This window comes from Streptomyces sp. B5E4, assembly GCF_039871555.1.
Classification (GTDB): domain Bacteria; phylum Actinomycetota; class Actinomycetes; order Streptomycetales; family Streptomycetaceae; genus Streptomyces.
The window spans coordinates 173,014-288,356 of the sequence record NZ_JBDPMI010000004.1; the positions used below are offsets into that span (position 1 = coordinate 173,014).

Consider the following 115,343-nt stretch of genomic DNA (forward strand, 5'->3'; position numbering starts at 1 on the left):
GGCGCGCACGGCCGTTACGAGCCCCGGCTGCTCACCCCCGAGGTCATCGCCCGGCTGCGCGAGCGCGGCGCCGCGGGCCGGCGCGTGTACTTCGCCGTCGACCTGTGGCCGCTGATCGCCAAGGAGGTCGCGAGCGTCTACTACGGCGCCCTCCTCGCGGCACAGGGCCGGGGCGCGGAGCGGGAGGCGTTCGTCGCGCGGTATCTCGCCGCGCCCACCGCCGAGGTGGAGGCCGCGCTGCTCGACGAGCACGGGATCCCCGCCGCGGACCGCTGGGACTGGGAGCGGATCGACCGCCCGTACGCGACACGCGAGTTCGCCAGCCGGGCCGACTTCCGCGACTGGCTGCTCGGGCACCTCGCCGACGACGTCCGCGAAGCCCGCGAGGGCAACGTCAGCGGGCCGCTCAAGGCGGCGCTCGACGTGCTGCGCGACTTGCGCAACGAGATCCGCCTCGTGGTCGACCACGGCGGCCTGGAGGGCATCTCGTACCGCGACGACCTGCAGAACTGGTACACGCCGCTGAACGCCTACCTGTCCATCGGCCCGCCCGCCTCCCGGATCGAGGAGACCATCGCGCTGGCCAACGCGGGCATCCTGGAGTTCATGGGCCCGGAGCTGCGCGTACGCATCGACCGTACGGGCGGGGAACCGGCGTTCGTCGCCGAGTCGAGCCGGGTCCAGGGCCCGCCGGTGCGGGCCGCGGCGCTGATCGAGGCCCGGCTGCCGGAGCCCGACATCCGTCGCACCGCCGACCCGCTGCTCACCCACCTCCTCGCCACCGGCCAGTGCCGCCCGTACCGCATCTCCAGCGACTCCGGCGCCGACGTGGTGACCGGCGGACTGGCCGTCGGCGAGCGCCCGTACCGCCTGCTCGACGCCGCCGGCCTGCTCCACCCCCGCCGCTTCGCCTACGGCGTACCGACCGAGGCCGTGCACTGGGTGACCGCCGCGGGCATACGACCCGGGGTGAACTCCGTGACACTCGGCGACTCCGACGCCATCGCCCGCGCCGTCCTCGCCCTCACCCCCGCGGACGGCCCGCGCCCGCACGCCACCGAGGAGCCTTCGTGACCACCGACCTCGACGCCGGCCTCCTGTCCCCCGTACGGGCCGGCACCCCCGTCGAAGCCGCCGTGTCGGACCGCGCGTGGCTGCAGGCGATGCTGGACGCCGAAGCGGCGCTGGCCCGCGCCCAGGCCCGTACGGGCACCATGCCCGCGCCCGCCGCCGCCGCGATCACCGCCGCGGCCCGCGCCGACCTGCTCGACCTGCGCGCGCTCGCCTGCGCGGCGCGCGAGACGGCCAACCCGGTCGTCGGGCTGGTCAAGGCGCTCAGCGGGGTCGTGGCCGAACGCGATCCCGCGGCCGCCGAGTACGTGCACCGGGGCTCGACCAGCCAGGACGTCTTCGACACCGGCGCGATGCTGGTGTGCGACCGGGCGCTGCGCCTCGTCCACGCCGACCTGCTGCGCACCGCGCGCGCCCTGGAAGGGCTGGCGGCGGAGCACCGCGACACGCTGATGGCCGGGCGGACCCTGACGCTGCACGCGGTGCCGACGACGTTCGGGCTGAAGGCCGCCGGCTGGCGGGCGCTGGTGCTGGACGCGGCCGCGCGGGTGGAGCGGGTACGGGACGGCGGGCTGCCCGTGGCGCTCGGCGGGGCGGCCGGAACGCTGGCCGGATACCTGGAGTACGCGGCGCTCGACGGCGCCGGCACGGAGGACTCCGGCGCGTACGTGGAGCGGCTGACCGCCGCGTTCGCCGACGAGACCGGGCTCGCGCCCGCCACCCTGCCCTGGCACGTGCTGCGTACCCCGATCGCCGACGTCGCCGCCGTCACCGCGGTCGTCGCCGGGGCGCTCGGCAAGATCGCCGTCGACGTGCAGTCCCTCGGCAGGACCGAGGTCGCCGAGGTGGCCGAGCCCGCGGTGGCCGGCCGCGGCGGCTCCTCCGCGATGCCGCACAAGCGGAACCCGGTCCTCGCCACCCTGATCCGCAGCGCCTCCCTCCAGGTGCCGGCGCTGGCCGCCGCGGTGACCCAGTGCATGGTCACCGAGGACGAGCGCTCCGCAGGCGCCTGGCACGCCGAGTGGCATCTGCTGCGCGAGTGCCTGCGGCTGGCGGGCGGCGCGGCGCACACCGCCGTCGAACTGGCCGAGGGCCTTCAGGTCAGGCCCGAGCGCATGCGGGCCAACATGCGGCTGACGGAGAACCTGGTCACCTCCGAGCGCGTCGCGGCGGTGCTCGCCCCGCTGCTCGGCAAGGCGCGGGCGAAGCAGTTGCTCACCGACGCCGCGGCCGAGTCGGAGCGTACGGGACGGGCCCTGCCGGGGATCCTCGCGGCAGTGCCCGCGATCGCCGAACACTTCGACGAACCGGCCCTGGCGGCGCTCCTGGATCCCGCTTCGTACACCGGCGCGGCCGGCGCGCTGGTGGACCGGGCACTCGCGGACTCATAACTCCCTTGTGCAACAAGGGGGTTGGCGCTGCGTACGCATGCGCATGCAGGTGCGCCCCGGGCCGCTGGCACCGCCATCACCCGTGCGTACGCGGCGAGTTCGACGCCCTTCGTCATCGCCACTCCCGCCCCCCTTACCCCCTGCGGGCGACAACACTCCAGTCCGGGGCGGCTCGTGACGATACGAAGAGGGTGACCGTCATGGATGAGTGCCTCCAGTTCGTCTGTCCGCCGTGGTGCAACATGGCCGGCTCGCCGGAAGACCATTTCGGGGCTCTCGGTGACGACCTGACCCGGGTGCTGCACCTGGGCTGGAATGCCGGGGCGATGATCCAGGGGCGGGGTGACCCGCGCCAGACAGTGGGGTTCGACGTGGACCTGTGCGCGTACTCGTTGACCGACGGCCGCCCCGGGCGGCCGTTCCTGCGGGTGTCGGACGAGGCCGGCAGCTCCAACAACTTCGAGGTGCACGACGTGGCCGCCGCCGCGTTCATGCTCCAGCAGATGGCCGGCGCGGTGCGGAACCTGGCCGGCTTCCTGGAGATGCTCAGCGCGCGCCAGGAGGCCGAGGAGGCGCAGTGGCAGGCCGTCCGGCTCGACGGCGAGCTGCGGCAGGCCGAGCAGCAGAAGGCCAGGGCCGAGGCCGGGCTGCGCCAGGCGCAGGAGTACATCGCCGTCCTGGAGCGGGAGATGGAGGCGGCGAGCGCGGCGCGGGACGCGGCGCACTGGCAGGTGGAGAAGGCCCGCGAGCGGGTGGCGGACGCCGAGCGCACCGCGCGGGAGAGCCGCCGGGTCGCGGAGGCCGCCACGGCCCGCTCGGCCCGGCTGGAGGGCGCGCGCTAGCGGGGCACCGTCAGGAGCGGAGCGGCTGGCTGAACCGCAGCAGGTTGCCCGCCGGGTCGCGGAACGCGCAGTCCCGTACCCCGTAGGGCTGGTCGACCGGCTCCTGAAGCACCTCCGCGCCGGAGGCGGCGATGCGCTCGAACGTCGCGTCGCAGTCGTCGGTGGCGAAGATGACGCCGTACAGCAGGCCCTTGGCCAGCAACTGCGCCATGGCCTCGCGGTCCGCGGGCGAGGCGTGCGGGCCGGCCGCGGGCGGTTCGAGGACGATGTTCACGTCGGGCTGGTCCGGCGACCCCACGGTCACCCAGCGCGCGCCCTCGAACTCGACGTCGTTGCGGACTTCCAGACCGAGGACGTCGCGGTAGAACGCCAGGGCTTCGTCATGGTCATCGACGGCGATGAAGCATTGCGAGAGCGCGATTCCCATGCTGCTCACGCTACCCGAGGAGGGGGTTCTCCGCGCTTCGCCTCCGCACCGGCCGGGTGCGGATCTTGGCGAGGCACGGCGGGATGGCGGCGCCGTCGTCGTGGGTCCGGGCCCGGTAGGCGCTCGGGCTCTCGCCGACCAGCTCGGTAAACCGCGAGCTGAACGACCCCAGCGAGGAGCAGCCGACCGCGAAGCACACCTCGGTCACCGTGAGGTCGCCGCGCCGCAGCAGCGCCTTGGCGCGCTCGATCCGGCGCGTCATCAGGTAGCTGTACGGCGTCTCTCCGTAGGCGGCGCGGAAGCTGCGGGAGAAGTGACCCGGCGACATGAGCGCGACCCGCGCCAGCTCCGCCACGTCCAGCGGGCGCGCGTAGTCGCGGTCCATCGTGTCCCGGGCCCGGCGCAGCCGGACGAGGTCATCCAGCCTCACTCCCTCACCATGCCACAGCACCCCGGGACGGCGGCTTCGCGCACCCGCGGCGCTACGCCCCGACGTACTCCGCGAGGTGTTCGCCGGTGAGCGTCGACCGGTCGGCGACCAGGTCGGCGGGCGTGCCCTCGAAGACGACCCGGCCGCCGTCGTGGCCCGCGCCGGGGCCGAGGTCGACGATCCAGTCGGCGTGCGCCATGACGGCTTGGTGGTGCTCGATGACGATGACCGATTTGCCGGCGTCGACCAGCCGGTCGAGCAGCCCGAGCAACTGCTCCACGTCCGCCAGGTGCAGGCCGGTCGTCGGCTCGTCCAGGACGTAGATCCCGCCCTTGTCGCCCATGTGCGTGGCCAGCTTGAGCCGCTGCCGCTCGCCGCCGGACAAGGTGGTCAGCGGCTGACCGATGCTGACGTAGCCGAGGCCGACGTCGGTCAGCCGCCGCAGTATCCTGTGCGCCGCGGGCGTCCGGGCCCCGCCCCCGGCGAAGAACTCCTCGGCCTCCGCGACGGGCATGGCCAGCACCTCGCTGATGTCGCGCCCGCCGAAGCGGTAGTCGAGGACGGACGCCTGGAACCTCTTGCCGTCGCACTCCTCGCAGGTGGTGGAGACGCCGGCCATGATGCCGAGGTCGGTGTAGATGACGCCGGCGCCCTTGCAGGCGGGGCAGGCGCCCTCGGAATTGGCGCTGAAGAGCGCCGGCTTCACGCCGTTGGCGGTCGCGAACGCCTTGCGGATGGGGTCGAGCAGCCCGGTGTACGTCGCCGGGTTGCTGCGCCGGGAGCCGCGGATGGCGCCCTGGTCGACGGAGACCACACCCGCGCCGGCGGGGAGCGAGGAGTGCACCAGCGAGCTCTTGCCGGAGCCGGCGACGCCGGTGACCACGCAGAGGACGCCGAGGGGGATGTCGACGTCGACATCCTGGAGGTTGTGCGTGCGGGCGCCGCGGATCTCCAGCGCGCCGGTGGCCTTGCGCACGGTGTCCTTGAGCCCGGCGCGGTCGTCGAGGTGGCGGCCGGTGACCGTGCCGGCGGCGCGCAGCCCGTCCACCGTGCCCTCGAAGCAGACCGTGCCGCCGGCGGTGCCGGCGCCGGGGCCGAGGTCCACGATGTGGTCGGCGATCGAGATGACCTCCGACTTGTGCTCGACGACCATCACCGTGTTGCCCTTGTCGCGCAGCCGCAGCAGCAGGTCGTTCATCCGCCGGATGTCGTGCGGGTGCAGGCCGGTGGTGGGCTCGTCGAAGACGTAGGTGGTGTCGGTGAGCGAGGAGCCGAGGTGGCGGATCATCTTGGTGCGCTGCGCCTCGCCGCCGGACAGGGTCCCCGAGGGGCGGTCGAGCGACAGGTAGCCGAGGCCGATCTCCACGAACGAGTCGAGGGCTTCCCGCAGCGTCTTCAGCAGCGGCGCCACGGAGGGCTCGTCCAGGGCGCGCGCCCACTCGGCCAGGTCGTTGATCTGCATGGCGCAGGCGTCGGCGATGCTGATGCCGGCGACCTTGGAGGAGCGGGCGGCCTGGCTGAGCCGGGTGCCGCCGCACTCGGGGCAGGCGGCGAAGGTGGCGATCCGGTCCACGAAGGCCCGGATGTGCGGCTGCATCGACTCGCGGTCCTTGGACAGGAAGGACTTCTGCACCCGGGGAACCAGACCCTCGTAGGTCACGTTCATGCCGCTGATCTTGAGCTTGGTCTGCTCGTGGTGCAGGAAGTCGTGCAGCTCCTCGTCGGTGTACTTGCCGATCGGCTTGTCCGGGTCGAGGAAGCCGGAGTCCGCGTAGAGGCGCACCATCCAGCCGCCGGCCTTGTAGCCGGGGATGGTGATCGCGCCCTCGGCGAGCGACTTCGTCTCGTCGTAGAGCTCGCCCAGGTCGATGTCGGAGATGCTGCCCATGCCCTCGCAGCGCGGGCACATCCCTCCGGTGCTGGTGAAGGCCACCTTGACCGTCTCGCCGGCGCCGCGGTCGACGGTGACGGCGCCGGTGCCCTGGGCGGAGGCGACGTTGAAGGAGAAGGCGTTGGGCGGGCCGACGTGCGGCTCGCCGAGGCGGCTGAAGAGGATGCGCAGCAGCGCGTTGGCATCGGTGGCGGTGCCGACGGTGGAGCGGGCGTTGGCGCCCATGCGCTCCTGGTCGACGATGATCGCGGTGGTCAGCCCTTCGAGGACGTCCACGTCCGGCCGGGCGAGGGTGGGCATGAAGCCCTGCACGAAGGTGCTGTACGTCTCGTTGATCATCCGTTGCGACTCGGCGGCGATCGTGTCGAAGACCAGGGAGCTCTTGCCCGAGCCGGAGACGCCGGTGAAGACCGTCAGCCGCCGCTTGGGGATCTCGACGTCGACGTTCCGCAGATTGTTCTCGCGCGCTCCGTGCACACGGATCAGGTCGTGGCTGTCGGCGGCGTGCTGCGCGGGCGCCGGCGTGTCCTTCCTGGTGGCCATGCGTGTCTCCGTGCGTCGGGCGGTCGCGCGGCCCCGTCGGCCGGCGGTCTCCGCCACCCTAGAACCTGCCTCTGACAAAGGGGCCGGAGCGGTCGGGGCCGGCCCGGGAACCCGGGTGACAGCCGGCGCGCCCGGTGACAGGCTCCGCGGGGTGACGATCACCGAAGTGCTGCTCATCGGCGGCCGGTCCGGGGTGGGGAAGTCCTCCGTCGGCTACGAGGTCTCGGCCCTCCTGCGCGCCGCGGACGTCGGGCACGCGCTGATCGAGGGCGACGCCCTCGACCACCTCCATCCCGCGCCGCCCGGCGATCCGGACCGCGCGCTGCTCACCGAGCGCAACCTCGCGGCGGTCTGGGGCACCTACGCCGCGCTCGGCTGCCGGCGGCTGATCTACACCAACACCGCGTGCGTCCTGGCGGGCGAGAGCGGCCTGTACGCCCGTGCCCTGGGCGAGGACACGCGCTTCGTACGCGTCCTGCTCACCGCCTCCGAGGCCACCGCCCGCGCCCGGCTGTCCGGCCGCGAGCGGGGCTCGGAGCTGGCGCACCAGGTGCGGCGCAGCGCGTTCACGGCCCGGCTGCTGGCGGCGCAGGCGGCGGCGGACACCGTGCGGGTGGGGACGGACGGGCGGGAGGTGGCGGAGATCGCCGGGGAGGTCGTGGACGCCGCGGGGTGGGCCGACGCGCGGTGAGCCCGGCGCCGTAGCGCGGTCACGGCGGGGGCGGGGCGGGAGGCGCGTACCGGCGTCGACTTCTGGACGGACACATTCCGACCTCTTGACGCGAGCATGGCATAACAGTTTAATCACGCCGTGAAATAAGCCTGTCGAGCCGCAAACCCCTTCAGTTTCCGAAGGCACGGGCACTCCTCCACGAGAGGGCACACCATGATCCCGTCACCCAGGCTCCACCCGCGCGCACCCCACTCCCCCGGCCACCGCCTGCCGGCCCTGCTCGCCGCCGTCCTGCTGCTGGCCACCGCCCTCGTCGCCGCCCCCGGGCTGACGCCCCGGGCCGCCGCGGCGGGCGAGCGCGTCGACGTGTGGCTCACCACCACCTCCGACGCCGGCGGGCGCAACGTCACCCGTGGCCTGCAGCAGCAGTCCCCGCTCGCCTTCGGCCCGGCCGGCGGCGGCGCCGACCAGACGGTCCGGGTCGACGAGGGCACGACGTACCAGCAGTTCGAGGGCGGCGGCGCGTCGATCACCGACACCACCGCGTACCTGCTGCGCGGCGGCCCGGTCAGCGCCGCGACCCGCGACGCCGTCATGCGCCGGCTGTTCTCGCCGACCGACGGCATCGGGCTGTCCTTCGTCCGCAACCCGATCGGCGCCTCCGACCTGTCCCGGCCCGGACACGTCTCGCTCGACGACACCTGCTGCACCCTGGACGACTTCGGCGCCAACGGCTACGACACGAACGTCCGGCTGCTCACCGCCCAGGCCAAGCAGCTCAACCCCGCGCTGCGCGTCAAGGGCGTGCCGTGGAGCGCGCCGGGGTGGATGAAGGACAACGGGCGGATGGACCAGATGGGCTGGCTGAAGTGGGAGTACTACCCCATGTACGCCCAGTACCTGGTCAAGTACGTCCAGAGCTACCAGGCCGCGGGCGTCAAGGTCGACTACGTCTCCGTACAGAACGAGCCCAACTGCTGCCAGGCCGGCAACCCCACGGCCATGGACTACCCCGGCATGAACTGGAACTCCTCCGGCCTGATCGAGTTCACCAAGAACCACGTCTACCCGGCGTTCCGCGCGGCCGGCATCACCACCAAGGTCCTCGTGCACGACTGGAACTACGGCGACTACGGCCAGATCGGGCAGGCCATCCTCGCCGACGCCGGGGTACGCAACGACCCGCTCTTCGGCGGCATCGCCTGGCACGGCTACGCCGGCGACCCGGCGGTCGGCAGCCAGGTGCACCAGCAGTACCCGAACGTCCCGCAGTTCAGCACCGAGCACTCCGGCGGCACCTGGATCGGCAACCAGCACAACGAGGACATGGCCGACATCGTCAACTACACCCGCAACTGGAGCGGCAGCGTGGTCAAGTGGAGCCTCGCGCTCAACCAGAACATGGGCCCGCACAACGGCGGCTGCGGCACCTGTACGGGCCTGGTCACGGTGCAGGAGGGCGGCCCGCGTGCGGGTCAGGTCGACAACACCGTCGAGTACTACACCACCGGCCACCTCACCAAGTTCGTCAAGCCCGGCGCCCGGCGCATCTCCTCGACGGCGAGCAGCACGGTGCCGAACGTCGCGTGGCGCAACCCCGACGGCTCCAAGGCCCTGATCGCCCACAACGGCGGCACGTCCGCGCGCTCCGTGCGCGTCGACTGGGGCGGCCAGTCCTTCGTCTACTCCCTGCCCGCCCGCACCACCGCCACCTTCACCTGGTCCGGCACCCCCTCCGGCTCGGTGCCCGGCACGGGTACGGGCACGCTGACCGGCATCGGGGGCAAGTGCCTGGACGTCGCCGGGGGCGCCACCGCGGACGGCACCCCCGTACAGATCTACGGCTGCAACGGCAGTACCGCACAGCGCTGGACCGTGGGCGCGGACGGCACCGTACGTGCGCTCGGCAAGTGCCTGGACGCCGCCGGGGCGGGCACGGCGAACGGCACCGTCGTGCAGCTCTACGGCTGCAACGGCACCGCGGCGCAGCAGTGGACGTACGATCCCGTGACCCACGACGTCGTCGGCGCGGGCTCCGGCAAGTGCCTCGACGTCACGGGCAACACCTCCGCGGACGGCACCAAGACGCAGATCTGGTCGTGTACGGGCGGCGCGAACCAGAAGTGGACGCTCAACACGGCGTGAGCCCGCCCGCGCGCAGCGCGCGTACTGCACCATGGATCACCGGGGGCGGCGCCCCCGGTGATCCGGTGACGGGCAGGAGGAACGGGTGGGCGGGTCCGACGAACCAACGGCGGCGACCGGCACGGCGGCGACCGCGGCGCGGATGCGGGAGGCCGTGCGGGCGCTGCTGTCGGTGCTGGAACCGGAGCAGGTACGGGAGCTGCGCGCCGGGCCCGCCCGGCTGGACGCGCCCGAGCTGCGCGAGTGGAAGTACGTGCCCGGACCGCGGCCGGGCCTGTCGACCGAGGAACTGGACGGCGACCAGCGCGCGGCCGTCGACGCGCTGCTCGCCGCGGCGCACAGCGCGCACGGCGGACGGCTGGCTGCCGGGGCGATCGAGGTGGAGCGCCACCGCCGCGAACTGGCCGGCCGCCCGGGGCCCGACCGCTACTGGCTGCGGCTGCTCGGCGACCCGGACGGCGACGGCGCATGGGGCTGGCGGATGAACGGCCACCACCTGGCGGTACACGTGCTGATCACACCCGCCGGGCTGCGGGTCACCCCGCACTTCGTCGGCTCGGAGCCCGCGCTCGTCGCCTCGGGACCGCGGGCCGGGCGGCTGCTGGGCCCCGAGGAGGACCTGGCCCGCGAACTGGTCACGGACCTGGACGCCGCCGCCCGCACCACGGCGGTCTACGCCGCCGAGCCCCCGGACGACATCCTCACCCGCGCCGACCCCTTCGCCGACCCGGACCTGCTGCCGGCGGGCCTGCCGTACGAGGCCATGACCCCGGCCCAGCGCGCGCTGCTGGAGCGCCTGGTCCGCCGCTACCTGGCCCGGGCACCGGAGGCGTACGCGCGCGAATGCTGGTCGGACACGGTGGCCGGGGGCCTGGATCGGCTCTCCTTCGCCTGGGCCGGCGGCCTCGCCCCGGGCGACCGGCACTACTACTGCGTCCGCGCCCCGGACTTCCTCATCGAGTACGACAACACCCAGGACGACGGCAACCACGCCCACTCCGTATGGCGCCACACCCGCCACGACTGGGGCCTGGACCTCCTCCGCGCCCATTACGAGAACGGCCACCCGTGACCCGGCCCCTCCCCTGGCCCCCGGCCCCGATCACGACGGAGCGGCTCGTGCTGCGCCCGTCCGAGGCGCGGGACCGGGCGGCGTTCGTGGAGCTGTTCGCCTCGCCGGAGGTCGGCGCGTACGTCGGCGGCCCGCGCCCGCGCGCCGAACTGGAGCGCGAGATGCCCGCGGTGCCCGGGCGGCGACCCGGGCTCTTCGTGGCCGACCTCGACGGCGCGATGACCGGCATGGTCACGCTCGACCGGCACGACGCGGACGGCCCGGGGCCCGCCGCCCCGCATGCCGGGAGGGTCCGTCTCGGCTTTCTGTTCCTGCCGAAGGCGTGGGGGAACGGCTACGCCGCGGAGGCGTGCGCGACGGCGCTCGACTGGTTCGCCGGCGCCGCCCCCGGCAAGCAGGTGGTGCTCTGCACCCAGACCGCCAACACCCGCGCGCTGCGGCTGGCCGGGCGGCTGGGGTTCGACGAGGCAGCGCGGTTCGAGGAGTTCGGGGCCGCGCAGTGGCTCGGGGTGTGGGACCCCGGTCGGTGAGCCGTCAGGCGCCGGGCGTCGCCGCGCCAAGTGGGCGGCAAGTCGGGGGTTAGTCTCGGCCAACCTCCCGAGCCGATCCTGTCTCCTTAAAGCGTCGGCCAAGGAACGGTAACGGGGGACTCATCGATGGACACGTCACCCAGCATTGCGATCGCCTACCACTCGCGGCGCGGCCACACCCACGTGCTGGCGCAGGCCGTCAAGGCCGGCGCCGAGGCGGCGGGCGGTGTGGTGACCATGGTGCTCGTCGAGGAGATGCAGGACGGCGACTGGGAGACGCTGGACGCCGCGGACGCCATCGTGTTCGGGGCGCCGACGCTCATGGGCTCGGCCTCCGGCGCGTTCCACGTGTTCGCCGAGGCGACCAGCACGCGCTGGTCGACGCAGTCCTGGAAGGACAAGATCGGCGCGGGCTTCACGCACTCGTCGTGCAAGGCCGGCGACAAGCACATCACCCTCGGGTACTTCGCGACCCTCGCCGCCCAGCACCAGATGCACTGGGTCAACCTCGGCCTCGCCCCCGGCTGGCACCTCAGCCACGAGAGCGAGAACGACCTCAACCGCCTCGGCTACTTCAACGGCGCCGCCGCGACCACCATGGGCGACCTCGGCACCGACGCCGTGCACAAGGCCGACATCGCCACCGCCGAGCACCTCGGCGGGCGGGTCGCGCGGCACACCGCCGTGGTCCTCGCGGGGCGGGCGGCGCTGGGCGTCGAGTGAAGGGCCGGCCCCGCCGCCATTGGTATCTTTGCCTTGACTCATGGGTACGAGCGGAAGTCACCATGGCCGTAAGTGATTACACGGGGCAGGCCGCGCTCACGGCCGTCGACCTGGTCAACAGCCTGGACGTCATCACCGGCAGGGACCGGCTGCGCGACAGCGAGGACGCGGCCGCGCTCCTCGCCCGGCACCACTGGGACGTCGGCCGCACCGTGTCCGCCGCCGACCTGGAGCGGCTGCGGCAGCTGCGCCCGCGGCTGCGGTTCGTCTTCGGGGGCACGCCCGTGCAGAAGTCCGTCGCCGACCTCAACGCGCTCCTGCGCGACCTGCGCGCGCAGCCCCACCTCACCGACCACGACGGCGCCTGGCACTGGCACTACGCCCGCCCCCGCGCCCCGCTGGGCGAGCGGGTCGCGACCTCGTGCGTCGTCGCGCTGCTGACCGCCATCGCCGACGGCGGCGCGGGGCGGCTGCGGATCTGCGAGGGGGCCGACTGCGCCAACGTCTTCGTCGACGCCTCCCGCCCGGGGCTGCGCCGCTACTGCGACACGAAAAGCTGCGGCAACCGCGCGCACGTCACCGCCTACAGGGAGCGCAAGCGCACGCGGAGCGCCGGCTGACCGCCCTCCATCCGTACATGAGTTATTAGCTCTTGACCAATGTCAAGCAGCCGTCCTACGGTCGAGCCATGCCCACTCCCCTGCCGGCCCGCCCCCGGCTCATCACCTTCGACACCTACGGCACCCTCATCGACTGGGACGGCGCCCTCCGCGCCCACCTGCGCGCGCTGTTCGCCGACCGGGCGCGGGACGTGGACGTCGCCGCCTTCTACCGCCGCTGGTACTACGGCTACGCCCTGCCCGCCGTCCACGGCCGCTTCCTGCCCTACCGCGAGCTGCTCGCGACCACCATGGCCGAGGCCCTGGACGCGGAGGCCCGGATCACCGCCGACCCCGCGGAACTGGCCGCCCTCGGCGACGTGATGGCCGAAGCCGACCCCTTCGCCGACAGCGCCGAGATCCTGCGACTGCTGGGCACGCACGCACCGCTGGCCACGATCTCCAACAGCCAGCGCGACATCATCGACGTCAGCGTGCGCAAGCTGGGCGACCCGTTCACGTACGTCTTCACCGGCGAGGCGGTCGGCGCGTACAAGCCGCACCGGGCGCTCTTCGAACTGGTCCTCGGCCGGGCGGGCGTGGAGCCGCACGAGGCCGTGCACGTGGCGCAGTCGCAGTACGTCGACCTGCCGCGCTCCGTGCCCATGGGCATCCCGACCGTGTGGATCAACCGCCAGGGCCAGGAGCTGCGCCCCACCACCCCCGCGCCCACGGCCCAACTGCCCGACCTGCGCGGGCTGCCGCAACTGCTCGGCCTGGCGGAGGCGGCGCGGTGAGCGGGGAGCCCGAAGCCCCGCGGAGGAACCGGAAGCCCGCCTACGGCCGCGCCGCCGCCGTCCGCCGCCTCCACCTGCCCGAGCGCGCCGAGCGCCTGGGCCTGTCCGTCCGCGAGGCCGACCGCTTCGTCGCCGCCGGGGTGACCGACGACGTGCTGGACACCACGCACTTCGACACCGTCCGCTTCCCGCCGCCGCCCTGGGCCGCCGGGACCTTCGCGGCCGCCGCGGCCGACGGCGCCCACGCCTACACCCCGTACCGCGGCGCCGCGGCCGTCCGGCGGCCGGTGGCACAGGAGCTGGGCCGCCGGCTGGGCACCCCCGTCGACCCGGACCGCGAACTCCTCCTCACCCCCGGCTCGCAGGCCGGGCTCTTCGCCACCCTCGCCGCGCTCGTCTCCCCCGGCGACACGGTGGCCCTCGTCGACCCCGACTACCTGTTCGGCGAGCGCATCCTGCGCCTCCTCGGCGCGCACGTCCACCACGTCCCGCTGATCGGGCGGCAGGCCGCCGGCGGCCCCGACGACGGCCCGCACGACGGCCTCGTACCCGACCTGGACGAGCTGGCCACGGCGCTGCGCGGCGGCGCCTCCGTCGTGCTGTTCTCGCACCCCAACAACCCGACCGGCGCCGTCTGTCCGCCCGGCGTCCTCGCCGGGATCGCCGCGCTCGTCCGCGAGCACGACGCCTTCGCCGTCGTCGACGAGCTGTACGCCCGGCTCGTCTACGACGCCCCGCTCCCCCGCCTCGTCGCCGAGCCCGGCATGCGCGGGCGCTGCGCCACGGTCACGGGACCGTCCAAGACCGAGTCCCTGTCGGGCTACCGCGTCGGCGTCGTCGTCGCGCCGGGCGACGTGGTGGACGGCGCGGAGGACGTCATCGCCGCGATGTCCCTGCGGGCGCCCGCGTACGCGCAGCACCTGCTGACGCGGTGGCTGCGCGACGACGAGGACTTCGTCCGGGACCGGCTGGCCGACCTGCGCGCCCTGCGCGAGCAGACGGCGGCGTGGCTGGCGGACGTCGCGGACCTCGGGCTACGGGCCCGCGGCGGCCCCCGGCCGCCGGGAACCGCGTACCTCTTCGTCGACGCCTCCGCGCTCGGCGTGCCGGACCACGTCCTCGCCGACCGGCTCGTGCGCGAGGCGGGCGTCCTGGTCAGCCCCGGCTACCAGTTCGGGCCGCGCGGCATCGGCTCCTTCCGCGTCTGCTACGCCCGCGACGAGGCGGTGTGGACCGCGGCCCTCGGCCGGATGACCACGGCGCTGCGCGCGCTCGCGCGCTGACCGCGCCGTTTCGTTACCGCCCACCGCACTCCGGAGGTCCCGCCATGTCTTCCCGCACCCGCACCCGGCAACTCATCGACCACCTCGACGTCTTCGCCTACGACCGCCTCCCCGCCCCCGTCGTCCGCCAGGCGAAGAACGCGCTCTACGACTGCCTCGGCGCCCTCATGGCCGCCACCTCCCGCCGCTACCCGGTGATGGGGCTGCTGGAGAAGACCGCCGCCGAGGCCGGCCCCGGCACCTCCCGCCTCTTCGGCTCCGCGCTGCGCACCGACGCCGCCACCGCCGCCCTCGCCAACGGCACCCTCGCCTACTACTGCGACATCGAGAGCCACCACCCCTCCGCCAACGTCCACGCCATCGCCGTCGTCGCCCCCGCCGCCCTCGCCGTGGCGGAGCGACAGCGCGCCTCCGGGCCCGACGTGCTGGCCGCCACGGTCGCCGGCATCGACGTCGCCGCCCGTGTCAGCTACGCCCTCGGCCCCGCCGTCCAGTACGCGCGGGGCTTCCACCCGACGACGGTCGCGGGCACGTTCGGCAGCGCGGTCGCCGCGGGGCTGCTGCTGGGCCTGGACGAGGAGCGGTTCGCTGCCGCGCTGGGGCTGGCGGGCACGAGCGCGTCCGGGCTGCTGTCGTGGGTGGACGACCCCACGGAGCAGTCCCGCCCCCTCAACATCGGCCTCGCCGCCCAGGCCGGGGTGCAGGCCGCCACGCTCACGGCGATCGGGCTGCGCGGTCCCGCGGACGTCTTCGGCGGCAAGTACCCCTTCGGGCAGGCGTTCACGGGCCAGTGGGACCAGGAGGCGCTGCTCGCCGGGATCGGCGAGCGGTTCGCGGTCGGCGAGCTGTTCTTCAAGCGCAACTCCTGCTGCGTGTTCATCCCGGCCGCCCTCGACGGGCTGCTCGACATCATGCGCACCCACGACCTGCGCCCGGACGACATCGACCGCATCGCCGTCCGCGCCCCCCGCTCGTCGTACCACGTGGTGGACGCCAACCCGCTGCGCTCCCACTGCATGCAGTACGTTCTGGCGGTCGCCGCCCACCGCGGTCACGTCGGCTTCGCCGACATCATGACCGACCTCCGGACGACCGACCCCGCCGTCGCCGCGCTCAGCGCGCGTATCACGGTCACGGGGGACGCGGGCCTGGACGAACACGCGGGCGCGCTGCGGCAGTCGGTGGCGTCGGTCACCGAGGTGACCGCGCGCTCGGGCCGGACGTACGTACGCGACGTCGAACACCCGCTGGGCGCGGCCGAGAACCCGCTGTCCGAGGCGGACCTGGAGCGCAAGTTCACGGCGCTGACGGCGGACGTGCTGGGTGAGGAGCGGGCACGGGAGATCAAGGCGGCGGTGGACGGGCTGGACGGGGCCGCGGACGTCACCGCGCTGACGTCGCTGCTGGAGCCGGACCCGGTGGGGGCGCGGGGCTGAGCGGGGGACGGGCGCAGGAGCGGGGTGCAGGCGGGCCCGGCGGCGGTTGTCAGTCGCGTCCGATACCGTCGCCGGACGGCCGAGGGCGGCCGCGTACGTGAAGGGGGAAAGCCGTGACACTTCCCGACGACCTGGCCGGGATGGCGCGCAGCGTGCTCGACGCGAACCGCTACCTCACCCTGGGCACCGCCGGGCCCGACGGACGGCCGCGGGTCTCGCCGGTGTTCTTCACGCACGCCGGCTACCGCACCTTCTACTGGGTCTCCTCACCCCACGCGCGGCACTCCGCCAACATCGCCGCGCGGCCCGGCGTCGAGTTCGTCGTCTACGACTCCACCGCGGCGATCGGCGCGGGGCGCGCGGTCTACGTCGGCGCGACGGCGCAGGAGGTGCCTGCGGCGCAGCTCGCGGCGGCGTGCGAGGAGGCGTTCGCGGGCCCCGTCGCCGCCGGGGCGACGCGGTTCCGCCCGGCGGACGTCAGCGGCGACGCCGGACTGCGGCTGTACCGGGCCCGGGCGACGAGCTTCGAGGTCCACGTCCCGGGCCGCGACCCCGTCCACGGCACGGGCATCGACACCCGCCGCGAGATACGGATCTGAGGCCGGCCGGGGCGCTTCTTCCGGATCTTGGTCCGGGCGGACTTCGCACCCGGCTGCCCGCTATATGTCGGCGAGAGGGATGCCCGTCCGCCTTCGACCGCGAGGCATGCACGGGGCGCAATACTGTCGAGCGGTGCATCAACGTGCCATTCGCCAGCCTCCGTCCTCCACTTTCCAGCCGGTGGCTTCGGGCCTGACCGGAGGGAGCGCCCGGGGATCCAGGGTTCCGTCGCAAAGCTCTGCCGGGAACTGGACCATTCCGCCCTCGTAGTGCCACCAGGGGCTGTTGCGGGAGCAGATGGTGACCGGCCACGGCTCGGGATCGTCCCCGAGCACGCTCCAGAAGAAGCAGTCGCCCTCCTTCGACTCTTCCCCAGGACATCAGGTGCGTCGAGGCACTCTCGACGACGTCATCCGCGACGGCGCCACCGTGCTGCTGCGGCCACCGACTCGACGTCCCGCCACGCTCTTCCCCGCCGCAGAACAGGCCGGCCCGCCCACCCCGATCACCTGTCCGCGCTGCTGAACGAGATCGGAGTCCCGGCCACCTTCCCGTGTTTTGCCGCCGTCAAGGGACTAGACCACGTCGACCCCTCTCGCTAGGGTGCTCGAAAATGCAAGAAACAAGACTTCTACAAGCATGATCGCGCACCCGCCTGTCAATCAATTGGGGAGATCCCATGCAGTTGCGGAAGCCGAAGAGACGTTCGTTGTTGTCCCCGCGCGCTAAGCCCTGTCTGCTGGTCGCGGCGGTTCTGACAGCCCTGGTCGGGCTGGCGGGCGCGCCGTCGGCCGGTGCCGAGCAGGACTCGTCCACCCAGCTTGGCGGCAGTGCGCTGATCCCTCGCCCTGCGGTCGTTCAACAGGATGCCGGTGAAGAGCCGTTCGTTCTTCGTTCCTCCCTCCAGATCGTCGCCCGCGGCAAGGCCGCCGGCGTCGGGGAGCAGCTCGCGGAGCAGTTGCGCCGCGCGACCGGGTTCCGGGTGCCGGTGCGCGACCAGGGCGCCGGCATCCGTATCACGGTGAACCCAGCGGCCGAGTACACCGTCAAGGGCGCCGCCCCCACCCCCGAGTCTTACGTCCTGGACGTGGACAGCAAAGGCGTCACCGTCACCGCCCGCACCGCGCACGGCGCGTTCAACGGCGTGCAGAGTCTGCGTCAGCTCCTGCCGGCGTGGGCCGGTTCGCCGCGGCCGGTCGTCACCGACTGGCGCGTGCCCGCCACGCATATCGAGGACGCACCGCGCTTCTCCTACCGCGGTGTCATGCTCGACGTGGCCCGGTCGTTCCAGGAGGTCGAGGAGGTCAAGGACTACATCGACACCCTGTCCCGGCTGAAGATGAACGTGCTGCACCTGCACCTCGCCGACGACCAGGGCTGGCGGATCGAGATCACCAACGAGGGCAGGGCACCGGGTGATCCGATCGACTACCGCGATCTGCACCGGGAGTCGGGCAAGACCGCGATGAACCGTGAGGGCTACCGCAAGGAGCTCGGCCGTAGCGGCTACTACACGCAGGAGCAGTACCGTGACATCGTCGCCTACGCCGAGGAGCGGTTCGTCACCGTCGTCCCCGAGGTGGACGTCCCCGGTCACACCAATGCCGCCCTGCACGCGATCCCGCAGTTGAACACGGACCGTTCGCTCCCGGCGCGCGACCCCGACACCGGGGTGGTGGACTGGAACGGGACCGGCAGCGTGGGGTACTCCGCGCTGGACGAGCAGCACGATCTCTCGTACACCTTCGTCAAGCATGTCTTCCGGCAGCTCGCCGAGATGACCGGGGGCCCGTACGTGCACCTCGGCGGCGACGAGTCCCATGCCATGGGGCACGAGCGCTACGTCGACTTCATCTCCCGCGCCGTCCCCGACATCAAGGAAGCGACCGGCGCCGAGACGGTGGGCTGGTCGGAGTACGCCGAGGCCGGGCTGTCCCAGGGGGAGGGGTTCTGGGACGGATCGGTCGTGCAGTACTGGGTCGGCAGCGGCGACTGGGTGCGCGACTTCATCTCCAAGGGCGGCAAGGCCGTGGTCTCCGCCGCGGGCGGTGCGTACCTGGACCAGAAGTACACCGCCGAAACCCCGATCGGCCTGTCGTGGGCCTGCAGCGGCACCTGTGACTTCCAGCGCTACTACGACTGGGACCCGACGACGACGGTCAGTGGCGGTATCCCCGAGTCGGGTGTGCTGGGAGTCGAGGGCGCGCTGTGGTCGGAGACGGTGCGCGGCAGCGACCAGGCGGCCTTCCTCACCCTGCCGCGAGCGGCCGCGATCCTGGAGACCGGGTGGACCCCCGCGGACCAGAAGGACATCGCCGACTTCGGTGAACGTCTCGCCCGGCTCGGCCCGCACCTCACCGTGGCCGGCGCCGATTTCTACGAGAGCCCCGGTGCCCGGTGGGCCGCCACCGTCGCCGGTACGGACGCGACCGCGCCGCAGGGCGTCACGACCCGCGTCGAGCTGGGTCAGGTCGCCGCGCCCGGGACCAAGGTCTCCGAGGACGGCACGAAGATCGTTCCGGACACCGTGTCGAGCGACGGTGACCCCGCTTCCGCCAGCGCCCTGACGGAGCCTTTGACCGCTACGGCGATCTGCGGAAACCGGGTGCTGCCGGTGACGTTCAGCCAGAGCCGGCCACGCGATTCCCTGCACGCCGCCGGCGTCTACACCGCGGGTGTGCGGGCGGCCTTCGACGGGGACACAACGTGCACGCTGAAGACATCGGCGGGCGACGAGGTGTTCGTCCGGGTCAGGCAGGCCGACGCCCCGGACGACGAGGAGCGCACCGCCTCCGCTCCTGCGATCTCGGTCCCGTCCGAGGTGAAGGCCGGTACCTGGGTCCCGCTGAAGCTGACCGGCTTCGCGCCCGGCTACGTCGACATCCGCATCGACGGCACGACGCTCTACACCGTGCGCGCCGACACGGCCGGTCGGTTCGACCGTCATGGCGTCATACCGGCTGCGACCGTCCACGGTGAGCAGACGATCAGCGCCGTCCAGGGCGAACGGTCGGCGCACGAAACCGTCTCGGTGTCCTCCTCGGTGCGACCGCTGCCGGATCTCATCGACCAGTCCACGCTGGGCGTGCATGACGTCGACAGCGAGGAGACCATCGGCGAGAACGGCGCCGCGGTCAACGCGATCGACGGAAACCTCGACACCATCTGGCACACCGAGTGGTACAACACGACCTCGGCCTTCCCTCACCACATCACTGTGGACCTGGGCAAGCAGTACGACGTCACCGGCCTGCAGTACACGCAGCGGCAGAACGGCTTCAACGGCCGGATCAAGGACTACCGGATCGAGGTGAGCGCCGACGGCACCACCTGGTCACAGGTGGCGACCGGCTCCTTCACCACTGCACTCACGCCGCAGAACGTGGAGTTCAGCGGCACGGGCGGCCGGTACGTACGCCTGACGGGCACCGACTCCCAGGCGGGAAACGCCTTCGCCGGCGCAGCGGAAATCAACATCGGAGGCCGCCCCGTGTGATTCCGGCCCTCCGGAGGTGACACGTGCTCCGATGCCAGGCGCTTCGAGCCCTGGCATCGGAGCACGACAAAGCCGGACGCCGCCCAGTCGACGTGCCGGGACCGTGCTCAGGCCAGGGCGACATAGCAGTACGCGAACGCGCCGCCGAGTGGACCGCCCGGATCAGAGCCGCATTCGCCCGGAGTGCCCCTCGATACCGGCGGGCCCCACGCCAGTCGGCAACGCTCGTGATCAATACACCCAGGTGGCCCGCGGGGCGCCGCCCAGGGCGGCGGTGAGCGCGGCGAGGTGCCCGTCGACGGGCCCCAGGGTCAGCAGCCCGGTCCCGGCACCGGCGATCTCGCCCGCCGCGGGGGCGAGCCGGTCGCGGGCGCGCGCCATCGTCTCGCGGTCGCCGAGTTCGACGGCGGCCCGCGCGACGAGGCACCAGGCGGCCTCCTGCATCAGGTCCCGCGGCGGCTCACCCGCGGCCCGCAGCGCCGTCGCCGCCTCGGCCCGCCGCCCCTCGCCCAGCAGGAGGAGGGGCCGTACCCACGGCTCGTACGGCCCCCAGTCGGCGTCGCCGCCGGCGGACGGGGCGAGCCCGCACCGTAGCCGCAGACAGAGCAGCGCCAACGGCAGCAGCCCTCGCTCCAGGCCGGGCATCCCGGCCCCGTCGAGGAGCACGGCGGCAGCCCGGTAGGCGGCCCCGGCCTCGGCGGGCGCATGCGCGTACCGGGGCGGGGTGCCGGTCTCGGCCAGGCGGAGGGCCGCGTACCAGTGGGTGAACACCGCGACCAGCGGCAGTTCGTGGCGTTCGGCGAGCCGGTCCGCCGCGGCGGCGTGCGCGTCGGCGCCGGGGAAGTCCGCCAGCGCGGCGCGGGCCTGGAGCCGGATGAGGTGGCCCAGCACCTCGTACGTCACGAGGCCGTGCCGGGCCGCGAGTTCGACCAGCTCGGCGCCGGTCCCGTCCCGTACCGCGGCCAGACCGGTGCGCTCGAAGGTCTGCATGAACACGCCGTTGAGCGCGAAGGCCAGCAGCGCCGGATCGTCCAGGCCGCGGGCCAGCCGCTCCGCCTCCCGGGCGGCCTGCGGCCCGCGCGCGGAGCGGGTGCCGCGGGACTCGACGGCGACGGTGGCCAGCAGCCGGGCCCGTACCGCGGCGTGCTCGGCGGGCGGCAGCGCGGCGAGGGCGCGTTCGGCCGCGGCCACGACACGCGCCGCCTGCTCCGGGTCGTCGACGCGGGTCCAGACGGCGGGCACGTCGTACGCGCCGATGACCCGGGCGGTCAGCTCCGGGTCGCCCGACTCCTCGGCCGCCTCGACGGCCGCCACCCGGTGCCGCCGGGCGGCCTGCAGCCCGCCGCCCCCGGTGACGGCGAGGCTGCGCAGCAGCCCCACGGTCGACTCCAGCCGCGCCCGCGCCCCGCCGCCGACAGCCCGGTCGTACGCGGCCGCCGCCTCGGTCCACACCCGCCGTGCCTCCTCGCCCTCACCGCCGCCGGCCGCCGCGCCGTCCGGCCCGGCACCGGTCCGCTCGCCGAGCACGCTCCCGCCACGACCGGAACCGCCGCCCTCGTCCGACTCACCACCACCGCCACCGCGGCCGGCACCGGGCGCCGCCGCATCCGCCGTTCCGGCCGGACCACCGCCGTCCCCGCCCGCGGCCCGCCCTTCCAGGTGGTCCGCCTGCGCCAGGATGTCCGCCTCCAGCCGCCGCAGTGCCGGGCCCGGGTCCACGCCCAACTGCTCGCCCAGCATCGTGCGCGCCCGGCGCAGCACGGCGAGCGCGTCGGCCTGGCGGCCCGCGCGGTACAGGGCCCGGGCCAGCAGGCGCCAGGCGTCCTCGCGCCAGGGGTGCTCGGCCACGTGGGCGTCCAGGTCCGCCGCGGTCTCGGCGGCGAGGCCCAGGGACAACCGGGCCTCCGCGTGCAACTCGACCGCGTGCAGCCGCAGTTCCGCGAGACGGGAGCGCTCGGTGCGGGCCCACGGCAGGTTGGCGAACTCCGCGTATGCGGGGCCGCGCCACCAGCCCAGCGCCTGGTCAAGCCGCGCCGCCGCGGCCCCCGGCGGCAGGTCCCTCGCCCCGGCCACCGCGCTCTCGAAGCGCCAGGCGTCGACGGCGTCCGGTTCGGCGCGCAGCGCGTACCCCGGGCCCTGTGTGATCAGCAGCCGCGCGGGCGCACGCGGCGGGCGGTCGGGTTCGAGGGCGCGGCGCAGTGCGGCGACGAAGGTGCGTACCGCGCCCACGGCGTCCGCGGGCGGGTCGGTCCACAGGTCCTCGACCAGCAGGCCGACCGGGACGACGCGGCGCCGGGCGACGATCAGGCGGGCGAGGACGGCCCGGTGCCGCGGCCCCTTCAGCGCGATCGCGCCGCCCTCCGGGCCTCCGGCTCCCTCCCCGTCGCCGTCCCAGGCCGTGACCGGCCCCAGTACGCCGAAAAGGACCCGCACCGCCGACCACCTCTCCCGACGCCGGCCCCGCCCGGGGCCCGCCGGGCGCCACCGTACAGCGCGCTCATCCGCTGCTCATCCGCGCCGCGCACGCTGGGGACAACGATCGGCTACGAAGGGAATCCCCCGATGTCACCCCGCATCCCCGGCTTCGACTACCGGCGTGTCCCCGTCGCCGACGGCGTCGCCCTCAGCGCCGCCGTCGGCGGCAACCCCGACGGCAGCCCCGTCGTGCTGCTGCACGGCTTCCCGCAGACCCACCTCATGTGGCGGCACGTCGCCGCCCGGCTCGCCGCCGACCACACCGTGATCTGCCCCGACCTGCGCGGCTACGGCGCCAGCGACAAGCCGGCGGAGGCGGCCGGCGGGCCCGGCGGCGGCGCGTACGCGAAGCGCACGATGGCCGACGACATCATCGCGCTCGCCCGCGCGCTGGGGTACGAGCGCTTCGCGCTCGCGGGGCACGACCGCGGCGCGCTGGTGGCGTTCCGCGCGGGGCTCGACCACCCCGGCGCGGTCACCCACCTGGCGTGCCTGGACGTACTGCCGACGCTCGACATGTGGGACGTGATGCACGGGGTGTCGGCGGCGGTCGGCTTCCACCTGTACCTCATGGCGCAACCGCCCGGCCTGCCCGAGGAGATGATCGCCGCCGCCCCGGACGCGTTCTTCGGTCACTTCCTCGACATCTGGTCCGGCGGCGCGGACGCGATACCCGACGACGTACGCGCCGCGTACCTGGCGGCGTCCCGCACCGCGGTGCCGTCGATCGTGGCGGACTACCGCGCCTCCGCGGGCATCGACGTCGCGCACGACACCGCCGACCGCGACGCGGGCAACCGGCTGCGCATGCCCGTCGCCGTCCTGCAGCAGGACTGGGGTGCCGCGCTCGGCTTCGACGCCGCCGCGCGGTGGCGCGCCTGGGCCCCCGACCTGCGGCACGCCACCGTGACCTGCGGGCACTTCATGGCCGAGGAGGCGCCGGACGAGGTCGCCGCGGCGCTGCGCGACCTCCTCGCCCGTACGCCCGCGGCTACGACAGCGTGAGCCCGTAGGCCGCCAGGATCTCCTTGACCGGCTGGTAGTACGTCACGCCGCCGCTGGTGCAGTTGCCGCTGCTGCCGACGATGATGCCGACCGCCCGGCCGCCGGAGAACGCCGGTCCGCCGGTGTCGCCGGGCTCCGAGCAGATGGTGGAGCGGAACAGGCCGGAGACGACCCCGCCGGGGAAGTTCACGGTGAGGTTGACCGCCTGCACCGTGCCGCAGCGGTAGCCGCCGACCCGGCCGTAGTGGCACAGCGACATCCCCGGCGACGGGTCGACGGCGCCGGTGATGTCCACCGGCGCACCGCCGCTGCCCTTGACCTCGCCGGGGTACGACACGGAGGTGTTGGTGTAGCGGACCAGGCCGTAGTCGTTGCTGGGAAAGCTCGACCCCGCGGTCACGCCGACACCGACGCGGCCGCTCTCCGTGTCGACGGCCCAACTGCCGCCGCCGTTCGCGCAGTGGCCGGCGATGATGCCGTACGAGGCGCCGCCGCTCACCGCGTTGAAGCCCAGCGTGCAGGCGTACGAGGCCCCGTACAGCGCGTCGCCGCCGCGCACCGCGGTCGCCGCGGCGGGGTGCGCCGAGGCGGACTGCGCCGAGGCGGGCGGGGCGAGCACGGTCAGCAGCGCGCCGAGGACGGCGAGCACGGCGGCGGTGGCGATGGTGCGTAACGGCGAAGCGGTACGGCGTCGGCTCACGGGTCCCTGCCTTCCGGGCGGCGGCGGTCTCGACCGCATTGTGCTCGCGGCACGGGGAACCAGGAAGGGGGCGTGTCGGGAGCGGCCGGGAAGCACCGGGTCTCAGCGGCCCGGCAGCAGGCCGCTCTCCAGGGCGACGACCACCGCGCGCGTCCGGTCGCTGACGTCGAGCTTGGCGAAGATGCGCAGCAGGTGGGTCTTCACGGTGGCCTCGCCGATGAAGAGGCGCTTGCCGATCTCGGCGTTCGACAGCCCCTCGGCCACGCCGGCCAGGACGTCGGACTCGCGCGGCGTGAGCGTCACCGGGGCCGGGCTGCGCATCTTCGCGACCAGGCGCTGGGCCACGCGGGGCGCGAGGACCGTCTCCCCGCGGGAGGCGGCGTGGATGGCGTCGACCAACTGGGGGCGGGTGGCGTCCTTGAGCAGATACCCGGTGGCACCGGCCTCGACCGCGCGCTCGATCTCGTTGTCCGTGTCGTACGTGGTGAGGATCAGCACCCGGGTACGCCCCGCCGCGACGATCGCGGCGGTGGCGCCGACGCCGTCGAGCTGCGGCATCCGCAGGTCGAGCAGGGCGACGTCCGGGTCGAGGCGGGCGACGAGCGCGACGGCCTCGCGGCCGTCGCCGGCCTCGCCGACGACCTCGATGCTGGGCTCGGCGGCGAGCAGCGCCACGAGACCGGCGCGCATCACGGTGTGGTCGTCGGCCAGGACGACGCGAAGCGGCGCGGCGTGCGGGGGTGTCGTCGTCATGTCAGAACTCTCCGTCCGTGGCGCTTCCGATCGCCTGCGTGCCGCCCGCGGCGGTCCCGGCGGCGGGAACGGTGACGAGTATGCGGGTTCCGTCACCGGGCGAGCTGGTCACGGTCAGCTCGCCGCCGAACTCGGCGAGCCGCCGGCGCATCCCGTCCAGCCCGAAGCCCCCGGCCGGCACGGCGCCGTCCGGCCCGGGGCCCTTGCGGCCGTCACCGCCGGCAGAGCCCCGCCCCGCCGCGGCCGGCACGAACCCCTTCCCGTCGTCGGTGATCTCCAGTTCGATGCCCTCCGGGCCCGCCGCCAGCACCACCCCGACCGTCGACGCCTCCGCGTGCTTGCGCACGTTGGCCAGCGACTCCTGCGTACAGCGCAGCAGCGCGATCCGGGCCGGCTGGTCGCAGTCGACGTCCGGCAGTTCGGCCTCGACGACGAGCCCGGTGTCCTCGGCGAAGCGGTCCAGGGTGCGCCGCAGCGTGGAGGCGACGGAACCGGCGGCGACACCGCTGCGCGGGGCGGCACCGACCAGGACGCGCGCCTCGGCGAGGTTCTCGCGGGCGGTGCGTTCGATGGACTGCAACTGCTGCGCGCTCTTGGCGGGCTCGGCGGCCAGCCCGGCGCGCGCCGCCTCGGCGAGTACGACGATCGAGGCGAAGCCCTGCGCGAGGGTGTCGTGGATCTCCCGGGCGATACGCTCCCGCTCCTCGGCGGCGCCCTGCCGCTTCTGCGCCTCCACGAGCCGCTGTTCGGCGTCGGCCAGCCGGCTGCGCAACCGGGCGCGCTCGTCGCGCACCGCCAGCGCCCGGGGCGTCAGCAGCGCGATCACGACGCTGACGGCGTAGACGGCGACGGACGAGAGGGCGTTGGTGGCGAGGCTGTCGACGCCCCAGCCGTCGCGCAGCGAGCCGCCGAGGGTGATCGCGACGGCGCCGAGGCCGCTGCAGACGACGGCGGCGCGCATGCTGTCCACGAAGATCACGAACTGGGACAGCGTCACCGTGTAGAGCACGCCGAACCCGTCGCGGAGCCACGACAGCACACCCAGGACGAGGATCAGCAGGACCAGGTAGCCGTACGCGAGCCGCACCGGGTTCCCGGGGCGGCTGCGCACGACGGCGTAGCCGAGGGCGAGCAGGGCCACGAGCGCGAGCGATCCGTACCGGTCCCCCGCCGGGACGTCTCCCAGGATCGTGACCAGGGTCAGCAGACCGATGATCGCCCAGGAGAAGACGTCCCAGCCGTGGAGCATCCAGATCCAGAGGGGGTCCCCGCGCCGTGGTGGAGGAAGCATGCCGGTCAGGCTACGTTCTCGAACGTACGTGCCGTCGGCTCGGTCGCGGCGGGCCGGCGCGGCGTCCGCCACCAGGCCCGCTCGCCGAGGAGCAGCAGAGTCGCGGGCAGCACCATCAACCGGATCACCACCGCGTCGAGCAGCACGGCGAGCGCCAGGCAGAAGCCCATCTGCTTCATCTCGGTCAGATGCAGCGCGACGAACCCGGCGAACACGGTGACCATCACGACCGCCGCGCTGGTCACGACCTTCGCCGACGCGCCGATGCCCGCGATCACCGCCTCCCGCGCCGGCATCCCGGCGTCCCGGGCCTCCTTGATCCGGCTGACCACGAACACCTGGTAGTCCATCGACAGCCCGAAGAGGATCACGAAGAGGAACAGCGGCACCCGGGAGGCGATCGCGCCCATCGAGTCGAAGTCGAGCAGGCCCTCGGCCCACGTGCCCTGGAAGACGACGACGAGCGCGCCGAGCGCGGCGGCGGCGGAGAGCAGGTTCAGTGCGACGCCGACCAGCCCGATCACCACCGAGCGGAACGCGATCACCGTCATCACGAAGGTGAGCAGCAGCAGGGCCCCGATGACCAGCGGCAGCTTGTCGCGCTCGTCCTCGACGTAGTCGACGCCGCGGGCGACGTCCCCGCTGACGGCGGTCTCGACGCCGGCCAGCCGCCCGGCGGTGGCGGGCAGGTGGTCGTCGCGCAGGTGCCGCAGCGAGTCCTTCGCGGGCCGGGAGTTGGCGAAGTGCGGTACGGAGAGCACGAGCACGCTGGTCCGGCCGTCCGGTGAGGTACGTACCGCGGGCTCGGCGTCCCGGACGAACAGCGGGTCGGCCGCCGCCCGCCGGCCCAGCTCGGCCAGCGCTCGCCGTACCTCGGGGGCGCGCTCCGCCGCGGCCCGGGCGACGACCTCGTGCTGCACCTTCAGCTCGGGGAAGGCGGCGGTCAGCCGGTCGTACGTCTGCATGGCCGGGATGTCGCGGGAGAAGGTGTCCTTGCCGGGGTCCACGAGCTTCATGCCGAGCGCGGGCACGGCGAGCGCGACCATGGCCAGCACGGAGACGACCAGGGTGGCGACGGGACGCCGCTGCGCGGGCCGCAGCAGCGCGGCGAAGATCCTGCCGTGCTCGGGGCGTTGCCGGCGCTGCCGCCGGGCGGTCCCGCGGGCCTCGCGGCGTGCGGCCCTCCGCTCGGTGCGGCGGCCGATCGTCACGAGCAGCGCGGGCAGTGCCGTCAGCGAGCTGACGACGGCGACGGCCACGACGAGGATCGTGCCCGTGGCGAGGGAGGAGAAGATGACGTCGGTGGCGAGGTAGAGGGTGGCGGTGGAGACGATGACGGCGAGGCCGGAGACGACGATGGCGCGCCCCGCCGTCGACGCCGCCAGTTCGACGAGGGCCGCGGACGACAGCGTGCCCTCGGCGCGGGCGCGTTCCTCGCGCTCGCGCTTGAGGTAGAAGAGCGTGTAGTCGACGCCGACGGCGAGGCCGATGAGCAGGATCAGGTTGGTGCCGACGCCCGGGTCGGGCAGCAGGTGGGAGGCCAGCATCGACAGGCCGAGCGCCGCGGCGATCGACGTCAGCGCCAGCAGCAGCGGCACGCCGGCCATGACGACGGACCCGAAGACGACGAGCAGCGTGACGAGCGTGACGGGCAGCGAGATGCGTTCGGAGAGCGCCAGGTCCTCGGCGCGCTGGTCGTTGACGCCCTGGCTGATCGCGGGCGAGCCGGTCTCCTCGACGACGACGCCGGGGTGCGCCGCGGCCGCCTTCCCGGTCTGCTCCAGCAGGGGCCCGACGTTCTTCTTCCCGTCCAGCTCGGCCCCCTTCAGTACGACCGGCACCCGCAGCGCGTCGCCGTTCGCGGAGCGTACGGGCGCGGCGACGGACGCCACTTCGGGCAGCCGCTCCATCCGGTCGGTGATGTCCCGGGCGGCGGCGCGGGCGGCGGCGGGGTCGAGGGACCGGCCGGACTCGGCGCGGATGAGGACGTGTTCGGTGGGCTTGCGCTCCAGGCCGCCCTCGGTCGCCAACTGCTCGGCGCGGCCGGCCTCGCCGACCCGGAAGTCCTCGGTGGTGGCGGGGTTGCCGCCGACGGAGATGCCGGCGCCCAGGCAGAGGACGACGAAGGCGAACCAGCCGACGATCGCGCGCCATGGGTGCCGGGCGCTCCAGCGGGCCGTGCGCACAGGGAGATTTCTCATGCCGGAAATGCTCGCGACCGCGGCCCTGTTCCCGACAGCCGCGACCGGTGGAACCGGGGGTCCACCGGTCGGTGGACCCTGCCGGGCGCTCCGGTGCGTACGGGCCGGGCTGCCGGCTCGTACGCACCGGGCCCCGGGCCCCGTCGCTCAGTCCGCGGGCCGCCCGTCCTGCGGTCCCGGTCCCTCACCCCCGCCGTCACCGTCGCTACGGTCCCGGCCCCCGGCCCGGCCGCCCCGCAGCCGCCTCGCGAGCCCGCGGATCTGCAGCTCGAACTCCCCGTCGTAGTGCTGGTGTCCGGCCCGTACCGCCGTCTCGACCGCCTGTTCGCCCTCTTCGCCGATGAGGATCAGCTCGTCGTGCCGCAGATCGCGCATCAGCGCCACGCACAGCACGATCATCACCAGCGTGAACGGCACCGCGACGAGGATCGTGAGGTTCTTCAGGCCGGTCAGCGCGGCGTCCCCGCCGCCCCCGACCAGCAGCATGACGGCGGCGACGGCGCCGGTCAGCACACCCCAGACCACGACCACCACGCGCGTCGGCTCCAGCGTCCCCTTCTGCGACAGCGCACCCATCACGATCGACGCGGCGTCCGCGCCGGAGACGAAGAAGATGCCGACGAGGACCATCACCAGCAGCGTCGTGACGCCGGCGATCGGGTACGCGTTGAGCACCGCGAACAACTGCCCCTCCTGCGTCGACTCCTCGGTGATGCCCGCCCCGCGGGCCTCCTGCTGCATCGCGGTGCCGCCGAGGATGCAGAACCACAGGAGGCTGACGACGCTGGGCACGAGGATCACGCCGCCGACGAACTGCCTGATGGTCCGCCCCCGGCTGATGCGCGCGATGAACATGCCGACGAACGGCGTCCACGAGATCCACCACGCCCAGTAGAAGACCGTCCAGCCCGACAGCCAGCCGGCCACGTCCGAGCCGCCGCTGGCCTCCGTACGCGCCATCATCTGCGGCAGATCGGCGAAGAACGAGCCGATCGAGGTCGGAATGAGGTCGAGGATCAGGATCGTCGGCCCCGCGATGAAGACGAACACGGCGAGCGCCGCGGCGAGCACCATGTTGATGTTCGACAGCCACTGGATGCCCCGCTCGATGCCGGAGACCGCGGAGGCGACGAACGCGGCGGTGAGCACGCCGATGACGAGGATCAGCAGCCCCTCGCCGACCTCCTCCGATGTCCAGCCGACCTCCCTGACGCCGCTGCCGATCTGCAGCGCGCCGAGCCCGAGCGAGGCGGCGGAGCCGAAGAGGGTGGCGAAGATGGCGAGGATGTCGATGACCTTGCCGACGCCGCCGTTGGCGTGCCGCGGGCCGATGAGCGGGGTGAAGACGGCGCTGATGGTCTGCCGGCGGTTGCGGCGGAAGACGCTGTACGCCATGGCGAGGCCGACGGCGGCGTAGATGGACCAGGGGTGCAGCGTCCAGTGGAAGAGGGTGGTCGCCATCGCGACCTCCATCCGCGAGGCGGCACCGGCGCTGGCGGAGACGGTGTCCGGCGGCGGGGTGGCGAAGTGCGCAAGGGGCTCGTTCACGCCGTAGAACATCAGGCCGATGCCCATGCCGGCGCTGAACATCATCGCCACCCACGACACGGTGCGGAACTCCGGCGGCTCGCCCTCCCGGCCCAGGGTGATGCGGCCGTAGCGGCTGAAGGCCAGCCACAGCGCGAAGATCACGAAGCCGGAGGCGGCGAGCACGAAGGCCCATCCGCCGTAGTGCATCGTGTCGTTGAGCAGAGAGGTGGAGACGTCCTTGAGGGAGTCCGTCGCCACCGCGCCCCAGATGACGAACGCCAGCGTCAGCGCGGCGGCGACCCCGAAGACCACCGCGTCGGTACGCGGTGCGCGCCCCGGTGCGCCGCCGCCTTCCGCGGGCGTCTCCACCCGTTCGTCGAGCACGTGCGGTCACCTTCTCCCTACGCTCCGTGTGCAGAACCCACTCACCATAGGGGAGAGCGGCGGGAGCGCCGGGGACCGGCGGCTCAGCGCGCGGCTGCGGCGGCGGCCATGGCGGCGCCGACGATGCCCGCGTTGTTCTGCAACTCGGCGGGGACGACGGCGGCGCGGATGCCGGTGATGTCGTCGAGGAACTTGTCCGCCTTGCGGCTCACGCCGCCGCCGATGACGAACAGCTCGGGCGTGAAGAGCATCTCCAGATGGGCGAGATAGCGCTGCACCCGGTGGGCCCAGTGCTTCCAGCTCAGGTCCTTGTCCTCGCGCTCCTTGGCGGAGGCGCGCTTCTCCGCCTCGTGGCCGTGCAGTTCCAGGTGGCCCAGCTCGGTGTTGGGGACGAGCCGGCCGCCGGTGAAGACGGCGCTGCCGATGCCGGTGCCGAAGGTCAGCACGATGACGGTGCCGGTGCGGCCGCGGGCGGCGCCGAAGGTCAGCTCGGCGATGCCGGCGGCGTCGGCGTCGTTGACGAGGTGGACGGGGCGGCCGAGGCGGTCGCCGAGGAGGGCGGCGGCGTCGACGTCGACCCAGCTCTTGTCGACGTTGGCGGCGGTACGGACGACGCCGTCGGTGACGACTCCGGGGAAGGTGACGCCGACCGGCCCGTCGTGCCCGGCGAAGTGCTCGACGACCGCGGCGACGCCCTCGGCGACGGCGTCGGGGTCCGCGGGATGCGGGGTGAGCACCTTGTGCCGCTCCTCGGCGAGGGTGCCCGTGTCCAGGTCGGCCGGGGCGCCCTTGATGCCCGAGCCGCCGATGTCGACTCCCATGATGTTCATAGCCACAGACGATACGGCGGTGGGGGCCCGGAGCCGGTCAGGACGGTCGGCGGGATCGTACGAACCGGGGCGGGCGGCGGCGCGGGCCGGCCCGTCCGCGTACGACCGGGTGCACTGCGCACGACGGCGGGTGGCCGCGTACACCACCTGTCCGATAACCGGTTTTGCGCGACCGGATGGGTTCTTGACGCGGCCTCAACCGCTCCGCCAGCCTCATGTGCACGACAATCCCCCACCGTTGGGAGCACCCATGCCCCTCCGTCGTACACGTCCCAGGTCGCGGCCGGCCGCCGCGCTCCTCGCCGGCGGGCTGCTGACCGCGCTGCTCGTGCCGGCCGCGGTCGCCGCGGAACCCTCGGCGCAGCAGGCGGCCGGCACCGCAACCGCCGCGCCCGCGGCACGCGTCGCGCCCCAGCAGGCGCCGGACATACCCGTGGCGAACGTCAAGGCGCACCTGTCCCAGTTCCAGTCCATCGCCGCCGCCAACGGCGGCAACCGCGCCCACGGCCGCCCCGGCTACCGGGCCTCGCTCGACTACGTGAAGGGGAAGCTGGACGCCGCCGGATTCACCACCAGGATCCAGCAGTTCAGCGCCGGCGGCGGCACCGGCTACAACCTCATCGCCGACTGGCCGGGCGGCGACGCGAACCAGGTCCTCATGGCCGGCGCGCACCTCGACTCGGTCTCCTCGGGCCCCGGCATCAACGACAACGGCACCGGCTCCGCCGCCGTCCTGGAGACCGCGCTGGCCGTCGCCAGGTCCGGCTTCCAGCCGCGCGAGCACCTGCGCTTCGCCTGGTGGGGCGCGGAGGAACTGGGCCTGGTCGGCTCGCGGTACTACGTCGGCAACCTGCCGGCCGCCGACCGCGCCAAGCTCTCCGGCTACCTGAACTTCGACATGATCGGCTCGCCCAACCCCGGGTACTTCGTCTACGACGACGACCCGCAGATCGAGACGGTCTTCAAGAACTACTACGCCGGCCTCGGCGTCCCCACCGAGATCGAGACCGAGGGCGACGGCCGGTCGGACCACGCGGCGTTCAAGAGCGCGGGCGTGCCGGTCGGCGGGCTGTTCACCGGCGCGAGCCGGACGAAGTCGGCGGCGCAGGCGGCGAAGTGGGGCGGCACGGCCGGCCAGGCCTTCGACCGGTGCTACCACAGCTCCTGCGACACCACGTCGAACGTGAACGACACCGCGCTCAACCGCAACAGCGATGCGCTCGCACACGCGGTATGGACACTGGCCGAGTAACGCCTCCGTACGCTGCCCGCTCCGCTGCGGCGGACACGCTCCCCGGCGGCGGGGCGGGCACCGGCGCGGCGCCACGGCGGGACGGGGGCCGGGACGGAGCGGCGGGGCCGGAGCGTGGCGGCCCGGCCGTCAGGCGGCGGCGGGCGTCAGGCTTCCGTGACGGCTTCCCGGGCGGTGACCCCGGCCGCGGCGTCTTCCGCGCCCTCGGCACCCCCGGCCTCCTCGGCGTCCTCCACGTCCTCGGCCCGCGCCAGCGCACAGATCGGCCGCAGCCCCTCCTGCACCGCGCCGCTGATCTCGCCGAGTTTCTGCTGCTGCTCGGGCGTGAGCACGTCGAAGAGGTGTTTGCGCACCTCCGTCACATGGCCCGGCGCCGCCGCCTCCAGCACGGCGAACCCGGCGTCGGTGAGCTGCGCCACGGACCCGCGGCGGTCGGCGTCGGTGGTACAGCGGGAGACGTACCCCGCCTTCTCCAGCGCCGCCACCGCGTGGGACAGCCGGCTGCGCGAGGAGCGGGCCTGTTCGGCGAGCTGGCTCATCCGCAGGCTGCGCCCGGGGGCCTCGGAGAGGTGCACCAGGATCTCGTAGTACGCCACGGGCATCCCGGAGTCGCGCCGCAACTGGCGGTCCAGATGCGCGTTGAAATCGCGGACGGCGTTCATGAAGAGGCGCCATATCCGCTGTTCGTCATCGGTGAGCCAGCGTACGTCGTTCATGTGTCCAGCATACCTATAGTTGAGTCCTCAACCAGAGCGTGTTACGGTTTGAGTGAAAGTTCAACCACTCGCCCAGTGGTGGGCACCGCTACGGAAGAGGAATATCCCCATGACCACTCACGCCGACCGGATCCCCGCTTACCAGACCGGTACCTGGACCATCGACCCGGTGCACTCCGACGTCTCCTTCGTCGTCCGGCACCTGGGCGTCACGCGGGTCCGCGGCACGTTCGACCACGTCGAGGGCACCATCGTGACCCACGAGGACCCGCTGCAGTCCGAGGTCAACGCGGTCATCCAGACCACCTCGATCAACACGCGCAACGACATGCGCGACGACCACGTACGCACGGCGGACTTCCTGGACGTCGAGACGTACCCCGAGATGACCTTCACCTCGACCGGCATCCGCGAGAAGGACGGCGTCTACCTGATCGACGGCGACCTGGCGCTGCGCGGCGTCACCCGCCCCGTGACCCTGGAGACCGAGGTCGGCGGCTTCGCGCCGGGCATGCAGGAGGGCAGCATGGTCGTCGGGTTCTCCGCGAGCACCGAGATCAGCCGCTCCGACTTCGGCGTCACCGGTGGCGCGGCCGGCGCGGCCGTGAGCGACAAGATCAAGATCACGCTGGACATCGAGGCGGGCCGTTCCTGAGGCCCACGCGCACGACAGCGGGCGGCCGAGGCGCCGCCCGCCGTGCCCACCACGGTGCGGGGCGACCCCGCCGGTGACGTCCGCTCAGTCGCCGGCCAGGGAGTCGCCCCGCACCGTTCCCGTGCCGGGCAGCGCCTCGGCCGGGTCCGAGCCGTGCCGGACGGGGCGGTTGTCGCCGTCCACGAACACGATCCGCGGCAGCAGCGCCTTCGCCTCCGCGTCGGCCACCGTCGCGTAGCTGATGACGATCACGAGGTCGCCGGGGCTGACCAGCCGGGCCGCCGCGCCGTTGATGCCGATGACACCGCTGCCGCGCGGGCCGGCGATGACGTAGGTGGTGAGCCGGGCGCCGTTGTCGATGTCGACCACGTCGACCTGCTCGCCGGCCAGCAGATCCGCGGCCTCCATCAGGTCTTCGTCGACGGTGAGGGACCCGACGTAGTGCAGGTCGGCCTGCGTCACGGTGGCGCGGTGGATCTTGGACTTCAGCATCGTCCGGAACACGTGCGGCCTCGCCTGCGGTCAGGGGGTACGGGAGCGACGCCAGGGTAACCACCGCGCCGCACCGCACCGGTCCCGTGAGCGGCGAACTGTGAGCGACACCACCGCACGGCTCCGTACGGGCGCGGGCATACGGGACGGATGCCCGCCGGGGCTTCGACGGGCCGGAGTGCCGGAAGCCCGGCTCGCGGTCAGGGGCCCCCTCTCGCGCGGGGCGTGGTCTCCGCCAGGTACCTCACCGTCCGGCTGATGTCCGACAGCGACAGGATCCCGACGAGTCTGCCCTCCTCCGTGACCAGGACGCGGTGCTCGGGGCCGGGCTCCATGCGGGGCAGCAGGTCGGCGAGGGAGTCGTCCGGGCCGACGACCACGAGCTCCGGCAGCGGCACCATCACCTCGCCCACGCTCACCGTCCCGCCGTGGTCCGGCCGTACGTGTCCGGCACCGCGCAACGTCACCAGACCGACCGGTTCCCCGCTCTCGCCGAGGACCGGGAACGCCGAGTGCCGGTAGAGCGGGTCGTCCAGCAGATGCGCGACGTCCAGGGCCTCGGGCACCACGACCGGATCCGGCGTCATGGCGTTCCGCACGGGGACACCGGAGAGCACTCCGCGCAACTGCGCCTGCCGGCCCTCGGCGGTGGCGGCCCCGACGAGGAACCAGCCGATCAGGGCCAGCCAGAGTCCGCCGAACGCGCCGCCGCGCAGGAACACCACGAACCCCAGCACGATGAGCACCCAGCCCAGCGCGCGGCCCGCCGCGGTGGCCCCGGCGGTCGCCCGCAACCGGTCTCCCGTACGCCACCACAGCAGCGCGCGCAGCAGCCGCCCGCCGTCCAGCGGTGCGGCCGGCAGGGCGTTGAAGACGGCGAGCAGCAGGTTGATGCCCGCCAGCCACCCCATCACCTGCACCACGAGGTCGGGCGCGGACGCGAGGTGAACAAGCCAGGTGCCCAGCACGAAGAGTCCGCCCAGCAGGAGGCTGACCAGGGGGCCGACACCCGCGATCCGCAGTTCGGCACCCGGGTTCGACGCCTCCGACTTCAACCGGGCCGCTCCGCCCAGCAGCCACAGCACGATGTCGTCCACGGACACGCCGTTGCGCCGGGCGACCACGGCGTGCGCGAGCTCGTGGGCGAGGAGGGAGACGAAGAAGACCACGGCGGCCACCAGGCCCGCAGCCCAGTACAGCACCCGGGGACGGCCCGGATCGGCGTCCGGGAGCTGGCCCTGCGCGAGACCGACCAGGATGATGCCGAAGATCAGGACGACGCTCCAGTGGACCCCGATCCGGATCCCGGCGATGCGCCCCAGCGTGAACGTCGCCCGCACAGCGTTTCTCCTCAGCTCGCATTCGGCGCGGGACGGACCGGCGGAGCCGCCGTACGGCCGCGCTCCTGGCCCCGTCCTCGACGCTTCCAGTGAAGCCCGGTCCGGACCCGGGCACGCTGTCGAAGGGGTGCCACCTGGGCCATTCGGCGTAGCGGAAGGGCCGCGGCGTCCTCGGCGCGCCCGGCGGCCGGCGCCCGGTCCCGGCCGGCCGGCACCCGGCGGGCGACGGTCGCGGGGGCGGCCCCCGCTGGGCGGCCGAAACGCACAAGACGCCCCCGTTACTACCGCGTTCCGGACCGGCCCGCCACTCGCCGGGGCCCGATCCGGTGCTTCGCCCCGGCGCCCCGTGTCGCTGACCCGCCGTGCCTCCCCCTCGTGAGACCAGTTGGTCATGAAATATGACAAATACGCCACGAAGGGGGTGCCCCGGCGTACCGCGCTCTGCCTCGGCCTGCTCGGCGCGTACCAGCTCGCCATCGCCCCGGACGCGCACGCCCCGAAGTCGGGGGCGGCGGCAGCCCGAACGGGGCTGGCGAACGGCAAGCCGCTCGGCGGCCCGTCGCCCCGGCTGCGCCCGACCGCCGGCCGCGCCGGCACCGCGCCGATGACGACGTCCGGCGGCATGGCCCGTATCGCGGGACCGACCCGGCCGGTCGCCGTGCGCGCGACGCCGCACACCACGCTGCGGGAGACCGGCAAGAAGATCGCGCTCACCTTCGACGACGGCCCGCACGCGACGCAGACGCCGGAGATCCTGCGGATCCTGCGGCGCCACGGGGCGCGCGCGACGTTCTTCGTGATCGGCCAGAACATCCCGTGGAACCGCGAGGTGTTGCGCCAGATCGCCGCCGACGGCCACGTGGTCGGCAACCACTCCTACACCCACCCGCAGCTCGACCTGATCAGCACGCCGCGGGTGCGTGAGGAGCTGGAACGGACCTGCGAGCTGGTGGCCAGGGAACTGGGCGCGCCGCCGCGGGTGGCGCGGGCGCCGTACGGGATGTGGCACGGACCGAGCCTGGAGGTCTGCGCACACCTGCAGATGGAGCCCTTCCAGTGGGACATCGACACGCTCGACTGGGACGACCGCGACCAGGCGTTCATCGAGACGACCGTGCTCAGGCGGGCACACGCGGGTGCGATCGTGCTGGCGCACGACGGCGGGGGCAACAGGTGGGCGACGGTGCGGGCGTTGGAGTACTACCTGCCGCGGCTGCTGGATGAGGGATACACGCTGGTGCAGCCGGCATGACCGGCGAAAGCCCACCTCGCCTCCACCCCCGGCATCCCCTGCATCTCCCCGCAACTCCCGCACACCCGCCCAAGGGCAGGCCGCTCACCTGACAGAACCGCCCGCCGACGGACCGCCCGCGGTCCCGCCTTCCGTACGGTGGCGCGGCGGGAGGGCCGGAGATCGGGTGGTTCGGGGGCTGGCCCGTAGAAAGCGCTTGCGGCATCCTGGTGTCCATGGCCGATCCCGCACTCCCGCCCCTCCCCGGCGGCGTCAGCGTCTCCCGGCTCCGCGTCTACGACTGGCAGGCCCCCGACGGCCTCCGCGGCGGCACCCCGCATCTGCACCTCGCCTGCACCGAGGCGTACGTCGTTCTCGGCGGCCGCGGTGCCGTGCAGACCCTGACCGCCTCCGGGTACGCCGAGACCGAGCTGGTCGAGGACGCCGTCGTCTGGTTCACGCCCGGCACCATCCACCGGCTCGTCAACGCCGACGGCCGGCTCGACATCCTCGTCCTGATGCAGAACGCGGGCCTGCCCGAGGCCGGCGACGCCGTCTTCCCCTTCCCCTCCGACGTCCTGCACGACGACGCCGCCTACGCCAGAGCCGCCGCCCTCGACCCGGCGGAGCCGGAGAAGTCCGCACAGGCGCGCCGCGACCTGGCGCTGGCCGGCTTCGCCGAACTGGCCGGGGCCGCACGGGCGGGTGACATGGCACCGCTGGAGGCGTTCCACTCGCGGGCGGTGGACCTGGTACGGCCGCACCTGGACGACTGGCGCGGCCGCTGGGAACGGGGCCCGGCCGCGGCCGCGGCGGCGACGGACGCCCACCTGACCGCACTCCGCACGGACGGCGCCCACCTGCGGACGGCGTCGGTGCAGCGGACGGGGGCGAAGTCGCGCTTCGGGATGTGCGGGCGACTGCAGGCGTGCGACCTGGACGGCGCGGTGACGGTCGGCACGTAGCGGAGGGTCGGCGTCTCACCGCGGGGGGAGGCCGTCACCAGGACGACGACGGCGGCCCCCATGTCGCGTTCCCCGCACACCCGCCCAAGGGTAGGCACCCCCTCCGACAACGCCGCCGCACCACCGCATCCCCCGGTCCACCCGACGCACGCCCACCCGACGCACGCCCATCCAGCGCCCGTCGATCCGCGCCCGCCGATCTCTCGATCCGCCCGTACGGGACCACCCCCGCGGCAACGGCGGGAACCCGGGTGGCGCCCGCCCACCCCGCGAGAAGAATGTCAGATATGCACCGGTTCCTGGCCCTGCTCCTCGCCCTGCTCGCCGCACTCCTCACGGTGTCCCCCGCGCGCGCCCAGGACACCGTCGGCGACGCCGCCGACGCGCTGCGCGAGCGGCCCGTCTACATCCACCCCGAGGTCCGGGGCCAGATGTCCGTCGACCGGGCCAACGCGCTCGCCGCCCGGATCAAGGACGCGGACAGCCCTGTCTTCGTCGCCGTGCTCCCCGCTGACTCGGGCGCCGCCGCCCGCGACGTACTGCCGAACCTCCGCTCCCGTACCGGCATCGCCGGCGTCTACGCCGTCCGCCTCGGCAACGGCTTCGGCGCCGCCGCCGACGCCCGCGTGCTGTCCGCCAGGGCCGTCGACAACCTCCGCCGCGCCGCCGTCGGCGCCCACCCGGGCAACGCCACCGACCAGCTCGTCACCTTCGCCGACGCCGCCGCCGGACAGGCCGGCGGCAGCGCGCCCTCCGGCTGGCGCGACAGCACCGGCATCGGCGGCCCCGGGGCCCTCACGGTCGGCGTCGTGCTCCTGCTGATCGTCGGCGTGGTCCTGTTCGTCCGGCAGTGCGGCAGGCTCCGGGACGCGGAGCGGGCCCGGGTGGAACTGGCGCGGCTGCGCTCCGTCGTCGACGAGGACATCACCGCGTACGGCGAGGAGATGACCCGTATCGCCTTCGACCCCGCCGACCCGGCCGCGGACGACGCGATGCGCGCGGACTACCAGAAGGCGCTCGACGCGTACGAGAAGGCCAAGTCCCGCATGGACGCGGCCGGTGTCCCCGCCGACGTACGCGGGGTGACGAAGGCGCTGGAGGAGGGCCGGTTCGCGCTGACGACCCTGGAGGCGCGCCGTACCGGCGCCCCCCTCCCCGAACGCCGCCCCCCGTGCTTCTTCGACCCCGGCCACGGCCCGTCGACCGCCGACGTGGAGTGGACCCCGCCGGGCGCCGCGCCGCGCACGGTGCCGGCGTGCACGGCGGACGCGAACCTGCTGGCCGCCGGCAAGGAGCCGATGACCCGCAGGGTCGACACCGCACGCGGCCCGCAGCCGTACTGGAACGCCGGCCCGGCGTACGTCCCCTGGGCGGGCGGCTACTTCGGCGGCGGGCTCCTCCCCGCGCTGCTGGTGGGCACGATGCTGGGAACGATGATGTACGCCCCGGGCGGCTGGGCGGCGACGGACGGCATGGGCGAGAGCGGCTACGCGGGCGGGGACCACACCGGCGCCGACTTCGGCCCCGGCGACTTCGACGGCGGCTTCGGCGGGGGCGACTTCGGCGGCGGAGGCGGAGGCTTCGGAGACGGCGGCTTCGGCGGCTTCTGAACACGGCGTGGCAGCGGGACGGCGCGGGCCTGGCGCGGGCGAGCACGGCGGGACGGCCCGTACCGAAAGGAGCAGACGGCTGCCGGCCGTTCTGGCCGAGTCGCGCCCTTCACGACCGGTGCCGCGATCCTCACACTACGTCACAGCACCGACAACCGACCTGGGGGCGGGCGATGGCGGCACGACGGCGACGTAGGGCCGCACGGCGGCGGCGGGTGGCACGGCTCAGGGCCGCCGCATCGGGCGGCGCACTCCTGCTGGCGTTGCTCGTCCTGAACTGGTTCACGCTCTGGCCCTACGCCCTCGGCGTCCTCGCCGCCACCGCCGTCGGGGCAACGGCGGTCCTGCTCTGGCGCACCGACCGCGGCCTCCGGCGCCGCGATCGCCGATGGCGCGCGGACGACCGGATCAGCGCCGGCCGCCGCACCCTCCCCGAGATCGACGCCATGTCCCCCGACGAGTTCGAGGAACACGTCGCACGTCTCCTCCGCCGGGACGGCTGCACCGACGTCCGCCGCGTCGGCCGGTCCGGTGACCACGGCGTCGACGTCACCGCCCGCCTCCCCGACGGCCGCCTCCTCATCACGCAGTGCAAGAGGTACGCACCCAGCCGCCGGATCGCCGAACGCGACATGCGCGACCTGCTCGGCGCCAAGACCCACACCTGCGCCGCCGTCGCCGTCTTCGTCACCACCGCCGACTTCAGCGGGCCTTCCCTGACGTACGCGAAGCAGAACGGCCTGATCGCCGTCCACCGCGACTACCTGGGCACCTGGAACAACGGCGCCACCCTCGAAGCCCTCGGCCGCGTGAACGGCGCCGGCCAGGGCGACCGCCGGCACCGGCTCCGCTGGAAGCACACCTACGGCCCCTGACCCCGGCCGGCCCGTGCCGCTGCCCCCGCTATCGCCCCGCCGGATCCCGCCCCGTCGACTCCCGCCGCTTCCGCGCGCCCGCCGGGGCCGGACCCCGTACCGCACCCGGCGCCTGCCACTCCGCGCCGCGCCGCGCCCGGCGCTTGGCGCGCTCGCTGGAGCCGAGCTGATACGGCACCGACGTCACCATCACGCCGGGCGTGAACAGCAGCCGCGCCTTCAGCCGCAGTGCGCTCTGGTTGTGCAGCAGGTGCTCGTACCAGCGCCCGACGACGTACTCCGGGATGTAGACGCTGATCACCGTGTCCGGCTTCTCCTGGCGCAGCCGCTTGACGTACTCGATCAGCGGCCGGGTGATCTCCCGGTACGGCGACTCGATGACGGTCAGCGGCACGTCCAGCTCGCTGTCCACCCACTGCTGCTGCAGCGTCCGGGTCTCCTCGGCGTCGACCCCGATGGTCAGCGCCTCCAGCTTGTCGGAGCGTACGAGCCTCGCGTACGCCAGCGCGCGCATCGTCGGGCGGTGCAACTGGGAGACGAGCACGATGGAGTGCACGTGCCCGGGGCGCGGCATCGCGTCGTCCGCCTCGCCCTCGGCGACCGCGACCTCCTGCGCGACCCGGTCGTAGTGGCGGCGGATGGCCGCCATCACCAGGTAGAAGAAGAGCATCCCTGCCACTGCGATCCACGCGCCGTGGCTGAACTTGGTGATCAGCACGACCACCAGCACCAGCGCGCAGAACACCGCGCCGAACCCGTTCATCGCCCGGGACCGCACGATGCCGCGGCGCACGTCGGGCCGGTGCTCGGTGGTCAGCGCGCGGTTCCAGTGCCGCACCATGCCGGTCTGGCTGAAGGTGAAGGAGACGAAGACGCCGACGATGTAGAGCTGGATCAGCCGGGTGGAGTCGGCCTTGAAGGCGTAGACGAGGGCGCCGGCGAGCAGGGCGACGAAGAGGATGCCGTTGCTGAACGCCAGCCGGTCGCCGCGGGTGTGCAACTGTCGTGGCAGGAAGCGGTCGTGGGCGAGGATCGAGCCGAGCACGGGGAAGCCGTTGTACGCCGTGTTGGCGGCCAGGAACAGCACGAGCGCCGTGGCCGCCGCCAGGACGACGAACGGCAGCGAGCCGTCGCCGAAGACCGCCGCGCCGACCTGCGCGATCACCGGGTTCTGGATGAAGTCGGAGCCGACCGCCTCGCCGTGCCGCAGCAGGTCCTCCGCGGGCCGCTCGGCCATCCGCACGTCGGTGTGCAGCGCGAGGATGATGATGCCGACGAACATCACGATCGCCAGCAGGCCCATCATCGCCAGCGTCGTCGCGGCGTTGCGGCTCTTGGGCTTGCGGAAGGCGGGCACGCCGTTGCTGATCGCCTCGACACCGGTCAGCGCGGCGCAGCCGGAGGAGAAGGCCCGTAGCAGCAGGAAGATCAGCGCGAAGCCGGCGAGGCCGCCCGCGTGCTCGCTGTGCACTTCCAGGTCGGCGGTGGGGGCGCGCATCGTGTCGCCGAGGACGAGGGCGCGGAAGGCGCCCCAGGCGATCATGATCAGGACGCTGCCGACGAAGACGTAGGTGGGGATCGCGAAGAGCGTCCCCGACTCCTTCACGCCGCGCAGGTTCATGGTGGTCAGCAGGCCGATGACGATCAGCGCGCACAGCACTTTGTTGTCCGCGACGAACCCCCAGGCCGAGCCCAGGTTCTCCACGCCCGCGGAGACCGACACCGCGACGGTGAGCACGTAGTCGACGAGCAGCGCGCTGGCCACCACCTGGCCGGCGCGGCGGCCGAGGTTGGTGGTGGCGACCTCGTAGTCGCCGCCGCCGCTGGGGTAGGCGTGCACCGTCTTGCGGTACGAGGCGACGACGACGACCATCAGCACGACGATGGCCCCGGTGATCCAGGGGCTGTACGTGTACGCGCCGACGCCGGCGATCGACAGGACGATCAGCACCTCGCCCGGGGCGTACGCGACCGAGGACAGCGGGTCGGAGGCGAAGACCGGGAGCGCGACGCGCTTGGGGAGCAGCGTCTCGCCGAGCCGGTCACTGCGAAGCGCGCGGCCGATCAGTATGCGCTTCGGCAGTTCGGTCAGCTTGGGCACGGGCCGATCGTAGGTGATCCGAAATACCGCTCTGGGCAGCGAAGGGCGCTTTGTCCAGGACGACGCCGAGGTTTTGACGCGACCCTAACGCCGGGCGTGCCGCCCGCGCTGCGGACCGCCGTCGCCGCCGTCGGCGGCGGGGGCCGCCGGGTCGCCGTCCTGCTCGTCCGCCGAAGGGGCCGCCGGGGGCGCGTTCCTGGCGCGGCTGCGGGCGCGCAGGTACTCGATGACGATCGGCAGCACCGACAGCAGCACGATGCCGATGAGGATCGCCTCGACGTTCTGGTGCACGAAGTCGATCTGGCCCAGGGCGGCGCCCAGAAGGGTGACGCCGACGCCCCAGAGGATGCCGCCGATGACGTTGAAGATGACGAACAGCCGGTAGTTCATCCGGCTGACCCCGGCGATGATCGGGGTGAAGGTGCGCACGATGGGCACGAAGCGGGCGAGCACCAGCGACTTCGGGCCGTGTTTCTCGAAGAACTCGTGCGCCTTCTGCACGTTCTCCCGTTTGAACAGCCTGGAGTCCGGGCGGTTGAAGAGGGCGGGGCCGACCTTGCGGCCGAAGAGATAGCCGACCTGGTCGCCGGCGATGGCCGCGACCGCGATGAGCACGCACATCAGCCACAGCGGGAAGTCGAGCACGTCCGAGGTGATCAGCAGGCCCGTGGTGAACAGCAGCGAGTCACCCGGCAGGAAGAACCCGATGAGGAGCCCGGACTCGGCGAAGACGATCGTGAGCACGCCGAGCACGCCGAACTTGTCGATCAGGAAGTCGGGATCCAGCCATCCCGGTCCGAGCGCGAGCGTGTTCATGGGTTCGGGACTCCAGACATCTGGGACAGGCGGCAGGGAGAAGAGTGGGCCACCTACGGGGGAGAACGCAAGCCGGGTGCGTGCGGTTCCGGACGCGGCGCGTACGGGTGGGGGGCGGGCGGATGCCGGGGGCGCGGTGGGGCCGGGCGGCGGCCGGCGGGCCTGGCGGGAGGGCGGGGCGCTCGCCGCGGCGCGTGACTAGATCTGCTTGTCCGGCCAGCCGAGCAGGCGGGCGCCCATGGCGGCGGTCTCCAGGGTGTAGCGGTGCAGGGAGTCCGCCACGTCGTAGCCGGTCAGGGTACGTATCCGGTCCAGGCGGTACGACAGCGTCCGCACGCTCACGCCCAGCCGCCGCGCCGCCTCGGCGTTGACGTAGCCGGCGTCGGCGCACGTCTGCAGCGTGGCGAGCAGCGGCTCGGCGCCGCCGCGGGCCTGCGTGAGCGGGCCGAGGACGGTGCGTACCAGATCGGCCATCGCCGCCCGGTCGCGCAGCAGCACGGGGAAGACCAGCAGCTCGGCGGCCTGCAGCACGGGCTGCGTGAGGCCGAGCGCGGCCGCCATGTCGAGCGCCCCGAGCGCCTCCTCGTAGCTGCGGACGACCCCGCCGGGGCCCGCGTGCTCGCGGCCCATGGCGACGCGGGTGGCACCGGCGTACCCGCTGCCCGGTTCCAGGGCCACCTTGGCGAAGGCGTCGAGCAGCGCGCGCTCGCTGCTGCCGGCGACGCAGACGAGCTGGCCCTCCTTGGTGGTCAGCAGCACGTCGCGCTCGACGAAGCGGCCCAGCAGCTCCCGCTCGATGCGCCGCACCAGGGGGTGGACGTCGGCGAAGGGCTCCTCGCCGGCGGCGACCGCGACGGCGTGGGCGCGGGCCAGCCGCAGCCCGAAGCGCTCCGCTCGCTCGGCGAGCCGGCCGAGGTCGCTGCGGCCGTAGAGCAGGTCGTCGACGAACTCGCGGCGCTCGGCCTCCTCCTGCCGGACAGCGAGCCGCTGGGCGCGCTCGTGGCCCTCGCCGAGCGCCGTGACGGCCGCCTCGACCGCGGCCAGCACGGCGTCGCCGCTGCGGGCGCGCTCGGTGGCGCTCGCGGCGCTGGCCACGCCGGGCAGGGTGGCCCAGGTGCGGCGGGTCTCGGCGAGGTGTCCCGCGACCAGTTCGCGCAGGCTGCGGCCCGCCTCGGCGGCCTGCTCGCCCAGCTCGCGCAGCGCGTCCAGTTCGGGGCGGCGCAGCAGCCGGCCGGTGGCGGACACGTCGGCCAGCAGGTCCGCGTAGCCCACGAGGAAGTCGGGGGGTGACCCCGCTACGGGCGTTCGCGCCACCACCGCTCCCGGTTGCCGGATCCTGGAGACGGGACACCGCGGTCGCTGCCGGGTCCCGGAAATGTGGCGCCCAGAGTACGGCACGGGGGTTCGGGCGGGAAAGCGCGGTCCGTACGGGGTGAGGGGGCGGCGGGAGCCCGCTTCCCGCCGCCCCTGCGCGTCGGCCGGTCCGCGTCCCTCGCGGCCGGTCCGTCCCCCACGGCCGGTCCGCCGTCCGCGAGGGTGCGTCCTCGGTGACCCCGCGTCAGCCCGACAGCTCGACCGCCTGCCGGACGGTCGCGGCCAGGTCGCCCACCGCCGGGTCCTCTGTCTCGGCGGCCAGGTCCTCGGCGTGACCGGCGAGTTCGCCGACCGTGGGCGCGCCGGGCAGCGGCAGGGCCCCGGCGCCGGTGGTGCCGCTGCCCTCCTTGCCGTCCGCGTACGGCTCGGGGGTGGTGCCGGCGTCGGAGCCGCCGCGCAGGGCGTCGGCGAAGTAGGCGGCCAGCGCGGTGAGCTGCAGCCGGGGCGGGGCAGCGCCCCACAGCTCGCCGGTCAGAGCGCCCGCGTCGACGGTGCTGGACTCCTCGTGCGGGGCGCGGGTGTCGGGGTCGAGCCAGCGCACGGTGGCCGTCGCGACGCCGCCGGAGGCGCCTTCGGCGAGCCGGACGGCGTAGAGCGCGGTGACGGTGTGGCCGGGGCCGACCTCGCCGCCGTCGACGGCGTCGTTGCGGAAGTCCTCGTCGGCGACCTGGCGGTTGTCGTAGCCGATCAGCCGGTAGTCGGAGACGGCGTCGGGGTCGAAGACGACCTGCGCCTTCGCGTCACGGGCGCGCAGGTCGACGTTGCGCGGCAGGTCCTCGACGAAGACCTCGCGGGCCTCGTCGGTCTCGGAGACGTAGGCGGTGTGGCCGTCGCCCTGGTTGGTCAGCCGCTCCATCAGCGCGTCGCCGTACTCGCTGCCGACGCCGACGCCGAACAGGGTGATGCCGTAGTCCTCCCGGGCCGCGGCGATGCGGTCGAGGATCGTGTCGGCGTCGGTGGCGCCGGTGTTGGCGAGGGCGTCGGAGAGGAGGACCACGCGGTTGGTGGCGCCCTTGCGGTGGCCGTCGACCGCCTCGTCGTAGCCGCGGGCCACGCCGGCCTCGAGATTGGTGCTCTCGGTGGGCTGCAACTCCTCGACGGCGTCGTGGATGCGGTCCTCCGCCCCGCCCACGGCCGTCATCGGCAGCACCGTACGGGCCTCGTCGCTGAACGCCACGAGCGCCAGCGCGTCGTCGTCGCGCAACTCGTCGACCGCCGTGTGCAGGGCCTCCCGTACGAGGCTGAGCCGGCCGGGCTCCGCCATCGAGCCGGAGACGTCCACGACGAAGGTCAGGGCGGCGGGCCGGCGCGCCTGCCTGCCGTACTCGTTGCTCTCCGGACGGGTCGCCAGCCCCACACGCATCAGCGACCAGCCGTCGTCCGCCGCGCGGGCGCCGTCGGTGGTGACGGAGAAACCGTCGTCCTCGGGCGCGGGGTAGTCCTGGCGGAAGCTGTTGATGAACTCCTCGTGGCGCACGGTGTCCGGCTGCGGCAGCGAACCGGCGTCTATGGTGCGGCGGGCGTAGCTGTACGAGGCGGTGTCCACGTCGAGCGCGAAGGTGGAGACCATGTCGGGCTCGGGTACGAACGAGTCCGCCCGTTCCTTGCCCGCGCCCGCGGCCTCAGGGGCGGTGTCGTACGCGCCGTCCGGGGCCACGGAGGGCGCCTCGGGGGCCGGCGGGGGCGCGGCTCCTGAGCCCGCGTCCTCTTGGGCAAGCTGTTCGTTCCTCGTATCCTCCCCGCCTCCGCTGCAGCCCGTCAGCAGCAGCGGCACCGTCACCAGACCTGCCAGTCCCCTGAGCACTACGCGTCTCATCGCGCCCCTCCCTCGTACCGTCCTCATCGGGACTGTGACGAAGGAGGGGGCGATTCGGTGCCGTTATTCCGCCGACTCGTGGATCCCGGCCCGGGGCATCAGTGACACGGCATCAGCTCCTCGCACACACGACGGTTGATGGTGGAGGCGGTGCGGAACACCGGAACCGTCCGGATCCCGATGCCGCAGACATGTCGCACCGTTACCCGCAAAGTACCCCCCGACCGCACGATCTGCCTCCCCAACGCCGGCACCTGTCTCAGCGGGATGTCGGGAAGCCCAGGTCGACGCCGCCGTCCGCGGGGTCGGGCCAGCGGGTCGTGACGACCTTCGCCCGGGTGTAGAAGCGGACGCCGTCCTCGCCGTAGATGTGGTGGTCGCCGAAGAGGGACTCCTTCCAGCCGCCGAAGGAGTGGTAGCCCACGGGCACGGGGATCGGCACGTTCACACCGACCATCCCGGCCGTGGCCTCCAGCTGGAAGCGCCGGGCGGCGCCGCCGTCGCGGGTGAAGATGGCGGTGCCGTTGCCCCACGGCGAGTCGTTGACGAGCCGCACCCCTTCCTCGTACGTCTCCGCCCGAACCACGCACAGCACCGGCCCGAAGATCTCGTCCCGGTACGCGTCGGACTCCACCGGCACCCGGTCCAGCAGGCTGACCCCGATCCAGTGGCCGTCCTCGCGGCCGGGAACGGTGTAGCCCGTGCCGTCCACGACCACCTCGGCGCCCTGCGCCGCGGCCCCGCGCACATAGCCGGCGACCTTGTCGCGGTGCTCACGGGTGATGAGCGGGCCCATCTCCGAGTCGGGGTCGTCGCCGGGGCCGATACGGACCTTGCGGGCCCGCTCGGCGATCTTCGTCACCAGCTCGTCGCCGGTGTCCCCGACCGCGACCACCGCGGAGACCGCCATGCAGCGCTCCCCCGCCGAGCCGTACGCGGCCGAGACCGCGGCGTCCGCGGCCGCGTCCAGATCGGCGTCCGGCAGCACCAGCATGTGGTTCTTCGCGCCGCCGAGCGCCTGGACGCGCTTGCCGTGGGAGGTGCCGGTGGTGAAGACGTACCGGGCGATCGGGGTGGAGCCGACGAAGCTGAGCGCGGCGACGTCGGGGTGCTCCAGCAGCCGGTCGACGGCCTCCTTGTCGCCGTGGACGACGTTGAACACCCCCTCCGGGAGCCCCGCCTCGGCCAGCAGCTCCGCGAGCAGCCCGGCGGCCGACGGGTCCTTCTCGCTGGGCTTCAGCACGAAGGTGTTGCCGCAGGCGATGGCCAGCGGGAACATCCACATCGGCACCATGGCGGGGAAGTTGAACGGCGTGATGCCGGCGACCACGCCGACGGGCTGCCGGATCGAGGCGACGTCGATACGGGTGGAGACCTGCGTGGACAGCTCGCCCTTGAGCAACTGCGGGATGCCGCAGGCGACCTCGACGATCTCCAGCCCGCGGGCCACCTCCCCGAGGGCGTCGGAGTGCACCTTGCCGTGCTCGGCGGTGATCAGCCGGGCGACGTCCTCGCGGCGGGCGGCGAGCAGTTCACGGAAGCGGAACAGCACGGCGGTGCGCCGCGCGAGCGAGGACACGCCCCACTCCGCGAACGCCTCACGGGCGGCGGCGACGGCGGCGTCCACCTCGGCGGCGGAGGCGAACGCGACCTCGGCGGCCTGCGCCCCGGTGGCGGGGTCGTAGACCGGCCCCGACCGTCCCGAGGCGCCCTCGACTGCCTTGCCGCCGATCCAGTGGCCGATGGTCTTCATGGGCAATCCCTTCGTCCAGCAACGGTTTCGGTCTAACCGCCGCCGAGGAGCCGTGTCAATCATGCGTCGATCACGCCGCGTGCGTGTCTCGTCACCAATGTCACGGTTACGTCCGTTCCCCACCACATCTGCTCGACAACCCCTCGGCGAGGGTCGGCCGGGGTGCCCCGGCGGGCACAGGGTCACTGATCACCAGGGGCGCTGCCCCGGCGCCCCGCCGGGAGGTACAGAGATGACGGACAGTCTGTGGTCGTACAAGGAGATCGCGGCACACATCGGCGTGCAGACCGAGACCGTGCGGTCGTACCGGAAGCACGGGATGCTGCCGGCACCCGACGTCGTCGAGCACGGCAAGCCCTACTGGTACCCGGACACGGTGCGCGCCTGGGTCGCCCGGCGACCCAGCAGCCGCACCCGCCGCGGCCGCCGGTGACCCCGCCACCCGCGGCCCGGCCGTGCCCGCATCCCCCCGGGCGTCACCGCCCGCCGATAGGCGTGAGGTCGTCGGACTTGTCCGCCGGCCGCTGCTCCTCCTGACCGGCCGCCCGGGGCCCGCCCTCGCTGAATCCGCTGCGCTCGACGCGCTCGTGGAACCGGCGCAACGGCCCGGGTGCCCACCACGTGGCGGCCCCGGTCAGCTTCAGAACCGCGGGCACCAGCAGCCCGCGCACCACCATCGCGTCCATCAGCACCGCGAGGGCGAGACCGATGCCCAGCATCTTGGTGTTGGTGACCCGCGAGGTGCCTATCGCGAGCATCACCACCGCGAGGATCACCGCGGCGGCGGTGATGAGCCCGCCGGTCCGCCGCAGCCCGAAGACGACGGCCCCGTCCCGGTCCCCCGTGCGGTCGTACTCCTCCTTGATGCGGGAGAGCAGGAAGACGCCGTAGTCCATGGACAGGCCGAAGGCGACGCAGAACATCAGCACCGGCAGCGTCGTCTCGATGTCGCCGGTGGCGGTGAAGTTCAGCACCCCGGACAGGTTGCCGTCCTGGAAGACCCACACGATGGCGCCGAACATCGCGGTGAGGCTCAGCGCGTTGAGCACGACGGCCACGAACGGTATGAGCACGCTGCCGGTGAGCAGGAACAGCAGGATCAGCGTCGCGAGCACGATCATGAGCGCGGCCCAGGGCAGGACGGACCGGATGGAGTCCTTGGCGTCCACCAGATCGGCGGCCGTGCCCGTGACCGACGCCCCGAACGGCGGCCCGATGTCCCTGATGTCGCGCACCAGGTCCTGGCTGGCGGCGTCCACCGCCTCGCCCTCGGCGGTCACCGTCAGATAGCCGGCGCCGCCGTCCATCGCGGGGCCGGCGACCCGTGCCACGCCGTCCAGCGCGGCGATCCGCTCCCGGTACCCGGCCAGCTCCGCGGCGGCCGGGTCGCCCTCCACGTAGATCTCGATCGTCCCGCCCGGAGTGCCCGGGAAGCCGTCCCTGATGTGTTCCTGCACCACGTGCGACTCGGCCGACCGGGGAAGCTGCCGGTCGTCCGCCGTGCCGAACTCCACCTGCAGGAACGGCAGTCCGAGCAGCATCAGCCCCGCGGTCGTGAGCACCGCGAAGACCGGCGCCCGGCGCATCACGAGCTTCGCCAGCCGCGCCCAGCCGCGCCCGCTCTCGGGACCGCCGGGCATCACGCCGCCGCGCCTGGGCAGGATGCGCCAGGAGTTGACCCGCGGGCCGAGCAGCACCAGCGCGGCGGGCAGCACCGTCAGCGCCGCCACCGCGGCCAGCAGCACCACCGCTATCCCCGCGTACGCGAACGAGCGCAGGAAGTACTGCGGGAAGAGCAGCATCGCCGAGAGGGACACCGCGACCGTCAGCGCCGAGAACAGAACCGTGCGGCCGGCGGTCCGCAGCGTCGTGCCCACCGCGCCCAGCGGATCCGCGCCCGCGGCCAGCTCTTCCCGGTAGCGCCGGACGATGAACAGCGCGTAGTCGATGGCGAGTCCGAGGCCGAGGGCCGTGGTCAGGTTCTGCGCGAAGACCGACACGTCCGCGAACTCGGTGATGCCGCGCAGCACCGCGTTCGTCCCCAGGATGGCCACGATGCCCACCGCCAGCGGCAGCAGCGCGGCGACGGCGCTGCCGAAGACCACGATGAGCAGCAGCAGCGTCACCGGCAGGGCGATGATCTCGGCCCGCAGCAGGTCCTCCTGGATGGTGCCCTGCAACTCGTCGTAGACCGCGGTCTGTCCGCCGAGGCGCACCTCGACCGGGCCGTGCTCACCGCGGAAGTCCGGCGCCAGGTCGTCGAAGATCTCGCCGGCGCGGGTCTCGTCCCCCGTGATCCGCGCGGCGATGAGCGCCTCGCCGCCGTCCTCCGACCGCAGTCCCGCGGCCGCGGCCTGCGCCTCCCCCGCGCCTTCCGCTCCCTTCGCCTGCCCGGCGGCCTGGGCAGCCGCCCAGTACGACGTCACCCCTTCGACCGAATCCACCGCCGCCAGCCGGCCGGCCAGCCGCTCCGCCTCGGCGGCGACCGCGGGATCGTCCACCCCGTCCGGCCGCCCGCTGTCCACGAGCAGCAGCAGGTTCGGCCGGGCACCGGGGAACTGCTCGTCCAGCGCGTCCGCGGCATACGCCGACTCGGACGCCGGGTCCTGCCACCCCCCGCCGCTCATCCGGTCCGCCACTCCGCTCCCGGCCACCACGGCCAGCGCCGTGAAGACCAGCGCGAGCAGCAGCGACAGCCTGGGCCGCGCCGTGACGGACCGCGTCCAGCGGCCCGGCCCGGCCGTTCCCCCGCTTGTGCCCTCGGCCATCGGTTCCGCCCCTTCGTTGCACAGCGCAATAGAATGAGACACGAGCCGGAATACGAGTCCGCGCTCGCGTTTCCACAGAATGCGAGCGGGAGCTCGCGTTTGTCAACTCCTACCCGGAGGCTGTGGATAGCCGTGTCGAATCCAGCACCGGCCGCCGGCGGGCACGCCCCCGCCGACCGGCCGCCCCGCCGCAGGCAGGCGCGTGGCGAGCGGCGCGCGCAGCAGTTGCTCGACGCCGCCGAGGCGGTCTTCGCCCGCAGCGGCTACGCCGCCGCGTCCACCAACGCCATCGCCCGCGAGGCCGGCGTCTCCCCCGGCACGCTGTACCAGTTCTTCCCGAACAAGGAGGCGCTGGCCGTCGAGTTGGGCCGCCGCTACAACCACGTGCTCCACGAGACGAACAGCGAGGCGTTCACCCCTGCCAACGCCGCGCTCCCGCTCGACGCGATGCTCGACGCCGCCCTCGACCCGGTGATCGACTTCTGCGCCGCCAATCCCGGCTTCGAGGTGCTGCTGCAGAGCGCGGACGCCCCGGGCCTGGTCGCGGAGGAGCACGAGGCGGTGCACACGACGATCGTGGCCGCCGTCGAGGTCATGCTCACCCTCCGCGCCCCGGAGCTCTCGGGCGCGGAGATCACCCGCACCACCACCATGTCGTTCAGCATCTTCAAGGCGGGCCTGGAGTTGTTCATGACCGCCGGGGACACCGAACGGGAGGCGTACCGCAGGGAGATCAAGCGGGCCCTGTTCGGCTACCTCGCCCCGGTCGTCGGCACCGACGCCATAGACCCGCCGGCCTGACCGCGAGATCAGCGGGACGGGAAAATACCCCTAGGGGGTATACTGTGTAGCGCAGGGAGCAGAACACGGCTGCGCCCACCGTCGACAAGGGAGACTCCCATGAGCGCTCAGACGCCTGTCACCACCGTCTACAAGGTCTCCGGCATGACCTGCGGCCACTGCGAGGGCGCCGTGAGCGCCGAGATCTCCGAGCTCGACGGCGTCTCCTCGGCCAAGGCCGTGGCCGCCACCGGCGAGGTGACCGTCACCTCCGCCGCCCCGCTCGACGAGGAGAAGGTGCGCGCCGCGGTCGACGAGGCCGGATACGAGCTGGTCGGCCCGGCCTGATCCGTACGGCCCGACCGGTGCCGCGCCCGTCCACGCGATACGGGGGGCACCGGCGTGCGGGCGCCGGTTGGCACCGCTTCAGTCGAGTGACTTAGATCACACTGATCGGGGGGTAACCATCGGCGCCGGTCGCGTGTCTATTCGGGTGACGTCGACACCCGGCGGAGTCGGCGTGCACGAGGCCGGGACGGCACGTGCGAGGAGCATTGAGCGGCCCCTCCCGCGGCGGCGTCCCGGCGGCATGAAGGCGCCCGGCCCCTACCGGGGCCGGGAGAGCGAAGCGCCCCGTCGACTGATCCGTGGGGGGATCGCAGACGGGGCGCCTTCGCGTTCTCGTGCGTCGTTGCCGGCGTGCGGGTTGCCGGCAGCTCAGCGCTCTTCGACCGGGATGAAGTCCCGCAACACCTCACCGGTGTAGATCTGCCGGGGACGGCCGATGCGGGAGCCCGGCTCCTTGATCATCTCGTGCCACTGGGCGACCCAGCCCGGCAGTCGCCCGAGCGCGAAGAGCACCGTGAACATCTCGGTCGGGAAGCCCATCGCGCGGTAGATCAGGCCGGTGTAGAAGTCGACGTTCGGGTACAGCTTGCGCTCGACGAAGTAGTCGTCGGCGAGCGCGTGCTCCTCCAGCTTCAGGGCGATGTCCAGCAGTTCGTCGGACTTGCCCAGCGCGGAGAGGACATCGTGCGCCGCCGCCTTGATGATCTTCGCCCGGGGGTCGAAGTTCTTGTAGACGCGGTGCCCGAAGCCCATGAGCTTCACACCGTCTTCCTTGTTCTTCACCTTGCGGATGAAGGTGTCGACGTCGCCGCCCGTGACCTGGATGCCCTCCAGCATCTCCAGCACGCTCTGGTTGGCGCCGCCGTGCAGGGGCCCCCACAGCGCGCTGATGCCCGCCGAGATGGAGGCGAACAGGTTGGCCTGCGAGGAGCCGACCAGCCGCACGGTGGAGGTCGAACAGTTCTGCTCGTGGTCCGCGTGCAGGATCAGCAGCTTGTCGAGCGCGCTGACCACGACGGGGTCCAGATCGTACTCGGCGGCGGGCACCGAGAAGGTCATGCGCAGGAAGTTCTCGACGTACCCGAGGTCGTTGCGCGGGTAGACCACCGGATGGCCGACGGACTTCTTGTACGCGTACGCCGCGATCGTCGGCAGCTTGGCCAGCAGCCGGATCGTCGACAGGTGCCGCTGCTGCTCGTCGAACGGGTTGTGACTGTCCTGGTAGAAGGTCGACAGCGCGCTGACCACGGAGGACAGCATCGCCATCGGGTGTGCGTCCCGCGGGAAGCCGTCGTAGAAGCGCTTGACGTCCTCGTGCAGGAGGGTGTGGCGGGTGATCTCGCCCTTGAACACCGACAGCTCGTCGACGCTGGGCAGCTCACCGTTGATCAGCAGGTAGGCGACTTCCAGGAACGTGCTGCGCTCGGCGAGCTGTTCGATGGGGTAGCCGCGGTAGCGCAGAATCCCCTGCTCGCCGTCCAGATAGGTGATGGCCGACTTGTACGCCGCAGTGTTGCCGTAGCCGCTGTCCAGGGTCACCAGCCCGGTCTGGGAGCGCAGCTTTCCGATGTCGACGCCGGTGTCACCGACGGTGCTGTCGACGATCGGGAAGGTGTACTCGCCGTCGCCGTACCGAAGTACTGCAGATTTGTCGCTCACTCTGTCCTCACCCGACGTATCGTGCCTCTTCTTTGAGGTGTGTTTGAGGTGCCCTGACTACCCTCCAGCTTCCCCCATGCGGAGCTCTTCCGTGCACTCGGGGTCGGCTGCCGGATCAACATACGGCACTCCGTGCCACATACGGACCATCGTGCCCTGTCGGAGCGGGTTAGGGGAGACCCACTCGCCCACGCAGCCGATGATCCAGCGCCGTACAACGCCGGCCTGCGGAAACGGTCCGCACCGCCTGACCCAGGGCCTTACGGGAGCCGACCAGCACGACCAGCTTCTTGGCCCGGGTGACGGCCGTGTACAGCAGGTTCCGCTGGAGCATCATCCAGGCGCCGGTGGTGACGGGGATCACCACCGCCGGGTATTCGCTGCCCTGCGAACGGTGGATGGTGACGGCGTACGCGTGCGTCAGCTCGTCCAGCTCGTCGAAGTCGTACGGCACCTCCTCGTCCTCGTCCGTGAGCACCGTCAGCCGCTGCTCGTCGGCGTCCAGGGCGGTGACGACGCCGACGGTGCCGTTGAAGACCCCGTTGCTGCCCTTCTCGTAGTTGTTCCGAATCTGCGTGACCTTGTCACCGACGCGGAACGTGCGGCCGCCGAAGCGCTTCTCGGCCAGCCCCGGCCGCCCGGGGGTGACGGCCTCCTGGAGCAGCCCGTTGAGCGCGCCCGCGCCCGCGGGGCCGCGGTGCATGGGGGCCAGTACCTGAACGTCGCGGCGCGGGTCGAGCCCGAACTTGGCCGGAACCCGACGGGCGGCCACGTCCACAGTGAGCCGTCCAGCGGCCTCCGTGTCGTCCTCGGCGAAGAGGAAGAAGTCGGCGAGGCCCTGGGTGAGGGGCTGGGCCCCGGAGTTGATCCGGTGCGCGTTCGTCACCACGCCGGACTGCCGGGCCTGGCGGAAGATCCGCGTCAGCCGGATCGCGGGCACCGGACCGCCGTCGGCCAGCAGGTCCCGCAGCACCTCCCCGGCACCGACGGAGGGCAATTGGTCGACATCGCCGACGAACAGCAGGTGCGCTCCCGGCGGCACGGCCTTGGCCAGCTTGTTCGCCAGCAGCAGGTCGAGCATCGAGGCTTCGTCGACGACGACCAGGTCGGCGTCGAGCGGCCGGTCCCTGTCGTACGCGGCGTCGCCGCCCGGCTTGAGCTCCAGCAGCCGGTGGACGGTGGACGCCTCGGCGCCGGTCAGCTCCGCCAGCCGCTTGGCCGCGCGGCCCGTGGGCGCCGCCATCACCACCTTCGCCCCCTTCGCCCGGGCCAGCTCCACGATCGAGCGGACCGTGAACGACTTGCCGCAGCCCGGGCCGCCGGTCAGGACCGCGACCTTCTCCGTCAGCGCCAGCCGGACCGCCTGCTCCTGCTCGGGCGCCAGCTCGGCGCCGGTGCGACCGCCGAGCCAGCTCAGCGCTCGCCCCCAGTCGACGTCCTGGAAGGCGGGCATCCGGTCCCGCTCGGTGCGCAGCAGGCGCAGCAACTGGGCGGCCAGGGAGACCTCCGCGCGGTGGAACGGCACGAGGTAGATCCCCTGCACGTCCTCCTCCCCGGCGGGACCGGGCACCGCCTCCCGGACGACGCCCTCCTCCTTCACCAGTTCGTCCAGACACTCGATGACCAGGCCGGTGTCGACCTGCAGCAGCTTGACCGCGTCGGTGATGAGCCGCTGCTCGGGCAGGAAGCAGTTGCCCTGGTCGGAGGATTGCGACAGCGCGTACTGCAGGCCGGCCTTGACCCGCTCCGGGCTGTCGTGCGGGATGCCGACGGAGCGGGCGATGCGGTCGGCGGTGAGGAAGCCGATGCCCCAGACGTCGGCCGCCAGCCGGTACGGCTCGTTCTTCACCACGGAGATGGAGGCGTCCCCGTACGACTTGTAGATCCGCACGGCGATGGAGGTGGAGACGCCGACGCCCTGGAGGAAGAGCATGACCTCCTTGATGGCCTTCTGCTCCTCCCAGGCCGCGCCGATCAGCTTCGTCCGCTTGGGGCCGAGGCCCGGGACCTCGACGAGCCGGGCGGGATCCTGCTCGATGACGTCGAGGGTGTCGACGCCGAAGTGGTCGACGATGCGCTCGGCGATGCGCGGGCCGATGCCCTTGATCAGCCCGGAGCCGAGGTAGCGGCGGATGCCCTGGACGGTGGCGGGCAGGACCGTCCGGTAGTTCTCCACGGTGAACTGTTTGCCGTATTGCGGGTGGGAGCCCCAGCGGCCCTCCATGCGCAGCGACTCGCCGGGCTGGGCGCCGAGCAGAGCGCCCACGACCGTCAGCAGATCGCCGGCGCCGCGGCCGGTGTCGACGCGGGCGACCGTGTACCCGTTGTCCTCGTTGGCGTAGGTGATCCGCTCGAGGACCCCCTCCACCACCGCCAGTTGCGTCATGGGACAGACGCTATCGCCGGGCTCCGACATCGCGGGCCGGACTGTGGACTACTCGCCGGTTAGGGACAACCCCTGACGAGCGCAGCGAGGGGGCCCGGCCTTTGCGGCCGGGCCCCCTCGCGTGTCCCCCTCCGAAGGCTCCCCCACCCCCCTGGTACTCCCCCCGGGAAGCCTGATGCCCTATACGACCCCGATCGACGGCGAAGGGTTGCACGGCTTCGGCACTTTATCGATCTGTGATCCGACGTGCCGACATCGGTGATCGGTCGTAACGTTTCCGGCATGAAGGACAAACCAATACACAAAGCCGTCCTGGACGACCTCGGTACGGAGCAGTTGCACCAGGTCGCCACCGAGCTGGGCACCGGCAACCGGGGCGCGAAGCGGGTCGTCGGCGAGACGGTCGCCGCCCTCACCGGCTCGCTCGCCGAGGAGGCCGCAACCCCGCACGGGGCACACGAGGTCGAGCAGGCCCTCGACGAGGCACAGGGGGCCGCCCTCGCGGGCACGGCGGCGGCCACGCGCCAGGCGAGGGGCGCGGCCGCCCTGACGGGCGCCGGGACGTTCGCCGGAAACGCCCTCGGCTGCGGGATGCTGGCGACGATCGTCGGCCGGACGAGCATGCCCGTGGCCCGCGCGGTCTCGCAGCGCACGGGCATCCCCATGGCGCAGGTGTCCCGGGCGCTGAAGATCCTCACGCCGGTTGCGATGGCCGCCGTCTCGCGAGCCGCGCAGAACCGCAACGTCCGGGCAGGCGGGCTGTCCGAGATGCTCGCGGAGGAGCAGCAGGCGACCCGCAAGCCGGGCGGGGCGCTCGGCGCGCTGGCGCGGCTGTTCGGCGGCGGGCAGTCCTACGGCGGCGGGCGCCACCGCGCCTGACGGCACGGCCGGGACCGGCCCGTACCCGACGAGCGTCCCGGGGCCCGCCGCCGCCCGGATTCACCGGCACGCCGGCCGGTGGCTCAGCGCACGACCAGCCGCTCGTACCGGTCGACGATCTCCGCCAGCACCTCCGCACCGTCGCGTGCCCACAGCCCCGGGTTGAAGATCTCGACCTCGACGAAGCCCGCGTACCCCGCCTCGTCCACCCGCTCCCGGAACCAGCGCAGGTCGACGCTCCCTTCGCCCAGTTGGCCCCGTCCCAGCAGCACTCCCTCCGGCAGCGGTGTCACCCAGTCCGCCAGTTGGAAGGCCGCGATCCGGCCGGACTCCCCCGCGCGCGTGATCTGCGCCGCGACCGTGTCGTCCCACCACAAGTGGTAGGTGTCCACCACCACGCCCACCCGGTCCGCCGGAAAGCGCTCGGCCAGGTCCAGCGACTGGGCCAGCGTGGAGACCACGCACCGGTCGGCGGCGTACATCGGGTGCAGCGGCTCGATCGCCAGCCGCACGGCGCGCTCCGCCGCGTACGGCGTGAGGGCGCCCAGCGCATCCGCGATGCGCTCCCGTGCGCCGTGCAGATCGCGACTGCCCGCCGGCAGACCGCCGGAGACGAGCACGAGCGTGTCCGTCCCCAGTGTGGCGGCCTCGTCGATGGCGCGGCGGTTGTCGTCGAGGGCGGCAGTCCGCTCCCCAGGGTCGCCGGTGGTGAAGAAGCCGCCGCGGCACAGGCTCGTCACCGTCAGCCCGGCGTCGCGGAACAGCTTGCCCGCGGCCTCCACCCCGAACTCCTGGACGGGTGCGCGCCACAGCCCCACACCGCGCACCCCGGCCGCGGTGCAGCCGTCCGCGAGTTCGGGGAGCGACCACTGCCTGATGGTCTCCTGGTTGAGGCTGAGGCGGGCCGGCCCGCCGGCCGGCTGTCCGGTGCTCACAGGGCGACTCCGTGGACGGCGAGGAAGGAGGTCATGCGCCGCGCCGCGAGCTGCGGGTCGGCGAACAGGCCGAGGGCGTCGGCCTGTTCGTACGCGCGCGCGAGGTGCGGCAGGGAGCGGGCCGACTGCTGCCCGCCGACCATCGTGAAGTGGCTCTGGTGGCCGCCGAGCCAGGCCAGGAACACGACGCCCGTCTTGTAGAAGCGCGTCGGGGCCTGGAAGAGGTGGCGGGCCAGCGGCACGGTCGGGTCCAGGACCTTGCGGAAACCGGCCCCGTCGCCGGTGTCGAGGGTCCGTACCGCCTCGGCGGCCAGCGGCGCGAGCGGGTCGAAGACACCCAGGAGAGCGTGGCTGAAACCGTGCTCGTCACCCTCGATCAGCTCGGGGTAGTGGAAGTCGTCGCCCGTGTAGCAGCGCACCCCGCGGGGCAGCCTGCGGCGCAGGTCCACTTCGCGGGAGGCGTCGAGGAGGGAGACCTTGACGCCGTCGACCTTGTCCGGGTGCTGGGCGATGACGTCGAGGAACGTGTCCGTGGCGGCGTCGAGATCGGAGCTGCCCCAGTAGCCGGCGAGCGCCGGGTCGAACATGTCGCCCAGCCAGTGAAGGATCACCGGCTCGCGCGCCTGGCGCAACAGCGCGCCGTACGTCTCCACGTAGTCCTCGGGACCGCGGGCGCACGCCGCCAGCGCGCGGGAGGCCATGAGCACCGCCTGTGCACCGGCGTCCTCGACGAGGGTGAGCTGCTCCTCGTACGCGGCGCGCACACCGTCGAGGGTGGCGCCCTGGGGCGCGAGCTGGTCGGTGCCCGCACCGCAGGCGACGCGGCCGCCGTAGGCCCTGGCCTCGGCGGCGGAGCGGCGCATCAGCTCGGCGGCGCGGGTCCAGTCCAGGCCCATGCCGCGCTGGGCGGTGTCCATGGCCTCGGCGACGGCGAGGCCGTGGGACCACAGGTGGCGGCGGAAGGCGAGGGTGGCGTCCCAGTCGACCGCGGCGGGGCTGTCCGGGTCGCCGGGGTCGGCGTCCGCGTACGGGTCGGCGACGACGTGCGCGGCGGCGAAGACCGTACGGCAGGAGGGGCGCGGGCCACCGGTCGCGAGCGCCGGTGCGGGCTCCGCGCGCGGTTCGTACTCCTCCAGCACGCCCCCCGGCCTGGGCAGCCTGATCGTGGTCATCGGGCCAGCTCCGGCACCTCGACGCGCCGCCCCTCCGCGGCGGCCTTGAGGCCCAGCTCGGCGAGCTGCACCCCGCGCGCGCCTGCGAGCAGGTCCCAGTGGTACGGCTCGTCGAGCGTCAGGTGCCGCAGGAACAGCTCCCACTGGGCGCGGAAGCCGTTGGGGAACCCGGTGGGTCCGGCGTTGTCGGGCACGTCCTGCCACTGGTCGCGGAAGGTCTCCGAGACCGGCAGGTCCGGGTTCCACACCGGCATCGGCGTGGCCGCCCGGTGCTGTACGCGGCAGCCGCGCAGGCCCGCGACGGCGGAGCCTTCGGTGCCGTCGACCTGGAACTCGACCAGCTCGTCGCGGTGGACGCGGACCGTCCAGGAGGAGTTGATCTGCGCCACGACGGGACCGCCGGGCGCGGCCAGTTCGAAGATGCCGTACGCCGCGTCGTCGGCGGTCGCCTCGTACGCCTCGCCGTGCTCGTCCCAGCGGCGCGGCATGTGCGTGGTGACGTGCGCCTGCACGCTGCGCACCGGGCCGAACAGCTCGTGCAGGATGTACTCCCAGTGCGGGAACATGTCCAGCACCATCCCGCCGCCGTCCTGCGCGCGGTAGTTCCAGGAAGGCCGCTGGGCGGGCTGCCAGTCGCCCTCGAAGACCCAGTAGCCGAACTCGCCGCGGACCGACAGGATGCGGCCGAAGAAGCCGCCGTCGATGAGGCGCTTGAGTTTCAGCAGACCCGGCAGGAACAGCTTGTCCTGCACCACACCGTGTTTGATGCCCGCGTCCTGCGCCATCCGGGCGAGTTCGAGGGCGGCGGAGGCGGAGGTGGCGGTCGGCTTCTCCACGTAGATGTGTTTGCCGGCCGCGACGGCCTTCTTCACCGCTTCCTCGCGGGCGGAGGTGACCTGGGCGTCGAAGTACAGCTCCACGGAGTCGTCCGCGAGTACGGCGTCGAGGTCGGTGGTGTACTCCGGCAGGTCGTGCCGGCGGGCGATGGCCTCCAGCGCGTGCTCCCTGCGACCCACCAGAACCGGTTCGGGCCACAGCACGTCGCCGCCGCCGAGATCCAGCCCGCCTTCCTCGCGAATGGCAAGAATCGAACGGACGAGGTGCTGTCGATACCCCATCCGCCCGGTGACGCCGTTCATGGCGATACGCAGCGTCCTACGTGGCATCTGGTCTCCCATAGTAAGCGCTTTCTGCCCCGGGAGAAAGCTATCCCCGCCCGGCCTGCAGCGCAAGAGCCCGACCGGGTACGGACAAAGGCGTGCACACTCCTGCCACCCTCGCGACGCGGGCGCCGCGACGTGCAAGACTTCCGCTCACAGTTCGGACCGGCGACCGGCGCCGGGCGGGGCCCGCCCGGGCCCCGGGGATTCCGGCCGCGGAGCCGGAACGTCGTACCCAACGGGAGGCAGAGCGATGGCAGTCACCCTCGCGGACGTCGCGGCACGCGCCCGCGTCTCCGCCGCGACCGTCTCCCGGGTGCTCAGCGGCAACTACCCGGTGGCGGAGGCCACCCGCGCGCGCGTGCTGGCCGCCGTGGACGAGCTGGACTACGTCATCAACGGCCCGGCGAGCGCGCTCGCCGCCGCGACCTCCGACCTCGTCGGCGTCCTCGTCAACGACGTCGCCGACCCCTTCTTCGGCATCATGGCCAGTGCCGTGCAGTCCGAGCTGGGCAGCGAGAAGCTGGCCGTCGTCTGCAACACCGGCGGCTCCCCGGAGCGCGAGCTGACCTACCTCACGCTCCTGCTGCGCCAGCGCGCCGCCGCCGTCGTGATCACCGGAAGCGCCGTCGAGACCCCCGAGTACGCCGCGGCCAGCGCGGCCAAGGTGGGCCGGCTCGCCGCCAACGGCACGCAGGTCGTTCTCCTCGGCCGGCCGGCGAGCGCCGCACCCGAGGGCTCCGCGTTCGCCGTCGAGTTCGGCAACCGCGAGGGCGGGCGCCGGCTCACCGAGCACCTGATCTCCCTCGGCCACCGCCGCATCGGCTACGTCGCGGGCCCCGCCGACCGCACCACCACCCGGCACCGCCTCGAAGGCCACCGTGCCGCGCTCGCCGCCCACGACCTCGGCGGCGATGCCGGGGAGCTCGGCCGGCTGACGGTGCACGGCCCGTACTCCCGGACGTCCGGCTACGACGGCGCGCTCGAACTGCTGGACCGCGAGCCGGGGCTGACGGCCATCGTCGGGTCGAACGACGCGGTGGCGCTGGGCATCTGCGCGGCGCTGCGCGAGAAGGGGCTCGACATCCCCGGCGACATCTCCGTGGCGGGCTTCGACGACCTGCCGTTCAGCGCGGACGCGACGCCGGCGCTGACGACGGTGCGGCTGCCGCTGCAGGAGGCCGCGGCGCGGGCGGCGCGGCTGGCGCTGGGGCGGGAGGAGTCGCCGGCCGACGGACGCTACATGGTGCCGGCGGAGCTGGTGGCGCGGGCGTCGACGGCGGCGCCGCGGGCGTAGCGGAAGCCGGCGTTCAGGTCGATCATCCGACCGGACGAGACGGTCTGTGGATAACTCTGCACGGGGCCGACGCATGAGGGTATCTTTGACTCAGTCAAAGAAATGCGCGCGCCAGGAGGTGGGGTTCCGTGACCATCGAGGACATCCGCTCGTTCAACCGCTTCTATACGAATCTGATCGGCGCTCTCGACTACAGTCGCCAGCTCCACACGCCGTACACGCTCACCGAGGCCCGCGTGCTCTACGAGCTGAGCTATGCCCGGCAGGCCGACGCCGCCGACCTGCGCGGGGCGCTCACGCTGGACGCGGGGTATCTCAGCAGGCTGCTCGGCAAGTTCGAGAAGGACGGCCTGATCACCCGCGGGCCGTCGGCGGCCGACGCGCGGCGGCAGCGGGTGGAGCTGACACCGCGCGGGCGGGAGGCGGCGCACCTGCTGGAGGAGCGCTCGCGGGAGCAGGTGGGGACGCTGCTGGCGCAGGTGCCGGTCGAACGGCGCGCCCGGCTGGCCGCCGCGATGGGCACGGTGCGTGAGCTGCTGTCGGAGTCGGTGGTGCCGGGCCCGGTGGAGGAGGCCGAGCTGCGCGAGCCGGGGCCCGGCGAGCTGGGCTGGATCGTCAAGCGCCACGGCGAGCTGTACGCGCAGGAGTACGGGTGGGACGCGGACTTCGAGGCGCTGGTGGCCCGGATCGTCGCGGACCACACCGTACAGCGGGACCCGGCGTACGAGCGCACCTGGATCGCGGACCTGGGCGGCCGGCCGGTCGGCACGGTGATGTGCGTACGGGACGACGCGCCGGACACCGCGCGGCTGCGGCTGCTGCTGGTGGACCCGGAGGTGCGGGGGCACCGGCTGGGGACACGGCTGGTCGACGCGTGCGTCGGCTTCGCCCGCGAGGTGGGTTACCGCGAGATGGTGCTGTGGACGAACTCGGTGCTGGAGTCCGCCCGCCGCCTCTACGAGCGGGCGGGGTTCGAGCTGGTGGCCGAGAAGCCGCACCACAGCTACGGGGCGGATCTGGTGGGCCAGGACTGGCGGCTGACGCTCTGACGGATTCGGCCGGATGGCCGCCCCGGGGCGCGACGGCGGTGACGGCCGGATCGGGCGGATCGGGGCGGGCGTGGGCGTCCGGCTCCGGGCGCCGGCGCAGGCATGCCGCGGTGCTTCCGCCGGGTGGTTGCAGGCCCGGGGGCGGGGCGCGCGGAGGCCGGGTGCGGGCGGGCGGGGCCCGGTGTGCGACCAGGGCGCGGGCGGGGGCTTCGGGGGAGGTGGCGGCGGGGTTGCCAGGTGCGGTGGGGTCTGATCGACTCACGGCATGCGACTCGCCTTCTCCACCCTCGGCCTGCCTCAGCTCCCCGTCGCCGAGGTCGCTCGGCTCGCCCGCGACGGCGGCTACCAGGGCGTGGAGCTGCGGTGCCACCCCGAGGAGCCCGTGCACACCGGGCTCGGGATCGGGGAGCGGGCCGACGTGGTCGAGGAGTTCGCCGCGGCCGGGGTGGAGATCCTGACGCTGGCGAGCTACGCGGGCGTCGCCGCGGCCGGGGACGACGAGCCGGTGGTCACCGAGATGCGCGAGTTGCTGGCGCTCGCCCGGGACTTGGGTGCCGCCCACGTCCGGGTCTTCCCGCGCGGAGGCGATCAGCCTGACGTGGAGGCGGACCCCACCGCCGCCCGCCGGCTCGCCGCCGTGGCCCCGTATGCCGCGGACCTCGGCGTGCGCGTGCTGCTGGAGACCCACGACTCGCACCGCACCGGCGCAGACGTCGCCCGCATCCTGGACCTCGTCGGGCACAAGAGCACCGGCGCGCTGTGGGACGTGATGCTCACCTGGCTCGGCGGCGAGGAGCCGCAGGAGTCGTTCGCGGCGCTCTCCCCATACCTCGGCTATGTGCAGGTCAAGGACGCGGCGTCGCGGGAGGATCTGGCGCCGCTGGCGCTGGGCGAGGGAACGGTGCCGCTGGCGGAGTGCCTGGCGGTGCTCACGGAGGCGGGCTGGGACGGCTGGCTGTGCTGGGAGTACGAGAAGCGCTGGTTCCCCGAGGCCCGGGAGCTCGCCCCGCTGCTGGCCGGAGGCCGCGAGCATCTGCTGCGGCTGCTGGCCGACGTGGCCTGAATACGCGCCACCCCGCGGCGTAGGCCCGGCACCGCCGGGGGCCCGCAACCGCATGTGACCGTGCAACTCCGCACCTCAGCACGGCTCTTCGGGCTGAGGCCCCGATCGCCGTATGTCACAGGTCGGTTGTGAAACCAAGGGGCCGACTGGCCCAATCCTTGCGCCGCTGCCTACGCTGAGGCGCGACTTGCACATGCACACGGGGAAACGGGGGTTCGAACCGTCATGAAGCTCTGCGCACCGGCGAGTGCCGTGGCACTGGCCGCGGCGGTCACGCTGCTGACGGCGTGCGGGTCGTCGGACGACAAGCCCGACCGGATCACGGGCGCCAAGGAATCGACGACGGACACGGAGGACTCTGCGTCCGCCTCGCCGTCCCCGGCCGCGGACAACGGCGCCGACGCGCCGGAGTTCGACTTTCCCGACGACGTCACGGTCGAGGTGGAGAGCGAGCCGACGGGCGACGCCACCGAGGACGCGATCCTGCGCGACCACGGCTACGCCGTGCAGTCGATACGCCTCGGCTACGCGAAGCAGGACCCGCGCCTGGACGTCCTGGAGCGGTACCTCGGCGGCGACGCCCTGCTGGGCTGGCGCGCGGGCATCGACGAGTTCGTCGCGGACGGCAAGACGGTCTCCGGCACCGTGCGGTACTACGACCGCGAAGTCGCCTCGCAGAAGGGCGACGTGGCGTCCGTCGTGTACTGCGAGGATCAGACGGACTCGTACGCGAAGATCGCCGACTCCGGCAAGGTGCTGAAGACCGAGCCGAGCGCCGACGACTTCATCCGGCACGTCTCGACGATGCGCAAGACGGCGGACGGCCGCTGGCAGATGGTCCACGAGTCCGACGAACAGGGAGCAGCGCAGTGCGGAACCTCCTGAGCACCAGGCGTACGGCGGCGGTGTCCATAGCCGGCGCGGCCCTCGCCCTCGCGGCGGCCGGACCCGCGACCGCGGGCGACGGGACGGGCCAGGGCGGCTCCGACCAGATCGGCTCCCGGGTGGATTTCAGCCACAGCAGCCCGGGCTCCGGCGAGACCTCGCCCATGACGCCGATCGGCGGCAGCTGGTCGCCGCCGTCGTGCTGGTACGAGCCGCGCTACACACCGGACCAGATGGACGACTACGTCCACGAGACCTACAACGCCGAGCACAACGCCACCTCGGCGATCTCCGAACTCGTCACCGACGACAGCACCTTCGACCTCCGCAAGGACAAGGAAGGGCTCTGGTGGGAGCTGTCCTACCCGAAGGAGGGTGGAGTGACGGCCGAGGAGTGCCCGGCGACGAAGTCCTTCATGTTCATCGGGCCCGAGGAGCCCGCGGAGCCGAACACCGACGTGATCGACCCGGAGACCCTGGCGGCGCTCGCGTACAACGAGACCGAGCTGCCCGCCCCGCCGGTGGACCTGAAGCCCAACGCCGACCGCCAGGTGGTGAACCTGGAGACCCTCGCCGTGCTCGACCCGGCCGAGTTGCAGCGCGTCTGGGTCACCGCCTTCATCGACCCGCCGGGCATGGAGCGGATCGCCGCCACCACCGTCGCCACCCCGCAGCGGCTGCGGCTGGAGGCCGGCACGGAGTACGCGGATCCGAACGTCTGCGAGTACGACCTCGTGCGCAGGGGCGGCGGGTTCGCCGTGGACACCGAGGACGCCGGCTGCAACATCACGTACCGCAAGTCCTCCGGCGAGGGGACGTACGAGCTGGAAGCCTCGCTCACCTGGAACGTCAGCTGGAACCCGACCGAGAGCCCGGACGGGACGCCCGTGCACGAGGACTTCCCCGACGGCCAGTCCACGACCGAGATCCCGGTGACCGTCAAGGAGATCCAGACGGTGGTGCGCTGAGCGGCTGAGCCGGAGCCGGCGGCCGTCGCCCGCGGCGGCGCGCCGGCCCCGTGTCACATCCGCCGCCCCGGCGGGCTCATATCTCCGAGTCTCGACGAGGGGATGACGTGAGCGATGGAGGAGACCAAGCGGCTGGCCGAGCGGTTCGAGCAGCACCGGCATCGGTTGCGTGCCGTGGCCTACCGGATGCTGGGATCGGCGGCCGAGGCCGAGGACGCGGTTCAGGACGCCTGGCTGCGGCTCTGGCGTTCCGGCGGGGAGGGGATCGGCAATCTCGGCGGCTGGCTGACCACCGTCGTGGCCAGGGAGTGCCTGCACATCCTCCGTTCCCGGCGGCGGGATGAGCCGCGCGCGACCGGGCCGGCCGTGCCCCCGGACGGCGCGCTCGACCCCGAGCAGGAAGCGCTGCTGGCCGACTCGGTGGGGCTGGCCCTGCTCGTGGTGCTCGACCGGCTCGGTCCGGCCGAGCGGCTGGCGTTCGTGCTGCACGACATGTTCGCGCTGCCGTACGACGAGATCGCGCGCATCCTGGGCCGCACGCCGGCCGCGGCACGGCAACTGGCCAGCCGGGCACGGCGACGGGTGAACGACGCCGAAGCGCCGTCGCCCGAACCGGACCTGGCACGGCAGCGCAAGGTGGTCGACGCCTTCTACGCGGCTTCACGGGCCGGTGACTTCGACGCCCTGGTCCGGATTCTCGACCCCGACGTCGTGCTGACCACCGGCTTCGGGGACGACGGCCGGCGTGTCGTCGTCCGCGGCGCGGCGGCCGTGGCCGGGCAGGCCCGCGGCCCGTACGGCGGCCGGCTGCACCCGGTGGTGGTCGACGGCGCGGTCGGCGCGTTGATCACCATCGAGGGCCGGCCGTTCGCGGTGCTCGTCTTCACCGTCGCGGGCGACCGGATCGCCGCCATCGACGGGATCCGCGACCCCGAGCTGGTCCGCCGCTTCGCCGCCGTCGCCGGAATTTTCAGGCCGCCCGTCACATCGCCGGTGCGCGAGGGCTCATAGGGCGACAGGTTTCCCGACCACGAGGGAGGACACCGTGGGTTCACGGATCCCCGACGCCAACGCGCACCTGCCCGAGATCCAGGAACTGGCCGGCACGATGACGAAGGCACTCGGCAACGGCTCGGTGCCGGCGGCCACCGTCAGCCTGGTGTATCTGCGCGCCGGCCAGATCGTCGGCAGCACCTACCAGGTGCTGCGGCACTCGGTCGACCTGCGTATGGCGGGCGAGTCCGAGGACAGGATCGCCGCCGTGGCGACCTGGCGGGACGCGCCGTGCTTCACCGGCGCCGAGCGGGCCGCGCTGGCACTGACCGACGCCGTCTTCCGCCCCGCCGCGCACGGCGGGGAGCGCGTGCCGGACGACCTGTACGCCGAGGTCGCGAAGCACTACGACGGCAAGGCGATGGCCACGCTGATGCTGCTGCTCGCTGCGGCCGGCTTCTGGATGAACGTGGCGCTCGTCAACCGGCCGGCACCCGCGCCGGCCTGACGTCGTCCCGCGGCGGGCGGGGGCCGCCCCGGCGGTCCCCGCCCCCGCTCCCGTGCGTGCGCTCACCACGCCGCCCGCCGCCCAGCGACGTCACGGCCACCCCGCCGACCAGCAGCAGCGCCGCCGCCCAGCGCAGCCCCGTGATCTCCTCGCCGAGGAACAGCGCCGCCGAGGACATCCCCGCGACCGGCACCAGCAGCGAGAACGGCGCCACCGTCGAGGCGTCGTACGTACGCAGCAGGTACCCCCACGCCCCGAAGCCGAAGATCGTGGCGACCCACGCGATGAAGACGACCGCGCCGACACCCGCCCAGTCCAGCGACTGCAGTGCCTCCCAGTCCCGCTCCGGCCCTTCGAAGAGCAGCGACAGCGCGAGCAGCGGCAGTACGGGCACGCAGGAGACCCACACCATGAAGCGCAGCCCGTCCGGCGGGGCCGCCTTGCGCATGACGACGTTCGCGACACCCCAGCTGAACGCGGCCGCGAGCACGATCGCGAACGCCCCCAGGGGCCCCGAGCCCCCCTCGTCCACGGCGGCCAGTGCGACCCCGCAGAGCGCCACCCCCATGCCCGCCAGCCGCACCCGGCCCGGCCGCTCCCCCAGTACCACGGCGGCTATGCACACGGTGAACACCGCCTGGATCTGCAGTACCAACGACGACAGCCCGGCCGGCATCCCCCGCTCCATACCGATGAACAGCAGCCCGAACTTCGCCACCCCCAGCGCGAGCCCGACCGCCAGGATCCATTTGAACGCCACTTGCGGCCGGCCGATGAGGAACACCGCGGGCAGCGCCGCCACCAGGAAGCGCAGCGCGGTGAACAGCAGCGGTGGGAAGTGGTCGAGGCCCACGTCGATGACGACGAAGTTCAGGCCCCAGAGAAAGGCGACGAAGACGGCGAGTGCGATGTGCAGCGGGCGCATGCACCCAGGATCGGGCCGGACGACCGTGAAGCACCAGCATGTATTACTTCATGATTGGATGTAGGAACGCTGAACTCTGGGAGTGGCCATGCTCGATCTGTCCCGGCTCCGCGCGCTGCACGCCGTCGCCGTCCACGGCTCCGTGGGCTCCGCCGCGGCGGCCCTCGGCTACACCCCGTCCGCCGTCTCCCAGCAGATCGCCAAGCTGGAGCGCGAGACCCGCACGCCGCTGCTGGAGCGCCGCGGCCGGGGGGTGACGCTCACCGACGCCGCCCAGCACCTCGCGGCCACGGCGGAGCAGTTGCTCGCGATCGTCGAGGAGGCCGAGACCTCGTTGGAGGAGCGCCGCGGCCGGCCCATGGGGCGGCTGACGGTGGCCTGCTTCGCGACCGCCGCCCGCGGGCTGCTGCCCGCGACGCTGGCCGCGCTCTCCGCGGAACACCCCGCGCTCGACACCCGCATGCTGGAGGCGGACCCGCACCTCTCCCCCGGCCTGGTCACCCGTGGTGTGGCCGATCTCGCCGTCGCCCACGACTGGGACACCGCCCCGCTGCCCACCCCCGAGGGGATGGAGCTGGCGCCCATCGGCGACGACCTGTGCGACATCTGCGTCCCGGCCGACCACCCCTTCGCCCGGCGCACCGCGCTCGTCCGCGCGGATCTCGTGGGCGAGCGCTGGATCTGCCAGCCGCCGGGCTCGACGTGCCACGACTGGCTCGTACGCACCCTGCGCACCTCGGGCCACGAGCCGGATCTCGCCTACCAGGTCGCCGAGTACGCCTCGCAGCTCGCGCTGGTGGGGGCCGGTCTGGGCATCGCGCTGGTGCCGCGGCTGGGCCGTGGTCCGCTGCCGGCGGGGGTCGTCGCGGTGCCGCTGGAGCCGGTGCCGGTGCGGCGGGTGTACGCGCTGTGGCGTACGGGCGCCGCGCGCCGGCCGGCGATCCGGGAGGCGGTGCGGCTGCTGCAGCGGGAGTGGAAGGAACGGGTCGGCGGCTGAGGCGCGGGGACGCCGGTCCCGTACGCCCGCCCTGCCCGGTCGGTCACGTCCCGGGCGCACGGCCGCGCCCGCGGGCGGTGACACCCGCGGGCGCGGCTTCGTGCGGCTCAGCGGACCCGGCTCACGGCCGGAGCGACTGCTCCCGCAGCTCCTTCTTCGTCACCTTGTCCAGCCCGCTGTCGTACGCGGCCAGCGGCTTCGCCTTCGCGGTGCCGGCCTCGACACCGGCCCAGTCGAGGATCCGCTCGGTGGCGTGGGCGCGCTGCTCGTCCGGGAGCTGACTGACCCGGGCACCGTGGTTCGCACCGGGCGCGGTGTAGACGTACGAGTCATGCGCGCCCTTACCGAGGCGGAACGGCTCGGCGCCCCACGGGTCGTTCTCGCCGTAGACGAAGAGCATCTGGTCGGCGTTCTTGCGCACCCACTTGTCGACGTCGTTCATCACCGACGGCTTGAAGCGCATGTCGATGTCGCGCGGCACGAAGTTCCGCGGCGGCAGGTAGCCGTAGCGGCTCAGGTCCTTCACGTGCGGCAGCCGGATGGTGGGCGCGCCCAGCTCGGTGCCCGCCTGGTAGTAGTACGGCGTGTACGGCGCGAGCCCCTGGTCGGTGTAGAAGGACCAGCCGGCGATGGCGTCGACGTAGTCGTACAGCTCCTGGTCGGAGACGGTGGCGGCGTCCGGCACGTCGGCGCAGTCGGCGGCCGAGCTGTACTGCCAGAAGCCCCACACGAGGTCGAGGACGGTCGCCTCGAACGCCTTGTCCAGGCTGCCGATTGTGGTGAAGGTCGCGCCCGACCCCGCGGCCCACGCCGCGTACTTCTCCGACAGCGCGTCCCGCCGGACCAGCGCCTCGCGCTGCACGGCGTTGAGCGCGTCCCGGCACTCCTTCGTCCCGACCCGCTCGAAGAACCGGTCGTAGGCCGCGTCCTCGTCGTTCACCACGTCGTTCGGCGCGACGTAGGCGACGATGCCGTCCATGTCACGCGGGTAGAAGCGCTCGTAGTACGTGGCGGTCATGCCGCCCTTGCTGCCGCCGGTGGCCAGCCAGTTCTCGTCGTAGATGTCATTCAGCGCGCCGAAGATGCGGTGCTGGTCGCTGGCGGCCTGCCAGATGTCGAGCTTCTTCCAGTCCGCGGGGTCGGGCCGGGACGGGGTGAAGAACCGGTACTCCATCGAGACCTGGTTGCCGTCCACGATCTGCGTGGGCTCGCTGCGGGACGGCGTCGTGGACACGTTGTAGCCGCCGGTGGAGAAGACCGTGGGCCGGTCGGTGTCCTTGTGCAGCACGGTGATCCGCTGCTGGAAGGTCCGGCCCTGCGGCTTCCGGTGGTCGACGGGCTGTGTGTAGTTCAAAACGAAGTAGCGGTAGCCGTCGACCGGCTTCTCCTCGATCAGGCTCATGCCCTTGATCGAGAGGAGCCGGTCCTTGATGTCGGCCTCGTCCGCGGTGGCGGCACCGACCGGCGAACTGCCCAGCCCCACCGTGCCGGTGAGCACGGCCAGACTCAGCAGCCATCCGAGCTTCCTGCGCATCTTCCCTCCCCGGGTTCACAAATGACCCTCGGAACCTAGCCGCGTTGGCCACGCCGGAGAAGAACGCCGAGCCCCCTGTGGAAAACTTTCCACACATTGCGCTGCATCGATTACTCTGAGTAGCGGAATGTGATGTCGGGGGCAGGAAGGCAGGGCCGAGCGATGGTGCAGAACAGCCCGGGGGGATTCCGCGAGCTGCGTCGGCGGTTTCGCCGGCTGCGGCGCCGGCTCCCTCGTCCATGGGGCCGGCGCCATCGGCTACGGCTACGCCGCCGCGGGTTCCACCGAGCCCGCGTAGGTCCGCCACAGTTCCGCGTACCGGCCGCCGTGGGCGAGCAGTTCCTCGTGCGTCCCGTCCTCGGCGACGCGGCCGTGGTCGAGGACCACGACGCGGTCGGCGCGGGCCGCCGTCGTCAGCCGGTGGGCGACGACGAGGGTCGTGCGGCGGCCCGCGAGACGGTCCGTGGCGCTGTTGACCGCGGCCTCGGTGGCGAGGTCGAGCGCGGCGGTGGCCTCGTCGAGGAGCAGGATGTCGGGGTCGACCAGCTCGGCGCGGGCCAGGGCGATGAGCTGGCGCTGGCCCGCGGAGAGGTTGCGGCCCCGCTCGGCGACGTCGTGGAGGTAGCCGCCGGGCAGCGAGGCGATCATGTCGTGGGCGCCGACGGCCCGCGCGGCGGCCTCGACCCGGGCGTCGGAGGCGTCGGGGCGCCCGTAGGCGATGGCGTCGCGCACGGTGCCGGAGAAGAGGTAGGACTCCTGCGGGACGACGCCGAGGCGGTGGCGGTAGCCGGTGAGGTCGAGCTCGCGCAGGTCGGTGCCGTCGACGCGGACCGCGCCGCGGGTCGGGTCGTAGAACCGGGCGGCGAGCTTGACCAGCGTGGACTTGCCGGCGCCGGTCTCGCCGACGAACGCGACGGTCTGCCCGGCCGGGATCGTCAGATCGAGCCCGGTCAGCGCCGCCTCCGCGGCGCCCTCGGCCTGCCCTTCGTACGCGAAGTGCACGTCGTCGAAGGCGATCTCACCGCTCAGTCGCCCGACCGGCCGCGGCTTCGCGGGCAGCGGCGTGGACGGCTTCTCGTGCAGGAGTTCCCGGATGCGGCCGAGCGCGACGGCCGCCTGCTGGTAGCCGTCGAAGACCTGGGAGAGCTGCTGCACGGGGGCGAAGAACAGATCGATGTACAGCAGGTACGCGACGAGCGCGCCCGCGGTGAGCGTCCCCGCGGCCACCCGGTCGGAACCGACCCACAGCACGCCGACGGTGGCGAAGGAGGCGAGGAGCTGCACGAACGGGAAGTAGACGGAGATGAGCCACTGGCCGCGTACCCGGGCCCGGCGGTAGCCGTCGCTGCGCTCGGCGAACCGGGCGGCGCCGCCGTCCTCGCGGCGGAAAGCCTGCACGATGCGCAGCCCGGCGACCGACTCCTGCAGGTCGCCGTTGACGACGCTGACGCGCTCGCGCGCCAGCTCGTACGCCTTGACGCTCTGCCGCCGGAAGAAGAACGTGCCGACGATCAGCGGCGGCAGGGTGGTGAAGACGATCACGGCGAGCTGGAGGTCGATGACCAGCAGCGCGACCAGGATGCCGAAGAAGGTGAGCAGCGAGACGACCGCGGTGACCAGTCCGGTCTGCAGGAACGTGGACAGGGCGTCCACGTCCGTGGTCATCCGGGTCATGATCTTGCCGGTCAGATGGCGCTCGTAGTAGTCGAGCCCGAGCCGCTGGAGCTGGGCGAAGATCTTGACGCGCAGGGCGTAGAGCACGCGCTCGCCGGTGCGGCCGGTGAGCCGGGTGGCACCGATCTGGGCGGCCCACTGGCCGAGCACGACGGCGAGCGCGAGACCCGAGGCCGTCCACACGGCGCCGAGGGAGAGCTGCTGGACGCCGTCGTCGATGCCGTGCCGGATGAGGACGGGCAGCAGCAGGCCGGCGACCGCGTCACCGGCGACGAAGAGCAGGGCGACGGCGAGCGGCGCGCCGAAGCCGCGCAGCAGCCGGCGCAGGCCGTACGAGACCTCCGGGGCCTCGGCCTGGTCCTCGTTCACATCGGGGGCGTCGGTGGCGGGCGGCAGGGCGGCGACCTTGGCCAGCAGCTCGGGGCTCCCGGGCGAGCCGGCGAGCATGCCCGCGAAGCCGGAGGGGTCGCCGGCGGAGGCAGTGGAGTTGCCGCCTCCCTCGGCGCTCTTCTCCCCGGTCTCCTTGCGCACCCACAGGTCGGGGGTGACCCCGTCGACGCTGGCGTGGGTGTCGGCGGCGACCTGTCCCGCGGGGTCGCGCTCGCGGTCCGCCAGCTCGTCCGGGTCGGTCAGCAGCCGGCGGTAGAGCGGGCAGCGGGCCTGCAGTTCCTCGTGGGTGCCGACGTCGACCAGCCTGCCGCCGTCGAGGACGGCGATGCGGTCGGCGAGCGCCAGGGTGGACTGGCGGTGCGCGATGAGCAGAGTGGTGCGGCCGGCCATGACGCTTCGGAGCGCCTCGTGGATCTCGTGCTCGACGCGGGCGTCGACCGCGGAGGTGGCGTCGTCCAGGAGCAGCAGCCGGGGGTCGGTGAGGATCGCGCGGGCCAGCGCGATGCGCTGGCGCTGGCCGCCGGAGAGGGTCATGCCCTGCTCGCCGACGACGGTGTCGTAACCCGCCGGGAGGCCGGCGCCCGGGCCGCCGTCCCCGGCGTCCTCGTCGTCGCCGGGAGCGGCTCCGTTGCCCATCGCGGTGATGAAGCCGTCGGCCTGCGCGGCGCGGGCGGCGGCGCGGATCTCCTCGTCGGTGGCGTCGGGCTTGCCGTAGGCGATGTTGTCACGGATGGACTCGGAGAACAGGAAGCTGTTCTCGGGCACGAGCCCGATGGCCGCCCGCAGGGAGGGCAGCGTGAGGTCGCGTACGTCGTGGCCGCCGATGCGGACGGCACCGCCGTCCGGTGCGACGTCGTAGTAGCGGGGTATCAGCATCGACAGCGTCGACTTGCCGCTGCCGGAGGCACCGACGACGGCCATCGTCTCGCCGGGCTCGACGCGCAGCGTCAGCCGGTCGAGCACCGGATGCCCGGGGTCGTAGCCGAAGGACACGGCGTCGAACTCGACGTCGGCGGGGGCGTCGGCCGGCAGTTCACGGGCGCCGGGCCGGTCGGACAGCTCCGGCTCGGTGTCGATCAGCTCGTAGACCCGCTCCACGCCCGCGCGGGCCTGCTGCCCGACGGTGAGCATCATCGCGAGCATCCGGACCGGGCCGACGAGCTGCGCGAGATAGGTGGAGAAGGCGACGAAGGTGCCGAGGGTGATCTGCCCGCGGGTGGCCATCCAGCCGCCGAGCGCGAGCATGCCGACCTGGCCGAGGGAGGGGACGGCCTGCAGGGCGGGGGTGTAGCGGGCGTTCATGCGGACGGTGCGCAGCCGGGCCGCGTAGAGCTTGCGGCTGATGGCGCGGAGCTTGCCGGTCTCCTGCCGCTCCTGGCCGAAGCCCTTGACGACGCGGACGCCGCCGACGGCGCCGTCCACGACGGAGGCGACGGTGCCGGCCTGCTGCTGGGCGTACCAGGTGGCGGGGAAGAGGCGGGTGCGGCTGCGGTTGGCTATCCACCACAGGGCGGGGGCGACGCCGAGGGCGACGAGGGTGAGCGTCGGGGACAGCACGATCATGACGACCAGGGAGACCGCGAACAGCAGCACGTTGCCGATCATCATCGGGATCATGAAGAGCAGGCCCTGGACGAGCTGCAAGTCGGTGGTGCCGCGGCCGACGACCTGGCCGGTGGACAGCTCGTCCTGGCGGCGGCCGTCGAGCCGGACGATCGCGTCGTACATCTCGGTGCGCAGGTCGTGCTGCACGTCGAGGGCGAGCCGGCCGCCGTAGTAGCGCCGGACATAGGTGAGGCCGTAGACCGCGAGGGCGGCGAGGACCATGAGGGCGGCCAGGGGCGCGAGCGCCCGGTCGCCGGAGACGATCACGTCGTCGATGATCAGCTTGGGGATGAGCGGGACGAGGGCCATGATGCCCATCCCGGCGAGGGAGGCGCCGAGGGAGAGCAGGACGTTGCGGCGATAGCGCAGACAGTGCCGGACGAGCCGCCGCGCCCAGCCCTCGGGTGGGCTTGGCGAAGGTGTCCGCTCGGCCGGGGTCTCGTCCGATGGGGTCCGTGCCGCAGGGATCTTCCCCGATGGTTCCGCCACCGGCCGCCTCCGCCTCAGTGTCGATGGTCCTGGTCCAGGATCCACAACCTACGGGCGCCGGATTTTGTTTCTCGGGTGCGTACGGAATGTTGCCCGCGGCCGGCCGCGGGCGCGCGGGCGCAGGTCAGGCCACTGCCTGCAACTGGGGCGGGCTGCTGCCGGTGAGCACCTCGACGAGTACCAGCAACCGGGTGAGGGGCTGTTCGACCCCGTGTTCCTCCGCCGGGGCCGCGGCTCTGCCGCCCTCGGAGAAGCGGGCCCAGACGGCCTTGCCGTAGGGGCCCGGCTCGCTCCAGCCCCAGCTGTCACTGAGGGACTCCACGATCTGCATCCCGCGGCCGGACTCCGCGAAGGGGTCGGCGACGCACACCCGCGGGACCCCGGTCCCGGGGTCGAAGACCGCGCACACCACTTCCGAGCCGCGGCGCAGCAGGCTGAGGACGACGGGGTGGGGGGCCTGGCTCCAGGACGGTTCGCAGAGACCGTGCCGCAGCGCATTGGCCACCAGCTCGGAGGCGACCGAGGCGACGTCGTCGACCAGGTCCTCCAACTGCCAGCCGCGGAGCGTCGCCCGGGCGACGTTACGGGCGATGGATATCGACCGGGGGTCGTCCTCGAGCGTGCACGCTGCGAACTCGGAGGCGGTCACCCACCCTTCAGCCGGTGCGGACATCTCCAACTCCCCAGTCTCACGTGCACGTTGATGAAACAGGTTGCGATGCCATAGTGATCGATGTGCACTTGCCGCTGCAAGTACGGATGCAATTTCATTCGCAAGAACAGGTGCACGTACATTGGAGTCGCGATCACAGAAGGAGACAGGATGGAGCAGGTCATGAACGGTGTACCGGCGGATCAACTGGCCGGAATCACCTGGCGGAAGAGCCGCTTCAGCAACCCGAACGGCGAGTGCGTGGAGGTCGCCGGGCTCCCCGGAGGGGACATCGCGATGCGCAACTCACGTGATCCGGGCGGACCGGCCCTCATCTACACACAGGCGGAGATCACCGCCTTCCTCCTCGGCGCGAAGGACGGCCAGTTCGACGATCTGATCGTCAACAGCGCGGCGCGGGGCCCCGGTTGAACCCCGTAGTAGCTGTACACCAAACCCTCCACAGTGAGAGACTGAGCGGTCGAATCACCACACCGCGGGACAGGGGCAGGCCAGATGTCAGCGTCACCGGAGCAGACGTCATCGGTACGCAGGGCACTCTCTCAGCAGCATGGAGGACCCACGGTCCTTCGCATCCTGCTGGGCACACACCTGCGTCGGCTCCGGGAGGCCGCCGGCGTCTCCCGTGAGGCGGCCGGTGATGCGATCCGGGCGTCGCACGCCAAGATCAGCCGTCTGGAGCTCGGCCGCGTGGGGTACAAGGAGCGCGACGTCTCCGACCTCCTCAGCCTCTACGGCGTCACGGACGAGCAGGAGCGCTCCGAGTTCCTGGCCCTCGCCCGCCGCGCCAGCTCCCCGGGCTGGTGGCAGAAGTACGGCGACGTGCTGCCGGGCTGGTTCGAGACGCTGCTCGGCCTCGAAGAGGCCGCGGGGCTGATCCGTAACTACCAGGTCCAGTTCGTTCCCGGGCTGCTGCAGACCGCGGACTACGCCCGCGCCGTCACGCTGCTGGCCAATGCCGGCGCACCCGAGCAGGAGATCCAGCGCAAGGTCGACGTGCGGCTGCGCCGCCAGCAGGTGCTGGACCGGCCGGACGCGCCGAAGCTGTGGGTCGTCGTGGACGAGGCCGCGCTGCGCCGTCCCCTCGGCGGGTCGGATGTCATGCGGGGCCAGGTCAGGCACCTGCTGGAGATGGGCACCCGGAAGAACATCACCATCCAGATCGCGCCCTTCGACATCGGCGGCCTCGCGGCGGCCGGCGGGCCGATACACATCATGCGCTTCACCGAGCCCGACCTGCCCGACGTCGTCTATCTGGAGCAGCTCACCAGCGCGCTCTACCTGGACAAGCCGGACGAGGTGGAGAACTACAAGCTGGTCATGGACCGGCTCTGCGCCACTGCCGAAACGCATGCGGGGAGCATGCGGATACTGGAGCGGCTGGCCGACGAGTTCTGACGGACTCCCGGCGCTTACGGCACGCCCGGCAGGGTTGCGCACACAGCATTCAGAGGATCAGGCGCGGCGGCGCCTGATCCGTCGTGCTCTAGTCCGCCGCGCTCCCGTCCCCGTCCCGCTCACCGGCGATCTGCCGTGCCATCAGCGTCGTCAGCTCGTACGCCGTGTGCGACGCCGCCACCGACGTCATCTCCGCGTGGTCGTACGCCGGCGCCACCTCCACCAGGTCCGCGGAGACCAGCCGGCAGCCCGCCAGCCCGCGCAGGATCTCCAGCAGCTCACGCGAGGTGAGCCCGCCGGCCTCCGGGGTGCCGGTGCCCGGGGCGTGCGCCGGGTCCAGGACGTCGATGTCGACGGACACGTACAGCGGCCGGTCCCCGATCCGCTGCCGGAGCTGGTCGGTGACCTCGTCCACGCCGCGGCGCATCACGTCCGCCGAGGTGACGATGCCGAAGCCCATCTTCTCGTCGTCGTCCAGGTCCTTGCGCCCGTAGAGCGGGCCGCGGATGCCGACGTGCGAGAGCGCCGCGGTGTCGACCACGCCCTCCTCCACCGCGCGCCGGAACGGCGTGCCGTGGGTGTACGCGGCGCCGAAGTAGGTGTCCCAGGTGTCCAGGTGCGCGTCGAAGTGCAGCAGTGCGACCGGCCCGTGCCGGCGGGCGACCGCACGCAGCAGCGGCAGCGCGATGGTGTGGTCGCCGCCGAGGGTCATCAGCCGGGCGCCGGTGGCCAGCAGCTCGTCGGCCGCGCCCTCGACGGTGGCCACCGCCTCGCCGATGTCGAACGGGTTGACGGCGATGTCCCCCGCGTCCGCGACCTGGGCCAGCGCGAAGGGCGCGGCGTCCTGCGCCGGGTTGTACGGGCGCAGCAGCCGGGACGCCTCGCGGATCGCGTTGCCGCCGAAGCGGGCGCCGGGACGGTAGGAGACGCCGCTGTCGAAGGGGACGCCGACGACGGCGACGTCCGTACGCCCCACCTCGTCCAGGCGGGGCAGCCGGGCGAAGGTGGCGGGGCCCGCGTAGCGCGGGACGCGGGAGGAGTCGACGGGGCCGCGGGGGGTGCCGGTGCTGCTCATGTCTTCGACGATAAGCGCAGGGCAGCGCGGTGGCCGCTGTACAGAGTGGACACTTGCGCCCCCGTACATGTGTCCGGGTGACAATGACACCATGGCCCTCATGTCCCTGCCTGACGCACCCAGCCGCCCCGCCCTCGTCGACCACCTCGTACGCACCCGGATCGCGGGCGACGTCGCCACGCCCCGCGAGGGAAACCTGCGCCACTACCGCGAGCTGAGCCAGGGCAACCTGCGCTTCTGGCTCGGTCTCGACCTCGGCGACCGCTGGTCCGACGAGCGCGACGTGCTGGCCGTCATGGCCGAGCGCGTCGGCGTCGTCGCCGACCCCGCGCACACCCACGGCCAGGACCGGATCGACCCCGAGCTGACCGTGGACGGCCTGGACCGGATGGCGGCCGAGCTGCGCAAGGCCGCCGAGGGCGGGCACCGGGTGCTTGTGGCGACCGGCCACCCCGGCGGGCTGCTGGAGGTGCACAGCAGGACGGCGGCGGCGCTGCGCGCGGCGGGCTGCGACATCGTCACGGTGCCGCCCGGGCTGCGGACCGGCGAGGGCGACGACGGCACGTACGGCAACGTCCAGCAGTTCTGCGACGTGGCCGTGCTGGAGCGGGGCGCGACGCTGTGGCACACGCACGCGCCGCAGCCCGTGCGGCAGATCCTCGACGCGCTGGAGCGGGCCGGCGAGCCGCTGCCCGACCTGGTGGTCGCCGACCACGGCTGGGCGGGCGGCGCGGCGCAGCGCGGCGTGCACGCGGTGGGGTACGCGGACTGCAACGACCCGGCGCTGTTCCTCGGCGAGGCGGAGGGCACCCTCGCGGTGGCGGTGCCGCTGGACGACCACGTCGCGGATCCGGGGGCGTACCCGCTGATGACGGCGTACCTGCTGGCGGCGGCGGGGCTGGAGCCGCAGTAGCGGGCCGGGCCCGGATATGTGGCGGCTGCGTAGGGGCGAGGGGGGCCCGGTCCCGTACGGCCGTCAGGTCCGCGGGACGCGGATCACGCCCTCCTGGATCACCGACGCCGCCAGCCGCCCGTCGCGGGTGAAGATCCGCCCCGTGCTCAGCCCGCGCCCGCCCTGCGACGTCGGCGACTCCTGGTCGTACAGCAGCCACTCGTCCGCGCGGAACGGCCGGTGGAACCACATCGCGTGGTCCAGGCTCGCGCCCACGACGTCGCCGACGGCCCAGCCGCCGCGGCCGTGCGCGAGCAGCACGGAGTCGAGCAGGGTCATGTCCGAGACGTACGTCATCAGGCAGACGTGCAGCAGCGGGGTGTCGATGGCACCGGCGAGCTTGCCGTTGGTACGGAACCACACCTGCGAGCGCGGCTCCCGCGGCACCCCGGCCTCGCCGCCCCACGGCGGCGGCTCGACGTACCGCAGGTCGACCGCGGCGCGTGCCTCCAGCAGCCGGCGCGCGAGGGCGGGGTCGCGGAAGTTGACGGCGTAGCGCGGCAGCGCCTCCTCGGCGGTGGGCAGCGTCTCGGGGTCGGGCGCCGGCGGCATGGGCACCTGGTGCTCCAGGCCCTCCTCGTGGAGCTGGAACGACGCGGACAGGTGGAAGATCGGCTGGCCGTGCTGGACGGCGACGACGCGGCGGGTGGCGAAGGAGCGGCCGTCGCGGATGCGGTCGACGGTGTAGACGAGGGGCGCGCCGGGGTCGCCGGGGCGCAGGAAGTAGGCGTGCAGCGAGTGCGGCGGCCGGTCGGCGGGCACGGTGCGGCCGGCGGCGACCAGCGCCTGCGCGGCGACCTGCCCGCCGAAGACCCGCGGAACGACGGCGGCGCGGGAGTGGCCGCGGTAGATGTCCTGTTCGATCTGCTCCAGGTCCAGCAGGTCGACCAGTTCGGTGAGGGCGGCGTCGTCCATGGGGCGAGTCTCGCAGAGCCCGCGGCCCTACAGGCCCATCGACTTGGCGACGATGGAGCGCATGACCTCGCTGGTGCCGCCGTAGATGCGGGTGACGCGGGTGTCGGCGTAGAGGCGGGCGATGGGGTACTCGTGCATGTAGCCGTAGCCGCCGTGCAGTTGCAGGCACTTGTCGATGACGACGGCGGCGCGCTCGGTGCAGAAGAGCTTGACGGCGGCGGCGTCGGCGACGCTCAGGTCGCCGGCGTCGTGCGCGTCCAGCGCGCGGTCGACGTACGCCTCCATGGCGTCGACCTCGGCCTTGCAGTCGGCGAGGACGAACTTGGTGTTCTGGAACTCCGCCACCGTCCGGCCGAAGACCGTGCGCTCCTTGACGTACTCCACCGCGAACCGCACGGCCGCGGCCGCCTGGGCGTACGCGCCGACGGCGATGCCGAGGCGCTCCTGCGGGAGGTTGTGGGTCAGGTACGTGAACGCCTTGCCCTCCTCGCCGAGCAGGTCGGCGACGGGCACCTTGACATCGGTGAAGCTCAGCTCGGCGGTGTCGGAGGACTTCAGCCCCAGCTTGTCGAGCTTGCGCCCCACGGCGTAGCCGGCGGAGGAGGTGTCGACGACGAGGATGGAGATGCCGCCGCGGCGGTCCTCGGGGGTCGGCGGGGCGGTGCGGGCGCAGACCAGGACGCGGTCGGCCTGGACGCCGCCGGTGATGAAGGTCTTGGCGCCGTTGAGCACGTAGTGCGTGCCGTCGGCGGAGAGCTTCGCGGTGGTCTTCATGCCCGCGAGGTCGGAGCCGGTGCCGGGCTCGGTCATGGCGATGGCGGTCATCATGTCGCCGGAGACGAAGGCGGGCAGCCAGCGGCGCTTCTGCTCCTCGCTGCCGTACTTGAGCAGGTACGGCAGGCAGAGGGCGGTGTGGACGGAGGAGCCGCCGAAGGAGACGCCGGCGCGGGCGCACTCCTCGCTGATGACGGCGTTGAACTTGAAGCTGTGCTCCCCGGCCCCGCCGTACTCCTCGGGCACCTCGATGCCGAAGACCCCGAGCTCTCCGAGCTTCTTGTACAGCTCGCGGGGGACGGCGCCGGCTTCCATCCAGTCGGGGTAGTACGGCACGACCTCGGCGGCGATGAAGTCCCGGATGGTCTCGCGGAACGCCTCGTGGTCCTCGTTGAACACCGTCCGCCGCATGGTCCTCGCCTCCCGGCCAGCTCCGACTAAGCGCTTGCTCAGCACCTCGCCGTCGAAGTTACCTGCGGGTCACCACGGCTGTCCAGGCCGCGCCCGTGCGGCGGCGGTCACAGCTCCGGCTGCGGGGCCGCCGCGAAGGCGCCCCGGGCCAGCCGGTGGAGGAGCGCGGCGGTGGCGGCGCGGTCCGGGAGGGTGCCGCGGGCGCCGAGGTGGGGGGTGGAGTTGAGGAGGCCGAAGACCGCGTGGACCGCGGTACGGGCCGCGCCCTCGGTCAGGGCCGGGTAGACCTCCCGTACGACGTCGACCCACAGCTCGACGTACTGCCGCTGCAACTGGCGCACCAGCTTGCGGTCCTCGTCACGCAGCCGGTCCAGCTCGCGGTCGTGCAGGGTGATCAGCGGGCGGTCGTCCAGCGCGAAGTCGATGTGCCCGCTGATCAGCGCGTCCAGCGGCGCGTCCGGGCCCGCCCCGCGCACCGCCGCCCGCGCGCGGCCGGCCTCCAGCAGCCGCTCGCTGATGCCGACCAGCAGCTCCGCGAGCATGGCGTCCTTGCCCGCGAAGTGCCGGTACAGACCCGGGCCGCTGATGCCGACCGCCGCGCCTATCTCGTCCACGCCGACCCCATGGAAGCCGCGGTCCGCGAAGAGGCGCGCGGCCTCCTTCAGGATCTGCTCGCGCCGGGTGGGGGCGGGGGCCTCGGTGCTCATGCGGTCCATTGTAGACAGCCCGGTTAGTGAGCGTTAACCTTGGGCACACGGCGTTAACGACAGCTAACCTGCTTGTCGGCTCGTACGGCCGTACGGGCTCATCTAGGGAAGGGCGCGCCCCCGTGGACCACGCACCCGTGCTGACGACCGCCGCGGACCCCGCCGGCCCGGCCGGCGACGCCTGGCGGACCAACGAGGCGGCGCACCGCGCGCTCGCCGACGAGCTGTACGACAAGCTCGCCGCCGCCCGCGCCGGCGGCGGCGAGAAGGCCCGCGCCCGGCACACCGCCCGCGGCAAGCTGCTCCCCCGCGACCGCGTCGACGGCCTGCTCGACCCCGGTTCGCCGTTCCTGGAGCTGGCCCCGCTCGCCGCCGAGGGGATGTACGGCGGCGCCGCGCCGGCCGCCGGCGTCATCGCCGGCATCGGCCGGGTCAGCGGCCGGGCCTGCGTCGTCATCGCCAACGACGCCACCGTCAAGGGCGGCACGTACTACCCGATGACGGTCAAGAAGCACCTGCGCGCCCAGGAGATCGCCCTGGAGAACCGGCTGCCCTGCGTCTACCTCGTGGACTCCGGCGGCGCCTTCCTGCCCATGCAGGACGAGGTCTTCCCCGACCGCGAGCACTTCGGCCGGATCTTCTACAACCAGGCCCGCATGTCCGGCGCCGGCATCCCGCAGATCGCCGCCGTCCTCGGCTCCTGCACCGCGGGCGGCGCATACGTCCCGGCGATGAGCGACGAGGCCGTCATCGTCCGCGACCAGGGCACGATCTTCCTCGGCGGCCCGCCCCTGGTGAAGGCCGCCACCGGCGAGGTCGTCACCGCCGAGGAACTGGGCGGCGGCGAGGTGCACGCGCGCACCTCCGGCGTCACCGACCACCTCGCCGAGGACGACCCGCACGCGCTGCGCATCGTCCGCGGCATCGTCGACACCCTCCCCGAACCCGGCCCGCCCCCCTGGTCCGTACGCGCCGCGCAGGAGCCCAAGCACGACCCCGCCGGCCTCTACGGCGTCGTGCCGGTCGACTCGCGGACGCCGTACGACGTGCGCGAGGTCATCGCGCGGGTGGTCGACGGCTCGCGCTTCCAGGAGTTCAAGGCCGAGTACGGCACGACGCTCGTCACCGGCTTCGCCCGCATCCACGGCCACGCCGTCGGCATCGTCGCCAACAACGGCATCCTCTTCTCCGAGTCCGCCCAGAAGGGCGCCCACTTCATCGAGCTGTGCGACCAGCGCGGCATCCCGCTGCTCTTCCTGCAGAATATCTCGGGCTTCATGGTCGGCCGCAGCTACGAGGCCGGCGGCATCGCCAAGCACGGTGCCAAGATGGTGACCGCCGTGGCCTGCACCCGGGTGCCGAAGCTGACCGTCGTCATCGGCGGCTCGTACGGGGCCGGGAACTACTCGATGTGCGGCCGGGCCTACTCCCCCCGCTTCCTGTGGATGTGGCCCAACGCGAAGATCGCCGTCATGGGTGGCGAGCAGGCCGCGTCCGTCCTCGCGACCGTCAAGCGCGACCAGTTGGAGGCGCGCGGCGAGGAGTGGTCGGCGGAGGAGGAGACGGAGTTCAAGGCGCCCGTCCGCGAGCAGTACGAGACGCAGGGCAACGCCTACTACGCGACGGCCCGCCTGTGGGACGACGGCGTCATCGACCCGCTGGACACCCGCCGGGTGCTCGGGCTCGCGCTGACCGCCTGCGCCCACGCGCCGCTGCCCGCCAGGGACGGCGCGGCGCAGGGCTTCGGCGTCTTCCGGATGTGAGGGGGAGGGTGGCGATGTTCGAGACGGTTCTGCTGGCCAACCGGGGTGAGATCGCGGTACGGGTCATCCGTACGCTGCGGGCGCTCGGCATCCGCTCCGCGGCGGTGTTCACCGACGCGGACGCGGACGCGCGGCATGTGCGCGAGGCGGACACGGCGGTGCGGATCGAGAGCTATCTGTCGGCCGGCGAGCTGCTGCGCGCGGCACGCGAGGCAGGCGCGGAGGCGGTGCACCCGGGGTACGGGTTCCTCGCCGAGAACGCGGAGTTCGCGCGTGCGTGCGTGGCGGCCGGGCTGGTCTTCGTCGGCCCGCCGGCGGACGCGATCGAGCTGATGGGCGACAAGATCCGCGCCAAGGAGACGGTACGGGCGGCGGGCGTGCCGGTGGTGCCGGGCTCGACGGGCAGCGGCCTGTCGGACGGGGAACTGGCGGCGGCGGCGCGGAAGATCGGCCTGCCCGTGCTGCTGAAGCCCTCGGCGGGCGGCGGCGGCAAGGGCATGCGGCTCGTACGGGACGAGGGCGCGCTGGCCGACGAGATCGCGGGGGCGCGGCGCGAGGCGCGGGGCTCGTTCGGCGACGACACGCTCCTGGTGGAGCGGTGGATCGACCGGCCGCGGCACATCGAGATCCAGGTGCTGGCGGACGGCCACGGCAACGTGGTCCACCTCGCGGAGCGGGAGTGCTCACTGCAGCGCCGGCACCAGAAGATCGTCGAGGAGGCGCCGTCGCCGCTGCTGGACGAGGCGACGCGGGCGGCGATGGGCGCGGCGGCGGTGGAGGCGGCGCGGTCGTGCGGGTACGCGGGCGCGGGGACGGTGGAGTTCATCGTGCCGGGCGGCGGCGGAGGGCCGGTCGCGTACTACTTCATGGAGATGAACACGCGGCTGCAGGTCGAGCATCCGGTCACGGAGCTGGTGACGGGTCTCGACCTGGTGGAGTGGCAGCTCCGGGTGGCCGCGGGTGAGCAACTGACGTTCACCTCCGCGGATGTGCCGCTGAAGGGGCACGCGGTGGAGGCGCGGATCTACGCGGAGACGGCGCGGGTCGCGGAGGACGGCGAGCGCGTCGACTTCCTGCCGTCGGCGGGCCGGGTCCGGCTGCTGCGCGAGCCGTCGGGGCCGGGCGTGCGGGTCGACTCGGGGCTCCTTAAGGGCACGGAGGTCGGCACGGCGTACGACCCGATGCTGGCGAAGGTCGTCGCGTGGGGCCCGGACCGGGCCGCGGCGCTGCGGCGGCTGCGGGCGGCGCTGGCGGACACGGTGGTGCTGGGCCTGGACACGAACACGGGCTTCCTGCGGCGGCTGCTGGCGCACCCGGCGGTGGCGTCGGGCGACCTGGACACGGGCCTGGTGGACCGCACCGGAGCAGGCCTGGCGCCGGCCCCGGTGCCGCCGGAGGCGTACACGGCGGCGGCCCTGCTGGCGCAGTCGGCGCTGGAGTCGGCGTCCCGCCGCCCGGCGGGCCCGGACGGCTGGGCGGACCCGTTCGCGGACCCCTCGGGCTGGCGCCCGGGCGGCCCGCCGGCGTGGACGACGCGGTGGTTCCGCGGGGCGGGCCGGGATCCGGTGGAGGTACGCATCCGGGGTCTGACGCCGGCGGCGGAGGTCTGCACGGGGGACGACGCGGCGCCGGTACGAGCCGGCCTCCGGCAGAGCGAAAGCGGCTCCGTCACCTTCGAACTCGACGGCGTCACCCACCGGTTCAGCTTCGCCGCCTCCCCCGGCGGGATCTGGCTCGGCCGCGACGGCGACGTCTGGCATCTCCACGACCACGACCCCGTCGACGCCGCCCTCCGCGGCGGTGCCCTCGTCGCCGGGGCCGACGCGCTCACCGCGCCCATGCCCGGGACCGTGACCGTCGTCAAGGCCGCCGTGGGCGACCGGGTCGCCGCCGGGCAGAGTCTGCTCGTCGTCGAGGCGATGAAGATGGAGCACGTCATCGCCGCCCCGCACGCCGGCACCGTCACCGAGCTGGATGTCGTCGCCGGCGGGACCGTGGCCATGGATCAGGTCCTCGCCCTCGTGGTACCGGACGACGTGCCGGGCGGCGTACCGGACGATGGATCGGGCGATGGATCGGACGGCGAACAGGAGGATCTGCGATGACCCCCCGGCCCCTCCCCATGCGCGTGCCCGCCGCCGGGCTGCCCGCCCGGGTCCGTATTCACGAAGTCGGCCCCCGCGACGGCCTGCAGAACGAGAAGGCCACCGTCCCCACCGACGTCAAGGCCGCGTTCGTGCACCGCCTCGCCGCCGCCGGTCTCACCACCGTCGAGGCGACCAGCTTCGTGCACCCCAAGTGGGTCCCCCAGCTCGCCGACGCCGAGGATCTGTACCCCCGCCTCGCCGGCCTGACCGCCGCGGGCGGCGTCGACCTCCCCGTCCTCGTCCCCAACATCCGCGGGCTGGAGCGCGCCACCGCCCTCGGTGCCCGCCGCGTCGCCGTCTTCGCCAGCGCCACCGAGACCTTCGCCCGCCGCAACCTCAACCGCACCGTCGACGAGTCGCTCGCGATGTTCGCCCCGGTCGTCGCCCGGGCCAAGGCGGACGGTCTGCACGTCCGCGGCTATCTCTCGATGTGCTTCGGCGATCCCTGGGAGGGCCCCGTCCCCCTCGATCAGGTGGTACGCACCGCCCGCGCGCTGGCCGGCATGGGCTGCGACGAGCTGAGCCTCGGCGACACCATCGGCGTCGCCACCCCCGGCCATGTCTCGGCGCTGCTCGACGCACTCACGGCGGACGGCATCCCCGTCGACCGCCTCGGCGTCCACTTTCACGACACGTACGGCCAGGCCCTGGCCAACACCCTCGCCGCGCTGCAGCACGGCGTCACCACCGTGGACGCCTCCGCAGGCGGCCTCGGCGGCTGCCCGTTCGCCGGGAGCGCGACCGGCAACCTCGCCACCGAAGACCTCGTGTGGATGCTGCAGGGGCTCGGCGTCGAGACCGGCGTCGACCTCGACGCGCTCGTCGCCACCAGCGTCTGGATGGCCGGCCGCCTCGGCCGCCCGAGCCCGTCCCGCACCGTGACCGCCCTCTCCCACAAGGAGTGACCCGATGACGCCCAGCCTCGACCACCGCCTCTCCCCCGAGCTGGAGCAGCTCCGCCGCACCGTCGAGGAGTTCGCGCACGACGTGGTGGCGCCGAAGATCGGCGACTATTACGAGCGGCACGAGTTCCCGTACGACATCGTGCGCGAGATGGGCCGCATGGGCCTCTTCGGGCTGCCGTTCCCCGAGGAGTACGGCGGCATGGGCGGCGACTATCTGGCGCTCGGCGTCGTGCTGGAGGAGCTGGCGCGCGTCGACTCCTCGGTGGCCATCACGCTGGAGGCGGCCTGCTCGCTGGGCGCGATGCCCGTCTACCACTTCGGTACGGAGGAGCAGAAGCGCACCTGGCTGCCGAAGCTGTGCTCCGGCGAGATGCTGGGCGCGTTCGGGCTGACGGAGCCGGAGTGCGGCTCGGACGCGGGCGGTACGCGGACCACGGCGCGTCTGGACGAGGCGACCGGCGAGTGGGTGATCAACGGGACGAAGTGCTTCATCACCAACTCCGGCACGGACATCACCGGCCTGGTCACCGTCACCGCCGTCACCGGCAGGAGCGAGTCGGGCAAGCCGGAGATCTCGGCGATCATCGTGCCGTCCGGCACCCCCGGCTTCACGGTCGCCGCCCCGTACTCGAAGGTCGGCTGGAACGCCTCCGACACCCGCGAGCTGTCCTTCTCCGACGTCCGCGTCCCGGCCGCGAACCTGCTGGGCGAACGCGGGCGCGGCTACGCCCAGTTCCTGCGGATCCTGGACGAGGGCCGCATCGCCATCGCCGCGCTGGCCACCGGTCTGGCGCAGGGCTGCGTGGACGAGTCGCTGGCGTACGCGGAGCAGCGCCACGCCTTCGGCCGGCCCATCGGCGCCAACCAGGCCATCCAGTTCAAGCTGGCCGACATGGAGCTGCGCGCCCACACCGCCCGGCTCTCGTGGCGGGACGCGGCGTCGCGGCTGGTGCACGGCGAGCCGTTCAAGAAGGCGGCGGCGCTGGCGAAGCTGCACACCTCGACGGTGGCGGTGGACAACGCGCGGGAGGCGACCCAGATCCACGGCGGGTACGGGTTCATGAACGAGTACCCGGTGGCCCGGATGTGGCGGGACTCCAAGATCCTGGAGATCGGCGAGGGCACCAGCGAGGTGCAGCGCATGCTGATCGCCCGCGAGCTGGGCCTGCCGCCCACGGCCTGACGGCGGGACGGCACCCGGGGCTCACGGCCAGAGCCGCGCCTTGTGGACGTAGCGGAAGCCGGACCGCCACTGCAGCTCGACGTACGCCATCGACGTGTCCTTCGGGTTCCCGTACGCGTCGAAGCCGAGGGGCCCGCTGAGGCCCTGGACCTCCTTCGTGGTGCCGGGCTGCAGCAGCATCCGGCGTACCGCGCCCGCGTCCACGGGGTCGTCGCCGTCCGGCCCCGTGGCGAACTCCACGGCCTTGACCCGACGCTGCCCGCGCCGGGCATCGCCGCCGCGGCCGGCGGCGACCGGCGGCCCGAACTCGCCCCGCTGCCCGGGAGCTGCGCTCCCACCTCGCCCGCCGCTACGGCTGCACCCCCGGCGTGATCCCGGCCGGTACGTATCCGGGCCTGCACTCCGGGGACGTGGCGACGTGCTTCGCCGAGACCGTCCTCGTGGTCCGGGCGGAGCTGGCGGACGGGACGGCGTACGCGCTGACCCGGCTGCTGCTCGGCGCCCTCGGCGAGCTGCCCGGGGTGCACCCGTCGCTGGCCGGGTTCCACCCCGCGACGGCGTGGCGCACCGTCCCGGCGCCGCTGCATCCGGGCGCGGCGCGGGCGTACCGGGACGCGGGGTTCATGGCCTGATTCCGGCACCTGTGCGCGGGAGTTAGGTTAGGTTAGCCTAATCTACGTTGCCGGCCCTTCCGTACGCGGGACGCGGCCGCGACCCCGCACCCGCCCGGAAGGTGAGCCCGACGTGACCACGGAACCGACCACGCAGACGGCGGAGCCCGCTGCGGCCGCCGCCGAGCCGTTCCGCTTCTTCCGCCTCGACGTCGCCCGCACCCGGCGGCTCAGCCCCACCCTCCTGCGCATCACCTTCGGCGACGACGGCGCCGGCGGTCCCGGCAGCCTCGACGGCTTCACCTCCGGCGGCCGGGACCAGAGCCTGTCGCTGTTCCTGCCCCAACCCGGCCAGACGGAGCCGGTGATGCCCACGGGTCCGGACTGGTTCGACGAGTACCGCGCGCTCGACCCCGGCGTACGGGCCGTGCTGCGCTCGTACACGGTGCGCGCGCAGCGCCCCGGCGAGATCGACATCGACTTCGTGCTGCACACCGACCCCGCGGGCCCCGCCGCGCAGTGGGCGAGCGAGGCCGAGCCCGGCGACTGGATCATCGCGCTCGGCCCGGCCGTGCCGGACAACACCGGCGTGCGCTTCCGGCTGCCCGCGGGTGCGGATCACGTCATCGTGGCCGCCGACGAGACCGCGCTGCCGGCCGCCGCGGCGATCCTGGAGTCCCTGCCCGCCGGGCTTCCGGTGCGGGCCTGGATACGGGTGCCGCACGCCGACGACGCGCTCCCGTTGCACACCGCCGCGGACGCCGAGATCACCTGGCTGACCGGCCCCGCCACCGGCGTGGTCGACGCGCTGCGCGCCGCCGGCCTGCCCGCGGGGACGCCGTACGCCTGGCTCGCGGGCGAGGCGGGGATGGTGCGCGAGCTGCGCCGCCAGCTCGTCCGGGAGCGGAAGTTCGACCGCCGGGCGGTCGCCTTCACCGGCTACTGGCGCCGCGGCGCCTCCGAGGACCAGTTCCGCTACGAGGCCGAGGAAGCAGACGCGGCGGGATGAGCCGGCGACGCGTGGCCGAAACGACGGGGGCCGCAGCCCTGGGACGGATTACTTAGGTTAGGCTTGCCTAAGTTTCTTGCCCCCGTCGTGAGGACAGCACCCATGAGGTCCCACCTGCTCAACGACCGCACCGCCGGCGCCTACCGTCGTACGGTCACCGCAGGCGTCGAGCACATCGCGGCCCGACTGGCCCATGCAGACCGCCCGTTCACGGGCATCACACCCCCCGCCCTCGCCCCGGTCGTCGACGCCGTCGACCTCGACCTCCCCCTCGGTGACGCCGGCGCCGCGCTGGCCGAGCTGGACCGGCTCTACCTGCGCGACGCCGTCTACTTCCACCACCCGCGCTACCTCGCCCACCTCAACTGCCCCGTCGTCATCCCCGCCGTGCTCGGCGAGGCGGTGCTCTCCGCCGTCAACTCCTCCCTGGACACCTGGGACCAGTCCGCCGGCGCCACCCTCATCGAGCGCCGCCTCGTCGACTGGACCGCCGCCCGCATCGGCCTCGGTCCGGCCGCGGACGGCGTGTTCACCTCCGGCGGCACCCAGTCCAACGTGCACGCCCTGCTGCTCGCCCGCGAGGAGGCGTGCGACGGCGTGCGCAAACAGCGGGGCGCCGGGCTGCGCACCGCCGAGATCCTCCCCCGGCTGCGCATCCTCGCCTCCGAGCACGGCCACTTCAGCGTCCGCAAGTCCGCCGCGCTGCTCGGCCTCGGCGAGGAGGCCGTCGTCGAGGTGCCGTGCGACGCGGAGCGCCGGATGCGGCCCGCCGCGCTGGCCGCGGCGCTCGCGGAGCTCCAGCACGACGGCCTCGTCCCCATGGCCGTCGTCGCCACCGCGGGTACCACCGACTTCGGCAGCGTCGACCCGCTGGCGCAGCTCGCCGGGCTGTGCGCCGGGTACGGCGTGTGGCTGCACGTGGACGCGGCGTACGGCTGCGGGCTGCTGGTCTCGGGCCGCCGCCGGCACCTGCTCGCCGGCATCGAGCGCGCCGACTCGGTGACCGTCGACTTCCACAAGTCCTTCTTCCAGCCGGTCAGTTCCTCGGCCGTGCTGGTACGGGACCGGGCGACCCTGCGGCACGCGACGTACCACGCGGACTACCTCAACCCCGAGCGCATGGCCGCCGAGCAGATCCCCAACCAGGTCGACAAGTCACTCCAGACCACCCGCAGGTTCGACGCGCTCAAGCTGTGGCTGACGCTGCGTGTCATGGGCGCCGACGGCGTGGGCGCGCTCTTCGACGAGGTCTGCGACCTCGCCGGGGCCGGGTGGCGGCTGCTGGACGCGGACCCCCGCTTCGAGGTCGTGGTCCGGCCGCAGTTGTCGACGCTGGTCTTCCGCTACGTCCCTGGAGGCCCGGCCGGCACCGACCCCGCTCTCGTCGACGCCGCCAACCTGCACGCCCGAGAACGGCTGGCCGCCTCCGGTGCCGCGATGGTCGCGGGCACCAAGGTCGACGGCCGGCACCACCTGAAGTTCACGCTGCTCAACCCCGAGACCACGACCGAGGACCTGGCCGCCGTCCTCGACCTCATAGCCGCGCACGCCGCCGACCACACCGGAGAATCCCTTGTCCCCGACGTCCCCGCCGCCTCCGCGGCCCCCGAAGTCCCCGCAGTCTCCGCCCTCCCCGCCCGCTGAGGACCGCGTCCACGACTTCGTCGCCGTCGGCCTCGGCCCGTTCAACCTGGGCCTGGCCTGTCTGACCGCGCCGGTCGACGGCCTCGACGGCGTCTTCCTGGAGCGCAAGCCCGACTTCGACTGGCACTCCGGGATGTTCATCGAAGGCAGCACGCTCCAGACGCCGTTCATGTCGGACCTCGTCACGCTGGCCGACCCCACGTCCCCGTACTCCTTCCTGAACTACCTGAAGGAGACCGGGCGGCTGTACTCCTTCTACATCCGCGAGAGCTTCTATCCCCTGCGCGAGGAGTTCAACGACTACTGCCGCTGGGCCGCCGCCAAACTCCCGGGCGTCCGCTTCGGCGAGGAGGTCACCGCCGTCGTACGGGACGCGGCGGACGGCACGTACGTCGTCCGCACCCCGCGCGGCACCTACCGCGGACGCCGCCTCGTCCTGGGCACCGGCACCCCGCCGTACGTGCCCGAGCCGTGCCGCGGCCTCGGCGGCGACGTCCTCCACAACAGCCGCTATCTGGAGCACCGCGAGCGGCTGCGCGCCAAGGAGTCGGTCACGATCGTCGGCAGCGGGCAGAGCGCCGCCGAGATCTACTACGACCTGCTCCAGGACCTCGGCCCCGACGGCTACCACCTCACCTGGGTGACCCGCTCGCCGCGGTTCTTCCCGCTGGAGTACACCAAGCTGACGCTGGAGATGACCTCCCCCGAGTACGTCGACTACTTCCACGCGCTGCCCCCGCCCGTCCGCGACCGGCTGAACCCCGCGCAGAAGAGCCTCTACAAGGGCATCAACACCGAGCTGATCGACGCCATCTTCGACCTGCTGTACGTCAAGTCCCGCCGCGGCCCCGTGCCGACCCGGCTGCTCACCAACACCGCCCTCGTCACCGCCGGGTACGCGGACGGCACGTACACCCTGGGGCTGCGCCACGAGGAGCAGGGCCGCGACTTCGAACTGGCCACCCAGGGCCTGGTGCTGGCCACCGGCTACCGCTATGCCGAGCCGCCCTTCCTCGCCGGCATCGCCGACCGGCTCGCGCGCGACGAGCAGGGGCGCTTCGCCGTCGCCCGCAACTACACCGTCGACCACGCGGGCCGCGAGGTCTTCGTCCAGAACGCCGAGCTGCACACCCACGGCTTCGCCGCCCCCGACCTCGGCATGGCCGCGTACCGCAACTCCTGCATCATCCGGGAGATGACCGGCCGCGAGGTCTACCCCGTCGAGAAGTCCATCGCCTTCCAGGAGTTCGGAGCGCCGGTCTGATGGAACTCACCCTGCGCCCCCTGGACCCGGTCCTGGACGCGCCGCTGCTGCACACCTGGGTCACCCACCCCAAGGCCGCGTTCTGGCTGATGCAGGGGTGCACGCCGGAGGAGGTCGAGAAGGAGTACGCACGGATCGCCGCCGATCCGCACCACGACGCCTTCCTGGGCCTCGCCGACGGCACCCCCGCCTTCCTCGCCGAGCGCTACGACCCGGCGCACCGCGAGCTGACCGGCGTCTACGCCGCCGAGGACGGCGACGTCGGGATGCACTTCCTCACCGCACCGGCGGACACCCCCGTGCACGGCTTCACCCGGGCGGTGATCACGGCGGTGATGGAGTGGCTGTTCGCGGACCCGGCGGTGCGCCGGGTCGTGGTCGAGCCCGACGCGCGCAACACCGCGGTGCACGCGCTCAACGAGGCCGTGGGCTTCCGCGTCGCGCGCCGCGTACGGATACCGGGCGCCCCGGGGAAGCCGGGCAAGGAAGCGCTGCTGAGCTTCTGCACCCGCGAGCAGTTCGCCGCCAAGCAGGCGGCCGAACCCTTCGACGCCACCGGGCACCTCACCCCCGGCCGCTGGGCGGAGGCCACCCGCCGGCTGCTGGCCAAGGCCATCGGGGAGTTCGCCCACGAGCGGCTGCTGACGCCGGAGCCGCGGGGGGTCGGCTCGTACGCGCTCCGGGCGGGGGACGCCGAATACCGCTTCGAGGCCCGGCGCTACGCGCTGGACCACTGGCGCGTCGACCCGCGCACCGTGTCCCGCCACGCCCCCGGCGACCCGCCGGAGGGCTCGGGGCTCGACGCGCTGCGGTTCTTCGCCGAACTCCGGGGACCGCTGGGGCTGAGCGCCGAGGTGCTGCCGGTGTACCTGGAGGAGATCACGTCCACGCTGGCGAGCACCGCGTACAAGCTCACCGGGCCCGAGGACGCCGACCTGGCGGCCGCGGACTTCCAGCGGATCGAGGCGGGGATGACGGAGGGCCACCCCTGCTTCGTCGCCAACAACGGGCGCCTCGGCCTGGGCGCGGCGGACTACCGCGCGTATGCCCCGGAGACGGGCGCCCGCACCCGCCTCGTCTGGCTCGCCGCCCACCGCGACCGGGCGACCTTCACCTGCGCCGCCGACCTCGACTACGACACGCTGCTGCGCGCGGAGCTGGGGCCGGCCGTGCTCGACGGCTTCGCGGCCCGGCTGCGGGCCCTGGGCCTGGACCCGGACGACTACCTGCTGATGCCCGCGCACCCCTGGCAGTGGGAGCACAAGCTCTCCGTCACCTTCGCGGGCGAGGTCGCCACGCGCCGGCTCGTGTACCTCGGCGAGAGCGCGGACACGTACCAGCCGCAGCAGTCGATACGGACCTTCTTCAACACCTCCACGCCGCGGCGGCACTACGTCAAGACCGCGATGTCCGTGCTCAACATGGGCTTCATGCGCGGGCTGTCGGCCGCGTACATGGAGGCCACCCCGGCGATCAACGACTGGGTCGCGGGGCTGGTCGACCAGGACGAGGTGCTGCGCGGCACGGGCCTGGAGATCCTGCGCGAACTGGCCGCCGTCGGCTACCGCCACGAGGCGTACGAGGCCGCCACCGCCCCCGGCTCGCCGTACCGCAAGATGCTCGCCGCGCTGTGGCGCGAGAGCCCGGTGCCGGGGCTCGCCGAGGGCGAGCGGCCGGCCACGATGGCGGCGCTGCTGCACACCGACCGCGCGGGCCGGCCGCTGGCGGCGGCGCTGATCGAGGGCTCGGGGCTGGCGCCCGAGGTGTGGCTGCGGCGGTATCTCGACGCGTATCTGACGCCGCTGCTGCACGCCTTCTACGCGTACGGGCTGGCGTTCATGCCGCACGGCGAGAACGTCATCCTCGTGCTGGACGAGACGGGGGCGGTGCGGCGCGCGCTGTTCAAGGACATCGCGGAGGAGGTCGTGGTCATGGACCCGGACCTGCCGCTGCCGCCGGCGGCGGAGCGCATCCGCGCCGAGGTCCCCGACGACATGCAACTGCTGTCGGTCTTCACGGACGTCTTCGACTGCTTCTTCCGCTTCCTGGCACCGCTGCTGGACGAGGCGGGGGTGCTGGCCGAGGAGGACTTCTGGCGGACGGTCGCGGCGTGCGCGCGGGACTACCGGGCGGCGGTGCCGGACCTCGCGGACCGGTTCGAGCGGCATGACCTGTTCGCGCCGGAGTTCGCGCTGTCGTGCCTCAACAGGCTCCAGTTGCGGGACAACCGGCAGATGGTCGACCTGACGGACCCGTCGGCGGCGCTGCAGTTGGTGGGCACGCTGCGCAACCCGCTGGCCCCGTACGCGGAGAGGTAGCAGCCGGGGGACGTGCCCCGCCCCACGTCCCCCTCATGCCCCCGCCACGCCCCTACGTGTCCCCCTTCGCGTGTCCCCCTCGCACCCGCCCCAGGGTAGGCCGCCCCACCGACAGAACCCGCGCCCCGGCGGACCCTCAGCCGGCCCCTCGGCACGACTCCTCCGTCAACCGCCTCAGTCGACCGCCCCTCAGCCGACCCCGCCGAACCGACCGCCCCTTCACCCCCGCAGCCGCGCGTTGAGCCGCGCCGCCTGCCGCGTCAGGTGGTCACGTTCCGGTATGTTCGGCGCCGCAGCGGCCGCCTGGGCGTACAGCCGGGCCGCCGTCTCCACGTCGCCGTCCCGCTCGTGCAGGTACGCCGCCACCGCCGCGTACCGCGGCAGCGACGGGTCGAGTTCCGCCAGCGCCGCCAGCCCCGCCCGCGCCCCGTCGGCCTCGCCCACCGCAACCGCCCGGTTGAGCCGGGCCACCGGGCTGCCGGTGAGACGTACCAGCTCGTCGTACCACTCCACGATCTGCACCCAGTCCGTCTCCGCCGCCTTCGGGGCGTCGGCGTGCAGCGCGGCGATCGCCGCCTGCGCCTGGAACTCGCCCAGCCGGTCCCGGGCCAGCGCGGCCTGGAGGATCCCGACGCCCTCGGCGATCAGCCCGGTGTCCCACAGCCCGCGGTCCTGCTCGGCGAGCGGTACGAGCCTGCCGTCCGGGCCGGTCCGCGCCGCCCGCCGCGCGTGGTGGAGCAGCATGAGCGCCAGCAGCCCCGCGGCCTCCTCGTGGCGGGTCATGGCCGCCACTTGCCGGGTGAGCCGGATCGCCTCGGCGGAGAGGTCGACATCGCCGGAGTAGCCCTCGTTGAAGACCAGGTACAGCACGCGCAGCACGGTGCCGACGTCGCCGGGCCGGTCGAACCGGACGCCGGAGACGGTCCGCTTGGCCCTGCTGATCCGCTGGGCCATGGTCGTCTCCGGCACCAGATAGGCGCGCGCGATCTGCCGCGTGGTCAGGCCGCCGACCGCGCGCAGCGTGAGCGCGACGGCCGAGGCCGGGGTCAGGGACGGGTGCGCGCACAGGAAGTAGAGCTGGAGCGTGTCGTCCACCGACCCGCCCCCGTCCGGCACGGGTTCGGCCTCGACCCGTTCCTCGCGCCGCCGCCGGGAGCTTTCGGCCCGTACGGTGTCGAGGAACTTGCGCCACGCCACCGTGATCAGCCACCCCTTGGGGTCCCGCGGCGCGTCGTCGTCCGGCCGGCCGCGTACGGCCTCGACCAGGGCGTCCTGCACGGCGTCCTCGGCCGCCGCGAAGTCTGCTCCGCGGCGGACGAGGACCCCGATGACCTCCGGCACCAGCTCCCGCAGCAGCGACTCGTTCACTCGGCGGCCGGGGCCTGCACACCGTAGGCCGGACGGATCTCCAGCCACTCGTGGATCGGCTTGCCGCCCGCGCCGGGCGCGGCGGACAGCTCGGCGGCCAGCTCCAGCGCGCGGTCGTAGGTCTCGACGTCGATCACCATCCAGCCGGCGATCAGGTCCTTGGTCTCGGCGAACGGTCCGTCGGTGACCGGGGGCCGGCCCTCGCCGTCGTAGCGGACGAAGGTGCCCTCGGGGGCGAGCGCCTGCTCGCCGACGAACTCGCCGGTCGCCTCCAGCCGGGCGGCGAAGTCACGCATGTACTGGATGTGGGCCGTGACCTCCTCCGGCTCCCACTGGTCCATCGGCACGTCGTTGACCGCCTCGGGCGCGCCCCGGTAGTGCTTGAGCAGCAGGTACTTGGCCATGATCTTCTCCTTGCTGAGGTACGGCCCATTGTGGGCCGCGTTCACCCCGGGGACGGAGCCGCGCGCCGGTTCTCGACATCCCCCGCGATAAAATCCCGGCCGAGGGCTCAGCGCAGCGCTTCCGCGCCCCGGGCGGCAGCCCGCAGGAAGAAGGGCACGGTCAGCAGCGAGGCCACCGCGAAGAAGCCGAACGCCGCCCGCGGCCCGGCGAGTTCCGCGAGCAGCCCGACCAGCCCGGCGCCCAGCGGCATCGCGCCCCAGGCGAACATCCGGTTCGCGGAGCTGAACCGGCCGAGCATCGCGTCCGGCACCGCCCGCTGGATGACCGTGCGGCTGTTGACCGTCCACAGCGTGCCGCCGAGCCCGCCGAGGAACGCCGCCGCGGCGACGGCGCGCGCGTCGGCGGTGAGCGCCGGGACGGCGGCCATCGCGGCGGTGCCGAAGAGGTCGGCGAGCATCACCCGGCGGCGGCCCAGCATCCGGTTGAGCCGGGTCACGGTGACGGCGCCGAGGAGCCCGCCGATGCCGAGCGCGCTGAGCAGGACGCCGTACGCGCCGGGGGGCAGGCCCATGTCCCGGGTCGCGTACAGCGGGATGAGCGCGAGCCAGGCGCCCCAGGTGCCGGAGAGGACGGTGAGGATGAGGGAGAGGGAGCGCAGCAGGCGGTGCCGCCAGAGGTAGCGGAGCCCTTCGGCGATCTGCCCGTTGACGGTGGTCGCACGCATCTCCTCCCCGCCACCGTTCTCGTACGCCGCGACACCGGCCCGGAACCGCCCGACGAGCAGCAGCAGCACGAGCGCCGCCGCGGCGTACGCGGCCCAGGTCGCGCCCAGCGCCCACCCCGCACCCAGCGCGATGAGCAGCCCGCCGACGAACGGCCCGGCGAACTCGCTGAACACCGTCTCCGCCCCGGCCATCCACGCGTTCGCCTTGTCCCGCCCGGCGGGCGGGACGGCGGCGGGGACGAGGGCGGTGGCCGCCGTGGAGGCGACGACATCGGCTATGCCGAGGGCCGCGCCGGCGGCGGCCAGCAGCGCGAGGGACAGATCACCGCTCGCCGCGGCGGCGAGCAGCGGCACCATCGCGAGCAGCCGCAGCACGTTGACGATCCACAGCAGCCGGCGGCGGTCGACGCGGTCGACGAGCACGCCGGCATGCAGGGCGACGAGCAGCCAGGGCAGGGAGATCGCCAGCGCCACCCCGGTGACCTGCGCGGGAGAGCCGCCGGCGCGGACGGCGAGCAGCGGCAGGGCCATCTTCACGACGCCGTCGGCGAGGTTCGTGACGGCGGTGAACGCGACGAGCACGGCGGTGTTGCGGCGCCCGGCGTCGCGCCCGCCCCGTAGCCGGTCGTCCTCCAGAACCCCGGATGCACCCATGACGCCCCCCTCTAACCGCCTAAGCCGTTTACCGGTGAGGCGAAGTTACCACCAAACGCGATAGCCGGTAAAGTGGACCGCATGCGCGCGCCTCCCCGGGCCGCCGAGCTGGTGGCCGACTTCGCCAACACCCTCGACATCCATGCCGGTACGGACACGCTGAGCACCCCGGACGAACTGGCCGGCTGGCTGACGGCCCACGACCTGCCCGTCGCCGGCACCCCCGGCCCCGCCCTGCACGCGGCGGCCGTCGCCCTCCGCGCCGGCATCCGCGAGCACCTGGGCACCCACGTCGGCGACACCCCCGACCCCGCCGTCACGGCAGCGGCCGACGCGGCCCTCACCCGCTTCCCGCTCCACCTCACCGCCGACGGCACCCCCGTCCCCGCCCCCGGCCTCACGGACACCGAGCGCGCGCTCACGGAGCTGGCCCTCGCCTGGAGCACGCTGACGATCACCGGCGACGCCGCCCGCCTCAAGCGCTGCGCGGAGCACACCTGCCACGAGGTGTTCTGGGACACGTCGAAGAACCGCAGCAAGCGCTGGTGCTCGATGCAGGGCTGCGGCAACCGCGCCAAGGCCCGCACCTACGCCGCCCGCCGCGCCGCCCCCTCCGCCTGAACCGCCCTCCCCCATGCCTCCGGGGATCCGGGGCGTGACGTTTCCCGGCCGGGGTGCGCTGTCCCTGGTGGGGCCGGGACGGCCGGCCCGCGAATCCAGGGAAGGGACGCAGATGCGACCCAGACACGCCGCGTTAGCACTCGCCCTCGTCGTCGCCACGAGCCTGGCGCTGGGAGGAAGCGCCACGGCCGACGAGACGACGGGGGAGGGCCGGATCGTCGCGCTGGACTACACGGAGGAGCCCCAGCTGCTGGTCGCGCTGGACCCGACGACCGGAACCGTCACCGACACCCGGGCCCTACCCCGGAACGCGGGGAGCGGCGCCCTCTCCCCCGACGGCTCTCAACTGATCTACATCCAGCTCCGGGACGAGTGCATACCCCAGCACGAGGGCTGCAGGTACGTCAGGGACCTCTGGATAGCGGACGCCGACGGCGGCAACGCGCGCGTGCTGGTCGAGGGGACGACGGAGACGCCCGACGAGGCGGTCTGGGCGCCGGACGGCAAGCACGTCCTCTTCCGTACCGAGAGGCTGGAGTGGATCGCCCCGGACGGCACGGGCCGCGAGGTGCTCGACAACACACGCGGCCACGACGCCTCGTTCTCCCCCGACGGCAAGAGCCTCGCCTTCATGCGGACCACCTGCTGGTACGAAGGAGACTACAAGGAGTGCGGCCGGGACCCCTACGTGATGCATCTGGCGTCACGCGAGGTCCGCGCTCTGACCACCGACCACCGGGGCGGCGAGTCCACACCGGCCGACTGGTCCGCCGACAGCCAGCGCATCGTCTACTCCACGGGCTACGGCCTGCGGTCCGTCGACGTGACCACCGGAGCCTCCCTCAGCCTGCCGCTCCCGGTCTACGCCTTCACCCCGGTCTTCTCCCCCGACGGCAGCCGCATCGCCTTCGCCGGCCTGGACGACGCCACCTACACGAAGAAGGTTTACGTCACGGACGCCGCCCCTGGCGCCGACGTCACCGTGCTCAACGACAGGCTCATGAACCTCAAGGACTGGCTCCCGGAGTAACAGCCTCCCGGCACGGCAGCCGCACAACGCAGTCAGGCCCGGTACTCCGCATCGGAGTACCGGGCCTGACCTGCGCTTTCGTGAGGGTGAGTGACGGGACTTGAACCCGCGGCCACCTGGACCACAACCAGGTGCTCTACCATCTGAGCTACACCCACCGTGAGCTGATGCTTCCGCACCGGCCGACTAGAAGTGTACAGGGTCGCAGACGGTGCTCGCTTCCGGCTTTCCCGCCCCGGAGGGCTTGGCTACGAGCCGTCCGCCGCCAGGGTGTGCCGGGCCGCGATGCCCTTGGCGGTCTCCGAATCCGGGCCCGGTGGGGGGACGAAGACCGCCTCGCGGTAGTAGCGGAGTTCGGCGATGCTCTCCCGGATGTCCGCGAGGGCGCGGTGGTTGCCCGCCTTCTCGGGGCTGTTGAAGTAGGCCCGCGGGTACCAGCGGCGGGCCAGCTCCTTGACCGAGGAGACGTCCACGATGCGGTAGTGCAGGTGGCCCTCCAGGTTCGGCATGTCCCGGCTGAGGAAGCCGCGGTCGGTGCTGACGGAGTTGCCGCAGAGCGGGGCGCGGCCCGGCTCGGGGACGAACTCGCGTACGTAGGCCAGCACCTGGCGCTCCGCGTCCGCCAGCGTCGTGCCGCCGGCCAGCTCGTCGAGCAGGCCGGAGGCCGTGTGCATGGCGCGTACGACGTCGGGCATGGAGGCGAGGGCCGCGGCCGGGGGCCGGATGACGATGTCGACGCCGTCACCGAGCACGTTCAGCTCCGAGTCGGTGACGAGCGCGGCCACCTCGACGAGCGCGTCGTCGGTCAGCGAGAGGCCCGTCATCTCGCAGTCGATCCAGACCATCCGATCGTTCATGGCCCTCACCCTACGTGCCGGTCCCGCTGTCCCGGCACGGTCGCGCGCCGCACGAGGGCGCCCCGGTGCCGCGGCGGGTGCGGCTCGGGGTGGCCGGGCGCGTACGCGTCGGACTGCGGCTTCTCGGCGGCGTCCAGGCCGCCTCCCGCGCCGCCCGCGACCCCCGCGGGCGCGCTGCCGCCGGGTGGCTGCGGGCGCCGCGGCGCCGGCACCGTGGGGGGTTCCGGCGGCGGTACGGCCTGGGGGTTACGGGCCCGGTAGGCGGCCCGGTACGCGGCCGGGGAGGAGCCGAGCTGGCGGCGGAAGTGCCCGCGCAGCGCGACCGGCGAGCGGAAGCCGCAGCGCCCTGCCACTTCGTCCACGGAGAAGTCCGACGTCTCCAGCAGCCGCTGCGCCTGAAGCACCCGCTGGGTGATCAGCCACTGCAGCGGTGCGCTGCCGGTGAGCGAGCGGAACCGCCGGTCGAACGTGCGTCGGCTCATGTACGCGCGGGCCGCCAGAGTCTCCACGTCGAACTGCTCGTGCAGGTTCTCCAGCGCCCAGGCCACGACCTCCGCCAGCGGGTCTCCGCCGATCTCCTCGGGTAAAGACCTGTCGAGGTAGCGCTCCTGGCCGCTGCCGCGCCGCGCGGGCACCACCAGCCTCCGGGAGAGTGCGGCGGCGGCCTCGGCGCCGTGGTCCTGGCGCACCAGGTGCAGGCACAGGTCGATGCCGGCGGCCGTGCTCGCCGAGGTCAGGATGTCGCCGTCGTCGACGAACAGCTCGCGCGGGTCCATGTGGACCGACGGGTAGCGCTTGGCGAGCGTCGGCGCGTACATCCAGTGCGTGGTCGCCGGGCGGCCGTCGAGCAGCCCGGCCGCGGCGAGCGCGAACGCGCCGGTGCAGAGCCCGACGATGCGGGCGCCGTCCTCGTGCGCCCGGCGCAGCGCGTCGAGCGCCGCGGCGGGCGGCGGCTGGGTGATGGAGCGCCACGCGGGCACGACGACGGTGCCGGCTCTGGCCAGCGCTTCCAGCCCGTACGGAGCCGAGAGCTCCAGGCCGCCGGTGGTCCGCAGCGGGCCGTCCTCACCGGCGCAGACCAGCAGCCGGTACCGGGGGGTGCCGGCGTCCTGGCGGTCGACTCCGAAGACGGAGAGGGGGATGGAGTTCTCGAAGACGGGGCCACCGCTGAACAGCAGCACGGCGACTACCTCGCGGCGCCGCCGGGGCGGGCGTGGTGCCTCGCCTCGCACCGCGGCTGCCGCCGCCTCGGGTGGGCGTGGCCCGCCGGACCGGATCGTTGCGCCCGCTCCGGTGGAGTCCTGGCTCATGACGCTAAGCCCCCTCGCTTCTCTCTTCCTCCGCGTCCTGCACCTACACCCCCGGGACGATCTCGGTCTCTCGGCCAAGATCAAATCTACTGCGTGCCGTCCGGCGGACCGGACAGGTTCAGCCCCGCACCTATAACGACAGGTAAACCGTGTCTTGTGTGACACGCGTGGCAGGTTCGGCCCTACCTCTATGTCGACAAGGAAACCTGGCGTGAAGCTTTCGATCGCGAACGGTTCCACTGGTTCACGCAACAGGGAAGGCCACCCCCCTCCGGTTCTCCGACGTGCAGGGCTCGTGCGCCCCGACTGCGCCCCCAGCCCCCCGAGCCCGGAACGTTCCAGCCTTAAGTCTCGCAACTCCGGTGCGCAGAAGGGAAGTTGGCCGAAAAGATCGGGTCACAGGAGGTTGTCCCCTCAACCACGGGCGTACGGGCGCACTCAGCCGCGAAAACGCCGGTGACCGCCCCGGCCCCGCCGTGTCCTGCGGTGCGACCCCGGCGCAACTGCCACGTTCGTCTTCGCGGCGGCGACGACGGCCCCGGGGGGCGCGGCGACAGCGCACGGGAGCGTGGGGGGCGGCACGAAGGGCGGTCGCGTGATCCCTGAGCGCCGCCGCCATGCGCCCCCCGACCGCGCCCGGGACCGATCGCCGGGCGCCGCGCCGCCCCGTCGGCGTTGCGCGGGACGCCGCACTGGGGCATGCTCCTGTGAACCGTTCGCCGGGGCCGCCTGGCATACCGCCGCCCGCCCCTGGGCAAGGGAGGTAGTGTCGCCGTACCCTTGTTGTACGGGATTGGGAAGATGATTCCCGGACACAGCAAGCCCGGATACAACAAGCCGCGCCCCTCCAGCCACGAGGATTCCCTTCGCCGAGACACCGATGGCCGGTCACGAATTCCCCGAACCCGCGGACCGCAAGCCGGTCGCCGATCCCACGGCGGACCTGGAAGCGGCGGCCGAGTCGCGCCAAGGCTGCGATCCCGCTTTCAAGCACGGCGTCGTCTGCGGCTTCGACGGCTCCACGTCCAGTGAACGCGCCCTGGCCTACGCGGTCGGGATGGCGCGGCGGCTGGGCTGCGGCCTGATCATCGTGCACGTCGCCAACCGGCTGCCCACCACCGTCTGGGCCGGCTGCGAGCCGCCCGTCTTCGTGGACGTGCCGGACCACCGCACCGAAGTGCTCGGGCTGGAACTCGCCTGCGCCGACTATCTGTCGGACGTGCCCTGGATCCTCGTCGAGCGTGGTGGCGACATCTGTCACGAACTGGAGGAAGTCGGCCGGGAGTACGAGGCCGACGCCATCGTGGTCGGCTCCACGCAGGGCATCGTGGGCCGCATCTTCGGCTCGGTCGCGGGCCGCCTCGCCCGCCGGGCGCAGCGGCCCGTCGTCGTCGTCCCGTAGCCGCCCCCGCGCGCGTTTGCGCCGGTCGCGCCGGGCATGCGCGCGGTCACGCACCCCCCGGAGAAATCTACTCGCGGGTAGATGTGGGTTGTGAATTTGTGAGGGGCATATAGGGGACACGACGACGCGCTGCCGACCGGGAGGTGACGGTCCCCGGTACGGCAGCGGCACCGCCGGCGTATTGGGCGACGCCGGCACAGGGGAGGCGGCCCTCTGCGCGACGTGGTGGCACGCGCAGAGGGCCGCTCTTTCGCCTCCCGCCGGGGGGCGACGATCCCTCGCTGTGCCGCCCCGGGCCCGCGGCCGGGGTCTCAGCGGTCGCGGCGGTGGGCCGCCGGTGATCCGCCCGTGCGCCGCCCGGCGTTGAGGACCAGGCGGGCCAGCCGGCTGATGAACTCGGTCTGCAGGGTGGTCTGGTCGCGTACGGGGATCCAGCGGGGCCCGAAGTCCGCGGCGTAGCTGCGGCGCCAGCGGGTGAGCAGCGTCTCGGCCGCCGGGCCGAGGGGATGGCCGTCGGTCGCGCGGGCGAGCATCGCCGCGGCCCGCAGCGGCAGTCGCTGGGCGGCCATCCGCAGCGCGAGGGCACCGCCGGCGGTCGCCGCGGGCGGCGGGCTGCCCGGCGAGGGCGGCGCGGACCACTGCGCGGCGTTGGTGAAGCAGGCTTCGGTCAGCCACGCCGCGGCGTCCAGCAGCGGCCCGGGGGCGGCACCGAGTCCGGTACGGGCCTCGTCCAGCAGCCCCGCCAACCGGTCGGCCTGCGCGCGCAGCTGTCCCACCGCCTGCCCGACGACCAGCGCGGGCGCCTCGGCGGGCCGGAGGTCGGCGATGGCCTCGACGGCCCAGACGGGCGTCTCGACGACGGCGGTGACCGTGCCGTACCGCAGCGGGTGGAACCAGGTCGACCGGCTCAGCCAGTCGCGGTGGACGACGTTGGCGTCGAGCCCCGCCCCCGCGGCCATGAGGAACACACCCGGGCCCGCGCCGGGCATGTGCAGCGTGTCCACCGGGGCCGCGGCCAGCGGCACGGCGAGGCCGGCGGCGGCGTCCGCGAGCGCGGCGGGGGCGCCCGGCAGGTCGTGGGTGAGCTGCGCCCAGGCGCCGCCGACGTCGTTGGCGTGCAGGGAGAACTGCACCGCCGGGCGCAGCTCGTCCAGCACGGTCAGCAGCGCCCGGGTCTCCGGCAGCGGCGCGGCCCGCCGGCCGGGCGGCGGCAGCCACTCGGGCTGCTGGTCGGCGGCGGGCCGGTAGAAGTGGCGGAGCTGGCGCTCCAGGGTGCCGGGGTGGCGGGTCCAGGGCTCGGTGTGGCGGGCGCCGTCCGGGTCCAGGCAGAGCAGGAAGTGCCAGGCGGCGTCGCGCTCCTGCCGGCGGTCACGCACCTCGGGCCCGGCGCGGCCGGTACGTCCGCCGCGTACGGCGCGGTAGGCCAGGTCGGCGACGGCGGCGCCCCCGGCCGGCTCGTTCGGATGCGCGCCGCTGACCACCAGGACGTTCCTGGAGCCGTGGCCGACGGAGAGCAGCCACAGTGGCTCCCCCGCGCGGGATTCGCCGACCTGCCGCAGCCGGCAGCGGGACGGATGGCGCCGTGCCAGGTCGCGGGCGGTCCGGGTGAGGTCGTCCACGGTGGGGTAACGGTGCCGCGCCAACGCGGGGACGCCGACCGGCATCACTCGCCGCTGGGGTTGCTGTCGCCTGTCGTCTCCTTCTTCTTGAGACGACGGATCCTGATCTCCTGCATCGCGCCTCCCTCCCACCTGGTCAACTCTGTGTGCTTGAAACGACTCACTCAGTAGTGCACATTGGGCCGCGTCGGTGCAAGGCTTCCTGGCGCATCATCCTGGAGTGGGGTATGGCGGTGGGACGGTGGGCACGGCCACGGGTCAAACCGGAGCACCGCGGCTATCGCACCGTGGCGGGGAACGTCCGTATCGGCAGCGTGATCCACGGCGTCGGCGCGGAGATCGAGGACCCGCGGGGCTGGGTCTGGACGCTGGTCGAAGCCGCCGACGGCACCCGCAGCGCGCAGGACATCGTCACCGCGGTGCGCACCCGGCACGAGGAGATCGAACCCGGCGACGTCACCGCGGCGTTGGAGCGGCTGGCCGCGGCGGGCTTCCTCGAGGACGCGGCCGCGCCGCTGCCCGCGCAGTTCTCGCCCCGGGAGGCCGAGCGCTACAGCCGGGGCGTCACGCTGCTGCGCTGGATGGATCTCGGCGCGCGCGCCAGCGCGTGGGAGGCGCAACTGCGGCTGAAGGAGGCCCGGGTGCTCGTCCTGGGCGTCGGGGGTACGGGGGGAGCCGCCGCCTGGCACCTGGCCGCCTCGGGCGTCGGCCATCTGCACCTGGTCGACGACGACCGGGTGGAACTGTCGAATCTCAACCGGCAGATGCTCTACGCGGAGGCGGACGTGGGACGGCGGAAGGCCGAGGCGGCCGTGCAGCGACTCGCCGGCCTCAACCCCGACGTCCGCGTCACCGGCGAGGTACGCCGGATCGCCACCACCGGGCAGCTCGCCGCGCTCCTCGACTCCTCGCCCCGGTACGACGTGTTCGTGCTGGGCGCCGACGGGCCGCCGCAGATACGCCGCTGGGCGAACCGGGCCTGCCTGGCCGCCGGACTGCCGTGGGTCGACGGCGGCTACAGCGGGCCGCTGGTCACGGCGGGCATCCACCGGCCCGGCACCGGCGGGTGCTGGGAGTGCCTGCACGACCAGGCGCGGGAACAGGCCGACCTCGGCCTGCCCCCCGGGGCGGACGAGCCCGACACCTCCGCCCACCTGCCGTGGAACCCGGCCAACGCCGTCACCGCGGGCTTATCCGGCGCGCTCGTCGCGTACGGTGCCCTGGCCCTGCTGACCGGCGTCCCGCCGCTCGACCCCGGCATCCGCTTCGGGATCAACCTGATGGTGCCCGGCGACGAGGTGACCGTCCGGCTGCCCCGCCGCCCGGACTGCCCCGCCTGCGGCAGCCCCCGGTGAGCCACCACGGCGGCCCGCCCCGCGGCCGGCCGCCGAAGTCCGGCGCCTACTCCACCGTCACGGACTTCGCCAGGTTGCGCGGCTTGTCGATGTCGCGGCCCAGCTCCAGCGCCGTGTGGTAGGCGAAGAGCTGGAGCGGGATGCCCATGAGGATGGGGTCGAGCTCCGGTTCGCTGCGCGGTACCACGATCGTGTGGTCCGCCTTCTCCTGCCGGCGGTGCGCGACCGCGAGGATGCGGCCCTCGCGGGCCTTGATCTCCTCCAGCGCCGCGCGGTTCTTCTCCAGCAGCTCGTCGTCCGGCACGATCGCCACCGTCGGCACCTCCGGCTCGATCAGCGCCAGCGGGCCGTGCTTCAGCTCGGAGGCCGGGTACGCCTCGGCGTGGATGTAGCTGACCTCCTTCAGCTTCAGCGCCGCCTCCCTGGCCACCGGGTAGCCGCGGACCCGGCCGATGAACATCATCGACCTGGCGTGCGCGTACTCCTTCGCCAGCGCCCGGATCTCGTCCTCGCCGCTCAGCATCTCGGCGATCTGCTCCGGCAGCCGCCGCAGCCCCTCGATGACGCGGCGGCCGTCGGCGACCGACAGGTCCCGGATGCGGCCGAGGTGGAGCGCGAGCAGGCCGAAGGCGACGACGGTGTTGGTGAAGCACTTGGTGGACACCACGCAGACCTCGGGGCCCGCGTGCACGTAGATGCCGCCGTCCGTCTCCCGGGCGATGGCCGAGCCGACGACGTTGACGACGCCGAGCACCCGCGCGCCCTTGCGCTTCAGCTCCTGCACGGCGGCCAGCACGTCGTACGTCTCGCCGGACTGGGAGACGGCGACGTAGAGGGTGTCGGGGTCGACGACGGGGTTGCGGTAGCGGAACTCGCTGGCCGGCTCGGCGTCCGCGGGCACCCGCGCCAGCTCCTCGACGAGCTGCGCGCCGATCATGCCCGCGTGGTACGAGGTGCCGCAGCCGAGGATCTTCACGCGCCGCACCGCGCGCGCCTCGCGCGCGCCCAGGTTGAGGCCGCCGAGGTGGACGGTGGAGAACCGCTCCTCGATGCGCCCGCGCAGCACGCGGTCGACGGCGTCCGCCTGCTCGCAGATCTCCTTGTGCATGTACGTGTCGTGGCCCGCCATGTCGTACGACTCGGGCGACCACTCCACCGTCTCCGGCGAGGACGACGTGCGCGAGCCCTCGGTGGTGTACGTGCGGTAGTCGTCGGCCTTGATGGTGGCCATCTCGCCGTCGTCGAGGGTGACGACCTGGCGGGTGTGCGAGACCAGCGCGGCGACGTCGGAGGCGACGAACATCTCCCGCTCGCCGATGCCGAGCACGACGGGCGAGCCGTTGCGGGCGACGACGATGCGGTCGGGGTGGTCGGCGTGCAGCACGGCGATGCCGTACGTGCCCTCCACCAGCCGCAGCGTCTCACGGACGGCCTCTTCCAGGGTGGCGGCGGCGGAGCGGCCGATGAGGTGGCCCAGCACCTCGGTGTCGGTCTCGGAGATCAGCTCGACGCCGTCGGCGGCGAGCTTGGCGCGCAGGTCGGCGGCGTTGTCGATGATCCCGTTGTGGACGACGGCGACCTTGCCGGCCTCGTCCAGGTGCGGGTGGGCGTTGGTGTCACTGGGGGCGCCGTGGGTGGCCCAGCGGGTGTGCGCGATGCCCGTCGCGCCGGCGAAGCGCTTGGGCAGCCGGGCCTCCAGGTCCCGTACCCGGCCCTTGGCCTTGACCGTCTTCAGCACGCCGGAACGGGCGGCGATGGCCACGCCGGCGGAGTCGTAGCCCCGGTACTCCAGCCGCTGGAGCCCTTCGAGCAGCAGCGGCGCCGCGTCGCGCTTGCCGATGTAACCAACGATTCCGCACATATCGTTCGCTTCCTGTCGGGAGGGAGTGAGGGGTGAGGGTGGGGCGGCTAGCCGTAGACGATGCGGCGCAGTTGACGCCGGGTCAGCTCGGGCGGCGCGACCGCGCGGCGCGCCAGCTCGCCGGCGATCCGGTCGAAGATCTCGTCGTTCACCAGGCCGCCCGCCTGCAGTTCGCGGTGGCGCCGCCGGACGAACGCGGGCGTCGTCTCGTCGAAGTAGGCCAGGACGTCCTGCACGACCCGCGCGGCTTCGCCGCGGCTGAGCGGCGCACTGCGTATCAGGTGGTCGATGAGGTCGTCGTGCACTCCTTGATAGTGCTCGATGATCTTCGCTTTCGCAACAAATCTGCCCGGAATCGGGCAGGAATCCCTCCTTTCCTGCGACAGAGTGGTCTACACCCTTGACCGGTGCGGGCACCGGCGGTACGCCTGGGAATGTCCATGTCACGCGCACGATCCGCAGCCCCGAAGGGACCACTGTGAGAGGTCACCGCCTGAGGACTCCCCCGCACCGGCCCCCGCGCTCCCTCGCGCGTCTGGGGGTCGCGCTGCTGCTCACCGTCGCCGCGGGCGTCGGCGCCGGCGGCGCGGCGGCGCCCGGCGCGGCGGACGGGGGGCGGCGGGCCGCCGCGCCGGCCGCGCCGGACTCCGTCATCCCCGCCCCCGCCGCCGTCGCGCCCGGCGGCAGCCCGTACGAGATCACCGCCGATACCGCCATCCGGGTGCCCGCCGGCAGCTCGGCCGCCGCCGCGTCCGCCCGGGACGCGGGCGAGTACCTGGCCGGCGTGCTGCGCCCCTCGACCGGCTTCGAGCTGCCCGTCGGCAGCAAGTCCGGCGAGGTCGAGCTCCGGCTGAGCGACACGCTCAAGAAGACCGTCGGCACCGAGGGCTACGAGCTGACCTCCGGCACCGACGGCGTGCTGATCTCCGCCGCGGCCCCCGCCGGGCTCTTCCACGGCGTCCAGACCCTGCGCCAGTTGCTGCCGCCGACCGTGGAGGCCGGCACCCCGCAGGACGGGCCGTGGCTGGTGGCCGGCGGCCGGATCACCGACGAGCCCCGGTTCGCGTACCGCAGCGCGATGCTCGACGTGGCGCGGCACTTCTTCACCGTCGAGCAGGTCAAGCGGTACATCGACCAGCTCGCGCTCTACAAGTACAACACCCTGCACCTGCACCTCACGGACGACCAGGGCTGGCGGCTGGCGATCGACTCGTGGCCGAACCTGGCCGAGTACGGCGGCAGCACGCAGGTCGGCGGCGGGCCCGGCGGCTACTACACCAAGGACCAGTACCGCGAGCTGGTCGCGTACGCCGCGAGCCGGCACATGACCGTCGTGCCCGAGGTCGACATGCCCGGCCACACCAACGCCGCCCTGGCCTCCTACGCCGAGCTGAACTGCGACGGCGTCGCCCCGCCGCTCTACACGGGCACGAGCGTCGGCTTCAGCTCGCTGTGCGTGCCGAAGGAGGTCACGTACGACTTCGTGGACGACGTCGTCCGCGAGCTGGCCGAGCTGACGCCCGGCACGTACCTCCACATCGGCGGCGACGAGGCCCACTCCACCCCGCACGAGCAGTACGTCACCTTCATGGACCGCGCCCAGGAGATCGCCGGCAAGTACGGCAAGACCGTGATCGGCTGGCACCAGATCACCGGCGCGAACCCGGTCGACGGCGCCGTCGCCCAGTACTGGGGCCTCAACGGGCAGGAGCAGGAGGTCATCGACGCCGCGAAGGCGGGCACGCCGCTGGTGCTGTCGCCGGCCAACAGGACGTATCTGGACATGAAGTACCACGCGCAGACACCGCTCGGGCTGAGCTGGGCCGGGTACGTCGAGGTCCGGCAGTCCTACGACTGGGACCCCGGCACGTACATGGGCGGCGGCGTGCCCGAGAGCGCGATCCTCGGCGTCGAGGCGCCGCTGTGGTCCGAGACGATCTCCACCAGCGACCAGATCGAGTTCATGGCCTTCCCGCGCGCCGCGGGCGCCGCCGAGCTGGGCTGGTCCCCCGCCGCGAAGCTCGGCTGGGAGGGCTACCGGGACCGGCTGGTGGCGCAGGGCCCGCGGTGGGAGGCCATGGGCATCGACTTCTACCGCTCGGCGCAGGTGCCCTGGGAGTGATCCCGGCCGAGGAGGCACGGGCCCGCCTCCCCCCTGCGGCTGCCGGTCCGCGGCGCCGCCGCGGAGCCCGCGGAGGGGAGGCGGTGGGGGGACGGCCCGCACCGCTCGGCACGGCTGGAGACCACCGCCTCCGCGCCGTCCCGAGGAACGCTACGCACGCTAGTGGCCCCGACTCGGGCGAAACAGGCAACACGGGCACCGGGCGCGAGCCTTAAGACTCTCTTGAGGAACGCATCGGAAGCACTTAATCCGCGCGCCGCACGGGACGGAAGGACCCCGCCCCGGCGGCGCGCGGACTCATCCTCAGGTGCCGCCGAGCCTCACCTCCCGCGGCGTGCCGTTGCTGCCGCTCCAGCCGGCGTTGAAGCCGAAGGAGACGGAACCGCCGTCCGGCACCGCGCCGTTGTACGGCGCGTTGCGGCAGGTCACCGTGGTGCCGGACTGGGTGCAGACGGCGTTCCAGGCGTTCTGGAGGCGCTGGCCGTCGGGGAAGTCCCACTCCGCGGTCCAGCCGTCGAGGGCGGCGCCGTCGCAGGAGAGGGTGACGGAGCCGGTGAAGCCGCCGGGCCACTGGTGGGGCACCGCGTACGCCGCGGTGCACTCCTCGCCCGGACCCGGCCCGGAGCCGCCGCCGGTGCCGAGGTCGTCGGCGTAGCCGGCGATCCAGGCGAGCGGGGCGTTCCAGTTGATCGTGACCTCGTTGGTCGAGTACGACTCGATGTCGTCGATGTAGCACATCGCCGGCGGGCAGCCGGCCAGCTCCCGCTGTGCCACCGGGTCCTCCAACTGCGAGTCCGGGCCGCCGGCCAGCGCACCCGCGGGCGGGTTCGGCAGGCTCGGGTCGAGCTGGTTCGCCCAGAACCTGTGGTGCTGGTTCTTCGAGTCGCGCTCGCCGTGCCCGGTGACGTACGACTGGTTCAGCGGGTTGCGGCCCAGCAGGTAGTCGAGGCCCGTGAGCACGGCGTCGCGGTAGCCGGCCTCGCCGGTCAGGCCGTGGGCGGTGGCCAGGACGACCATGTTGTTGAGCACCTGGCTGTTGGAGCCCCAGACGTAGCGCCCGCCCGCGGGGGCGTACGGGACGCCGTAGGCGGCGTTCGCGGCGTCGGCCGCGTAGCCGTCGGCGGCGTCGGTGACCATGCCCCGTACGACGGCGCGCTGCGCGTCCGTCAGCCCGCTGTCGACGGTGGCCAGGTCCAGCGCGCCGAGCCCCGCGGTGGCGCCCCACGACATGCCGCCGTCGGGGAAGACCGCCGCGGCGTCGCCGTGCAGGGGCGAGCGAAGCACGTCCTGGAGATACGCGTCCTCGCCGGTGGACAGGTACAGCTCGGCGGCGGCCCAGTAGAACTCGTCGCTCACGTCCCCGTCGCTGTACGCGCCGCCGCCGGTGCCGTCGTTCGGGTCGGCGAGCATGTCGGGGTGCGCCTTGGCGGCGGCGTACGCGGTACGGGCCGCGGCCAGGCAGCGGTCGGCGAAGTCCGCGTCGAAGTCCCCGTACAGCCGCCCGCACTGGGCGCCGGTGGCGGCCAGGTTGAGCGTCGCGGCCGTGGACGGCGGGTGCAGCTCGCGCGGCTGCGGGTCCTCGTGCGGCAGCGTCGGCAGGCCGGTCCACTGCGCGTCGTGCAGCTTGTGGTGCGCCATGCCGGCCAGGTCCTCGCCCGCGGGCACCTGCATGGCGAGCAGGAACTCCAGTTGCCAGCGCGCCTCGTCGAGCACGTCGGGCACGCCGTTGCCGCGTTCGGGCACGGCGAGCTTGCCGTCGCCGAGCGGCTCGCCGTCGGCGCCCTCGGTGGTCAGCGTGCGCTCGTACGCGGCCATCACCTGCGCGGCGGCGATGCCGCCGTTGACGACGTACTTGCCGTGGTCGCCCGCGTCGTACCAGCCGCCCGCGGCGTCCAGCGTGTAGTCGCAGACCCCCGGCTGGCACGGGACGTCGTCGTCGCCCCGGTTGGGCGCGACGCCCACGTGCCCGGCGGGCCGGGCGTACTCCTCGCCGACCAGTCCGGCGTCGATCTCGATGCCGCTGCGGTTGTGGTAGAAGTACGCGAGCGCGTCGGTGCGCAGGGTGCCGTAGATGTCGTCGCCGATGGTGAACGGCTCGCTGGTCTCGCCGTCGATCGTGACGGTGTAGCCCTCGCCGGCCTCGGTGAAGTCGCCGAAGGCGAAGGTGTGCACGTTCTCCAGCGAGGTCGGGTCCGTACCCGCGGGCACGGTGGTCCCGCTCGCCTTCTCGGTGCCGTCGGCGGCGTTCAGCGTCCAGGCGAGCGGCTGGGCGGCCTCGGTGACGAAGGTGCCGTTCTTCGGCCCCTCGGTGAGGTAGCCGACCTGGTTGACGCGCACGGGCGAGCCGGTGTCCGGGTCGTACGGGGGCTGTTCCGCCCCGCCGCGCAGCGAGACGTCGTCGATGCAGAAGGTGTACGCCGCGTCGCTGCCGCCGATCTGGAAGGCGAGCTGGGCGGCGTCGTCCGCGGCGGTGGCGGTGAAGACGTGCTCGAAGGTCTGGGCGGTGTCCGTCACCTGGTCCGCGGAGGAGAAGAACTGGCCCCACGGCTCCACGGCCTGCTGCACGTTGGTGCGGATCGTCACGGGTGCGGTGGCGGTCGCGGTGTAGCGCAGGGCGTAGGTCTCGCCGGCGGCGAGCGGCAGGTCGTTCTGGCCGACGATGGCGTCCCACGGGTTGACGGTGCCGGCGGGCACGTCGGCGCAGAGCCGCCCGTCGACCACGGTGGCGGGGTTGCCCGGCGACCACCACCAGGGCGCGGTGCCGGCGTCGAAGCCGCCGTTGAGGATCAGCTCGGGGCCCTCGTCGGCCGCGACGGCACCGGGCGCGGCAAGCGCTCCGGCGACCAGCACGGCGGCGAGGGCACGGGGTATGTGCCGTCTCACGGAAGACGTCCTTTCGGATGGGGGGTGGGAAGCGGGGCGCGGCCGCACCCCTCGTCGTCACGGCCGCGCCCCCGGGCGGGTTCGACCCGCCATCGCGCCGCGGCCGGTGCGTACGGGCCGGATGTCCGGCGCCGTACGCACCGGCCGCGCGCCGGCTGTCAGGGCTCCGTGCCCCACACCGGCGAGCCGGCGACGTACGCGACGACTCGGGGCGCGTCGATGTACGTGCCGGTGGCGGCGCGGCTGTAGTCGTCCGACTCGTCGAAGGCGGACCAGTCGGTCTTGTTCAGCCGCAACTGGATGTCCCCGGTGGAGGCACCGGCGGCGAGGCTGCCGGCACCCGCGGTGAAGCCGACCTCCAGGTAGTGCGTGGCGCCTGCCCTGCCGCCGCCGGCCGCGACCACGCGGTGCGTGACGTTGGCGGCGCCGAGCTGGGCGTAGTCGCACCAGGTGCTGTACGTGGCCGCGCCGGACTCGCCGCTGAACCAGTACCGCAGGGTCAGCGTCGACAGGCTCAGCGCGCCGCCGCCGGTGTTCACGATCCGCAGGCCGGGCCTGATCTGGTTGTCGGTGGGTGCCTGGTCGTTGTTGCGGTACTCGACCTTCACCGCCCCGGTGCCGGTGCCCGTCCCGGTCGTCGCCGTCACCGCCGCGGACGGCTGCGAGGCGTTGCCCGCCGCGTCCCGGGCGGTGACCGTGTAGGAGTACGCGGTGGCGGCGGAGAGCCCGGTGTCGGTGTAGGACGTGGCCGTCGCGCTGCCCACCGGCGTGCCGTCGCGGTACACGTCGTACGCCGTCACCCGCACGTTGTCCGTCGAGGCGGTCCAGGCCAGCGCGACGCTGCTCGCCGTGGTGCCGGTGGCCCGCAGCCCGCCCGGCACGGTCGGCGGCTCGGTGTCGTCTCCGGGGCCGCCGGGGGTCTCGCCGCCGAGCAGTTCGCCGTAGGCGGCGAGGGCGAGTGCCAGGGCGGCCTGGGCCCAGAAGCGGTGGTACGTGAACACCGGCGCGGCGCCGCCGTCGAGGTACGTCTGCACCTTCTCCCAGTCCGGGTCCTCGCGGTACCAGGGGCGCAGGCCGAGGAAGGTGACGCCGGGTTCGATGGTGTCGCCGTACGGGGAGGTGCCGGACCAGCCGGCGGGCACGTACACCTCGCCGTCGAAGCGGTTGTAGTCGCGGCGGGTCTCGGGGACGGCGATGCCCTTGTCGTCGGTATGCGCGGCCATCGCGTCGAGCAGCGCCTTGGCCAGCGCCGCGGCGTCGGTGTCCGCCGCCCTGGCGGCGTAGTAGACCAGCGTCATGACCAGCGCCGCGCCGACGCCGACGTCGTCGGCGTAGTCCACGACCTCCACGTGCAGGCCGGCGTTGGCACCCGGGTTCGCGGCGTTCCAGGTGTCGGGGGCGCCGGTCCAGCGCAGGGTGGACGGGAAGCGGTAGCTGCCGTCGGCGCCGACGGTGGTCTCGGCGGAGGCCCAGGCGACCCACTTGGCGAGGATCGCCCCGGCGTTGGCGTTGCCGGTGGCGTGGTAGTACTGCGCGACGCGCTCCATGCCCCAGACCTGGAAGCCGAACCAGTTGTTGCTGGGCGGGTCGTGGTAGACGGGCTGCCAGTCGTAGGGCATGCCGTAGAAGGTCGGGGTGCCGGCGGGCGGGCTGCCGTACCGGCCTTCCCAGCTATTGGTGCAGCCGCCGGCGAGGGCGCCCTCGGTGGACTGCAGCCAGCGCAGGAACTCCAGTTGCCGGGTCAGACTCGTCGACCAGTCGCTCTTCGCGGTGGGCGACTTGGGGGTCAGCTCGGGCACGGTGGACAGCGCCCAGGCGGCGAAGGGGTTCTGGTAGCCCTGGTGGGAGGCGCCGTCGCCGATACGCCACGCCCAGCCGCCGCCGCTGCCGGTGGAGCCGCCCCAGGCGTAGTACCAGGACAGCAGGTAGTGCTGGGAGCTGCGGCCGGTGCCCGCGGGGCAGCCCGTGGGGCTGTCGCAGTCGCCGATCCGCTTGAAGTACTTGTCGAACATGGCGTAGCGCAGGTAGTCGCCCATCTTCGCGGCGCGCGCGACGGACGCCGCCACCTGACTCTCGTTGCCCTGCGCCCTGGCCCAGGTCAGGGCCCAGTACGCGGCCTGTACGGCGCGGGCGTCGGCGTCGGGCGCGTTGGTGTACTTCCACTGGCGCGCGTAGGAGGCGTCGCCGACGAAGAGGTCGAGGTAGCCGTTGGGGCCGCCGAACTCGAAGAGGTCGGTGGTGGGCTGCGGGATCGTCTCCCAGACCGACTCCTGGGAGCCGCGCTGGTAGCTGTTGATGAACGACGCGCCGGGCCCGGGGCCGTTCTGGCCGCCGGTGCCGGGGGTGTTGCCGTAGCCGTAGACGTTGTCGAGGTCCATGAGCCAGTGCATCCCGTAGACGTCCATCGTCCCGTACGCGGACGCCAGTTCGGCGGCGATGGGGTCCTGGCCGACGGGTACGGCGGGGTCGAGCTGGGAGGGGTAGGACGAGACCTCGGGGTGCTCGGGCGCATAGGTGGCGGGCGAGCCCGGGTTGTACGAGCCGCTGCTGGCCTGGTCGACGTGGGGCGGGATGATGGAGCGCTCGGCGGTCTCCCAGGCACCGTTGAACGGGCCCCAGTCGCCGGTGACCCTGCCGTACGCGGCCTCCAGCCAGATCCAGAAGCTGAACGCCTCCGAGGTGGTCTGGTGGCCGTGGTCGGGCGCCTCGACGATCAGCGTCTCGACGCAGTGGTAGGGGATGCCGTCGGGGCTGAAGTACCCGTTGGCCGGATCCTTGATCTTCTCGTACTGGGCGAGGAAGGCG

Annotated in this window: 93 protein-coding genes, 1 tRNA gene and 1 pseudogene (2 of these 95 only partly in view); 51 read left to right on the forward strand and 44 right to left on the reverse strand. The window is 73.2% G+C overall.

The window, feature by feature from the left end; genetic code table 11:
- From ABGA99_RS07895 to ABGA99_RS07905, 3 genes are all read left to right on the forward strand, one after another.
- Positions 1-1,074 carry the 3' portion of an FAD/NAD(P)-binding protein gene (locus tag ABGA99_RS07895; RefSeq protein WP_347576589.1) on the forward strand. Its footprint begins 882 nt before the window's first position, so 1,074 of the gene's 1,956 nt are visible here — the last part of the coding sequence; the start codon falls outside the window, past its left edge; its stop codon occupies positions 1,072-1,074.
- Complete coding sequence (locus ABGA99_RS07900) at positions 1,071-2,462, forward strand: lyase family protein (protein WP_347576590.1); 1,392 nt, start codon at positions 1,071-1,073, stop codon at positions 2,460-2,462. Before ABGA99_RS07895 ends, ABGA99_RS07900 begins: the two co-directional genes overlap by 4 nt.
- Before the next feature lie 200 nt (positions 2,463-2,662).
- The gene (locus ABGA99_RS07905) at positions 2,663-3,304 is read left to right on the forward strand and encodes a hypothetical protein (protein ID WP_347576591.1); all 642 of its coding nucleotides are present in this window, start codon (positions 2,663-2,665) and stop codon (positions 3,302-3,304) included.
- A 10-nt stretch (positions 3,305-3,314) separates the two neighbouring features.
- On the opposite strand, the gene ABGA99_RS07910 is transcribed toward ABGA99_RS07905, so the two are convergent.
- The 3 genes from ABGA99_RS07910 to ABGA99_RS07920 form a co-directional block, all read right to left on the reverse strand.
- Complete coding sequence (locus ABGA99_RS07910) at positions 3,315-3,731, reverse strand: VOC family protein (protein ID WP_347576592.1); 417 nt, start codon at positions 3,729-3,731, stop codon at positions 3,315-3,317.
- Between the two features lie 10 nt (positions 3,732-3,741).
- Positions 3,742-4,116: a helix-turn-helix transcriptional regulator gene (locus ABGA99_RS07915; protein ID WP_347576756.1), complete on the reverse strand. Its 375-nt coding sequence runs from the start codon at positions 4,114-4,116 to the stop codon at positions 3,742-3,744.
- A gap of 97 nt (positions 4,117-4,213) precedes the next feature.
- Positions 4,214-6,595: an excinuclease ABC subunit UvrA gene (locus ABGA99_RS07920; RefSeq protein WP_347576593.1), complete on the reverse strand. Its 2,382-nt coding sequence runs from the start codon at positions 6,593-6,595 to the stop codon at positions 4,214-4,216.
- A 151-nt stretch (positions 6,596-6,746) separates the two neighbouring features.
- On the opposite strand from ABGA99_RS07920, the gene ABGA99_RS07925 reads away from it, so the two are divergent.
- The 12 genes from ABGA99_RS07925 (at position 6,747) to ABGA99_RS07980 (ending at position 19,949) form a co-directional block, all read left to right on the forward strand.
- The gene (locus ABGA99_RS07925) at positions 6,747-7,286 is read left to right on the forward strand and encodes a hypothetical protein (RefSeq protein ID WP_347576594.1); all 540 of its coding nucleotides are present in this window, start codon (positions 6,747-6,749) and stop codon (positions 7,284-7,286) included.
- Between the two features lie 195 nt (positions 7,287-7,481).
- Positions 7,482-9,413, forward strand: coding sequence for a ricin-type beta-trefoil lectin domain protein (locus ABGA99_RS07930; RefSeq protein ID WP_347576595.1), 1,932 nt, complete (start codon positions 7,482-7,484; stop codon positions 9,411-9,413).
- Positions 9,414-9,498: 85 nt separating this feature from the next.
- A complete protein-coding gene (locus ABGA99_RS07935; RefSeq protein ID WP_347576596.1) occupies positions 9,499-10,485 on the forward strand; it encodes a DUF3500 domain-containing protein in 987 nt (328 codons plus the stop codon).
- On the forward strand, positions 10,482-11,015 hold the full coding sequence (locus ABGA99_RS07940) for a GNAT family N-acetyltransferase (RefSeq protein ID WP_347576597.1): 534 nt from the start codon (positions 10,482-10,484) through the stop codon (positions 11,013-11,015). The genes ABGA99_RS07935 and ABGA99_RS07940 overlap by 4 nt, the downstream gene beginning before the upstream one ends.
- Before the next feature lie 126 nt (positions 11,016-11,141).
- Positions 11,142-11,738: a flavodoxin family protein gene (locus ABGA99_RS07945; RefSeq protein ID WP_347576598.1), complete on the forward strand. Its 597-nt coding sequence runs from the start codon at positions 11,142-11,144 to the stop codon at positions 11,736-11,738.
- Positions 11,739-11,800: 62 nt separating this feature from the next.
- On the forward strand, positions 11,801-12,358 hold the full coding sequence (locus tag ABGA99_RS07950; protein ID WP_347576599.1) for a CGNR zinc finger domain-containing protein: 558 nt from the start codon (positions 11,801-11,803) through the stop codon (positions 12,356-12,358).
- Between the two features lie 68 nt (positions 12,359-12,426).
- Positions 12,427-13,134: an HAD-IA family hydrolase gene (locus ABGA99_RS07955; RefSeq protein WP_347576600.1), complete on the forward strand. Its 708-nt coding sequence runs from the start codon at positions 12,427-12,429 to the stop codon at positions 13,132-13,134.
- Positions 13,131-14,417, forward strand: a complete 1,287-nt coding sequence (locus ABGA99_RS07960) for an aminotransferase class I/II-fold pyridoxal phosphate-dependent enzyme (protein ID WP_347576601.1) — start codon at positions 13,131-13,133, stop codon at positions 14,415-14,417. Before ABGA99_RS07955 ends, ABGA99_RS07960 begins: the two co-directional genes overlap by 4 nt.
- Before the next feature lie 44 nt (positions 14,418-14,461).
- Positions 14,462-15,853 (forward strand): MmgE/PrpD family protein, encoded by a 1,392-nt coding sequence (locus ABGA99_RS07965; RefSeq protein WP_347576602.1) that lies wholly within the window; start codon positions 14,462-14,464, stop codon positions 15,851-15,853.
- A gap of 113 nt (positions 15,854-15,966) precedes the next feature.
- Complete coding sequence (locus tag ABGA99_RS07970; RefSeq protein WP_347576603.1) at positions 15,967-16,452, forward strand: pyridoxamine 5'-phosphate oxidase family protein; 486 nt, start codon at positions 15,967-15,969, stop codon at positions 16,450-16,452.
- A 385-nt stretch (positions 16,453-16,837) separates the two neighbouring features.
- A complete protein-coding gene (locus ABGA99_RS07975; RefSeq protein ID WP_347576604.1) occupies positions 16,838-16,978 on the forward strand; it encodes a hypothetical protein in 141 nt (46 codons plus the stop codon).
- 187 nt (positions 16,979-17,165) lie between these two features.
- Entirely contained in the window at positions 17,166-19,949 is a 2,784-nt protein-coding gene (locus tag ABGA99_RS07980; protein ID WP_347582399.1) for a family 20 glycosylhydrolase, read from the forward strand.
- A gap of 231 nt (positions 19,950-20,180) precedes the next feature.
- Here the strand turns inward: ABGA99_RS07980 and ABGA99_RS07985 are convergent, their stop codons facing one another.
- Positions 20,181-22,382, reverse strand: coding sequence for a BTAD domain-containing putative transcriptional regulator (locus ABGA99_RS07985; RefSeq protein WP_347576606.1), 2,202 nt, complete (start codon positions 22,380-22,382; stop codon positions 20,181-20,183).
- Between the two features lie 129 nt (positions 22,383-22,511).
- On the opposite strand from ABGA99_RS07985, the gene ABGA99_RS07990 reads away from it, so the two are divergent.
- Entirely contained in the window at positions 22,512-23,429 is a 918-nt protein-coding gene (locus ABGA99_RS07990; protein ID WP_347576607.1) for an alpha/beta hydrolase, read from the forward strand.
- On the opposite strand, the gene ABGA99_RS07995 is transcribed toward ABGA99_RS07990, so the two are convergent.
- From ABGA99_RS07995 to ppgK, 6 genes are all read right to left on the reverse strand, one after another.
- The gene (locus tag ABGA99_RS07995) at positions 23,416-24,129 is read right to left on the reverse strand and encodes a S1 family peptidase (RefSeq protein WP_347576608.1); all 714 of its coding nucleotides are present in this window, start codon (positions 24,127-24,129) and stop codon (positions 23,416-23,418) included. The two genes, ABGA99_RS07990 and ABGA99_RS07995, sit on opposite strands and share 14 nt — an antisense overlap.
- Positions 24,130-24,231: 102 nt before the next feature.
- Entirely contained in the window at positions 24,232-24,882 is a 651-nt protein-coding gene (locus ABGA99_RS08000; protein ID WP_347576609.1) for a response regulator transcription factor, read from the reverse strand.
- Position 24,883: 1 nt separating this feature from the next.
- The gene (locus ABGA99_RS08005) at positions 24,884-26,173 is read right to left on the reverse strand and encodes a sensor histidine kinase (protein ID WP_347576610.1); all 1,290 of its coding nucleotides are present in this window, start codon (positions 26,171-26,173) and stop codon (positions 24,884-24,886) included.
- A gap of 5 nt (positions 26,174-26,178) precedes the next feature.
- Positions 26,179-28,374, reverse strand: coding sequence for an MMPL family transporter (locus ABGA99_RS08010; protein ID WP_347582400.1), 2,196 nt, complete (start codon positions 28,372-28,374; stop codon positions 26,179-26,181).
- Positions 28,375-28,521: 147 nt separating this feature from the next.
- Entirely contained in the window at positions 28,522-30,288 is a 1,767-nt protein-coding gene (locus ABGA99_RS08015) for a BCCT family transporter (protein ID WP_347576612.1), read from the reverse strand.
- Between the two features lie 83 nt (positions 30,289-30,371).
- Positions 30,372-31,118: a polyphosphate--glucose phosphotransferase gene (gene ppgK, locus ABGA99_RS08020; protein WP_347576613.1), complete on the reverse strand. Its 747-nt coding sequence runs from the start codon at positions 31,116-31,118 to the stop codon at positions 30,372-30,374.
- Between the two features lie 310 nt (positions 31,119-31,428).
- Here ppgK and ABGA99_RS08025 point away from each other — a divergent pair.
- Positions 31,429-32,361, forward strand: a pseudogene (locus ABGA99_RS08025) (M28 family metallopeptidase); the annotation flags it as partial.
- A 155-nt stretch (positions 32,362-32,516) separates the two neighbouring features.
- Here ABGA99_RS08025 and ABGA99_RS08030 read toward each other — a convergent pair.
- Positions 32,517-33,086 carry a MarR family transcriptional regulator gene (locus ABGA99_RS08030; RefSeq protein WP_347576615.1) on the reverse strand — a complete coding sequence of 190 codons (570 nt, stop codon included), beginning with the start codon at positions 33,084-33,086 and terminating at the stop codon, positions 32,517-32,519.
- 109 nt (positions 33,087-33,195) lie between these two features.
- Here ABGA99_RS08030 and ABGA99_RS08035 point away from each other — a divergent pair, with 109 nt between their 5' ends.
- The gene (locus tag ABGA99_RS08035; RefSeq protein WP_347576616.1) at positions 33,196-33,741 is read left to right on the forward strand and encodes a YceI family protein; all 546 of its coding nucleotides are present in this window, start codon (positions 33,196-33,198) and stop codon (positions 33,739-33,741) included.
- An 84-nt stretch (positions 33,742-33,825) separates the two neighbouring features.
- On the opposite strand, the gene panD is transcribed toward ABGA99_RS08035, so the two are convergent.
- On the reverse strand, positions 33,826-34,245 hold the full coding sequence (panD, locus tag ABGA99_RS08040; RefSeq protein WP_347576617.1) for an aspartate 1-decarboxylase: 420 nt from the start codon (positions 34,243-34,245) through the stop codon (positions 33,826-33,828).
- 188 nt (positions 34,246-34,433) lie between these two features.
- Positions 34,434-35,573 carry a site-2 protease family protein gene (locus ABGA99_RS08045; protein ID WP_347576618.1) on the reverse strand — a complete coding sequence of 380 codons (1,140 nt, stop codon included), beginning with the start codon at positions 35,571-35,573 and terminating at the stop codon, positions 34,434-34,436.
- 391 nt (positions 35,574-35,964) lie between these two features.
- On the opposite strand from ABGA99_RS08045, the gene ABGA99_RS08050 reads away from it, so the two are divergent.
- The 4 genes from ABGA99_RS08050 to ABGA99_RS08065 all read left to right on the forward strand — a co-directional run bounded on the left by ABGA99_RS08050 (position 35,965) and on the right by ABGA99_RS08065 (position 40,254).
- Positions 35,965-36,825 carry a polysaccharide deacetylase family protein gene (locus tag ABGA99_RS08050; protein WP_347576619.1) on the forward strand — a complete coding sequence of 287 codons (861 nt, stop codon included), beginning with the start codon at positions 35,965-35,967 and terminating at the stop codon, positions 36,823-36,825.
- A 215-nt stretch (positions 36,826-37,040) separates the two neighbouring features.
- On the forward strand, positions 37,041-37,769 hold the full coding sequence (locus ABGA99_RS08055) for a cupin (RefSeq protein WP_347582401.1): 729 nt from the start codon (positions 37,041-37,043) through the stop codon (positions 37,767-37,769).
- Positions 37,770-38,056: 287 nt separating this feature from the next.
- Complete coding sequence (locus tag ABGA99_RS08060; RefSeq protein ID WP_347582402.1) at positions 38,057-39,379, forward strand: hypothetical protein; 1,323 nt, start codon at positions 38,057-38,059, stop codon at positions 39,377-39,379.
- Between the two features lie 215 nt (positions 39,380-39,594).
- On the forward strand, positions 39,595-40,254 hold the full coding sequence (locus ABGA99_RS08065) for a restriction endonuclease (RefSeq protein ID WP_347582403.1): 660 nt from the start codon (positions 39,595-39,597) through the stop codon (positions 40,252-40,254).
- A 28-nt stretch (positions 40,255-40,282) separates the two neighbouring features.
- Here ABGA99_RS08065 and ABGA99_RS08070 read toward each other — a convergent pair whose 3' ends face one another.
- The 5 genes from ABGA99_RS08070 to ABGA99_RS08090 all read right to left on the reverse strand — a co-directional run bounded on the left by ABGA99_RS08070 (position 40,283) and on the right by ABGA99_RS08090 (position 48,114).
- A complete protein-coding gene (locus ABGA99_RS08070) occupies positions 40,283-42,355 on the reverse strand; it encodes an APC family permease (protein ID WP_347576623.1) in 2,073 nt (690 codons plus the stop codon).
- Positions 42,356-42,439: 84 nt separating this feature from the next.
- Positions 42,440-43,171: a VTT domain-containing protein gene (locus ABGA99_RS08075; protein ID WP_347582404.1), complete on the reverse strand. Its 732-nt coding sequence runs from the start codon at positions 43,169-43,171 to the stop codon at positions 42,440-42,442.
- A 198-nt stretch (positions 43,172-43,369) separates the two neighbouring features.
- On the reverse strand, positions 43,370-44,488 hold the full coding sequence (locus ABGA99_RS08080) for a helix-turn-helix domain-containing protein (protein WP_347576625.1): 1,119 nt from the start codon (positions 44,486-44,488) through the stop codon (positions 43,370-43,372).
- 241 nt (positions 44,489-44,729) lie between these two features.
- Positions 44,730-46,325 carry a von Willebrand factor type A domain-containing protein gene (locus tag ABGA99_RS08085; protein ID WP_347576757.1) on the reverse strand — a complete coding sequence of 532 codons (1,596 nt, stop codon included), beginning with the start codon at positions 46,323-46,325 and terminating at the stop codon, positions 44,730-44,732.
- A gap of 295 nt (positions 46,326-46,620) precedes the next feature.
- Complete coding sequence (locus tag ABGA99_RS08090; RefSeq protein WP_347576626.1) at positions 46,621-48,114, reverse strand: CoA-acylating methylmalonate-semialdehyde dehydrogenase; 1,494 nt, start codon at positions 48,112-48,114, stop codon at positions 46,621-46,623.
- A 232-nt stretch (positions 48,115-48,346) separates the two neighbouring features.
- On the opposite strand from ABGA99_RS08090, the gene ABGA99_RS08095 reads away from it, so the two are divergent.
- Complete coding sequence (locus ABGA99_RS08095) at positions 48,347-48,547, forward strand: MerR family transcriptional regulator (RefSeq protein WP_347576627.1); 201 nt, start codon at positions 48,347-48,349, stop codon at positions 48,545-48,547.
- A gap of 43 nt (positions 48,548-48,590) precedes the next feature.
- On the opposite strand, the gene ABGA99_RS08100 is transcribed toward ABGA99_RS08095, so the two are convergent.
- Positions 48,591-50,882 (reverse strand): MMPL family transporter, encoded by a 2,292-nt coding sequence (locus ABGA99_RS08100; RefSeq protein WP_347582405.1) that lies wholly within the window; start codon positions 50,880-50,882, stop codon positions 48,591-48,593.
- A 132-nt stretch (positions 50,883-51,014) separates the two neighbouring features.
- On the opposite strand from ABGA99_RS08100, the gene ABGA99_RS08105 reads away from it, so the two are divergent.
- Positions 51,015-51,683, forward strand: coding sequence for a TetR/AcrR family transcriptional regulator (locus tag ABGA99_RS08105; protein ID WP_347576629.1), 669 nt, complete (start codon positions 51,015-51,017; stop codon positions 51,681-51,683).
- A gap of 99 nt (positions 51,684-51,782) precedes the next feature.
- Positions 51,783-52,010: a cation transporter gene (locus ABGA99_RS08110; protein ID WP_347576630.1), complete on the forward strand. Its 228-nt coding sequence runs from the start codon at positions 51,783-51,785 to the stop codon at positions 52,008-52,010.
- A 369-nt stretch (positions 52,011-52,379) separates the two neighbouring features.
- On the opposite strand, the gene ABGA99_RS08115 is transcribed toward ABGA99_RS08110, so the two are convergent.
- Together ABGA99_RS08115 and ABGA99_RS08120 are read right to left on the reverse strand one after the other, a co-directional pair.
- Entirely contained in the window at positions 52,380-53,669 is a 1,290-nt protein-coding gene (locus ABGA99_RS08115) for a citrate synthase (RefSeq protein WP_347576631.1), read from the reverse strand.
- A gap of 169 nt (positions 53,670-53,838) precedes the next feature.
- Positions 53,839-56,055 carry an ATP-dependent RecD-like DNA helicase gene (locus ABGA99_RS08120; protein ID WP_347576632.1) on the reverse strand — a complete coding sequence of 739 codons (2,217 nt, stop codon included), beginning with the start codon at positions 56,053-56,055 and terminating at the stop codon, positions 53,839-53,841.
- A 282-nt stretch (positions 56,056-56,337) separates the two neighbouring features.
- Here ABGA99_RS08120 and ABGA99_RS08125 point away from each other — a divergent pair, with 282 nt between their 5' ends.
- The gene (locus ABGA99_RS08125; RefSeq protein WP_347576633.1) at positions 56,338-56,934 is read left to right on the forward strand and encodes a DUF937 domain-containing protein; all 597 of its coding nucleotides are present in this window, start codon (positions 56,338-56,340) and stop codon (positions 56,932-56,934) included.
- Positions 56,935-57,017: 83 nt separating this feature from the next.
- Here the strand turns inward: ABGA99_RS08125 and ABGA99_RS08130 are convergent, their stop codons facing one another.
- The 3 genes from ABGA99_RS08130 to ABGA99_RS08140 are packed head-to-tail and all read right to left on the reverse strand — an operon-like array spanning position 57,018 to position 60,207.
- The gene (locus ABGA99_RS08130) at positions 57,018-57,869 is read right to left on the reverse strand and encodes a sugar phosphate isomerase/epimerase family protein (protein WP_347582406.1); all 852 of its coding nucleotides are present in this window, start codon (positions 57,867-57,869) and stop codon (positions 57,018-57,020) included.
- Positions 57,866-59,041, reverse strand: coding sequence for a dihydrodipicolinate synthase family protein (locus ABGA99_RS08135; RefSeq protein ID WP_347576635.1), 1,176 nt, complete (start codon positions 59,039-59,041; stop codon positions 57,866-57,868). The genes ABGA99_RS08130 and ABGA99_RS08135 overlap by 4 nt, the downstream gene beginning before the upstream one ends.
- Entirely contained in the window at positions 59,038-60,207 is a 1,170-nt protein-coding gene (locus tag ABGA99_RS08140) for a Gfo/Idh/MocA family oxidoreductase (protein ID WP_347576636.1), read from the reverse strand. Before ABGA99_RS08140 ends, ABGA99_RS08135 begins: the two co-directional genes overlap by 4 nt.
- 247 nt (positions 60,208-60,454) lie before the next feature.
- Between ABGA99_RS08140 and ABGA99_RS08145 the strand changes: the two genes are divergently transcribed.
- The 7 genes from ABGA99_RS08145 (at position 60,455) to ABGA99_RS08175 (ending at position 66,964) form a co-directional block, all read left to right on the forward strand.
- Entirely contained in the window at positions 60,455-61,498 is a 1,044-nt protein-coding gene (locus ABGA99_RS08145; protein WP_347576637.1) for a LacI family DNA-binding transcriptional regulator, read from the forward strand.
- 128 nt (positions 61,499-61,626) lie between these two features.
- Entirely contained in the window at positions 61,627-62,547 is a 921-nt protein-coding gene (locus tag ABGA99_RS08150; RefSeq protein ID WP_347582407.1) for a helix-turn-helix domain-containing GNAT family N-acetyltransferase, read from the forward strand.
- Positions 62,548-62,812: 265 nt separating this feature from the next.
- Complete coding sequence (locus tag ABGA99_RS08155) at positions 62,813-63,610, forward strand: sugar phosphate isomerase/epimerase family protein (protein ID WP_347576639.1); 798 nt, start codon at positions 62,813-62,815, stop codon at positions 63,608-63,610.
- Positions 63,611-63,835: 225 nt separating this feature from the next.
- Positions 63,836-64,495 carry a hypothetical protein gene (locus ABGA99_RS08160; RefSeq protein ID WP_347576640.1) on the forward strand — a complete coding sequence of 220 codons (660 nt, stop codon included), beginning with the start codon at positions 63,836-63,838 and terminating at the stop codon, positions 64,493-64,495.
- The gene (locus ABGA99_RS08165) at positions 64,480-65,463 is read left to right on the forward strand and encodes a hypothetical protein (RefSeq protein WP_347582408.1); all 984 of its coding nucleotides are present in this window, start codon (positions 64,480-64,482) and stop codon (positions 65,461-65,463) included. Before ABGA99_RS08160 ends, ABGA99_RS08165 begins: the two co-directional genes overlap by 16 nt.
- Positions 65,464-65,577: 114 nt before the next feature.
- On the forward strand, positions 65,578-66,474 hold the full coding sequence (locus tag ABGA99_RS08170; RefSeq protein WP_347582409.1) for a sigma-70 family RNA polymerase sigma factor: 897 nt from the start codon (positions 65,578-65,580) through the stop codon (positions 66,472-66,474).
- Positions 66,475-66,508: 34 nt separating this feature from the next.
- A complete protein-coding gene (locus ABGA99_RS08175) occupies positions 66,509-66,964 on the forward strand; it encodes a carboxymuconolactone decarboxylase family protein (protein WP_347582410.1) in 456 nt (151 codons plus the stop codon).
- On the opposite strand, the gene ABGA99_RS08180 is transcribed toward ABGA99_RS08175, so the two are convergent.
- Positions 66,936-67,889, reverse strand: coding sequence for an EamA family transporter (locus tag ABGA99_RS08180; RefSeq protein WP_347576644.1), 954 nt, complete (start codon positions 67,887-67,889; stop codon positions 66,936-66,938). The two genes, ABGA99_RS08175 and ABGA99_RS08180, sit on opposite strands and share 29 nt — an antisense overlap.
- 88 nt (positions 67,890-67,977) lie before the next feature.
- On the opposite strand from ABGA99_RS08180, the gene ABGA99_RS08185 reads away from it, so the two are divergent.
- Positions 67,978-68,886 (forward strand): LysR family transcriptional regulator, encoded by a 909-nt coding sequence (locus ABGA99_RS08185; RefSeq protein WP_347576645.1) that lies wholly within the window; start codon positions 67,978-67,980, stop codon positions 68,884-68,886.
- A 121-nt stretch (positions 68,887-69,007) separates the two neighbouring features.
- Here the strand turns inward: ABGA99_RS08185 and ABGA99_RS08190 are convergent, their stop codons facing one another.
- The 3 genes from ABGA99_RS08190 to ABGA99_RS08200 form a co-directional block, all read right to left on the reverse strand.
- Positions 69,008-70,420, reverse strand: coding sequence for a S28 family serine protease (locus tag ABGA99_RS08190; RefSeq protein WP_347582411.1), 1,413 nt, complete (start codon positions 70,418-70,420; stop codon positions 69,008-69,010).
- A 264-nt stretch (positions 70,421-70,684) separates the two neighbouring features.
- Positions 70,685-74,458 carry an ABC transporter ATP-binding protein gene (locus ABGA99_RS08195; RefSeq protein ID WP_347582448.1) on the reverse strand — a complete coding sequence of 1,258 codons (3,774 nt, stop codon included), beginning with the start codon at positions 74,456-74,458 and terminating at the stop codon, positions 70,685-70,687.
- Between the two features lie 244 nt (positions 74,459-74,702).
- Entirely contained in the window at positions 74,703-75,251 is a 549-nt protein-coding gene (locus ABGA99_RS08200; protein WP_347576647.1) for an ATP-binding protein, read from the reverse strand.
- A 150-nt stretch (positions 75,252-75,401) separates the two neighbouring features.
- On the opposite strand from ABGA99_RS08200, the gene ABGA99_RS08205 reads away from it, so the two are divergent.
- Positions 75,402-75,662 (forward strand): DUF397 domain-containing protein, encoded by a 261-nt coding sequence (locus ABGA99_RS08205; RefSeq protein ID WP_347582412.1) that lies wholly within the window; start codon positions 75,402-75,404, stop codon positions 75,660-75,662.
- Between the two features lie 84 nt (positions 75,663-75,746).
- Positions 75,747-76,649 carry a helix-turn-helix transcriptional regulator gene (locus ABGA99_RS08210; protein WP_347576648.1) on the forward strand — a complete coding sequence of 301 codons (903 nt, stop codon included), beginning with the start codon at positions 75,747-75,749 and terminating at the stop codon, positions 76,647-76,649.
- Between the two features lie 88 nt (positions 76,650-76,737).
- Here ABGA99_RS08210 and speB read toward each other — a convergent pair whose 3' ends face one another.
- Positions 76,738-77,724, reverse strand: a complete 987-nt coding sequence (speB, locus tag ABGA99_RS08215) for an agmatinase (RefSeq protein WP_347576649.1) — start codon at positions 77,722-77,724, stop codon at positions 76,738-76,740.
- A 91-nt stretch (positions 77,725-77,815) separates the two neighbouring features.
- On the opposite strand from speB, the gene ABGA99_RS08220 reads away from it, so the two are divergent.
- Complete coding sequence (locus ABGA99_RS08220) at positions 77,816-78,637, forward strand: phosphatase (RefSeq protein ID WP_347576650.1); 822 nt, start codon at positions 77,816-77,818, stop codon at positions 78,635-78,637.
- A 63-nt stretch (positions 78,638-78,700) separates the two neighbouring features.
- Here the strand turns inward: ABGA99_RS08220 and ABGA99_RS08225 are convergent, their stop codons facing one another.
- From ABGA99_RS08225 to ABGA99_RS08235, 3 genes are all read right to left on the reverse strand, one after another.
- On the reverse strand, positions 78,701-79,591 hold the full coding sequence (locus ABGA99_RS08225) for an acyl-CoA thioesterase II (RefSeq protein WP_347576651.1): 891 nt from the start codon (positions 79,589-79,591) through the stop codon (positions 78,701-78,703).
- Between the two features lie 27 nt (positions 79,592-79,618).
- Positions 79,619-80,776: an acyl-CoA dehydrogenase family protein gene (locus tag ABGA99_RS08230; RefSeq protein ID WP_347576652.1), complete on the reverse strand. Its 1,158-nt coding sequence runs from the start codon at positions 80,774-80,776 to the stop codon at positions 79,619-79,621.
- 107 nt (positions 80,777-80,883) lie between these two features.
- Complete coding sequence (locus ABGA99_RS08235) at positions 80,884-81,483, reverse strand: TetR/AcrR family transcriptional regulator (protein WP_347576653.1); 600 nt, start codon at positions 81,481-81,483, stop codon at positions 80,884-80,886.
- A 122-nt stretch (positions 81,484-81,605) separates the two neighbouring features.
- Between ABGA99_RS08235 and ABGA99_RS08240 the strand changes: the two genes are divergently transcribed.
- From ABGA99_RS08240 to ABGA99_RS08255, 4 genes are read left to right on the forward strand one after another with little or no spacing between them, the layout of a single operon-like run.
- Positions 81,606-83,246: a carboxyl transferase domain-containing protein gene (locus tag ABGA99_RS08240; protein WP_347582413.1), complete on the forward strand. Its 1,641-nt coding sequence runs from the start codon at positions 81,606-81,608 to the stop codon at positions 83,244-83,246.
- Positions 83,247-83,260: 14 nt separating this feature from the next.
- Positions 83,261-85,351, forward strand: a complete 2,091-nt coding sequence (locus tag ABGA99_RS08245; RefSeq protein ID WP_347582414.1) for a biotin carboxylase N-terminal domain-containing protein — start codon at positions 83,261-83,263, stop codon at positions 85,349-85,351.
- A complete protein-coding gene (locus ABGA99_RS08250) occupies positions 85,348-86,298 on the forward strand; it encodes a hydroxymethylglutaryl-CoA lyase (RefSeq protein WP_347582415.1) in 951 nt (316 codons plus the stop codon). Before ABGA99_RS08245 ends, ABGA99_RS08250 begins: the two co-directional genes overlap by 4 nt.
- Before the next feature lie 4 nt (positions 86,299-86,302).
- On the forward strand, positions 86,303-87,481 hold the full coding sequence (locus tag ABGA99_RS08255) for an acyl-CoA dehydrogenase family protein (protein WP_347576657.1): 1,179 nt from the start codon (positions 86,303-86,305) through the stop codon (positions 87,479-87,481).
- Between the two features lie 21 nt (positions 87,482-87,502).
- Here ABGA99_RS08255 and ABGA99_RS08260 read toward each other — a convergent pair whose 3' ends face one another.
- Positions 87,503-87,721 (reverse strand): hypothetical protein, encoded by a 219-nt coding sequence (locus ABGA99_RS08260; protein ID WP_347576658.1) that lies wholly within the window; start codon positions 87,719-87,721, stop codon positions 87,503-87,505.
- A 128-nt stretch (positions 87,722-87,849) separates the two neighbouring features.
- On the opposite strand from ABGA99_RS08260, the gene ABGA99_RS08265 reads away from it, so the two are divergent.
- The 5 genes from ABGA99_RS08265 to ABGA99_RS08285 all read left to right on the forward strand — a co-directional run bounded on the left by ABGA99_RS08265 (position 87,850) and on the right by ABGA99_RS08285 (position 94,327).
- Entirely contained in the window at positions 87,850-88,113 is a 264-nt protein-coding gene (locus tag ABGA99_RS08265; RefSeq protein WP_347582416.1) for a TAXI family TRAP transporter solute-binding subunit, read from the forward strand.
- 112 nt (positions 88,114-88,225) lie between these two features.
- On the forward strand, positions 88,226-89,101 hold the full coding sequence (locus tag ABGA99_RS08270; RefSeq protein WP_347576660.1) for a siderophore-interacting protein: 876 nt from the start codon (positions 88,226-88,228) through the stop codon (positions 89,099-89,101).
- A 102-nt stretch (positions 89,102-89,203) separates the two neighbouring features.
- Positions 89,204-90,745, forward strand: coding sequence for an aspartate aminotransferase family protein (locus ABGA99_RS08275; RefSeq protein ID WP_347582417.1), 1,542 nt, complete (start codon positions 89,204-89,206; stop codon positions 90,743-90,745).
- Positions 90,675-92,009, forward strand: coding sequence for a lysine N(6)-hydroxylase/L-ornithine N(5)-oxygenase family protein (locus ABGA99_RS08280; RefSeq protein ID WP_347576662.1), 1,335 nt, complete (start codon positions 90,675-90,677; stop codon positions 92,007-92,009). The genes ABGA99_RS08275 and ABGA99_RS08280 overlap by 71 nt, the downstream gene beginning before the upstream one ends.
- On the forward strand, positions 92,009-94,327 hold the full coding sequence (locus tag ABGA99_RS08285; protein WP_347576663.1) for a GNAT family N-acetyltransferase: 2,319 nt from the start codon (positions 92,009-92,011) through the stop codon (positions 94,325-94,327). Before ABGA99_RS08280 ends, ABGA99_RS08285 begins: the two co-directional genes overlap by 1 nt.
- 219 nt (positions 94,328-94,546) lie before the next feature.
- Here ABGA99_RS08285 and ABGA99_RS08290 read toward each other — a convergent pair whose 3' ends face one another.
- The 3 genes from ABGA99_RS08290 to ABGA99_RS08300 form a co-directional block, all read right to left on the reverse strand.
- Positions 94,547-95,695: a DUF6596 domain-containing protein gene (locus ABGA99_RS08290; protein ID WP_347576664.1), complete on the reverse strand. Its 1,149-nt coding sequence runs from the start codon at positions 95,693-95,695 to the stop codon at positions 94,547-94,549.
- Positions 95,692-96,099 carry a YciI family protein gene (locus tag ABGA99_RS08295; protein WP_347576665.1) on the reverse strand — a complete coding sequence of 136 codons (408 nt, stop codon included), beginning with the start codon at positions 96,097-96,099 and terminating at the stop codon, positions 95,692-95,694. The genes ABGA99_RS08290 and ABGA99_RS08295 overlap by 4 nt, the downstream gene beginning before the upstream one ends.
- A gap of 107 nt (positions 96,100-96,206) precedes the next feature.
- The gene (locus tag ABGA99_RS08300) at positions 96,207-97,478 is read right to left on the reverse strand and encodes an MFS transporter (RefSeq protein WP_347582418.1); all 1,272 of its coding nucleotides are present in this window, start codon (positions 97,476-97,478) and stop codon (positions 96,207-96,209) included.
- Between the two features lie 81 nt (positions 97,479-97,559).
- On the opposite strand from ABGA99_RS08300, the gene ABGA99_RS08305 reads away from it, so the two are divergent.
- Positions 97,560-98,099 carry a CGNR zinc finger domain-containing protein gene (locus ABGA99_RS08305; protein WP_347576667.1) on the forward strand — a complete coding sequence of 180 codons (540 nt, stop codon included), beginning with the start codon at positions 97,560-97,562 and terminating at the stop codon, positions 98,097-98,099.
- Positions 98,100-98,211: 112 nt separating this feature from the next.
- On the forward strand, positions 98,212-99,129 hold the full coding sequence (locus ABGA99_RS08310; protein WP_347576668.1) for a hypothetical protein: 918 nt from the start codon (positions 98,212-98,214) through the stop codon (positions 99,127-99,129).
- An 85-nt stretch (positions 99,130-99,214) separates the two neighbouring features.
- On the opposite strand, the gene ABGA99_RS08315 is transcribed toward ABGA99_RS08310, so the two are convergent.
- The 3 genes from ABGA99_RS08315 to ABGA99_RS08325 form a co-directional block, all read right to left on the reverse strand.
- Positions 99,215-99,287, reverse strand: a tRNA-His gene (locus tag ABGA99_RS08315).
- Positions 99,288-99,377: 90 nt separating this feature from the next.
- On the reverse strand, positions 99,378-99,986 hold the full coding sequence (orn, locus tag ABGA99_RS08320; protein WP_347576669.1) for an oligoribonuclease: 609 nt from the start codon (positions 99,984-99,986) through the stop codon (positions 99,378-99,380).
- Between the two features lie 5 nt (positions 99,987-99,991).
- Entirely contained in the window at positions 99,992-101,218 is a 1,227-nt protein-coding gene (locus ABGA99_RS08325) for a helix-turn-helix domain-containing protein (RefSeq protein ID WP_347576759.1), read from the reverse strand.
- Between the two features lie 958 nt (positions 101,219-102,176).
- Here ABGA99_RS08325 and ABGA99_RS08330 point away from each other — a divergent pair.
- Positions 102,177-102,698 carry a universal stress protein gene (locus tag ABGA99_RS08330; RefSeq protein ID WP_347576670.1) on the forward strand — a complete coding sequence of 174 codons (522 nt, stop codon included), beginning with the start codon at positions 102,177-102,179 and terminating at the stop codon, positions 102,696-102,698.
- A gap of 311 nt (positions 102,699-103,009) precedes the next feature.
- Here ABGA99_RS08330 and ABGA99_RS08335 read toward each other — a convergent pair whose 3' ends face one another.
- Positions 103,010-104,317 (reverse strand): M14 family zinc carboxypeptidase, encoded by a 1,308-nt coding sequence (locus tag ABGA99_RS08335; RefSeq protein WP_347582419.1) that lies wholly within the window; start codon positions 104,315-104,317, stop codon positions 103,010-103,012.
- A 227-nt stretch (positions 104,318-104,544) separates the two neighbouring features.
- Between ABGA99_RS08335 and ABGA99_RS08340 the strand changes: the two genes are divergently transcribed.
- Positions 104,545-105,672, forward strand: coding sequence for a ThiF family adenylyltransferase (locus ABGA99_RS08340; protein ID WP_347582420.1), 1,128 nt, complete (start codon positions 104,545-104,547; stop codon positions 105,670-105,672).
- Between the two features lie 46 nt (positions 105,673-105,718).
- Here the strand turns inward: ABGA99_RS08340 and glmS are convergent, their stop codons facing one another.
- Entirely contained in the window at positions 105,719-107,533 is a 1,815-nt protein-coding gene (gene glmS, locus ABGA99_RS08345; RefSeq protein WP_347582421.1) for a glutamine--fructose-6-phosphate transaminase (isomerizing), read from the reverse strand.
- Between the two features lie 47 nt (positions 107,534-107,580).
- Complete coding sequence (locus ABGA99_RS08350) at positions 107,581-107,859, reverse strand: hypothetical protein (protein WP_347576760.1); 279 nt, start codon at positions 107,857-107,859, stop codon at positions 107,581-107,583.
- Positions 107,860-108,011: 152 nt separating this feature from the next.
- Here ABGA99_RS08350 and ABGA99_RS08355 point away from each other — a divergent pair, with 152 nt between their 5' ends.
- Positions 108,012-109,655, forward strand: coding sequence for a beta-N-acetylhexosaminidase (locus tag ABGA99_RS08355; protein ID WP_347582422.1), 1,644 nt, complete (start codon positions 108,012-108,014; stop codon positions 109,653-109,655).
- 303 nt (positions 109,656-109,958) lie between these two features.
- On the opposite strand, the gene ABGA99_RS08360 is transcribed toward ABGA99_RS08355, so the two are convergent.
- On the reverse strand, positions 109,959-112,538 hold the full coding sequence (locus tag ABGA99_RS08360) for a glycoside hydrolase family 9 protein (RefSeq protein ID WP_347576675.1): 2,580 nt from the start codon (positions 112,536-112,538) through the stop codon (positions 109,959-109,961).
- A 158-nt stretch (positions 112,539-112,696) separates the two neighbouring features.
- Positions 112,697-115,343 carry the 3' portion of a glycoside hydrolase family 48 protein gene (locus tag ABGA99_RS08365; protein WP_347582449.1) on the reverse strand. 80 nt of this gene lie beyond the right edge of the window, so only the last 2,647 of its 2,727 coding nucleotides appear in the window; its start codon lies beyond the right edge, outside the window; it ends in the stop codon at positions 112,697-112,699.

Excerpts from the sequence above, each read along its gene's own strand:
- ABGA99_RS08035 (WP_347576616.1), top strand. The coding sequence starts at position 33,196 with ATGACCACTCACGCCGACCGGATCCCCGCTTACCAGACCGGTACCTGG.
- glmS (WP_347582421.1), bottom strand. The coding sequence starts at position 107,533 with ATGTGCGGAATCGTTGGTTACATCGGCAAGCGCGACGCGGCGCCGCTG.
- ppgK (WP_347576613.1), bottom strand. The coding sequence starts at position 31,118 with ATGAACATCATGGGAGTCGACATCGGCGGCTCGGGCATCAAGGGCGCC.
- ABGA99_RS08285 (WP_347576663.1), top strand. The coding sequence starts at position 92,009 with ATGGAACTCACCCTGCGCCCCCTGGACCCGGTCCTGGACGCGCCGCTG.
- ABGA99_RS08340 (WP_347582420.1), top strand. The coding sequence starts at position 104,545 with ATGGCGGTGGGACGGTGGGCACGGCCACGGGTCAAACCGGAGCACCGC.
- ABGA99_RS08120 (WP_347576632.1), bottom strand. The coding sequence starts at position 56,055 with ATGACGCAACTGGCGGTGGTGGAGGGGGTCCTCGAGCGGATCACCTAC.
- ABGA99_RS08140 (WP_347576636.1), bottom strand. The coding sequence starts at position 60,207 with ATGCCACGTAGGACGCTGCGTATCGCCATGAACGGCGTCACCGGGCGG.
- speB (WP_347576649.1), bottom strand. The coding sequence starts at position 77,724 with ATGAGCAGCACCGGCACCCCCCGCGGCCCCGTCGACTCCTCCCGCGTC.
- ABGA99_RS07950 (WP_347576599.1), top strand. The coding sequence starts at position 11,801 with ATGGCCGTAAGTGATTACACGGGGCAGGCCGCGCTCACGGCCGTCGAC.
- ABGA99_RS08170 (WP_347582409.1), top strand. The coding sequence starts at position 65,578 with ATGGAGGAGACCAAGCGGCTGGCCGAGCGGTTCGAGCAGCACCGGCAT.
- ABGA99_RS07990 (WP_347576607.1), top strand. The coding sequence starts at position 22,512 with ATGTCACCCCGCATCCCCGGCTTCGACTACCGGCGTGTCCCCGTCGCC.
- ABGA99_RS08235 (WP_347576653.1), bottom strand. The coding sequence starts at position 81,483 with ATGAGCACCGAGGCCCCCGCCCCCACCCGGCGCGAGCAGATCCTGAAG.
- ABGA99_RS07945 (WP_347576598.1), top strand. The coding sequence starts at position 11,142 with ATGGACACGTCACCCAGCATTGCGATCGCCTACCACTCGCGGCGCGGC.
- ABGA99_RS08060 (WP_347582402.1), top strand. The coding sequence starts at position 38,057 with ATGCACCGGTTCCTGGCCCTGCTCCTCGCCCTGCTCGCCGCACTCCTC.
- ABGA99_RS08210 (WP_347576648.1), top strand. The coding sequence starts at position 75,747 with ATGTCAGCGTCACCGGAGCAGACGTCATCGGTACGCAGGGCACTCTCT.
- ABGA99_RS08230 (WP_347576652.1), bottom strand. The coding sequence starts at position 80,776 with ATGCGGCGGACGGTGTTCAACGAGGACCACGAGGCGTTCCGCGAGACC.
- ABGA99_RS08160 (WP_347576640.1), top strand. The coding sequence starts at position 63,836 with ATGAAGCTCTGCGCACCGGCGAGTGCCGTGGCACTGGCCGCGGCGGTC.
- ABGA99_RS08225 (WP_347576651.1), bottom strand. The coding sequence starts at position 79,591 with ATGGACGACGCCGCCCTCACCGAACTGGTCGACCTGCTGGACCTGGAG.
- ABGA99_RS08055 (WP_347582401.1), top strand. The coding sequence starts at position 37,041 with ATGGCCGATCCCGCACTCCCGCCCCTCCCCGGCGGCGTCAGCGTCTCC.
- ABGA99_RS08300 (WP_347582418.1), bottom strand. The coding sequence starts at position 97,478 with ATGGGTGCATCCGGGGTTCTGGAGGACGACCGGCTACGGGGCGGGCGC.
- ABGA99_RS08075 (WP_347582404.1), bottom strand. The coding sequence starts at position 43,171 with ATGAACACGCTCGCGCTCGGACCGGGATGGCTGGATCCCGACTTCCTG.
- ABGA99_RS08255 (WP_347576657.1), top strand. The coding sequence starts at position 86,303 with ATGACGCCCAGCCTCGACCACCGCCTCTCCCCCGAGCTGGAGCAGCTC.
- ABGA99_RS08330 (WP_347576670.1), top strand. The coding sequence starts at position 102,177 with ATGGCCGGTCACGAATTCCCCGAACCCGCGGACCGCAAGCCGGTCGCC.
- ABGA99_RS08155 (WP_347576639.1), top strand. The coding sequence starts at position 62,813 with ATGCGACTCGCCTTCTCCACCCTCGGCCTGCCTCAGCTCCCCGTCGCC.
- ABGA99_RS08185 (WP_347576645.1), top strand. The coding sequence starts at position 67,978 with ATGCTCGATCTGTCCCGGCTCCGCGCGCTGCACGCCGTCGCCGTCCAC.
- ABGA99_RS08205 (WP_347582412.1), top strand. The coding sequence starts at position 75,402 with ATGGAGCAGGTCATGAACGGTGTACCGGCGGATCAACTGGCCGGAATC.
- ABGA99_RS08145 (WP_347576637.1), top strand. The coding sequence starts at position 60,455 with ATGGCAGTCACCCTCGCGGACGTCGCGGCACGCGCCCGCGTCTCCGCC.
- ABGA99_RS08110 (WP_347576630.1), top strand. The coding sequence starts at position 51,783 with ATGAGCGCTCAGACGCCTGTCACCACCGTCTACAAGGTCTCCGGCATG.
- ABGA99_RS07930 (WP_347576595.1), top strand. The coding sequence starts at position 7,482 with ATGATCCCGTCACCCAGGCTCCACCCGCGCGCACCCCACTCCCCCGGC.
- ABGA99_RS08190 (WP_347582411.1), bottom strand. The coding sequence starts at position 70,420 with ATGCGCAGGAAGCTCGGATGGCTGCTGAGTCTGGCCGTGCTCACCGGC.
- ABGA99_RS07915 (WP_347576756.1), bottom strand. The coding sequence starts at position 4,116 with ATGGACCGCGACTACGCGCGCCCGCTGGACGTGGCGGAGCTGGCGCGG.
- ABGA99_RS08095 (WP_347576627.1), top strand. The coding sequence starts at position 48,347 with ATGACGGACAGTCTGTGGTCGTACAAGGAGATCGCGGCACACATCGGC.
- ABGA99_RS08000 (WP_347576609.1), bottom strand. The coding sequence starts at position 24,882 with ATGACGACGACACCCCCGCACGCCGCGCCGCTTCGCGTCGTCCTGGCC.
- ABGA99_RS07905 (WP_347576591.1), top strand. The coding sequence starts at position 2,663 with ATGGATGAGTGCCTCCAGTTCGTCTGTCCGCCGTGGTGCAACATGGCC.
- ABGA99_RS08125 (WP_347576633.1), top strand. The coding sequence starts at position 56,338 with ATGAAGGACAAACCAATACACAAAGCCGTCCTGGACGACCTCGGTACG.
- ABGA99_RS07955 (WP_347576600.1), top strand. The coding sequence starts at position 12,427 with ATGCCCACTCCCCTGCCGGCCCGCCCCCGGCTCATCACCTTCGACACC.
- ABGA99_RS08275 (WP_347582417.1), top strand. The coding sequence starts at position 89,204 with ATGAGGTCCCACCTGCTCAACGACCGCACCGCCGGCGCCTACCGTCGT.
- ABGA99_RS08050 (WP_347576619.1), top strand. The coding sequence starts at position 35,965 with ATGAAATATGACAAATACGCCACGAAGGGGGTGCCCCGGCGTACCGCG.
- ABGA99_RS08200 (WP_347576647.1), bottom strand. The coding sequence starts at position 75,251 with ATGTCCGCACCGGCTGAAGGGTGGGTGACCGCCTCCGAGTTCGCAGCG.
- ABGA99_RS07965 (WP_347576602.1), top strand. The coding sequence starts at position 14,462 with ATGTCTTCCCGCACCCGCACCCGGCAACTCATCGACCACCTCGACGTC.
- ABGA99_RS08005 (WP_347576610.1), bottom strand. The coding sequence starts at position 26,173 with ATGCTTCCTCCACCACGGCGCGGGGACCCCCTCTGGATCTGGATGCTC.
- ABGA99_RS08030 (WP_347576615.1), bottom strand. The coding sequence starts at position 33,086 with ATGAACGACGTACGCTGGCTCACCGATGACGAACAGCGGATATGGCGC.
- ABGA99_RS08135 (WP_347576635.1), bottom strand. The coding sequence starts at position 59,041 with ATGACCACGATCAGGCTGCCCAGGCCGGGGGGCGTGCTGGAGGAGTAC.
- ABGA99_RS07910 (WP_347576592.1), bottom strand. The coding sequence starts at position 3,731 with ATGGGAATCGCGCTCTCGCAATGCTTCATCGCCGTCGATGACCATGAC.
- ABGA99_RS08310 (WP_347576668.1), top strand. The coding sequence starts at position 98,212 with ATGCGACCCAGACACGCCGCGTTAGCACTCGCCCTCGTCGTCGCCACG.
- ABGA99_RS08245 (WP_347582414.1), top strand. The coding sequence starts at position 83,261 with ATGTTCGAGACGGTTCTGCTGGCCAACCGGGGTGAGATCGCGGTACGG.
- ABGA99_RS08090 (WP_347576626.1), bottom strand. The coding sequence starts at position 48,114 with ATGAAGACCATCGGCCACTGGATCGGCGGCAAGGCAGTCGAGGGCGCC.
- ABGA99_RS08220 (WP_347576650.1), top strand. The coding sequence starts at position 77,816 with ATGGCCCTCATGTCCCTGCCTGACGCACCCAGCCGCCCCGCCCTCGTC.
- ABGA99_RS07920 (WP_347576593.1), bottom strand. The coding sequence starts at position 6,595 with ATGGCCACCAGGAAGGACACGCCGGCGCCCGCGCAGCACGCCGCCGAC.
- ABGA99_RS08305 (WP_347576667.1), top strand. The coding sequence starts at position 97,560 with ATGCGCGCGCCTCCCCGGGCCGCCGAGCTGGTGGCCGACTTCGCCAAC.
- ABGA99_RS08100 (WP_347582405.1), bottom strand. The coding sequence starts at position 50,882 with ATGGCCGAGGGCACAAGCGGGGGAACGGCCGGGCCGGGCCGCTGGACG.
- ABGA99_RS08010 (WP_347582400.1), bottom strand. The coding sequence starts at position 28,374 with ATGAGAAATCTCCCTGTGCGCACGGCCCGCTGGAGCGCCCGGCACCCA.
- ABGA99_RS08250 (WP_347582415.1), top strand. The coding sequence starts at position 85,348 with ATGACCCCCCGGCCCCTCCCCATGCGCGTGCCCGCCGCCGGGCTGCCC.
- ABGA99_RS08180 (WP_347576644.1), bottom strand. The coding sequence starts at position 67,889 with ATGCGCCCGCTGCACATCGCACTCGCCGTCTTCGTCGCCTTTCTCTGG.
- ABGA99_RS08295 (WP_347576665.1), bottom strand. The coding sequence starts at position 96,099 with ATGGCCAAGTACCTGCTGCTCAAGCACTACCGGGGCGCGCCCGAGGCG.
- orn (WP_347576669.1), bottom strand. The coding sequence starts at position 99,986 with ATGAACGATCGGATGGTCTGGATCGACTGCGAGATGACGGGCCTCTCG.